Source organism: Vibrio sp. RE88, from assembly GCF_013113835.1.
In the GTDB taxonomy this organism is placed as follows: domain Bacteria; phylum Pseudomonadota; class Gammaproteobacteria; order Enterobacterales; family Vibrionaceae; genus Vibrio.
Map to the genome: position 1 here is coordinate 1 of NZ_VTYQ01000010.1, position 113,772 is coordinate 113,772.

96 protein-coding genes are annotated in these 113,772 nt (G+C 46.7%); 61 read left to right on the forward strand and 35 right to left on the reverse strand.

The window, feature by feature from the left end; all coding sequences use genetic code 11:
• Positions 1–617 precede the first annotated feature (617 nt).
• A complete protein-coding gene (suhB, locus tag F0265_RS20200; protein ID WP_006959833.1) occupies positions 618–1,421 on the reverse strand; it encodes an inositol-1-monophosphatase in 804 nt (267 codons plus the stop codon).
• Positions 1,422–1,599: 178 nt separating this feature from the next.
• On the opposite strand from suhB, the gene trmJ reads away from it, so the two are divergent.
• The 12 genes from trmJ (at position 1,600) to fusA (ending at position 12,297) form a co-directional block, all read left to right on the forward strand.
• Positions 1,600–2,325, forward strand: coding sequence for a tRNA (cytosine(32)/uridine(32)-2'-O)-methyltransferase TrmJ (gene trmJ / locus F0265_RS20205; RefSeq protein WP_171750152.1), 726 nt, complete (start codon positions 1,600–1,602; stop codon positions 2,323–2,325).
• Positions 2,326–2,443: 118 nt separating this feature from the next.
• Positions 2,444–2,950, forward strand: a complete 507-nt coding sequence (gene iscR, locus F0265_RS20210) for a Fe-S cluster assembly transcriptional regulator IscR (RefSeq protein WP_029235945.1) — start codon at positions 2,444–2,446, stop codon at positions 2,948–2,950.
• 29 nt (positions 2,951–2,979) lie between these two features.
• Entirely contained in the window at positions 2,980–4,194 is a 1,215-nt protein-coding gene (locus F0265_RS20215) for an IscS subfamily cysteine desulfurase (protein WP_019274075.1), read from the forward strand.
• Positions 4,195–4,245: 51 nt separating this feature from the next.
• A complete protein-coding gene (gene iscU / locus F0265_RS20220; protein ID WP_004412993.1) occupies positions 4,246–4,629 on the forward strand; it encodes a Fe-S cluster assembly scaffold IscU in 384 nt (127 codons plus the stop codon).
• Between the two features lie 67 nt (positions 4,630–4,696).
• Positions 4,697–5,020, forward strand: a complete 324-nt coding sequence (gene iscA / locus F0265_RS20225) for an iron-sulfur cluster assembly protein IscA (protein ID WP_006959829.1) — start codon at positions 4,697–4,699, stop codon at positions 5,018–5,020.
• 55 nt (positions 5,021–5,075) lie between these two features.
• A complete protein-coding gene (gene hscB / locus F0265_RS20230) occupies positions 5,076–5,591 on the forward strand; it encodes a co-chaperone HscB (RefSeq protein WP_021455722.1) in 516 nt (171 codons plus the stop codon).
• Positions 5,592–5,610: 19 nt separating this feature from the next.
• The gene (gene hscA / locus F0265_RS20235) at positions 5,611–7,464 is read left to right on the forward strand and encodes a Fe-S protein assembly chaperone HscA (RefSeq protein WP_171750153.1); all 1,854 of its coding nucleotides are present in this window, start codon (positions 5,611–5,613) and stop codon (positions 7,462–7,464) included.
• 13 nt (positions 7,465–7,477) lie between these two features.
• Positions 7,478–7,816: an ISC system 2Fe-2S type ferredoxin gene (gene fdx, locus F0265_RS20240; protein ID WP_006959826.1), complete on the forward strand. Its 339-nt coding sequence runs from the start codon at positions 7,478–7,480 to the stop codon at positions 7,814–7,816.
• 23 nt (positions 7,817–7,839) lie between these two features.
• A complete protein-coding gene (iscX, locus tag F0265_RS20245) occupies positions 7,840–8,034 on the forward strand; it encodes a Fe-S cluster assembly protein IscX (RefSeq protein ID WP_006959825.1) in 195 nt (64 codons plus the stop codon).
• Between the two features lie 162 nt (positions 8,035–8,196).
• Positions 8,197–9,495 carry an aminopeptidase PepB gene (pepB, locus tag F0265_RS20250; protein WP_171750154.1) on the forward strand — a complete coding sequence of 433 codons (1,299 nt, stop codon included), beginning with the start codon at positions 8,197–8,199 and terminating at the stop codon, positions 9,493–9,495.
• A gap of 58 nt (positions 9,496–9,553) precedes the next feature.
• A complete protein-coding gene (gene ndk / locus F0265_RS20255; protein WP_006959823.1) occupies positions 9,554–9,982 on the forward strand; it encodes a nucleoside-diphosphate kinase in 429 nt (142 codons plus the stop codon).
• 227 nt (positions 9,983–10,209) lie between these two features.
• A complete protein-coding gene (fusA, locus tag F0265_RS20260) occupies positions 10,210–12,297 on the forward strand; it encodes an elongation factor G (RefSeq protein WP_019274079.1) in 2,088 nt (695 codons plus the stop codon).
• A gap of 84 nt (positions 12,298–12,381) precedes the next feature.
• Here fusA and F0265_RS20265 read toward each other — a convergent pair whose 3' ends face one another.
• Positions 12,382–13,314, reverse strand: a complete 933-nt coding sequence (locus F0265_RS20265) for a LysR substrate-binding domain-containing protein (RefSeq protein WP_171750155.1) — start codon at positions 13,312–13,314, stop codon at positions 12,382–12,384.
• Between the two features lie 98 nt (positions 13,315–13,412).
• Between F0265_RS20265 and F0265_RS20270 the strand changes: the two genes are divergently transcribed.
• Complete coding sequence (locus F0265_RS20270; protein ID WP_171750156.1) at positions 13,413–13,619, forward strand: DUF1127 domain-containing protein; 207 nt, start codon at positions 13,413–13,415, stop codon at positions 13,617–13,619.
• On the opposite strand, the gene F0265_RS20275 is transcribed toward F0265_RS20270, so the two are convergent.
• The 3 genes from F0265_RS20275 to F0265_RS20285 all read right to left on the reverse strand — a co-directional run bounded on the left by F0265_RS20275 (position 13,616) and on the right by F0265_RS20285 (position 17,186).
• The gene (locus F0265_RS20275) at positions 13,616–14,524 is read right to left on the reverse strand and encodes a LysR substrate-binding domain-containing protein (protein ID WP_171750157.1); all 909 of its coding nucleotides are present in this window, start codon (positions 14,522–14,524) and stop codon (positions 13,616–13,618) included. The genes F0265_RS20270 and F0265_RS20275 overlap by 4 nt on opposite strands.
• A gap of 102 nt (positions 14,525–14,626) precedes the next feature.
• Positions 14,627–16,312: an AMP-binding protein gene (locus F0265_RS20280; RefSeq protein ID WP_171750158.1), complete on the reverse strand. Its 1,686-nt coding sequence runs from the start codon at positions 16,310–16,312 to the stop codon at positions 14,627–14,629.
• 136 nt (positions 16,313–16,448) lie between these two features.
• Entirely contained in the window at positions 16,449–17,186 is a 738-nt protein-coding gene (locus tag F0265_RS20285) for an AraC family transcriptional regulator (RefSeq protein WP_171750159.1), read from the reverse strand.
• Between the two features lie 484 nt (positions 17,187–17,670).
• Between F0265_RS20285 and F0265_RS20290 the strand changes: the two genes are divergently transcribed.
• The 12 genes from F0265_RS20290 (at position 17,671) to F0265_RS20345 (ending at position 28,385) form a co-directional block, all read left to right on the forward strand.
• Positions 17,671–17,838, forward strand: a complete 168-nt coding sequence (locus F0265_RS20290) for a fimbrial protein (RefSeq protein ID WP_064488659.1) — start codon at positions 17,671–17,673, stop codon at positions 17,836–17,838.
• Between the two features lie 102 nt (positions 17,839–17,940).
• On the forward strand, positions 17,941–18,090 hold the full coding sequence (locus F0265_RS20295) for a hypothetical protein (RefSeq protein WP_171347956.1): 150 nt from the start codon (positions 17,941–17,943) through the stop codon (positions 18,088–18,090).
• Between the two features lie 24 nt (positions 18,091–18,114).
• Entirely contained in the window at positions 18,115–18,636 is a 522-nt protein-coding gene (locus F0265_RS20300; RefSeq protein WP_171750160.1) for an A24 family peptidase, read from the forward strand.
• Between the two features lie 15 nt (positions 18,637–18,651).
• The gene (locus tag F0265_RS20305) at positions 18,652–19,998 is read left to right on the forward strand and encodes an AAA family ATPase (protein ID WP_171750161.1); all 1,347 of its coding nucleotides are present in this window, start codon (positions 18,652–18,654) and stop codon (positions 19,996–19,998) included.
• Positions 19,995–20,738: a Flp pilus assembly protein CpaB gene (gene cpaB, locus F0265_RS20310; protein ID WP_006959815.1), complete on the forward strand. Its 744-nt coding sequence runs from the start codon at positions 19,995–19,997 to the stop codon at positions 20,736–20,738. The genes F0265_RS20305 and cpaB overlap by 4 nt, the downstream gene beginning before the upstream one ends.
• Positions 20,739–20,746: 8 nt before the next feature.
• Positions 20,747–22,210 (forward strand): type II and III secretion system protein family protein, encoded by a 1,464-nt coding sequence (locus tag F0265_RS20315; protein ID WP_038513361.1) that lies wholly within the window; start codon positions 20,747–20,749, stop codon positions 22,208–22,210.
• Positions 22,211–22,218: 8 nt separating this feature from the next.
• A complete protein-coding gene (locus F0265_RS20320; protein ID WP_171750162.1) occupies positions 22,219–22,500 on the forward strand; it encodes a hypothetical protein in 282 nt (93 codons plus the stop codon).
• A 186-nt stretch (positions 22,501–22,686) separates the two neighbouring features.
• Entirely contained in the window at positions 22,687–23,910 is a 1,224-nt protein-coding gene (locus tag F0265_RS20325; RefSeq protein WP_038513357.1) for an AAA family ATPase, read from the forward strand.
• 26 nt (positions 23,911–23,936) lie between these two features.
• Positions 23,937–25,427, forward strand: coding sequence for an ATPase, T2SS/T4P/T4SS family (locus tag F0265_RS20330; RefSeq protein WP_064488653.1), 1,491 nt, complete (start codon positions 23,937–23,939; stop codon positions 25,425–25,427).
• 12 nt (positions 25,428–25,439) lie between these two features.
• Complete coding sequence (locus F0265_RS20335; protein WP_171341218.1) at positions 25,440–26,408, forward strand: type II secretion system F family protein; 969 nt, start codon at positions 25,440–25,442, stop codon at positions 26,406–26,408.
• Between the two features lie 2 nt (positions 26,409–26,410).
• Positions 26,411–27,355 carry a type II secretion system F family protein gene (locus tag F0265_RS20340; RefSeq protein ID WP_171750163.1) on the forward strand — a complete coding sequence of 315 codons (945 nt, stop codon included), beginning with the start codon at positions 26,411–26,413 and terminating at the stop codon, positions 27,353–27,355.
• A 13-nt stretch (positions 27,356–27,368) separates the two neighbouring features.
• Positions 27,369–28,385 carry a tetratricopeptide repeat protein gene (locus F0265_RS20345; RefSeq protein ID WP_171750164.1) on the forward strand — a complete coding sequence of 339 codons (1,017 nt, stop codon included), beginning with the start codon at positions 27,369–27,371 and terminating at the stop codon, positions 28,383–28,385.
• 43 nt (positions 28,386–28,428) lie between these two features.
• Here the strand turns inward: F0265_RS20345 and chrA are convergent, their stop codons facing one another.
• Positions 28,429–29,574, reverse strand: coding sequence for a chromate efflux transporter (gene chrA / locus F0265_RS20350; RefSeq protein WP_171750165.1), 1,146 nt, complete (start codon positions 29,572–29,574; stop codon positions 28,429–28,431).
• A gap of 104 nt (positions 29,575–29,678) precedes the next feature.
• Between chrA and F0265_RS20355 the strand changes: the two genes are divergently transcribed.
• A complete protein-coding gene (locus tag F0265_RS20355; protein ID WP_171750166.1) occupies positions 29,679–30,587 on the forward strand; it encodes a LysR substrate-binding domain-containing protein in 909 nt (302 codons plus the stop codon).
• On the opposite strand, the gene F0265_RS20360 is transcribed toward F0265_RS20355, so the two are convergent.
• Together F0265_RS20360 and melR are read right to left on the reverse strand one after the other, a co-directional pair.
• A complete protein-coding gene (locus F0265_RS20360) occupies positions 30,584–31,666 on the reverse strand; it encodes a phosphatase PAP2 family protein (protein WP_171750167.1) in 1,083 nt (360 codons plus the stop codon). The two genes, F0265_RS20355 and F0265_RS20360, sit on opposite strands and share 4 nt — an antisense overlap.
• A 78-nt stretch (positions 31,667–31,744) precedes the next feature.
• Positions 31,745–32,746, reverse strand: coding sequence for a transcriptional regulator MelR (melR, locus tag F0265_RS20365; RefSeq protein ID WP_171750168.1), 1,002 nt, complete (start codon positions 32,744–32,746; stop codon positions 31,745–31,747).
• A gap of 332 nt (positions 32,747–33,078) precedes the next feature.
• Between melR and F0265_RS20370 the strand changes: the two genes are divergently transcribed.
• From F0265_RS20370 to F0265_RS20380, 3 genes are all read left to right on the forward strand, one after another.
• The gene (locus tag F0265_RS20370; RefSeq protein WP_171750169.1) at positions 33,079–34,431 is read left to right on the forward strand and encodes an alpha-glucosidase/alpha-galactosidase; all 1,353 of its coding nucleotides are present in this window, start codon (positions 33,079–33,081) and stop codon (positions 34,429–34,431) included.
• A gap of 70 nt (positions 34,432–34,501) precedes the next feature.
• Positions 34,502–35,932: a melibiose:sodium transporter MelB gene (gene melB / locus F0265_RS20375; RefSeq protein WP_171750170.1), complete on the forward strand. Its 1,431-nt coding sequence runs from the start codon at positions 34,502–34,504 to the stop codon at positions 35,930–35,932.
• Positions 35,933–36,007: 75 nt separating this feature from the next.
• Positions 36,008–38,251, forward strand: coding sequence for a hypothetical protein (locus F0265_RS20380; protein WP_171750171.1), 2,244 nt, complete (start codon positions 36,008–36,010; stop codon positions 38,249–38,251).
• Between the two features lie 51 nt (positions 38,252–38,302).
• Here F0265_RS20380 and ygjK read toward each other — a convergent pair whose 3' ends face one another.
• The 3 genes from ygjK to F0265_RS20395 all read right to left on the reverse strand — a co-directional run bounded on the left by ygjK (position 38,303) and on the right by F0265_RS20395 (position 42,385).
• Positions 38,303–40,678, reverse strand: coding sequence for an alpha-glucosidase (ygjK, locus tag F0265_RS20385; protein WP_171750172.1), 2,376 nt, complete (start codon positions 40,676–40,678; stop codon positions 38,303–38,305).
• A 340-nt stretch (positions 40,679–41,018) separates the two neighbouring features.
• Positions 41,019–41,357, reverse strand: coding sequence for a DUF5329 family protein (locus F0265_RS20390; protein ID WP_171750173.1), 339 nt, complete (start codon positions 41,355–41,357; stop codon positions 41,019–41,021).
• Positions 41,358–41,368: 11 nt separating this feature from the next.
• Positions 41,369–42,385 (reverse strand): MBL fold metallo-hydrolase, encoded by a 1,017-nt coding sequence (locus F0265_RS20395; protein ID WP_171750174.1) that lies wholly within the window; start codon positions 42,383–42,385, stop codon positions 41,369–41,371.
• 149 nt (positions 42,386–42,534) lie between these two features.
• Between F0265_RS20395 and F0265_RS20400 the strand changes: the two genes are divergently transcribed.
• Positions 42,535–43,146 carry a TetR/AcrR family transcriptional regulator gene (locus tag F0265_RS20400; protein WP_006959786.1) on the forward strand — a complete coding sequence of 204 codons (612 nt, stop codon included), beginning with the start codon at positions 42,535–42,537 and terminating at the stop codon, positions 43,144–43,146.
• Between the two features lie 68 nt (positions 43,147–43,214).
• On the opposite strand, the gene F0265_RS20405 is transcribed toward F0265_RS20400, so the two are convergent.
• The 4 genes from F0265_RS20405 to ebgR all read right to left on the reverse strand — a co-directional run bounded on the left by F0265_RS20405 (position 43,215) and on the right by ebgR (position 49,637).
• Entirely contained in the window at positions 43,215–44,642 is a 1,428-nt protein-coding gene (locus tag F0265_RS20405; RefSeq protein WP_171750175.1) for an amino acid permease, read from the reverse strand.
• A 101-nt stretch (positions 44,643–44,743) separates the two neighbouring features.
• Positions 44,744–45,196: a beta-galactosidase subunit beta gene (locus tag F0265_RS20410; RefSeq protein ID WP_171750176.1), complete on the reverse strand. Its 453-nt coding sequence runs from the start codon at positions 45,194–45,196 to the stop codon at positions 44,744–44,746.
• A 2-nt stretch (positions 45,197–45,198) separates the two neighbouring features.
• A complete protein-coding gene (ebgA, locus tag F0265_RS20415; protein ID WP_171750177.1) occupies positions 45,199–48,288 on the reverse strand; it encodes a beta-galactosidase subunit alpha in 3,090 nt (1,029 codons plus the stop codon).
• Positions 48,289–48,650: 362 nt separating this feature from the next.
• Entirely contained in the window at positions 48,651–49,637 is a 987-nt protein-coding gene (gene ebgR, locus F0265_RS20420) for a transcriptional regulator EbgR (RefSeq protein WP_171750178.1), read from the reverse strand.
• Positions 49,638–49,976: 339 nt separating this feature from the next.
• On the opposite strand from ebgR, the gene galE reads away from it, so the two are divergent.
• The 4 genes from galE (at position 49,977) to galM (ending at position 54,450) form a co-directional block, all read left to right on the forward strand.
• On the forward strand, positions 49,977–50,996 hold the full coding sequence (gene galE / locus F0265_RS20425) for a UDP-glucose 4-epimerase GalE (RefSeq protein WP_171750179.1): 1,020 nt from the start codon (positions 49,977–49,979) through the stop codon (positions 50,994–50,996).
• A gap of 61 nt (positions 50,997–51,057) precedes the next feature.
• Positions 51,058–52,110 (forward strand): UDP-glucose--hexose-1-phosphate uridylyltransferase, encoded by a 1,053-nt coding sequence (locus F0265_RS20430; protein ID WP_171750180.1) that lies wholly within the window; start codon positions 51,058–51,060, stop codon positions 52,108–52,110.
• A 111-nt stretch (positions 52,111–52,221) separates the two neighbouring features.
• Positions 52,222–53,382: a galactokinase gene (galK, locus tag F0265_RS20435; protein WP_171750181.1), complete on the forward strand. Its 1,161-nt coding sequence runs from the start codon at positions 52,222–52,224 to the stop codon at positions 53,380–53,382.
• 9 nt (positions 53,383–53,391) lie between these two features.
• Entirely contained in the window at positions 53,392–54,450 is a 1,059-nt protein-coding gene (gene galM, locus F0265_RS20440) for a galactose-1-epimerase (RefSeq protein ID WP_171750182.1), read from the forward strand.
• A 55-nt stretch (positions 54,451–54,505) separates the two neighbouring features.
• On the opposite strand, the gene F0265_RS20445 is transcribed toward galM, so the two are convergent.
• On the reverse strand, positions 54,506–55,504 hold the full coding sequence (locus F0265_RS20445) for a substrate-binding domain-containing protein (RefSeq protein WP_171750183.1): 999 nt from the start codon (positions 55,502–55,504) through the stop codon (positions 54,506–54,508).
• 164 nt (positions 55,505–55,668) lie between these two features.
• On the opposite strand from F0265_RS20445, the gene F0265_RS20450 reads away from it, so the two are divergent.
• A complete protein-coding gene (locus tag F0265_RS20450; protein ID WP_095664608.1) occupies positions 55,669–56,001 on the forward strand; it encodes a tRNA-binding protein in 333 nt (110 codons plus the stop codon).
• A 165-nt stretch (positions 56,002–56,166) separates the two neighbouring features.
• Positions 56,167–56,769, forward strand: coding sequence for an outer membrane beta-barrel protein (locus F0265_RS20455; protein WP_021455761.1), 603 nt, complete (start codon positions 56,167–56,169; stop codon positions 56,767–56,769).
• 31 nt (positions 56,770–56,800) lie between these two features.
• Here the strand turns inward: F0265_RS20455 and F0265_RS20460 are convergent, their stop codons facing one another.
• Complete coding sequence (locus F0265_RS20460; RefSeq protein ID WP_171750184.1) at positions 56,801–57,355, reverse strand: gamma-glutamylcyclotransferase family protein; 555 nt, start codon at positions 57,353–57,355, stop codon at positions 56,801–56,803.
• A 122-nt stretch (positions 57,356–57,477) separates the two neighbouring features.
• Positions 57,478–59,373 carry a fructose-specific PTS transporter subunit EIIC gene (locus F0265_RS20465; protein WP_171750185.1) on the reverse strand — a complete coding sequence of 632 codons (1,896 nt, stop codon included), beginning with the start codon at positions 59,371–59,373 and terminating at the stop codon, positions 57,478–57,480.
• Positions 59,374–59,715: 342 nt separating this feature from the next.
• Here F0265_RS20465 and F0265_RS20470 point away from each other — a divergent pair, with 342 nt between their 5' ends.
• Entirely contained in the window at positions 59,716–60,558 is an 843-nt protein-coding gene (locus F0265_RS20470; RefSeq protein WP_019274123.1) for an AraC family transcriptional regulator, read from the forward strand.
• Here F0265_RS20470 and F0265_RS20475 read toward each other — a convergent pair.
• Both F0265_RS20475 and F0265_RS20480 read right to left on the reverse strand, forming a co-directional pair.
• A complete protein-coding gene (locus tag F0265_RS20475) occupies positions 60,555–61,331 on the reverse strand; it encodes a PTS sugar transporter subunit IIA (RefSeq protein WP_171750186.1) in 777 nt (258 codons plus the stop codon). The two genes, F0265_RS20470 and F0265_RS20475, sit on opposite strands and share 4 nt — an antisense overlap.
• Entirely contained in the window at positions 61,328–61,630 is a 303-nt protein-coding gene (locus tag F0265_RS20480) for a PTS fructose transporter subunit IIB (RefSeq protein ID WP_006959770.1), read from the reverse strand. The genes F0265_RS20475 and F0265_RS20480 overlap by 4 nt, the downstream gene beginning before the upstream one ends.
• Positions 61,631–61,856: 226 nt before the next feature.
• Between F0265_RS20480 and F0265_RS20485 the strand changes: the two genes are divergently transcribed.
• The gene (locus F0265_RS20485) at positions 61,857–63,041 is read left to right on the forward strand and encodes an NnrS family protein (protein WP_171750187.1); all 1,185 of its coding nucleotides are present in this window, start codon (positions 61,857–61,859) and stop codon (positions 63,039–63,041) included.
• A 100-nt stretch (positions 63,042–63,141) separates the two neighbouring features.
• On the opposite strand, the gene dapD is transcribed toward F0265_RS20485, so the two are convergent.
• Both dapD and F0265_RS20495 read right to left on the reverse strand, forming a co-directional pair.
• Positions 63,142–64,173: a 2,3,4,5-tetrahydropyridine-2,6-dicarboxylate N-succinyltransferase gene (gene dapD / locus F0265_RS20490; RefSeq protein WP_095561166.1), complete on the reverse strand. Its 1,032-nt coding sequence runs from the start codon at positions 64,171–64,173 to the stop codon at positions 63,142–63,144.
• Between the two features lie 341 nt (positions 64,174–64,514).
• Positions 64,515–65,123: a peroxiredoxin C gene (locus tag F0265_RS20495; RefSeq protein WP_019274128.1), complete on the reverse strand. Its 609-nt coding sequence runs from the start codon at positions 65,121–65,123 to the stop codon at positions 64,515–64,517.
• Positions 65,124–65,321: 198 nt separating this feature from the next.
• Between F0265_RS20495 and F0265_RS20500 the strand changes: the two genes are divergently transcribed.
• The 3 genes from F0265_RS20500 to aceA all read left to right on the forward strand — a co-directional run bounded on the left by F0265_RS20500 (position 65,322) and on the right by aceA (position 69,956).
• Positions 65,322–66,227: a hydrogen peroxide-inducible genes activator gene (locus tag F0265_RS20500; RefSeq protein ID WP_029235947.1), complete on the forward strand. Its 906-nt coding sequence runs from the start codon at positions 65,322–65,324 to the stop codon at positions 66,225–66,227.
• A gap of 641 nt (positions 66,228–66,868) precedes the next feature.
• On the forward strand, positions 66,869–68,515 hold the full coding sequence (gene aceB, locus F0265_RS20505; protein WP_171750188.1) for a malate synthase A: 1,647 nt from the start codon (positions 66,869–66,871) through the stop codon (positions 68,513–68,515).
• Positions 68,516–68,642: 127 nt separating this feature from the next.
• Positions 68,643–69,956 (forward strand): isocitrate lyase, encoded by a 1,314-nt coding sequence (gene aceA / locus F0265_RS20510; protein ID WP_006959764.1) that lies wholly within the window; start codon positions 68,643–68,645, stop codon positions 69,954–69,956.
• Between the two features lie 117 nt (positions 69,957–70,073).
• On the opposite strand, the gene F0265_RS20515 is transcribed toward aceA, so the two are convergent.
• On the reverse strand, positions 70,074–70,514 hold the full coding sequence (locus tag F0265_RS20515) for a CBS domain-containing protein (RefSeq protein ID WP_171750189.1): 441 nt from the start codon (positions 70,512–70,514) through the stop codon (positions 70,074–70,076).
• Positions 70,515–70,831: 317 nt separating this feature from the next.
• On the opposite strand from F0265_RS20515, the gene queA reads away from it, so the two are divergent.
• From queA to secF, 5 genes are all read left to right on the forward strand, one after another.
• Positions 70,832–71,884, forward strand: coding sequence for a tRNA preQ1(34) S-adenosylmethionine ribosyltransferase-isomerase QueA (queA, locus tag F0265_RS20520; protein ID WP_171750190.1), 1,053 nt, complete (start codon positions 70,832–70,834; stop codon positions 71,882–71,884).
• A gap of 172 nt (positions 71,885–72,056) precedes the next feature.
• Complete coding sequence (gene tgt / locus F0265_RS20525; protein ID WP_171750191.1) at positions 72,057–73,193, forward strand: tRNA guanosine(34) transglycosylase Tgt; 1,137 nt, start codon at positions 72,057–72,059, stop codon at positions 73,191–73,193.
• Positions 73,194–73,369: 176 nt separating this feature from the next.
• Positions 73,370–73,696, forward strand: a complete 327-nt coding sequence (gene yajC / locus F0265_RS20530) for a preprotein translocase subunit YajC (protein ID WP_006959758.1) — start codon at positions 73,370–73,372, stop codon at positions 73,694–73,696.
• Between the two features lie 21 nt (positions 73,697–73,717).
• Positions 73,718–75,574: a protein translocase subunit SecD gene (gene secD / locus F0265_RS20535; RefSeq protein ID WP_080568951.1), complete on the forward strand. Its 1,857-nt coding sequence runs from the start codon at positions 73,718–73,720 to the stop codon at positions 75,572–75,574.
• 14 nt (positions 75,575–75,588) lie between these two features.
• Entirely contained in the window at positions 75,589–76,536 is a 948-nt protein-coding gene (gene secF / locus F0265_RS20540; protein ID WP_045986172.1) for a protein translocase subunit SecF, read from the forward strand.
• A 78-nt stretch (positions 76,537–76,614) separates the two neighbouring features.
• On the opposite strand, the gene F0265_RS20545 is transcribed toward secF, so the two are convergent.
• Entirely contained in the window at positions 76,615–77,544 is a 930-nt protein-coding gene (locus F0265_RS20545) for a substrate-binding domain-containing protein (protein WP_253809528.1), read from the reverse strand.
• A gap of 170 nt (positions 77,545–77,714) precedes the next feature.
• On the opposite strand from F0265_RS20545, the gene F0265_RS20550 reads away from it, so the two are divergent.
• Together F0265_RS20550 and mepA are read left to right on the forward strand one after the other, a co-directional pair.
• Positions 77,715–78,047 (forward strand): DUF1904 domain-containing protein, encoded by a 333-nt coding sequence (locus F0265_RS20550; RefSeq protein ID WP_006959754.1) that lies wholly within the window; start codon positions 77,715–77,717, stop codon positions 78,045–78,047.
• A gap of 23 nt (positions 78,048–78,070) precedes the next feature.
• Positions 78,071–78,925: a penicillin-insensitive murein endopeptidase gene (mepA, locus tag F0265_RS20555; protein WP_171750192.1), complete on the forward strand. Its 855-nt coding sequence runs from the start codon at positions 78,071–78,073 to the stop codon at positions 78,923–78,925.
• A gap of 54 nt (positions 78,926–78,979) precedes the next feature.
• Here the strand turns inward: mepA and F0265_RS20560 are convergent, their stop codons facing one another.
• From F0265_RS20560 to rdgC, 3 genes are all read right to left on the reverse strand, one after another.
• Positions 78,980–79,234, reverse strand: coding sequence for a YfhL family 4Fe-4S dicluster ferredoxin (locus F0265_RS20560; RefSeq protein ID WP_006959752.1), 255 nt, complete (start codon positions 79,232–79,234; stop codon positions 78,980–78,982).
• 2 nt (positions 79,235–79,236) lie between these two features.
• Positions 79,237–80,637: a tRNA 5-hydroxyuridine modification protein YegQ gene (gene yegQ / locus F0265_RS20565; RefSeq protein WP_065740647.1), complete on the reverse strand. Its 1,401-nt coding sequence runs from the start codon at positions 80,635–80,637 to the stop codon at positions 79,237–79,239.
• A 163-nt stretch (positions 80,638–80,800) separates the two neighbouring features.
• Positions 80,801–81,715, reverse strand: a complete 915-nt coding sequence (rdgC, locus tag F0265_RS20570) for a recombination-associated protein RdgC (protein WP_171750193.1) — start codon at positions 81,713–81,715, stop codon at positions 80,801–80,803.
• Positions 81,716–81,922: 207 nt separating this feature from the next.
• On the opposite strand from rdgC, the gene phoB reads away from it, so the two are divergent.
• The 3 genes from phoB to F0265_RS20585 are packed head-to-tail and all read left to right on the forward strand — an operon-like array spanning position 81,923 to position 84,896.
• The gene (gene phoB, locus F0265_RS20575) at positions 81,923–82,612 is read left to right on the forward strand and encodes a phosphate regulon transcriptional regulator PhoB (RefSeq protein ID WP_006959748.1); all 690 of its coding nucleotides are present in this window, start codon (positions 81,923–81,925) and stop codon (positions 82,610–82,612) included.
• Positions 82,613–82,638: 26 nt separating this feature from the next.
• Positions 82,639–83,937: a phosphate regulon sensor histidine kinase PhoR gene (phoR, locus tag F0265_RS20580; RefSeq protein WP_006959747.1), complete on the forward strand. Its 1,299-nt coding sequence runs from the start codon at positions 82,639–82,641 to the stop codon at positions 83,935–83,937.
• Positions 83,937–84,896 carry a phosphate ABC transporter substrate-binding protein gene (locus F0265_RS20585; RefSeq protein ID WP_019274135.1) on the forward strand — a complete coding sequence of 320 codons (960 nt, stop codon included), beginning with the start codon at positions 83,937–83,939 and terminating at the stop codon, positions 84,894–84,896. Before phoR ends, F0265_RS20585 begins: the two co-directional genes overlap by 1 nt.
• 100 nt (positions 84,897–84,996) lie before the next feature.
• Here F0265_RS20585 and ppx read toward each other — a convergent pair whose 3' ends face one another.
• Together ppx and ppk1 are read right to left on the reverse strand one after the other, a co-directional pair.
• Complete coding sequence (ppx, locus tag F0265_RS20590; RefSeq protein ID WP_171750194.1) at positions 84,997–86,496, reverse strand: exopolyphosphatase; 1,500 nt, start codon at positions 86,494–86,496, stop codon at positions 84,997–84,999.
• Positions 86,471–88,582 (reverse strand): polyphosphate kinase 1, encoded by a 2,112-nt coding sequence (gene ppk1, locus F0265_RS20595; protein WP_171750195.1) that lies wholly within the window; start codon positions 88,580–88,582, stop codon positions 86,471–86,473. The genes ppx and ppk1 overlap by 26 nt, the downstream gene beginning before the upstream one ends.
• 195 nt (positions 88,583–88,777) lie before the next feature.
• Between ppk1 and F0265_RS20600 the strand changes: the two genes are divergently transcribed.
• Genes F0265_RS20600 through phoU form a run of 4 tightly spaced genes read left to right on the forward strand, consistent with a single transcriptional unit; the run spans position 88,778 to position 94,182 of the window.
• Positions 88,778–90,967: an ABC transporter permease subunit gene (locus F0265_RS20600; protein WP_171750196.1), complete on the forward strand. Its 2,190-nt coding sequence runs from the start codon at positions 88,778–88,780 to the stop codon at positions 90,965–90,967.
• Positions 90,968–90,993: 26 nt separating this feature from the next.
• Positions 90,994–92,640, forward strand: a complete 1,647-nt coding sequence (gene pstA / locus F0265_RS20605) for a phosphate ABC transporter permease PstA (protein WP_171750197.1) — start codon at positions 90,994–90,996, stop codon at positions 92,638–92,640.
• 3 nt (positions 92,641–92,643) lie between these two features.
• Positions 92,644–93,462 (forward strand): phosphate ABC transporter ATP-binding protein PstB, encoded by an 819-nt coding sequence (pstB, locus tag F0265_RS20610; protein WP_006959735.1) that lies wholly within the window; start codon positions 92,644–92,646, stop codon positions 93,460–93,462.
• Between the two features lie 21 nt (positions 93,463–93,483).
• Positions 93,484–94,182 carry a phosphate signaling complex protein PhoU gene (phoU, locus tag F0265_RS20615; RefSeq protein ID WP_019274141.1) on the forward strand — a complete coding sequence of 233 codons (699 nt, stop codon included), beginning with the start codon at positions 93,484–93,486 and terminating at the stop codon, positions 94,180–94,182.
• Between the two features lie 42 nt (positions 94,183–94,224).
• Here phoU and ppk2 read toward each other — a convergent pair whose 3' ends face one another.
• From ppk2 to F0265_RS20635, 4 genes are all read right to left on the reverse strand, one after another.
• Positions 94,225–95,007 (reverse strand): polyphosphate kinase 2, encoded by a 783-nt coding sequence (gene ppk2 / locus F0265_RS20620; RefSeq protein WP_019274142.1) that lies wholly within the window; start codon positions 95,005–95,007, stop codon positions 94,225–94,227.
• Between the two features lie 58 nt (positions 95,008–95,065).
• Positions 95,066–95,815: a copper homeostasis protein CutC gene (locus F0265_RS20625; protein WP_171750198.1), complete on the reverse strand. Its 750-nt coding sequence runs from the start codon at positions 95,813–95,815 to the stop codon at positions 95,066–95,068.
• 144 nt (positions 95,816–95,959) lie between these two features.
• Positions 95,960–96,265 (reverse strand): YebG family protein, encoded by a 306-nt coding sequence (locus F0265_RS20630; protein WP_019274144.1) that lies wholly within the window; start codon positions 96,263–96,265, stop codon positions 95,960–95,962.
• Between the two features lie 194 nt (positions 96,266–96,459).
• Positions 96,460–97,074 (reverse strand): TetR/AcrR family transcriptional regulator, encoded by a 615-nt coding sequence (locus F0265_RS20635; RefSeq protein WP_065740637.1) that lies wholly within the window; start codon positions 97,072–97,074, stop codon positions 96,460–96,462.
• 162 nt (positions 97,075–97,236) lie between these two features.
• On the opposite strand from F0265_RS20635, the gene F0265_RS20640 reads away from it, so the two are divergent.
• The gene (locus F0265_RS20640) at positions 97,237–98,460 is read left to right on the forward strand and encodes an efflux RND transporter periplasmic adaptor subunit (protein ID WP_006959729.1); all 1,224 of its coding nucleotides are present in this window, start codon (positions 97,237–97,239) and stop codon (positions 98,458–98,460) included.
• 15 nt (positions 98,461–98,475) lie between these two features.
• On the forward strand, positions 98,476–101,658 hold the full coding sequence (locus F0265_RS20645) for a multidrug efflux RND transporter permease subunit (RefSeq protein WP_171750199.1): 3,183 nt from the start codon (positions 98,476–98,478) through the stop codon (positions 101,656–101,658).
• Between the two features lie 56 nt (positions 101,659–101,714).
• On the opposite strand, the gene F0265_RS20650 is transcribed toward F0265_RS20645, so the two are convergent.
• Positions 101,715–102,602, reverse strand: a complete 888-nt coding sequence (locus tag F0265_RS20650) for a LysR substrate-binding domain-containing protein (RefSeq protein ID WP_171750200.1) — start codon at positions 102,600–102,602, stop codon at positions 101,715–101,717.
• A gap of 107 nt (positions 102,603–102,709) precedes the next feature.
• Between F0265_RS20650 and F0265_RS20655 the strand changes: the two genes are divergently transcribed.
• The 4 genes from F0265_RS20655 (at position 102,710) to recD (ending at position 113,212) form a co-directional block, all read left to right on the forward strand.
• Entirely contained in the window at positions 102,710–103,678 is a 969-nt protein-coding gene (locus tag F0265_RS20655) for a TDT family transporter (RefSeq protein ID WP_045986266.1), read from the forward strand.
• A 94-nt stretch (positions 103,679–103,772) separates the two neighbouring features.
• Positions 103,773–107,234 (forward strand): exodeoxyribonuclease V subunit gamma, encoded by a 3,462-nt coding sequence (recC, locus tag F0265_RS20660; protein WP_171750201.1) that lies wholly within the window; start codon positions 103,773–103,775, stop codon positions 107,232–107,234.
• A 255-nt stretch (positions 107,235–107,489) separates the two neighbouring features.
• Positions 107,490–111,110: an exodeoxyribonuclease V subunit beta gene (recB, locus tag F0265_RS20665; protein ID WP_171750202.1), complete on the forward strand. Its 3,621-nt coding sequence runs from the start codon at positions 107,490–107,492 to the stop codon at positions 111,108–111,110.
• A gap of 2 nt (positions 111,111–111,112) precedes the next feature.
• Positions 111,113–113,212 carry an exodeoxyribonuclease V subunit alpha gene (gene recD / locus F0265_RS20670; RefSeq protein WP_171750203.1) on the forward strand — a complete coding sequence of 700 codons (2,100 nt, stop codon included), beginning with the start codon at positions 111,113–111,115 and terminating at the stop codon, positions 113,210–113,212.
• A 29-nt stretch (positions 113,213–113,241) separates the two neighbouring features.
• Here the strand turns inward: recD and F0265_RS20675 are convergent, their stop codons facing one another.
• Entirely contained in the window at positions 113,242–113,421 is a 180-nt protein-coding gene (locus F0265_RS20675; protein ID WP_006959721.1) for a hypothetical protein, read from the reverse strand.
• Between the last annotated feature and the right edge of the window lie 351 nt (positions 113,422–113,772).

Genomic DNA, 113,772 nt, shown 5'->3' on the forward strand with positions numbered 1-113,772 from the left:
ATTGGCAGAGCAGCGGATTCCAAATCCGCGTGTTGGGAGTTCGAATCTCTCCACCCCTGCCATCTTCAAGGCTCTAGTCGAAAGACTAGAGCCTTTTTCATTTCTCAGATCATCATAGTTTCAATTGACAGAACGGTGGGCGTCATCGTTACCAACAGGGCGGGCCAGTTGTTGTAAATGCGAAAGAGATAATCCACCATCTTCAAAGATCAAACTAGGTGCTTCTTATGAAAGGCAGCATTGGATAGGGTGTCAGTCTTCCAAGTTCAAGAGCATTGAGCTTTCCTCTCTTATCGGATGCTCTTTAGGACAACTCTTTACTCAAATACGTTTATAAAGACTGGCCTTATAGTCGGGATTCAAGTTATCACTAATAGCTAAGTATTGGCTGTTTCCGTGTAGACTTCTTAATGCTGCTAACCTGCTCTCAAGCCCCCGTAGCGTTCATATCTTGTTGTAAAACATGCTGACTCAACTGTGTTTGAAAGAGTTCGGTATAACCAGAGAGCAGCCGGGTTTGATGCACTGAAAGCGAACCTCAGTGGGTTCGCTATTGGAAACAAAAAAGCCCGCTCAATAGAGCGGGCTTGATGATTCAGCTGCGACGGAGCTTAATATTATTTTAGTAATGCTTCATTGCCATTCTCACGAATGTGCTTAAGGATACCTTTTACACCGCGAGCACTTGAAGCTACAACATTACCTGATTTTACGTAGTCTGTACCGCCAGCAAAGTCAGTAACAATAGCACCTGCTTCACGAGCAATTAGCTCACCTGCAGCAATATCCCATGGTTTAAGACCAAGCTCAAAGAAACCATCTACACGGCTTGCAGCAAGGTAGCATAGGTCTAGAGCAGCAGAGCCAGTACGACGGAAGTCAGAACAATCAACGAATAGTGCTGACATGATCTTAAAGTAAGACTCTGAATGCTGTTTTTGCTTGAATGGGAAGCCCGTTGCTAAAACGGTACCTTGTAGGTCTTTTACCTGCTTGACGCGAATACGAGCATTATTAAGCTGTGCGCCAGAACCTCGTTGAGCGGTGAAAAGCTCATTTAGCATTGGGTCGTATACACAAGCGACTTCTGTTTTGCCTTTGATGCGTACAGCAATAGACACAGAGAAATGAGGCAAACCTTTTACAAAGTTTGTAGTGCCATCCAGTGGGTCGATGATCCATTGTACTTCGTCATCTTTACCTTGAAGAAGGCCTGACTCTTCACCAATTACAGTGTGATCAGGGTAAGAGGCTTTGATCGTATCGATGATGATAGCTTCTGCTTCTTTGTCTACGTTAGTAACGAAGTCATTGACGCCTTTTTGAGTCGATTCAATCTTCTCAGCATTTTCTAAAGATTTAGCAATATGGTTGCCTGCTTTTCGTGCAGCACGAATAGCAATATTAAGCATTGGATGCATACTAATTTCCCAACGGATGTTAAAGAACAGAAAAACGGGCGGCAGTATATCAGATAAACACCGAAATGGAAGTGGTTATTTTTTGAACTTTTGGTTTTATTCCAGCAAAGGGTCTGACCATTTTACTCAGGTATATGGTAATATCGCGCAGTTCGAAATTACGTCTTGGAAAACACCAATGCTAAACAATGTCAAAGTTGTACTTGTTGGAACCTCTCACTCAGGAAATATTGGCTCGGCTGCACGAGCAATGAAGGTCATGGGGCTAACTAACTTAGTACTTGTTGACCCACAGTGTGAGATAGATGAACAGGCAATAGCACTTGCTGCTGGCGCAGCAGACATTGTCCAGGCTGCATTGGTCGTCAACACGCTAAATGATGCAGTGGCTGACTGTAGCCTTGTGGTTGGCTCAAGTGCGCGTTCACGTACTTTAGAATGGCCAATGCTAGAGCCCCGTGAATGTGGTAAGAAGTTTGTTGAGCAAGGAGCAACATCTCAGGTCGCGTTGGTGTTTGGCCGTGAGCGTACCGGCTTAACAAACGGAGAGCTTCAGACTTGCCACTATCATGTTTGCATTCCTGCTAACCCAGAGTATAGCTCTCTTAACTTGGCAATGGCTGTCCAGACACTTAGCTACGAAGTTCGCATGGCTTACTTAGAAAAGCAGCAGAGCCAATATCAGCCTAATGAAGTTGTAGAATATCCAAGACATAAAGAGTTGGAAATGTTCTTTTCGCACCTTGAAAAAGTGGCGACTGCGACCCAATTTATTAGCGACGAGCAGCCTGGAAAAGTAATGAACAAGCTGCGTCGACTATTCAATAGAGCTAGGCCGGAAGCGCAAGAGCTGAATATACTGCGTGGTGTCTTGACCTCAATTGAGAAAAAAATTAATCAATAAATTAACCATGAAGACAGCATGGTTAAATACCTGAGTAAAACAGTCAATTAAATACTTGACCAATTTACTCAAGTATGAAAAACTTCATACCACATAAACGATGTGGATATGGTGTTATATGAGACTTACATCTAAAGGAAGATACGCAGTTACAGCCATGTTAGATGTGGCTCTGCACTCACAACAAAACCCAGTACCTTTGGCGGATATCTCTGAACGCCAAGGCATTTCGCTTTCTTACTTGGAACAATTGTTTTCAAAGTTACGTAAAGCAGGGTTAGTTGCCAGCGTTCGTGGACCAGGTGGTGGTTACCGTCTGGGAGCTGATGCTAATACTATCGCTATCGGGACAGTGATTGCGGCTGTAGATGAATCCGTTGACGCAACAAAGTGCAATGGTAAAGGCGATTGTCAGGGTGGGACGCGTTGTTTGACGCATACACTTTGGCGTGATTTGAGCTCTCGCATCAGTGACTTCTTGAACAATATCACTCTCGGTGAGTTGATGACGGATAACGAAGTCCTAGAAATTTCAGACCGACAAGATCTTGATCTTACGGTTAAACATGGGTTTTCTAACAAGAATTCTAACACCGCGCCCATCGGTGTAAATGTCCGCTCTTAAGCGGTTTGCCTGTTACATTGGAGTAGAGAATGAAACTGCCTATTTATCTAGATTACTCAGCGACTTGTCCTGTAGACCCTCGTGTAGCTGAAAAAATGGTCCAGTACATGACAATGGACGGTACGTTTGGCAACCCAGCATCGCGTTCACATCGATATGGTTGGCAGGCAGAAGAAGCAGTTGATACTGCTCGTGAGCAAATTGCTGATCTACTGAATGCCGACCCTCGCGAAATCGTCTTCACTTCTGGCGCGACAGAATCAGATAACCTAGCTATCAAAGGCGCAGCTCATTTCTATTCTAAGAAAGGTAAACACGTTATTACGTGTAAAACTGAGCACAAAGCGGTTCTTGACCCATGTCGCCAACTAGAGCGTGAAGGTTTTGAGGTAACTTACCTTGAGCCAGAATCTAACGGTTTGATTGATCTCAAGAAGCTTGAAGCGGCAATGCGTGAAGATACCGTGTTGGTTTCGATCATGCACGTGAACAACGAAATTGGCGTGATTCAGGATATCTCTTCTATTGGTGAACTTTGCCGTGAACGCAAAGTCGTTTTCCACGTTGATGCCGCACAGTCTGCAGGTAAGTTACCAATCGATGTGAAGGAAATGAAAGTAGACCTTATCTCACTGTCTGCGCATAAAGTTTATGGCCCTAAAGGTATCGGTGCACTATATGTTCGTCGTAAGCCACGTATCCGCCTAGAAGCGCAAATGCACGGTGGCGGTCATGAGCGTGGTTTCCGTTCAGGTACACTAGCTACTCACCAGATTGTTGGTATGGGTGAAGCATTCCGTATTGCTAAAGAAGACATGCAAAAAGACTACGATCATGCGATGGCATTACGTAATCGTCTATTTGATGGTGTTAAGGATCTTGAAGCTGTCACAGTAAACGGTTCATTTGAACAGCGTGTACCGCATAACCTAAATATTAGCTTCGCTTTCGTAGAAGGTGAATCATTGCTGATGTCTCTTAAAGATCTTGCGGTTTCTTCTGGTAGTGCTTGTACTTCTGCAAGTCTTGAGCCTTCGTATGTTCTTCGTGCGTTAGGTTTGGACGATGAACTGGCACACAGCTCTGTTCGATTCTCATTCGGTCGTTTTACATCTGAAGAAGAAGTAGATTACGCAATTGAACAAATCCGCGTAGCGGTTACTAAGCTGCGCGACATGTCTCCTCTATGGGATATGTATAAAGAGGGAGTGGATTTAAGCACAGTTGAGTGGGCTCACCACTAATCACTGGCTAACGCTCCAAGGATAGTAATAGAGGATTCGAGGTAAATAATCATGGCATATAGCGAAAAAGTAATTGATCACTACGAGAACCCACGTAACGTTGGTTCGTTCGATAAAGAAGACCCAGCGGTAGGCAGCGGCATGGTTGGCGCGCCGGCTTGTGGTGACGTAATGAAGCTTCAAATCAAAGTAACACCGGAAGGGATTATTGAAGATGCGAAGTTCAAAACTTACGGTTGTGGTAGTGCGATCGCATCGAGCTCACTGGTTACTGAGTGGGTAAAAGGTAAGAGTATTGATGAAGCAGCGGCAATCAAGAATGCAGAGATTGCTGAAGAACTTGAGTTGCCTCCAGTGAAGGTACACTGCTCAATTCTTGCTGAAGATGCAATCAAAGCAGCTGTTGCTGACTACAAGAAAAAACACCAAGAATAAGTAATCTGTATATAATGGGAGCCTAAAGCTCCCATTCCGTTCGCCAATCAATAAACTAAGGTGCAGTATGGCCATCACAATGACAGAAACCGCGGCAAGTCGCGTTAGAACATTCCTTGAAAACCGAGGTAAAGGGATCGGTTTGCGTTTGGGTGTGAAAACGACAGGCTGTTCTGGAATGGCTTATGTTCTTGAGTTTGTTGACGAGCTTAACGAAGAAGACTCAGTATTCGAGCATTCAGGCGTCAAGGTCATTATTGACCAAAAGAGCCTTGCGTATTTAGATGGCACTGAGCTTGACTACGTTAAAGAAGGGTTGAATGAGGGTTTTGAATTCAACAACCCAAATGCTAAAAGTGAATGTGGTTGTGGTGAAAGCTTCAACGTATAATTGATAGCGCCTGCAGGCATCGCTTGCAGGTAGATTACCAAGGACCGAATTCTCCATGAATTACTTTGAATTATTTGGGCTACCAAGTCAGTTTCAGCTGGATGGTAGCCTTCTTTCTTCACAATTCCGTGAACTTCAAAAACGCTTCCATCCAGATAACTTTGCCAGCGCTTCGGAGCGAGACCGTCTTATGGCGGTTCAGAAAGCTTCGGAAATCAACGATGCTTATCAAGTCTTAAAAAAACCTCTGTCTCGTGCTGAGTATATGCTGGCAGAAAACGGCGTTGATATTCGTGGTGAACAGCAAACCATGAGCGATCCTATGTTCCTAATGGAACAGATGGAATTACGTGAAGAACTTGAGGACATTCCATCTAGTTCAGATCCAGAAGACGCACTATTCGATTTTGACAGCAAGGTGAGCAAAATGTACAAGCAGCACCTGAAATCGGTAGAGCAGGAACTGAATGATGGCCTCTGGCAACAAGCGGCTGAGCGTGTACGTAAACTCAAATTCATCGCCAAATTAAAAAATGAAATCGAGCTAGTGGAAGAGAAACTCCTCGGCTAGTTAAAGATAAGGACCAACCATGGCACTACTTCAAATTGCAGAACCGGGTCAAAGCTCTGCACCCCATGAGCATAAACTGGCAGCTGGTATCGATCTCGGTACAACGAACTCATTGGTAGCTTCTGTTCGCAGCGGAGATGCAGCGACATTGAAAGACGATCAAGGACGCAGTATCTTGCCATCGATAGTCAATTATGCTGGTGAACAACCTGAAGTAGGTTATGAAGCTAAAGCACTGGCGGAAACTGATCCGCAAAACACCATTATTTCAGTGAAACGACTAATTGGTCGTTCATTGAGTGACATTCAGACTCGTTACCCAAATCTACCTTATCAATTTAAAGCGAGCGATAATGGTTTGCCGGTACTTCAAACAGCAGCTGGTGACAAAAACCCGATTGAAGTTTCAGCAGAAATTCTCAAATCGTTGGGTAAGCGCGCCGAACAAACACTGGGCGGAGAACTGGCTGGTGTGGTGATTACTGTGCCTGCGTATTTTGATGATGCTCAGCGTGCAGGTACAAAAGATGCGGCTAAACTGGCTGGTCTTCATGTTCTGCGCCTATTAAACGAGCCGACTGCGGCAGCGATTGCTTACGGTCTAGACTCAGGCCAAGAAGGCACTATCGCAGTTTACGATCTCGGTGGTGGTACGTTTGACATCTCTATTCTTCGATTATCTAAAGGTGTCTTCGAAGTTCTGGCGACTGGTGGTGATTCGGCATTAGGCGGAGATGACTTTGATCATCTTCTAGCCGAGTTCCTGATTGAAAAAGCAGGGATCCAAACGGATCTAACCGCGGAGCAGAATCGCATTGTGTTAAATGTCGCCACAGAGACCAAAATTGCATTTTCACAACAAGATAATGTCGACGTTGAGGTGCTTGGTTGGACTGGCTCTGTATCCCGTGAAGAGTTTGAATCTTTAATTCGTCCACTGGTGAAAAAGACGCTGATGTCTTGTCGCCGCGCACTAAAAGATGCCGAAGTAGATACGGATGACGTGCTTGAAGTGGTGATGGTCGGTGGTTCGACTCGTACACTGCTGGTACGTGAAATGGTCGGTGACTTTTTTGGCCGTACGCCACTAACAAGCATTAACCCTGATGAAGTGGTAGCGATTGGTGCGGGCATTCAGGCTGACATTCTCGCTGGTAATAAGCCAGACTCTGAAATGTTACTTCTTGATGTGATTCCACTGTCTCTAGGTATTGAAACCATGGGTGGATTGGTCGAGAAAATTGTTCCACGCAATACCACGATACCGGTTGCTCGAGCGCAAGAATTTACCACATTTAAAGATGGTCAGACTGCAATGAGTGTTCACGTTGTTCAAGGCGAGCGTGAAATGGTCGATGACTGCCGTTCGTTGGCGCGTTTCTCATTGAAAGGCATTCCTCCAATGGCCGCTGGTGCTGCTCATATTCGCGTGACTTACCAAGTTGATGCCGATGGCCTTCTTTCGGTCACAGCAATGGAAAAGAGCACCGGTGTTCAGTCCGAAATACAAGTTAAACCGTCTTATGGCTTGAGCGACGACGAAGTGGCAAATATGCTGCGTGACTCAATGACGTATGCGAAAGACGACATGATGGCTCGTGCACTGGCTGAGCAGCGAGTGGAAGCTGATCGTGTCATTGAAGGATTACTTGCTGCAATGCAAGCAGACGGTGATGACTTACTGTCTGAAGCGGAAAGAGAGGCCCTGATTAAATCGATTGAATCATTGATCGAACTGCGCAATGGCGACAGTGCGGATGCCATTGAACAGGGAATCAAAGACACTGATAAAGCGAGCCAGGATTTTGCTTCGCGCCGTATGGATAAATCGATTCGAGCTGCACTGTCAGGTCAATCGGTAGATGATATTTAAGAGATAAGAAGTTATGCCTAAGATTATAGTATTACCACACGAAGATTTATGCCCAGAAGGTGCGGTACTAGAAGCAGATACTGGTGAAACTGTACTGGATGTGGCGTTGAAAAATGGTATCGGTATCGAGCATGCGTGTGAAAAGTCATGTGCGTGTACTACCTGTCACATTGTGGTTCGTGAAGGCTTTGACTCTTTGGAAGAGAGTGACGAGTTGGAAGACGACATGCTGGATAAAGCATGGGGCTTAGAGCCTGAATCACGATTGGGTTGTCAGGCTAAAGTTACGGACGAAGACTTGGTGGTTGAGATTCCTAAGTACACATTGAATCACGCGTCAGAAGATCACTAATCTCTCATATAGGAAGTGTAATCATGAAATGGACAGACTCACGAGACATCGCGATTGAGCTTTGTGACAAATTCCCGGAAGTGGATCCAAAGACAGTACGTTTCACCGATCTTCATCAGTGGATTCTAGAGCTGGAAGATTTTGAAGACGAACCTAACCGTTCGAATGAAAAAATTCTTGAGGCCGTGATTCTGTGCTGGATGGATGAAATGGATTAGAACTGACCGGAAAAGTCTTTCTAGTTAACAAATTTTACTAAAAATAACGGGCCTTAGTGCCCGTTTTTTTATCAAATTGACATTTTAACCCTACAAAATGCTAACATCCGAACGTTAAGCTAAATGGCGTAGACAGCGCTAATTAAAAGACAAGGAGAAACCATGTCTACACAGATGTCAGTATTTTTGAGCCAAGAAGCCGCCGCTCCGCATTGGGGTGAAAAAGCCATTCTTTCATTTTCTGAAAGCAGCGCAACGATTCACCTTGGTGAAGGCCATGATCTTGGCGCGGTTCAGCGTGCGGCTCGTAAGCTGGATTCTCAAGGTGTCGCGTCTGTTTCTCTTGAAGGTGCAGGCTGGGATTTAGAAAGTGTTTGGGCATTCCACCAAGGTTACCGTGGACCTAAAAAGAAAAACACTTTAGCGTTACCAGAGTTAGTTGAAGCTGCTCAGGCTGAGCTAGAAGCACGCATTAAAGCGACTGAATTTACCCGCGACATTATTAACAAACCGGCGGAAGAAGTTGCGCCTCGACAACTGGCGACAATGGCCGCTGAGTTTATCAAGTCGGTTGCTCCAGAAGGTACAGTAAAAGCCCGCATTGTGAAAGATAAAGACCTGCTAGCTGAAGGCTGGGAAGGGATTTTTGCGGTAGGACGTGGTTCTGAGCGCACTTCAGCGATGCTGCAACTTGATTACAATCCAACAGGTGATGAAAACGCACCGGTTTGGGCATGTCTTGTAGGTAAGGGCATCACGTTTGATTCTGGAGGTTACAGCATCAAACCTTCAGGCTTTATGGCAGCGATGAAAGCCGATATGGGCGGTTCAGGTACCATCACTGGTGGTTTAGGTCTGGCCATTATGCGTGGCCTGAACAAACGTGTGAAACTGATTCTTTGTTGTGCTGAAAACATGATTTCAGGCCGAGCGCTGAAGCTAGGTGATGTAATTACCTATAAGAACGGTAAAACGGTCGAGATTTTGAATACCGACGCGGAAGGCCGCCTAGTTCTAGCTGATGGCTTACTTTATGCCAGTGAGCAAAACCCTGAACTGATCATTGACTGTGCCACGCTGACTGGCGCTGCGAAAAACGCACTGGGCAATGACTACCACGCATTGATGAGTTTTGACGAAGAGCTTTCTCAGCAGGCGCTATCCACAGCAAAAGAAGAGAAAGAAGGTCTATGGCCTTTACCGTTGGCAGATTTCCACCGTGGTATGTTGCCATCGAACTTTGCTGACCTATCTAACATCAGCAGTGGTGATTATTCTCCAGGTGCCAGCACTGCAGCTGCTTTCTTGTCTTACTTTGTTGAAGACTACAAAAAAGGGTGGTTGCATTTCGACTGTGCTGCCACGTACCGTAAATCAGCAACGGATAAATGGGCTGCAGGCGCAACTGGCGTTGGTGTGCGTACCCTAGCTGGTTTGCTGATTCAGCAAGCAAACAAATGATTCTAAGAGGTCTTTAACGACCTCTTGAAACAAAACAAAGAAAATAAAAGGATACCCTATGGCTCTAGAAAGAACTTTTTCTATCATCAAGCCCGATGCAGTAGAACGTAATCTGATTGGTGAAATCTATCACCGTATTGAAAAAGCGGGCCTTCAGATTATCGCTGCGAAAATGGTGCAGTTAACTGAAGAGCAGGCGAGTGGTTTCTATGCAGAGCATGAAGGCAAGCCTTTCTTCCCTGCTCTGAAAGAATTCATGACTTCTGGACCTATCATGGTTCAGGTACTTGAAGGTGAAGATGCTATTTCGCGTTACCGTGAGCTAATGGGTAAAACCAACCCTGAAGAAGCGGCATGTGGTACGATTCGCGCAGATTACGCATTGAGCATGCGCCACAATTCAGTACATGGTTCAGACAGCCCTGAATCAGCGGCTCGTGAGATTGAGTTCTTTTTCCCACAGGCAGAGATTTGCCCACGCACCTAATTGAAATCTAGCCCTAACCTGAGGTGCTGCGTAAGGTTATATACGCAGCACTTTTTGTTCTAAAGAAGGTTAGGTACGCGGGTTGAATTGACCAAGAAAGCTCACCATTTACTGCTAGTATTGGTGAGAAAAGTTTTTTTTATTCACATATGCACGCAAAGCTATCAGTCTTGACAGATTGTGATATACTCTGCGCGCAATTTATACCTTATAAACAGAGTAAGACAATGGCAGATTTATCAAAGTACAGAAACATTGGTATTTTCGCGCACGTTGATGCGGGTAAAACTACCACCACTGAGCGTATTCTAAAGCTTACTGGTAAAATCCACAAAACTGGTGAAGTACACGACGGTGAGTCTACAACTGACTTCATGGAGCAGGAAGCTGAGCGTGGTATCACAATCCAGTCTGCTGCCGTAACTTGTGAGTGGAATGGCCACCGCCTAAACGTTATCGATACTCCGGGACACGTTGACTTTACAGTAGAAGTATACCGTTCACTTAAAGTTCTTGACGGTGGTATCGGTGTATTCTGTGGTTCTGGTGGTGTTGAGCCTCAGTCAGAAACTAACTGGCGCTACGCGAACGATTCAGAAGTTGCTCGTCTGATCTTCGTAAACAAACTAGACCGTATGGGTGCAGACTTCTTCAACGTTGTTGACCAGGTTAAGAACGTTCTTGGTGCAAACCCACTAGTAATGACTCTGCCAATCGGTCGTGAAGACGATTTCGTTGGTGTTGTAGACGTACTAAACCGTAAAGCTTACGTTTGGGACGAAACTGGTCTACCAGAGAACTACGAAGTTCAAGACATCCCTGCTGACATGGTTGATGATGTAGAACAGTACCGTGAAGAGCTAGTTGAAACTGCTGTAGAGCAAGACGACGACCTAATGGAAGCTTACATGGAAGGCGAAGAGCCATCTATCGAGCAACTAAAAGCTTGTATCCGTAAAGGTACTCGTGACCTAGCGTTCTTCCCAACTTTCTGTGGTTCTGCGTTCAAGAACAAAGGTATGCAACTTATCCTTGACGCTGTTGTAGATTACCTACCAGCTCCAGCAGAAGTTGATCCTCAGCCTCTAACAGATCCAGAAACTGGTGAGCCAACTGGCGAAGTTGCTACTGTATCTCCAGATGAGCCTCTAAAAGCGCTAGCATTCAAGATCATGGATGACCGTTTTGGTGCTCTAACGTTCGTACGTATCTACTCTGGCCGTCTGAAGAAGGGTGACACTATCCTTAACTCAGCAACTGGCAAGACTGAGCGTATCGGTCGTATGTGTGAGATGCAAGCTGATGAGCGTAACGAACTTACTGAAGCGCAAGCTGGTGACATCATCGCTATCGTTGGTATGAAGAACGTTCAAACTGGTCACACTCTATGTGATCCTAAGCACGAATGTACTCTTGAAGCTATGATCTTCCCAGAACCAGTAATCTCTATTGCTGTAACGCCAAAAGACAAAGGCGGTTCAGAGAAGATGGGTATCGCTATCGGTAAGATGGTTGCAGAAGATCCATCATTCCAGGTTGAGACTGACGAAGAGTCTGGCGAAACTATCCTGAAAGGTATGGGTGAACTTCACCTAGACATCAAGGTAGACATCCTTAAGCGTACTTACGGCGTTGAGCTAGAAGTAGGTGCTCCACAGGTAGCTTACCGTGAAACTATCACTCAAGCAGTTGAAGATAGCTACACGCACAAGAAGCAGTCTGGTGGTTCTGGTCAGTTCGGTAAGATCGACTACCGCATCCGCCCAGGTGAGCCAAACTCTGGCTTCACGTTCTCTTCAACAGTTGTTGGTGGTAACGTACCTAAAGAATTCTGGCCTGCAGTTGAGAAAGGTTTCGCATCTATGATGGAAACTGGTGTTCTAGCTGGCTTCCCAACTCTAGACGTAGAAGTTGAACTATTCGACGGTGGTTTCCACGCAGTTGACTCTTCAGCTATCGCTTACGAAATCGCTGCTAAAGGCGCATTCCGTCAGTCTATGCCTAAAGCGGGTGCACAACTTCTTGAGCCAATCATGAACGTTGACGTATTCACTCCAGAAGACAACGTTGGTGACGTAATCGGTGACCTTAACCGTCGTCGTGGTATGATCAAAGACCAACAAGCTGGTACTACAGGCGTTCGTATTAAAGCTGACGTTCCTCTATCAGAAATGTTTGGTTACATCGGTCACCTACGTACTATCACTTCTGGTCGTGGTCAGTTCTCTATGGAGTTCGGTCAATACGCACCATGTCCAGCAAACGTTGCTGAGCAAGTAATCGCAGAAGTTAAAGAGCGTAACGAGAAGAAGTAATTCTTTACGTTAGCTAGATAGCTTTAAAGCCCCTGAAGTGAAAGCTTCAGGGGCTTTCTTTATTGGGGCTCCTTTTTAGTTCTCTCACCTAGGGCTGCGAGTATCAATGATCTCCAAGTCGCTAGGGTGCTCTTTCTGACATTCTTCGACTTGGCTGAAAATCCAGTCACAGAACTGACGGATTTTCTCACGCTTAAAATAGGCGCTAGGGGCACAAAGGAAATAGTTGTAGTCTGTTCTCTGAGCGAGATTCCCTATGCGGACTAATTTGCCTTCTTCAATGTATCTCTGAGCCAAGGTATGTTTGGCTAAAGCCACCCCTTGAACGGCCAGTGCTCCTTCCAGAACAAAATGTGAACCGTTGTATTTTAACGTCGGTTTCGAGGTCTTATGACCAACGTTTTGTAGCCATATCCCCCAATCGAGATCTCGCCAGTAATCTTCGATCAGATCAGCGCCCGTTAAGTCACTAAGATCATAAATACCATGCCGTTCTTGGTAGATTGGGTGACATACAGGGTAGAGCAGTTCTTCAAGCATGAGCTTGGATGTTAGATTGGGATAATTTCCCGGACCATAACGAATACACAGATCAAGATTAGATCGTTGAAACTCCACTAGTTCGCTGGTGGGTTCGATCATGAGTTCTTGTTCTGGGTGAAGTGCTCTGAAATGGCCGATTCTCGGCACAAGCCAGTGTTGGGCAAAAGAAGGCAGTGTCGAAATAGACAATAAGTTTGGGTTAGGGTCCGAATTGATTTGTCGAACACCATCCTGAATGTGTTCAAAGCCTTTCCGAGCTTGCTGATAAAGGATTTCACCTTCCGCTGTCAGTTGAACTTTTCGGTGCTGGCGCACAAAGAGATCCACGCCTAGAAACTCTTCCAGCTGGCGTATTTGTTGGCTGATTGCAGCGGCAGTTACAAACAGGTGTTCAGCGGCTTTCTTAAAGCTGCCTAACTGTGCCGCTGTATAAAAGTAATACAGTCCTTGTAAAGGAGGGAGGCGATCTTTCACTTAAGTTTTCCTTAACCAAAGGTCAAATACCATCGTTTGAGAGTGATGCGATATTGTCCGATTATTAAGTCGAATCTTAATAAAGGCAAGGTGAAGTTATGGAAACTACTGCTAAATCTCCAACGTGCTCAATTGATGATCGTCTTTCTTTAAGACAGAAATTCTTAACTAAAATCAAAAGATGGCGACGAAATTACCGTACTCGACGCCAGCTCAATCACCTCTCTGGGCACATGCTACGTGACATTGGTGTTGAGCATGAAGAGGCGGCACGTGAATCTCGCCGGCCATTTTGGGATGACTAGCTCTGTTGCTCACTGATTTCACTCTGTAGCCAGTTAACAAACGCTTGGATACGTTTTTTACGCGGAGAATCTTCACTATAGAAAAGGTTGAACTGGATACCCGGTGTCATGCCAATATCAAAAGGTTTGACTAACAGGCCTCGTTCAACGTAATCACTGGCGAGAGAGTCAGAAGCAAGACAGGCTCCATGGCCAGACATCACTGCTTTCATCGCATGGTCAAAGGTACTGACTTCCATCCAACGAACGGAGTTTTGGCTCATGCTTACCCCTGCTTGGGCGAACCATGACTCCCATGGATAGCCTCCTGATTCATAGTGAATTAGCCAGCATGCTTGAAGCTGAGATGGTTTTCTTAAATTGATGGATTTAGCGAGGTGAGGAGAACAAAACGGATAAATCGTTTCTTCGAATAAAAACTCTTTGTGGAAGGATTTATTGCTTTCTATGTCGAGTTGTTCGCCTTGCCAGATAGCGAGGTCCGCATCACCTTGCTTTAAATTTGGTGCATCACAACTGGTGAGAATACGAATTGGGATATTCGGATGCTGAGTGGAAAACTTCCACAACCTAGGTAGCAACCATCTGGACGCAAAGGAAGGCGTCGAATTAACGCACAACAGACCTTCGATTGGCTCACTTTGGATCTGGTTTAACCCTGTAATGATATGCTCAAAGCCGTGGGAGATATGCTTGAAGAGGATTTTACCTTGTTCCGTCAAGCGCATTTCTCGTCCGTCACGGACAAAGAGTTTACAGCCCAGCCCATCTTCCAATTGGCGTATTTTTTGGCTAACCGCAGCTTGACTGATAAACAGCTCTTCGGCTGCGCGGCTGTAGCTATTCAGTCTAGCGGCTACTTCGAAATAACGTAGGCCCGGCAGATGATGCAACCTTGCATCCATAATAATTCCCTGTGTTGCGCTCTCTTATGGCTAAGCATCATAATCTCTATTAACAAAAAAGCAAAAAGGAGAGCTTTCGCTCTCCTTTTACTATCCGTATTTTTAGTCTTCCCAGACGACGAGTTGTCCCTTCGGCCAGTTATGACCCACGTCGTGGTATTTTTGCTCAAGGACATGACGTTTGATTTTCAAAGTTGGAGTGAGGATGCCATTTTCAATACTCCAAGGGTCTTTGATCATCAGAACCCCTTTGATCTGCTCATGGGACTCGAGCTCTGCGTTCATTCTCTCCACTACCTTCTTCGTGGTCTTTTCGTATCTCGCACGATCGAAGTTAGGAAAATCATGAGGAACCACCAATAGAATAGGAGCTGGGAGACCTAGGCCGATCAAACACATCATCTCTACACGGCTGTATTCGAATAGCTTTTTCTCAATTGGCACAGGCGCAACAAATTTACCTTTGGCTGTTTTGAAAGTGTCCTTTTTACGCCCTTGGATGGTTAAGTAACCATCTGCGTCGATAAAGCCGATATCGCCAGTGTGTAGCCAGCCTTCTGAATCAAACGATTCTTGAGTAGCAATATCATTTTTGTAGTAACCAGAGAACAGACCATTGCCGCGTACCATGATCTCTTCATCTTCCGCGATCTTAAGCTCGATCCCTGGGCCCGCATTACCGACTGAGCCAATTTTGTCCGCTCTGAATGGATAGTTGAGAGTACTGTAAGCGAATGACTCGGTCATTCCCCAAGCTTCGGTGATGTTGAGGCCAACACTATGATACCAATTAAGCAAAGCTGGGGAGACGGGGGCAGAACCACAACCCAGAACGCGAGCCTGATCCAGTCCAAGACCATCAGCGAGCTTCTTCTTGATCAGCGAGTTAACAAAAGGAATCTTGAGTAGAATATTGAGCTTCTTCTGCGGAAGTTTGTCCTGAATACGCTGTTGAAACAAGGTCCATAGACGCGGCACCGAGATAAACAGCGTTGGGCGGTGCATTTTTACATCTTCGATGAAAGTATCAAGGGATTCAGGGAATGCGGTCGGGACTCCGCCCATGATGGAAGAACCAAAGATATAAACGCGCTCAGTGATGTGTGCAAGCGGTAAATAAGAGAACAGACGGTCATTTTCCTGAATGCCGATATGATCGATCAGTTGCTGCACTGACCAGCTAAATGCACCATAGGTGAGCATAGCGCCTTTTGGTAGGCCGGATGTCCCCGAGGTGTAGACCAGTGACATTAACTTATCATCGTAGTGTTCAGGACGAGCAGTGCTCGGCTGAGATTTAGCGATTAAGTCATTAAAGCTGTGTTGGCATTTTGGTGCTGTATCGTATGGAAGTGAAATGCTGATTAGATTTGGCATCGCATCCAGCACTTGCTGAGTGGCGGCTGGATCATCAAGCTTACCACCAATGAGTGCTTTACTTTCACTATGAGTGACGCAGTACTCAATCGTGTCAGCCCCCGCAGTAGGGAAGATAGGGACGCTGACAAAATCGCCAAGCATCATCGCCAAGTCGCAAATAAACCATTCGGCACAGTTTTTCGAGACCAGAGCGACTTTATCACGAGGTTGTAGCCCCAGTTCTTGTAAAGCAGACACTAGCTTGAGCGCTTTGTCAGCGACCTCTGCATAGGTGAACTCGACGAATTGACGGTTAATAATCTGTTTTAGATACACTTCATTTGGGCGTTCCTCTGCCCAGCGAAGGATCATTTCGTTTGGTGGTGGGAGAGCACAAGTTGTTTTGCTTAACTCGTTAGGCTGAATCATTTTCTAACTCCATGTTATTGGCAAAGTTATGATTATTTTTTATTGTTAACAGCTTGTTAACTTTAGCACGTGGCGAGAAAAAGAGGGAAGCGTTAGCGGCTAAGTTAAACAGGAACTTGTGACCGTGATGTGAAAATTAATGAAGTTGGCGATAAATAGCAGGGCTCAGGCCCGTTTTCTTCTTAAAAATGCGTGAGAAGTAAGACACATCGTTGTAGCCACATTGAAATGCAATGAATGAGATCTTCTCTTTCCTCTTGTCACTAAGTAACTGTTTAGCAAGACTAATTCTTTTAAGGGTGAGGTAGTCTCTGAAACTGACTCCAATCGATTTATGGAAGAATTTTGAGAAGTATGTAACAGAGTAATGGCAATACTCAGCAATATCTTCTTCTCTGATGGTTCTAGATAAATTTTTATCTATGTATCTTAGGATTTCGACCAGATCTTTGCTGATGTGTTTTTGTTCAACAATCGCTGATATTTTGTGTATCTCAAGAATTTCCTGATGTTGATTGAACTGGTAATACACTTGGTTGCTGAGTTTTTCGGCCCAAGACTTCATCTCGCCTTGATTGAGGTTGAATGTGGAGAAAACGACATCGAGTTCTTCCACATCATGATTGAGTTGGTCTTTATAGATGACAACTAAGTGTTTATTGAGGTTTTGACATAGCTTAGCTGCGGTAAGAAAAAGCGAATGGAAATTTTCTTCATAAAAGAAGAAGCAGAAGTGGATGTCATTTTCGCTTAGCACCGAAACATCATAGCCGTAATCGAGAAGGAGGAAACGCCTTTCTAAATCTCGAACGACGTCCTTGGTGACGTAACTTATTGATTGGCCTAGCCAGTATCCTTTATGTAAAACATCCACTATGCGCTGTTTCCTGTCTTACTATCCTCACTATCACTAGTAATGGTAGGTGAGTGGTAGTCGAACTCAACCAGAACGATACAATTCACTAGTGTTAGCAATACTCATATTGATTTAATTGTAATTATAGTTGCTTATAAATATGATGAAGATCTTATTTTTGTGCTATGGAGGTTTTGTCAAGTTTCAAAAATGAGACTTGGTTAAACAAAGGCGCCCGATAATAAACTATTAGATATTCAATATAAAATAAGTAAACAAAAACAATATATTGTGCTGAATATGGTTAATTAAAACATCATGAGTATTTATTCTAAAGAAAAACATCATCGATGTTTTTCTTTTAATAATTCGCTAATTGATGAATTAAATATGGCAAAAAAGTGCAAAAGATAGTTAAAAAAATCCTAACTCTTATTTCCTGTGAAACCTAAATTAACTTTAAGCGTGACAGCTTGGTGTACTTTTAGAAAGGAGACAGGTCATGAATAAAGTACTAGTTAATATCAAAGCATTTCTTAAGGATGAAGAAGGGTTGACTGTTGTTGAGTATGTTGTTGGTGCAGGGCTAATAGTTGCTGGTCTCACTGGGATATTTACAACCTTTAGTAGTACGTTAGAAACTCAGCTAACAGGCGTATTTGGTTCTTAATAAATCACAGTCGTGTATGTCTTAGCCATGACTGAGAAACAAATGTACAGGCCCATGATGTATATCATGGGTCCTTTGTGCGTTTGTGAGGAGGGGGGGGTGATGAGTGTTGTTGAATTTTTTCATGATGAAGAGGGGCTTACAGTCGTAGAGTATGTAGTGGGAGCTGGCTTGATTGTCGCTGGGTTTGCAGGATTATTTATTGCCATCAGAGGTATTTTATCTGCGGAGTTTGCGACTATATTTAGCTAAAACTTATACGCAAGGGACGGTTAAATGAACTTATTTATTTGGATAGTCTTGTTTGCTGTAGCCGTCTCAGACGCAAAAGAGCATCGAATTCCTAATACTTTGTTATTAATAATTTTGTTTTTAGATTTAATAAATAAACTCTTTATTATTCAAGATTATCCACTTTTATTATGGTCGGTTGGTACTGGTATTACTTGCTTTATTTGTGCACTGATTCTTTACTTTTTAAAGGTAATGGCACCAGGTGATGTAAAACTTTTGGGTGTTGTCGGGTTTTGGCTAGGGCCAGAACATATAACACAAGCGGTGTTTTGGATTGCAGTTTCCAGTGTTGTTGTTGGTATATTTTTCGCACTATTGCGTTTAGCTGAATCCCCTGAAAAAGCCAAAGTACTTTTTTCAAAATATTCGCTATTTGCTTTGTATGGCGCTTCGGGAACCAAAATGCTTGGGCCACCTAAACAGAAAATGAGTGACCACTATCAAATGCCATTTGCCCCCGTAGTTGTAATTGGAATTGCGATTTATTTTTATTTTCTGAATTGATGACAAGGAGTCATTATGGTTCAGGCGACAACTCAAGTTCGACACAGGACCGAGCTCACTCCACAAGCTAAAGAGCCTCCTGTTCCAACCACCTTTGACGATCTGGGTGTGCCCCAAGCTGTGGTGGAAAATCTAGTCGTAAAACACTTGGCCGCCTACCCTAAATCAGACATCTTACAACTCACCAAATTACTGTGTATCAACAGCCATTTAATCGAAGACATTATTGCCGGACTCAGAGCTAAGTCGTTAGTCGAAGTTTTTCAGGCGACGCCAGCGAGCTTCACAGCCCAATCTAGCGGTCATGTTCGTTATGGTTTATCAGAGTCTGGGATTCAAGAAGCAGACATTGCATTTGTAAAAGATGCCTACTTAGGGCCTGTACCGGTATCACTCCGTCAATACAGCCAAATGGTCGAAGCGCAAGACGTTCGAGCACAAATGGTGAACCGGGCCGATGTCGAATACGCATTGTCAGATGTTCTTGGTGCTCAACGAATGGTGGGTGTGCTTGGGCCTGCGATTAACTCGGGCAGGGCATTACTTTTGTATGGCAGCGCAGGTTCAGGGAAGACCTTTGTTGCAACCAAGATCCTTAATTCACTTAATACGTCGATTTACGTGCCATATTCTGTTTTCGCGGCAGGCAACATCATCAAAGTTTTTTCACCCCAGCATCATAAGCGAGTGCGGAGTGAAGAAATACACTCCATTTCGTTTAAAGAGCACTTCGATCGCCGGTGGGCGCTGTGTGAACGTCCTAGTATTCAGGTTGGTGGTGAGCTCACCATGGACATGCTTGAAGTCAATCACAGTGAACACAACAAAGTATGGTTAGCTCCGCTACAAATGATGGCCAACAATGGCATCTTCATCATTGACGATTTGGGGCGACAACCCATGCCTGTCGATACTCTACTCAATCGTTGGATTGTACCGATGGAGTATTTTTACGATTACCTCAATTTGCCTAATGGCCAACAAATTTCCATTCCATTTATTCTAACACTTGCCTTTTCTACGAATCTCGATCCTGAAAAGATCAGTGACCCCGCTTTTTTGCGCCGGTTAGGCTACAAAATTCAATTCGGACCACTTCTAGAGCATGAGTACCGAGAGCTCTGGGACATCATTTCCCGTTCGAAAGATTTGTCCCTCGCTGAGGGATGTTTTGACACTTTGTTTGAATTACACCGTCAGCACCACGTGGGCTTTTATCCCTGTTTACCCAAAGACATCGTAGGGATCAGCCGAGATATCATTGTATTTGAAGAAATTGACCCCGTTATCTCCCCTGAAATCATAAATCGCGCCTGGGAAGTCTATTTTACTGCTGATGGTAAAGGAGGAGGCGCTCGATGAGTCGAAATCAAGTTATTTTGCTTTTTTTGCTGTCTATCGCGTTTGGCTTAGGGGCAGTATTTTTTGCTAAGCAGTGGATGGACAGACAACTTCAGCCACAAACCGAAGTAGAAGTGGTAGAGAGAGAACCAGTTGTCGTCGCTGCTCAGGAAATCCCTGCTGGGAGTGTTATTGGTGAGCAGCATCTGACGAGTAAGCTGTTAGAGAAAGATTGGCGTGATGAGTTTCAGTTCACTAGCTCAGAAGAATTAATTGGTCAGGTTGTTGCAACCAGTATTTTTCCCGGCGAAATCATTAATCAAAATCGTCTTACCGTGCCTGGTGAAGGCTCTACTCTGGCTGCATTAATTCCTGAAAATAAACGAGCTGTGACGATCAGGGTTAATGACGTCATTGGTGTGGCAGGGTTTCTTCTTCCGGGCAATAAGGTCGACATTTTAAGCACTGTAAAATACAGCGAAACATCAGCGTCGACGTCGACCGTTTTGAAAGACATTAAGGTGCTTGCAGTAGATCAAACTGCTCGAACCAAAGACAACAAACCCATCATCGTGCGAGCAGTGACGCTGGAAGTTACACCAAGACAAGCGGAAAAATTACTCACGGCACGCAGTAAAGGGGAAATTCAGCTGACGCTGAGAAATCCTCATGAAGAAGAAAAAGCGGTCAAACGCTATGTAGCGCCAAGTGTCACCATCATTAAAGGCACACAGTCTAGCAATATCCGAGTCAAGGATTGAGGTGAGCTATGAAAAACATAATTACTCTAATGATTATATTAGTGCTGAGTTCGTTCCAATCACACGCTGCAACTCAGTCGAGCAAAGTGGTTAAAGTCCCTCATCATAAATCGACCCATGTCACTTTAGTTGGAAAAGCAAAACGGGTATCACTTGGTGATCCAGAAGTGTTGGATATTGTGATGCTTAAATCCAATGAAGTCTTCTTGATCGGTAAAAAATTGGGTTCGACTAACCTGATGGCTTGGGATAGTCGAGGCCGATTAATTGAGTCCATCAATATCGAAGTGACTCATGACCTCAACAGTTTAAAAGCCAAGCTATTCGAATTCCTTCCCGATGAAGAAATTGGTGTGCACAGCGCGCAAAATAGACTGATACTCAGTGGCCTAGTCAGCTCTCAATCGGCGATGAACATTGCTTTAAGAGTGGCAGAAACTTATGCCGCTGGTCAAGAAGTCGACAAAGAAACGGAATCTCTAAGTGAGCAAGTTTCAAAAACAGGGGTCATCAATCTGCTTACTATTGGTGGCGCACAACAGGTGATGTTGGAAGTTACGGTTGCGGAAGTGCAGCGTACGTTAGTCAGAAAATTTGACTCTAATTTTCATTTCTTTCAGTCAAGTGGGGACTTCAATTGGGGGGGCACGTCAGCAGGGGGATCCATTGACGATGTGAACAATGTTGTCGCACCGATTTTTAATGCACCGACTATTGAAAATACGGGGTTGCTAGGAACATTGATAGACAGCAATACCTTCTTTACGTTTGCCTTGGATATTGCCAAGCAGAACGGCACGGCCAAAGTTCTTGCGGAACCTAATCTTACAGCGCTGAGTGGTGCGAAAGCTGAATTTTTAGCTGGTGGGGAATTTCCTATCCCTGTACCTGATGAGGACGGCATTACGATCGAATACAAAGAGTACGGAGTGGGTTTAAAATTCATTCCTACGATACTCACCGATCAGAAAATCAACCTTAATCTTGCGGTGGACGTGAGTGAAATCGCCAATTCAGCCACATTAACCCTTGCCCCTGGTGGTACGAACGCCACCTATGTCATCCCCCCGATTACACGTCGTAGCGCATCGTCGACACTGGAGCTAGCGGATGGGCAGACTATTGGGATAGCTGGTTTGTTGAGTGAGAATGTAAGGGACTCTGTTGCTGAAATGCCGGGTTTCAGCGATATCCCAATTCTCGGGCAGATGTTTAATAGTCAGGAATATATCTCAGGTGAGACTGAGTTGGTGATCCTGGTGACTCCACGCTTGGCTAAACCTATTGATCGCAACCGGGTGACGTTGCCGACAGACTCGTTCGTTGAGCCAAATGATTTTGAATACTATCTGCTTGGTCGAGGTGCCTATCTTGAACCTGCTGATGCATCGAAACCAAAAGCAGAGCGTAGTGCGCCCATGGTGGATTATTCCAAAGGTGGCACTGAAGGTACCTTCGGACACAGTTTATAGGAGGCAATATGGTTTATCGATATTTACAGATTTGTATTTTATGCCTGCCTTTCACGCTACTAGGTTGCGTTAACAATGCAGACCGCCTCGGCGAGCATGTTGCAAAAATAGCATCTGAGCAGACTTATAACCCGAATGCGAGCAGAGATAATCTTGAGGTGATCCCGACAGGTAGTGGTGAGCGGATGGAAGGGGCTTATCAAATTTATACTGGTAAGCAGGACTCTGAGTTGTCAGGCACAGATAGCCAAGTTATTGAGAATTTTGGCCAAGGCTCGGGGAAAAAATAGTGTCCTAGAGAAATAGCTTCGATAACTTATGGTGGAAACTATGACATAAGTCACGCTGTTTTCTACAATTAGACTAATAAAAGAGAATGCAGTCAAAGTTAATCCAGTAGATATGAAGGGTTATAGAGACTGGAATGCTTTGAAGTATGTTAATACTTCATCTAGCGGGCTGCTAGGAGAAAGGGTATGGGAGAAGCGGTTAAGCTTACACCAAATGGAGATTGTCCTATCAGATTGAAAACCAATTTAACAATTTGGGTATTTTACTCGTCTGATGCTTTTCACCTGCACATTAGCCATGAATTGTCTAAATGCCAGAGCGTGAGTTTTGAAATGATCTCATTCCATGGCTTAGTTGTGAGTAATCTATCTCACTTCTCTCCTCCTGATTTGATTTTCGTTGAGACTGGGCCGAATTGGGCGCAGAAAATTGTCGAACTTCAGCAGTATGAAGCCCCTGATTCTGCCGAAAGTGGTCATGAAGCTTCCTTAATTGTCTTTGGTAATGAAAATGATAACGGTGCATTGAAAATAGCGCTGAGAATTGGAGCGGCTGATTTCATTTCCGACAAAGCGGTGCTCGACGAACTGGTACCTCTGCTGAAAAATGTTGCCGAAGATAAAGTCGCTAACCGTCATCTCGGCGAACTGATGGTGTTTATGAATACTAAAGGTGGCGCGGGTGCCTCCATGATTGCTTTGAACACCGCGATAACCATTGCCAAACAGAACCCTGAGCATGTCTTATTACTCGATCTGGACATGCAATTTGGCGTCATTGAAGACTATCTAAATATCCACAGTACATATGGTTTAGCTGATGCAATCGCCAATGTAGCCGACCTTGATGACGTCTCACTAGGCAGCCTAGTTACTAAGCATGAATCGGGTCTGCATGTAATTGGTTTTAAACGCGAAAGTAGCCATGAAAATTTCGAAAAAGCGAACCAGCTGAATAAGCTGATTCCAGTGTTGAGAGAGCAGTATCCGTATGTAATTGTCGACTTATCACGCGGGCTCGATCGAACATTTACCTCTGTGATTTCACCGGCCACTAAGGTGTTTATGATCACACAGCAAAATTTGGTAGCGATTAAAAATACGACGCAAATTCTCAAGTTACTCACCTTTGAACTAGGCGTATCCAAAGAGCAAATGGAAGTGATCGTTAATCGCTACGAAAAGCGTCAATCGATCAAGCTCAAGGATATTCAGGACACAGTGGGCAATATCCCCATTCATACCATACCGAATGAATTCAAAGTCGCGATTGAAAGTGCCAACTTAGGGCGCCCTTATATTCAGGCACGAAAGGGTAGTGCGATTGCTAAGTCGGTAAGGAAGCTAGCGGTGACCTTGATGCCAGATAATGAAGTGAAAAAAGGTTGGTTTAAAAAGTTGTTTTCTTAGTGAGCATATTTTAAGAGGGAACTTTCATGTTCTTTAAAAGGAAAAACATCAATCCAGAATTGCAGCAGAGGGTCGCCGAAGTTGAGGCCGAAGAAAGCCAACAGCAAGCTGTAGTGGATGAAAAGCCAAAAGAAAGCGTCTCGCTAGAGCTGCATCAGTCTCATGAACCTGTTGATTCTTATCGAGAAAGAAAAAAGCTCGAAGCGGAAGCCAAAGAGCATGCTGTTGAGGAAGCGCGTAAGCAGTTAGAGCAAGAGTTGGCAGTTAAGCATTATTACCATCAAAGACTTCTAGAAACATTAGACCTAGGACTCTTGGCAAGTTTGGAAAATGACAGAGCGCGAAAAGAACTGCACGACGCGATTGTCCAACTGATGGCGGACGATCAGACCCATGCATTAAGTGCGGAAGGTCGTAAGCGTGTGATTCAGCAAATTGAAGATGAAGTCTTTGGCTTAGGCCCTTTAGAGCCACTCCTTAATGACGCTACCGTCTCTGATATTCTGGTCAATGGGCCGAAAAAAGTGTTTGTTGAGCGTCGTGGTAAGTTAGAACTGACCCCTTATACGTTTCTCGACGAGCGTCACTTACGTAACATTATCGATCGCATTGTGAGTCAGGTTGGGCGTCGTATTGATGAAGCTTCGCCTATGGTGGATGCGCGATTGGTGGATGGTTCGCGTGTTAACGCCATCATTCCCCCTTTAGCCCTCGATGGTGCCTCGGTGTCAATCCGTCGTTTCGCCGTTGAAAAGCTCAATATGGAAAACCTATTAAGCTTCAATTCTTTGTCTCCAGAAATGGCCAAGTTTGTTGAAGCCGCAGTCAATGGCGCTCTCAATGTACTGATCTCGGGTGGTACGGGCTCGGGAAAAACCACCACATTAAACATTTTCTCTGGTTTTATTCCGTCTGATGACCGAATTGTGACCATCGAAGATTCCGCTGAGCTACAGCTGCAGCAGCCTCATGTTGTTCGCCTTGAAACTCGCCCTGCCAACCTTGAAGGTAAAGGGGAAATCACGCAGCGCGATCTGGTTAAAAACTCCCTTCGGATGCGACCTGATCGCATTGTACTGGGGGAGGTCCGTGGCGCTGAAGCTGTCGATATGCTGGCGGCCATGAATACCGGGCATGACGGTTCTTTAGCGACGATTCACGCCAATACGCCACGCGATGCTTTGTCTCGTGTCGAGAATATGTTTGCGATGGCAGGCTGGAACATGTCGGCTAAAAACTTACGGGCTCAGATCGCCTCGGCAATTCATTTGGTTGTACAGATGGAGCGTCAGGAAGACGGTAAGCGTCGTATGGTCAGCATTTGTGAAATCAACGGTATGGAAGGTGAGATTATTACCATGTCGGAGATTTTTAAATTTCACCGTAAAGGCTTAGATGAAGATGGCAATGTGCTCGGCTATTTCACCGCAACGGGTGTTGTACCTCAGTGCCATGATCAGTTATCGAAAAAAGGGCTGCATTTGTCTTTCGATATCTTTAATGAGTCTTATACCTAAGGGAGAAGAATCATGCATCAGGACGCAACATTCTTTTTCGTACTCTTGTTTTTTGCTGTGGTGTTTATTTCACAAGCATTGATTTTGCCTGCAGCGGGGAGCAAGGCTAAGCACAAAGAGTTGTCCGAACGTCTTAAAGAGTCCCAATCGAAGCTCGATGAAGAAGCGTTATCTCTACTCCAAGAGCATTACCTTAAGAGCTTGACGCCATTGGATAGAAAGTTGGTTCGGTTTGAGGTGTTCTCTTCACTCAAAAAAATGATTGAGCTTTCCGGTTATGACTGGAGTTTGACACAGACTTTGACAGTGACATCGATCCTATCAGTGTGTGGCTTCTTTATTGTTCTTTTGATAAGCCAACCTGTCTATGTGGCTTTAGCAGTAGTAGTCGCCATCTGGGCATTTCTTTATTTCTGGCTCAACAAGAAAATATCGGACCGCCTTTCCGCGTTTGAAGGACAGCTACCGGAGGCATTAGATATTATGCGGCGTATGTTGCAAGCAGGGCAGCCCGTCACTCAAGCCTTCAGTGAGGTTGGAGAAGAGATGCCAGCTCCAATTGGTGTTGAGTTCAAAAATACTTTTAATCTTTTGAATTACGGCTATGACATGCGTATGGCGATTATGCAGATGGCAGAACGAACGCCGACCGTTTCCATGCTGGCGTTTTCCAGTGCAGTGCTGCTGCAAAAGGAGACCGGGGGTAACTTATCTGAGAATCTGGAAAAAGTGTCTAGGGTGTTGAGAGCTCGTTTTAAGTTGCAGCGAAAAATTAAGACATTATCAGCAGAAAGCCGTTTATCTGCATGGATTTTGGTACTGTCACCTTTTGTGCTTTTTCTCTTCCTAAGCTTTGTAAACCCTGGTTACGTGGAACCTCTTTATACCGATCCTAGGGGGATGAAGCTGATCAGTGGTGGTGTCGTTAGCTTATTTATCGGTTCTCTGTGGATACGGAAAATCATTAATTTCGAGGTGTAGACATGGAAACGATTATGGAACAGTTTGCAGTTTACAACCTAGACGAGCAGACAGTCTTTTTGGGCCTAATTCTCTTGGCAACGGTGCTGGTGGTGTTCACCCTGTCGCTGTTGCTGGTTGGGCCTAAATCGCCTCTAAAATTAAAGCTTGAACAACTCAGGCAGTCTACTCGTTCAGACAAACTGAAAAAAAGTCGCAGGCTGGATCATACTTTAGAGTCACTGGCTCCTGTGATGAAGCCTTCTAACTCAAAAGAGAGCGAGAGTATACGGCAAAAACTCATGCATGCTGGCTATCATGATGCGAATGCATTGACGGTTTTCTATGCGTTTAAAGGCATGACAGTCGCGGTCGGTTTAGGGTTAGCGGCAGGCTTTTACTTTCTTACCCCAGACATGGCGATGCTGAATTTAGTCATGGTAGCGAGTGTTGGGGGTGGGCTTTATGTGCCCAATATACTGCTCGGACATTTGGTCAAAAAGCGTCAATCAAGAATTCGTGGTGGTATCCCGGATGCATTAGATTTAATGGTGGTGTGTACGGAGTCGGGGTTGGGATTTAATTCAGCACTTCGCCGCGTCGCTGACGAGGTTGCAATCTCTCATCCAGATTTTGCTGATGAGCTGGATACCGTATGTGTCAAAATTAATGCAGGTGTGGAAATGTCAGACGCATTCAATGACTTGATTGAGCGTACTGGGCTTATTGAGATTGCGGGTCTGGTCACCATGCTGGCACATGCCTCGCGCATTGGTGGTAGTTTGGCACAAACATTACGTGAATATACCGATGATTATCGGGACAAGAGAAATCAAGAAGTCGAAGAAATAGCAGCGAAGATACCGACTAAAATGATCTTTCCTCTGCTGCTCTTTATCTGGCCGTGCTTTTTCATTGTCGCAATTGGCCCTTCTATGCTGCTATTCACATCGACCCTAGGAAACTAAAAGGAGTGGGGCAATGAAAGGATTTCATCTGATAGTGCTCACCCTATCTGGAGTGCTGCTGACGGCTTGTGCATCGAATGAGCCGAGTATTGATACGTCGCTTTATGAAGGTAAACCCATTGACTCTTTGACTTCAGACGAGCCACCGAAAACAGAAAAAGAAGCCATTACTCGGGGCGATGATGCTCTGAATGCTGGCAATGTTGATTTGGCCTTGTATGAATACATTCGCTCGTTGGCATTTGAAAATGGCCAATTTCACGATCGTTCGTTGTACAACATTGGTCGAATTCACCAATCTCGCAACAATTTACCGATGGCGCAAAAAGCGTATCAGCTGGCGCTAAAAGAAAATCCGAATAATGTGAAGGTGCTTGAACAGATCGGTGCCATTTACAGCCGCTCGGGCGATGTGGAATCTGGTGGTAGTTATTTCCTCAAAGCGATTAATGCCGACCAAATTCGATTGGGGAGCAAAAAAACACTCAGCGAGGAAGATTTAGCGACTTCGAAAGAGATAGCTATGTTGAAAACAGATAACTATTCTCCAGAGTTTGCCTACATGGGGCTAGGAGTCATTGCCGATATTGATACTGATCATAAGCGAGCTCAGGCGTTCTATAAAAAAGCGCTAAGTATCAAACCCAATTCGGTAAAAACCTTAACCAACGTAGGCTACTCATTTTATATGGAAGGAGATTACCGCAAAGCACAGAGGTTTACTTTAGAGGCTCTGGATAAAGATCCGACCAATGATAAAGCGTTGAATAACCTTGCTCTGATTTACTTAGGCAAAGGCGAAATTACCCGAGCGATCAACGTTTTTTCACAGCATATGGGTAAGCCGGAAGCGTTGAACAATGTCGGGTATTTTTTAATCCTACAAGGCAAGCCAGACAAGGCGATCCCATACTTGCAGCAAGCTATCGACACAAAAACGTCTTACTATAAAGTCGCCAACGAAAATCTAGAACGCGCGTTAGCTATGGTGCGGGAAGAAAAAACCAAAACTGCTGCGGTAGCGGAATAAAAAAGGGAGAGCCAATGCTCTCCCTTTTTGTCTCTCAGTGATATCAGTTGAGATAGCCACCTGCGATACCTGCGGCCATAAAGAATATCACCATCCAGACAATAGGCAGTTTGAGCTGTTTAAGCAGATAGAAGCCCACCAAAACAAAAGAGATATCAATTGGGCTCATGACCGCGCTGGTAAATACGGGCTGATAAAGTGCAGCTACCAAGAGGCCAACAACGGCTGCATTCACGCCGTTTACGGCGCCAGACACTTTGGGCATTTTAGCCAGCGACTGCCAATTTTTCAGTACCCCTAAAAGTAGTAAGAACCCCGGCAAAAAGACACCCATAGTAGCAATCAGTGCGCCGGCGATTGGTGCTTGAGGTAGTAACTCATAACCAATGTAAGTGGCAAAGGTAAACATCGGCCCAGGCACGGCCTGAGCGGCGGCATATCCTGTTAGGAAAGCGTCTTGGCTAAGTTGGTCACCGACAATATTTTGCAGTAATGGCAGGACCACATGGCCGCCACCGAATACTAGGCTACCTGCTTGGAAAAAGTCATTGAATAGTCCCAGAGCGGGCACACTGGAAGCGACAAAAGGCAAGCCCACAATAAGAACAACGAAGAGAGCCAAGGGGAGAATTGAAGGCTCAAAGCGTGTCTGGACAGACTCTTCCTGATTACCCAAATACTTCATGCCGATAAGTGCTGCGATAACTAAAACTAGCATTTGGGTCGCGATACCGGGAAGAACTAACAGTGAAATTGCGGTTAATAAACAAAGCGATACTGAGAGTTTTTCCTTGCAGAAGTTTTTGTACATTCCCCAAGTGGCGTCTGCAACCACAACAACGGCCAACAGTTTCAAACCGTGGACAATATTCTGAAACAGAGAGGTTTCTGTCAGTTGGCTACTAAGTACCGCCAGCGCCAGCATGATAAGAACGGAAGGCAGGGTAAAGCCCAAAAATGCCATACAGGCACCCGGTAAACCGCCACGTCTGTAACCGAGAGCAAAACCTACCTGACTTGAACCAGGGCCTGGGAGGAACTGACTCAATGCGACAATCTGAGCGTACTCCTTATCATCAAGCCATTTGAGCTTTTCAACAAAGGTATTGCGAAAGTAGCCGATATGGGCTGCTGGGCCGCCGAAGCTTATCCAACCAAGCCAAAAAAAGGTTTTAAAAATAGACAACATGGTCTGGTAACTCTTAGAACAAATACTGCGCATACTTTAAGAAATGTACTAAAATGATTCAAATTAATGGTTTTAATATGATGTATGAATAATATGGGATTGCCGTGAAAGAGTTTAACTGGAAAGGGATCGACCTCAATTTACTTGTGGCGTTTCAGGCTTTGTACAATACCCAAAGCGTTAGCCTTGCAGCGCAGCAGTGTTATGTGAGTCAGTCTGCTATGAGCCATACCTTGCAGCGTCTTCGAGCATTGTTTGATGACCCTTTATTTGAACGTATTGGCACACGCATGGAACCGACACTGCGCTCTCATGATATGGCTCCGGTAGTTCATAATTTGTTGGCAAGCATTAAAAATGATCTGCTGACAAAGCAGCATTTTGTTCCACAAGAGTACAGCGGTGCGTGGAAAATTGGTCTGACGGATTATGCCGAACAGTTGTTTGCTGCACCGCTTTATGATGCGATTAAGCGTCATTCCCCTCTCTCTCAAATTAGTTTTTACAACGTTAATCGCAGTAATTACCAAGACATCGCTGACAGTGAACACCTCGATATGGTTATTGGCAGTATTACCAATCATGGCAGTCGGTATTTGTCACAACGCTTATATACGGAGCAGCACCTCTGTTTATACGATCCTCAATGTTTCGAAGTAGAGCTGCCGATGACGCTGGAGCAATTTGTGTCAGTCGAGCATGCCTTAGTCAGTCCCGATGGCAACTTGCAAACCCAAGTTGATGAGCGATTGGCAAAGCTAGGGCTTCAGCGCCGTGTTGGGGTCGCCTCTCGCAACTTCTTAACCATCAGGCGGTTGCTGATTGGTCGGAAGCTGATATGTATTGTCCCGAAGCGTTTTGCTGAGATGGAGATGTATAGTCACAGTCTACAAGCGGTCGAACCTCCCATTGAAGTGCCGGACTTTGAAATTAAAATGTTGTTTCTAAAAGCGCTCAATAGTGACGAAAAGAATACCTGGGTTCGACATGTTGTTGCCGAAACCATTTGTTAGGGAAGGTGGGAGGATTTGAATGTGTGGAGTGCGCTGACTGATTTCCAAATCACTAGTGTGAGAATAGCACTCAGATAACCGTCAATGGCATAGTGCCAAGCGAGATGGACCGAACCAATCTGTATGGCCAAAACATAACCCCACATCAAATAACCTAACTTCTTGTGCAATTTTTGGAATGCGAGTGCCATTGTTACTGCGACTGAAACATGCATGCTCGGCATGGCTGATATACCACCGCCAATACCAGAGTTCTGGTTTGAATACATTTGCCATAGCATTTCCTGAACATCCAAGGCCCAAAGAGGAAACCAGTGGTTGTCGACCAATATTTGGCTCTGTGTTTCCAGCCGCTCGATTAAAGGTAAATAGTATTGATGCTCTGGGTTGAGTAAGTGCATGTAACACGGGCCCGCGGATGACATCAGTACTGCTGCAACACCGCCTATTAACAACCAACTAGTAAGAAACGTAATAAGAAACTGGTCTCTCAATTTTTCGAGGTCACGGCGAATGATGAAAAACAGCACGCTCCCCCACATTAGAAGAAACCATAAGTGGTATAAAAAATTAATCACGCTACTCGCTAACGCATTGCTAAACACTTGATGCGTGATTTGCCACGGTGAAACGCCGAAATGTAGCCATTTGTCCAGCTGGTAAAAAAGCTCATCAAACTGAAATGGATTGAGTTCAGGGATCAAGGGTTTTAGAAACGTGTAGCTGGAAAAGGTCAGGTTCAGTGCCAATACAAGTAACGCAAAGCTAATGGCTTTCGACAAAGGTTGAAAAAATGAACGAATCGCTCTGAAAAAGTAAAGTGTGGGGTGAGGTTTTCGATGGTAAAGCAAATACACATAGTAGACGCAGCTCCACACTAGAAACGTGACATAACAGACTTGGACTAGCGTCGCCAAGTAGATGATAGGATCAAATTCAAATCTTGGGTCATCCAGATAAAGTAGTGATAAAACATACAAACAAAGAGTGGTCGCAAACACATACCCATAAAGCACCCGATCCCGGTACAGGTCTGATTGTATCTGTTGCCACTGAGTGATTGCCTGTGCTTTGTCCACTGCTGCCTATATCTATGATACGAATGAGCCTGACTTTAAGTGTAGAGCAACTTGTGGGGCTTCGAAGCGGCAGCGCAGCTACTTATGACTCACCACCAGTGGCCGTTTGCCATCACAGGCGCCCTTCTCTAATTGATTAAGCGGGTTGGCGTCTTTCCAGCCCCAGCGATGATCTTCTCGGCTGAGCTTACGATACTGAGTCGGTGTGACCTCCATACATCGACGGAAGGTGTCGTAAAAGCGGCTGATGGAGTTAAATCCTACCGTAAGGGAAATGTCGAGTATGGTTCGCTCCGTGTCACTCAGCAGCGCTCGGGCATGATTAATTCGCATCGCAGTAATGTACTGCTTGATGGTCATTTGCATGGTGCGCTGAAAAATAGTCATGGCGTAATTGGCGTGCAGCCCCGCGTAGTCAGCGACCTTTTGTGCTGTAAGTGGAGTGTTGTGGTGGGTCGCGATGTACTCCAGCATCTGGCTGACATAAAACTGCGAGTGCTTTGAAGTATTGCTCTTCGCGGCTTTATCTGTGCGACCTGTTGAAAGTTGCTGCCAACCATCGAGACAGACGCGTTTAAGCATCAATCCAATCTCATCAGTGACTAACTGCTGGCGGTTTTCCGATGGGTGTTGGCTCTCTTCTGCCCAGCGAGCTATTTCAAATTCGCTGATTAAATTACAGGACTCAGATTGCAGCACTGCGCCATGGGTAAGCTGGCTCACCAGCTCACGATTGAGTGGCCACGACATAAAGTGATGAATTGGGATATTGATGATGCCCATGTTGTGGCTGGCGCCGGGATCAGTGAGGCGATGCGGCACCGAAGCCCAAAAAAGACCAATACTGCCATTTTTGAGGTGAATTGGGCTGCCATTCATCATGTACTCTACGTCGTCACCAAACGGGATATTGACCTCAATTTGCCCATGCCAGTGGTAACCGGGCATGGCGTGGGGCGCGCGTATTTCCACATCAATTTTTTCGTAAGAGGAATAGAGTGACAGTGGGCTGACAGAGACACATTCTGAAGAGTACTGCTCTTGAGCAGTCACAGAGAGTTGGTCGTTAGGCGAGGGCATGTCGGCTCCTTACGAAATGGTAGTCACAGGGTTGTAACAGACCTTTGTTTGGTAAAAAGAGAGGTAGTTCAAAAGCTGAATAAGTCGCTCATTTTGTGGGTGAGAACGTAACACAGCTAACATTTTGCCGTTATTGGCGGTGGTTTTTCGATTTGAGTGCTCAATCAATCCTGAATATTGCTTAAAGACTCCTAAAAACTCCTTTTTTGTTAACCGAGACATTAAATCTTAGTAAATGAGAGAGTGATGAGTTGAACCGAGACGACTTAATCATAATCAAGTCAGTAATGTGGATGCATGACCTAGACCTATCAATAAAGGATCACATGAGCATGAACAGTCCAAAAATTACGTTTATCGGTGCCGGCTCGACCATCTTTGTTAAAAACATTCTTGGTGATGTATTTCATAAGCCTGCATTAAAAAATGCGCATGTAGCGCTAATGGATATTGACCAGATTCGTCTTGAAGAGTCGCATCTCGTCGTCAGTAAGCTGATGAATTCTGCAGGAGCCACGGGCACCATCTCTTGCCACCTTGATCAGAAAGAAGCGTTGCAGGACGCCGATTTTGTTGTCATCGCATTTCAGATTGGGGGTTATGAGCCTTGCACCGTGACCGACTTCGACGTGTGCAAGCGCCATGGGTTGGAGCAGACTATTGCTGATACCTTAGGCCCTGGCGGCATTATGCGTTCGTTACGCACCATTCCACACCTGTGGAGCGTGTGTGAAGACATGAAACAAGTCTGCCCGGATGCCACCATGCTGAACTACGTGAACCCAATGGCGATGAATACCTGGGCCATGTATGAAAAGTACCCAGAGATTAAACAGGTTGGCTTGTGTCACTCCGTGCAGGGGACGGCGGAAGAGCTAGCACGTGATCTGGATTTGGATTACGCCGACTTGCGTTATACCTGTGCGGGCATCAACCATATGGCCTACTACCTGACGTTGGAAAAGAAGGACGAGCAAGGCAATTACGTTGATATCTATCCAGATCTGCTGCAAGCATTTGAACGTGGCGAGGCGCCTAAACCGGGTTTGCATCACGATGGTCGCTGTACCAATTTAGTGCGCTACGAAATGTTCAAGAAGCTGGGCTACTTTGTCACGGAATCTTCGGAGCATTTTGCGGAATACACGCCTTACTTTATCAAGCCAAATCGGCCCGATCTGATTGAGCGCTATAAAGTGCCAATTGACGAGTACCCAAAACGTTGTGTTGAGCAGATTGCTGCTTGGAAGCAAGATTTAGAAGACTACAAGCAAGCTGACCAAATCACAGTAAAAGAATCTCAGGAGTACGCCAGTACGATCATGAACTCGATCTGGACGGGCGCACCGAGTGTTATCTACGGCAACGTTAAGAATGAAGGTTTGATCGACAACCTACCGCAGGGCTGCTGCGTTGAAGTTGCTTGTCTGGTTGACGCCAATGGCATTCAGCCAACCAAAGCAGGACGCTTGCCGAGCCATTTAGCGGCATTGATGCAGACTAACGTTAATGTTCAAACCCTGCTCACTGAAGCCATCCTGACAGAAAACCGTGAGCGCATTTACCACGCTGCGATGTTGGATCCACATACCGCGGCTGTTCTCGGCATCGATGAAATCTACGCGTTGGTGGATGACTTAATCGAAGCACATCAGGGATGGCTTCCTGAATGGGTTTATCAATAAAAACAATAATATCCCTTTCAATAACGTGAATCATATACGCTCCCAGTGATGGGAGCGTTAAGGAGCAAACATGAGTATTTCGATGAGCACCAAACTCAGCTATGGGTTTGGTGCCTACGGCAAGGATTTCGCCATTACAATCGTCTACATGTATCTGATGTTTTACTACACGGATGTGGTCGGTATCTCTGCTGGTATTGTTGGCACCATCTTTTTGGTGGCGCGGATCTGGGATGCAGTCAATGACCCGATCATGGGCTGGGTGGTGAATAATACCCGAACCCGTTGGGGGAAATTCAAACCCTGGATTCTGATTGGTACCTTAACTAATTCTGTAGTGCTGTACATGGTGTTCAGTGCCCACCTGATTGAAGGCCCATGGCTTATCGCCTACGCAGCCATTACCTACATTCTATGGGGTATGACTTACACCCTGATGGACATCCCTTTCTGGTCTCTGGTACCGACGCTGACAATCGATAAGCGAGAGCGTGAAGAGCTGGTCCCTTTCCCGAGGTTCTTTGCTAGCTTAGCGTGGACGGTAACCGCTGCGATTGCGATGCCATTCATTAACTATGTCGGTGGTGAAGACAACAAAGGCTTTGGTTTTCAGATGTTCACCCTGTTACTGATCGTTTGTTTCCTGATTTCCACTTTTGTCACTCTACGCAACGTAAAAGAGCGTTACTCAACCACCAAACTCAATAAAGCTCAGCCCGAAGAGAAGGTCTCACTGAAGAAAATGCTGTCGTTGATCTATAAGAACGATCAGCTTAGCAGCCTGCTGTGCATGGCTCTGTCTTACAACCTAGCGACCAACATTATTACCGCCTTTGCCGTGTACTACTTCACTTATGTCGTAGGGGATGAAAGCCTGTTCCCTTACTACATGGCGTACGCCAGCATCGCTAACCTTATCACGCTGGTTCTGTTCCCTAAACTGGCTCAGTGGTTCTCTCGTCGAGTACTTTGGGCCTGTGCGTCTGGCTTCCCGATTATTGGCAGTGCAGTGCTGATCTACATCGGCATGAACGATACCCAAAGCGTGCTGCTTATCTCTACCGCAGGTGTGTTCCTGCAAATTGGTACGGCATTGTTCTGGGTACTTAACGTGATTATGGTGGCTGATACGGTTGATTATGGTGAAGTGAAGCTTGGTGTGCGCTGTGAGAGCATTGCCTACTCAGTACAGACTCTGGTAGTAAAAGCGGGTTCAGCGTTTGCGGCTTTCTTTATCGGCATTGCCTTAACCGCTGTGCACTACGTGCCTAACGTGGAACAAACGCCGGAAACCATCTTTGGTATGCAGTGCATCATGATTGGCTTACCAAGTTTGTTCTTTGCTATCGCACTGTTTATGTACTTCCGCTACTACAAACTGAATGGCGCGTATCATCAGCAGATCCAGCAACAGCTGATGGAAAAATATGAGCTAGTTGGCAACGATGAGCTTAATGAAGGCATCGCCTCATCCGACAAACCTCAGCCTGCTCAGGCGTAATCTGTTCAGCCCTTTTACTTAAAGGGCTGCTTATCTAATTTCTGAATATCCCAATGGAATAGGGAGCTAAACAAGATGAAACACTCATTGATTGCCAGCATGATCCTAGGATCTCTGCTGAGTGAAGCGGTGTCTGCTAACACTTTACCTGGGACAGCACTTGCAGCTGGAGAAAACCACAACGCTCTGGCTAACCCAGGGTTTGAAGACAGTGGCCTAGGTTGGCATTACTGGTTTGCCAATATCAAAGACGACAAAGCGTTTGAAGGCCAATATCGCGGCAGAATTGCCATTGGTGCCAGACACAGCATCAGCCAGATAGTCACTATACCTGAAACGGGCTTTTATCAGCTGTCGGTTCAAGCGATCAGCCCGGGCAAAGATGCTCGCGTTGAATTAACTAACCTTAGCGATGAAGCTTTCTTGAGTAAAAAACTCAAAAAGAGTCGTGACTACAAGCACAATAAGGTTAAACAGATCCCGCTGGAGAAGGGTGAGCAGATAAAGCTGCGTTTCACTGGGTCAGATACGGGCAGTGTCAGTATCGATCAGGTTGAACTGGTAAAAAATACTAAATCCAAGTCGCCACGTTTTAATCAAATCATAGGGTTTAAGGCTAAAGGTCAATCCGGTGAGAGCATCATCGATAAAGAACGCAGAACCATCGAGTTTGAACTGCCGTATGCGAGTGACGTCTCTGAAGTAGCGATTGCTAAACTGCGTGTGTCTAAAGGATCTCGAGCGTCTGTCGAGCAGGGGGAAGTCCTCGATTTCAGTCAACCAGTTCACATCAAGCTTAAGGATGAAAAAGGGCGGGTTGAGAAGTGGAAAGTGCGTGCTCGGGTTAAAGCGAAGCAAGTCACCGTTTCGTCTTCCAATGATAAATTGCAGGACTCGTTTGACTGGGCGATAGAGAAGACACGTCAGTTTGTGATGACGGGGCAGCACGACTTGATCAACCGTGATGAAAACAACAATGATGGCACAGGCAGCGCGGATTACTTACCTTCCTATTGGGCGGGCTATTTTGATCGTACGGCTTTCTACTCTCGGGACTTTCTTCACCAGTCGGCTGGCGCCAAGTTAGCGGGCTTAGATCGTGAAAACTTCTCTATGTTCAAAACCTTCGCTAAGCACTCTACTGAATCGAGAAAGTGGTACACCCTGTGGGCGATCAACTTCGATGGCAGCCCACACCTGATCGACTATGAAGACGACGACTGGTTTGTGCGTGAAGTGCCGGCGCAGTTTGAATTTCTTGAGAAGGCTTGGGAGCAATACCAATGGACGGGTGATAAGCGCTACATTGAAGACAAAGATCTGTGGCGCTTTTACACCAAAGTGATGACCGACTACATCGCACTGCATGACGATCAGGATCCAAACGGCATCGCTGAAGGTTATGGTGGTATCTTTGAAGGCTCGGCAACCTATAACGAACGGGGTGAATTCCCGATTGAAGCGGGTGACGGGATTGGCTCTCAGTATCAAGCAACGGTGGCTTATGCGGCCATGCTTAACGCCAGAGACGAGTACAGTGAATCTCGACAATGGCAACAAAAAGCCCAGCAACTGAAAGACTACTTTAATCAGGAGTGGAGTATCGCTGACCCAGAAAAGCCTTTGGATAACTACGTCAACATAGTGCAGAAGGATGGCTTGAGGCTGAACGACTTTGGTAAAGAAAACAGCTGGTTTATGCCGATGAAGCTGATCACCGAGCCGGGTGAGCGCAATGACCGATACCTAGACTTTATTTCGCAAAGTCTCGGCGATGGCATTGGCTCGACGCCGGATGCTCCGAACAATATCGAGGCGTACAGCTACATCCCAGAGACCTATTTCCCATACAACCGCAATGAGGAAGCCTGGAAGTGGATGCAGTACATCATGGATATGAAAGACTTACCTCATGAGCGTCCGACACAAGGCACCAATGGCGATTATCCGGAGATCTCGTTTACCTTTATCGCCAATACCATTGAAGGGCTGATGGGAGTGAAACCAAACGCGGCGGACAGTCATCTGATCACGGCATCGCATCTGACAGCGGATATTGACTGGCTCGCGGTTGATTACTTACCAATGGGCGAGCATGAAGTCGCGCTGCGCCATGAGGGTACTGAAAAGTCGACACTAACCAATAACAATAATAAGCCGCTCACGTGGGAAGCGTGGTTCTATGGGGATTATCCAAAGTTGGTGGTCAATGGAAAGACCGTTGAAGCGAAACACAAAGTGGTTAATGGTCAGAAGGTGAGCTACGTACTGGTTAATGTGCTAGGGAAAGAGTCACATACAGTGTCGAAAAGCCGCTAACTTACTTAAATTCTAATTGAAAGGGCGCGATTAAGCGCCCTTTGTTGTTTGTTACTCTTCCGAGGTAAAGAAATCGTTGTAAAGCATATACAGGTGAGCCGCACTCCAAGAGAAGTTCGGAGCACCTTGTTGAGCGCCGGTAAGCGGATTGTAGTTCTCTCTGATTGGGCCGTCTTGAATCAAGCCGTCGGCATTGTCGAAGAAAGCCGTGGCCATCTCGACTGCATCATCACGGTAACCGTATTTCTCCATTCCTTTAAGGCCAAAGTAGAATTGGTCGACCCACACACGCCCACGCCAGTAGATATCAGCCCCAAAGGCAGGGTTAGACAGCGCAGCGGTACCCAGAGGCACGTAAGTGTTGAACTCTTCGGTATCTTTCATCACTTTCACCACCGCATCGGCGTGTGCTTGAGTTGCTGCGCCATTAAACAGTGGTGACCAGCCCTCTGGCCCTTTGCCACGTTCAACAATCGGTTTGCCTGCACAACCGTTTGTTAGTGGCTTATCTTCGATGCGAATGTCGTAGAAATAGCTACTTTCTTCATCGAACATGCAGGTATTGATGTAATCAGCCAAGTGTTCGGCTTTCTCGCGGAAGACCTGTCCTTCTTCTTGCTTACCTATGATATCGGCCATTTCAGCAAGGAACTGATTATCGCTGTACATATAGCTGGCTTGGTCGACCGACTCTTGCAGTAATGAGTAGCCTAGTAGGGTGCCATCTTGTGCTCGGTTCTGAGCGAATTGCACATCCCAATCACTACGTTTTCCACCATTCTCGACATACTTGTCCAGTTGCTCTTTGTCGATAAAGCCAAATACCGCCGCATCGTCGCGGCCAGATTCCCATGACGCCGCGGTTTGGGCCGGGATTTCAATATGGTCGTACTGGCCATTGGCAATGATTGCTTGATATTGATCGAGCCCGCTAAAGGTTTGCTCTTTGTCACCACGAGTGACGGTAAACAGCATCTGACCGTCAGGGGTGTTATGGGCCTTGTCACGAGCCGCGCCATACTCAGGTACGCCATTACCATTGTTGTCGCGATTACGTAACCACCAGTTGTGGTAAGCGACCAATTTAGGGTACATCTCTTCTAACCACGCTTTATCACCGGTTGTTTTGTACACTTCCATGACTGCCCATGCGGCTAAGCTCGGCTTAGTGTTGCGTTCATTCCAGTTTCCTCCATCGCCGCCACGCTCGGGGCTTAAGTTGTAAGCCAGCAAGTCAGGTACATAACCTTCATCCCACGGACGAACAGGATCATCGGCCTGAATCTGGTAGGCGAACATGGCGCGAATATTGTCTTTCGCCACTTCTGGGTTGAAATGCGCCATTGCGTAGGCTTGTTTCCATGTGTCCCACGGCCAAGTCTGATTACCAGAGAACCAACGAGCGGTCACCGATGGAGTGACAGAATCAAATTTCATCGCACCAGCCACACCACGCCAGTTTCCGTTCAACGTCTCCATCGCTTTGACTGCCACTCGCTCTTGTTCTGGAGTGGCATTCGGGTTGGTCAGCCCTTTCTCAAGGTAGTGCTCCCAGCGTTGAACGGACGCTTTTTGATACTTGTCTGGGTGGGTGAGTATGTCTTGTATTTTGCTCTGTTCAGCTTGGTTTTCTTTTGCTGTCAGCGCATGCGTGTATGTGGTGTAGAGGGTTGTCGAACCAGAAATGTGCGCTTTGGAAACAAACTGGTGGCCCTCGATTTCGGTCTTCATCGGGATGGATTTGTGGATCTGATATTCAGATTCGCCTGAAGTCAGCAATGTCCATGTTTCACGAACTTTACCAAACGTCACTTTGAGGCCGTCATCGGTAGCGACAATCTGGCGGTCATAATCCGGATAAGCTTGATCGATGGTTTTATCGGATTGAGGCTTGCCTTCTTTAGCGTGGTATTTTTCCAGCAGTTCACCATCCCACACCAGATCAAGTGGCTGCTCTGAAGTGATCTTAGTTTCAAGCAGCGAAGTGCGGTTGCTAGCAAAGCGCAGCGTCATCTCGATTTGTACATCGTCAGAATGCAGCTTTTGAACCAAGGCACCGGGCAGGCTGTACGCTTCCATCTCAAAATCTACTTTCTGGCCATTTTTGTACACGGTTAAACGGTCGAAGTTGTTGGCCATAAAGTTGATGTATTCTTCAGTCAGTAATGCGGTCCCCGGAAAACCACCCATGCCGTCTTTATTGTCTGGTAACAGGTGGCCATGCCACGCGCCCAAATCGAAGAAAGGGTAAAAACGCTGGTGGTCATCAAAATCATAGTCACGCATGTATTCTGGAGAACCAGTGCGATCAATGACGTTCTTGAACTCCAGTGCCTGTGGCGTTGGTTCACTGGTGACTGAAGCGCAGCCAGAAATGGCCACAGCGGAACTTACAGCAAGGGCGATAAAAGTTTTACTAAGGGTCATGTCATTTTCCTTGGTCAAAGGTCTGAACGTTGTTTGACAAGATTTTATCTGCCACAAATACAAGGGGTAACCGATCTTTAGTTAATGTGTGATCTTAATTTAGTAAAATTTTACTTGATGGGTGATTACATCGAACCTGTTAATGATAGGTAGAGAGAGCATTATCGATCTGGGTGCAATTGATTGATTCATCTGCGAGATAAAGTGCGGGCAAGTATGTGCGAGGGCTTATGTGGGGGATGTTTCAAGGAAGGTGGCGGGTCCTCATTGTGATGCCTAGCGCTATAAACACCAATGAAGCCAAAACAAAAAAGCACCTCGCGGTGCTTTTTAGAGATTGTTAGGGCTGCTCGGCTTGCTGCCATAATTGATTGAGCCAGGCTTCGCTGGTGATTTGCGTGTCTCCGCATTTGACCATATATGGCTTGCCGCTAAACCAACTTTTAGACGCCACTTCGCTAATAAACACCTGAATATCCGTAACATCATCTTTAGCGTAGTGCCATTTTTTACGAATATGTTCCGCAGCCTGCTGCTGATCGTATGATTCGCCGTTACGGATAAAGGTGCAAGGTGATTGCGCGATTTGCCCTATCAAAATGTCGACATCTTGCTCGACATTCGCCGCTGCGGGAAGAGCCAATATGCTCACGAGTAAGAGAAGGTATTTAAGCTTCATTGCAGCCTCTTTTACAAATTCCACCAAGGTTTGATTGGCAGAGGTTGGGAAAGCTCGACCCGTTGACCAAACTCGGGGCTCACCATGGTTACATCGCGTTGTTCACTGATCTCCATTGCTTGCTGCATTGGCTCATTCCAATCGTGCATGGCGAGGTCAAAGGTGCCGTTGTGAATTGGCATCATCACCTTACCTTGTAAGTCGATGTGTGCCTGAACGCTTTGTTCAGGGAACATATGGATGTCTGCCCACAGGGTATTGTATGCCCCTGTCTCTATCATGGTGAAATCAAACGGGCCATATTTATCGCCAATCTCTTTAAAGCCAGAGAAGTAGCCAGAATCACCACTAAAGAACACTTTATGTTGCTGTCCATTGATGACCCAACTGCCCCACAGGGTGCCGTCGCGATCAGTTAAGCCGCGGCCAGAGAAGTGTTGTGTTGGTGTCAGTACATATTCGACGCTATTGTGAACATGTGATTCCCACCAGTTAAGCTCAATGATCTTCTCTTCTGGGACATTCCACTCTCTCAATGTTTGACCAATTTTAAGTGGGACAAGAAATACGTCGACTTTGTCTGTCAGCGTTTTGATCGATGCTTTATCCAAGTGATCGTAATGGTCATGGCTGATCAAAATGGCATCAATGTTTGGTAGCTCTTGTAATGAAATCGGCGGTTGGTGAAAACGCTTTGGTCCTGCCCACTGCACGGGTGATGCACGGTCACTAAACACAGGATCGGTCAGGATTAACTGTTGGTCGATCTTCATCGCAATACTGGAATGACCCAAACGATACAACACGTCTTGCTGTTCATTGGCTAACTGATCAGTGCTGATCGCGTGGACTGGCAGCTCAAAGGTTGGCGTTGGGTTAAGGCGTTCAGTGGTGAAATAAGCTTTCGTTATCTTAAGAATATCACCAAATCCGCTTTTGTACTCTAGCTCCGTATTAGCAAATTTCTTGGGATATTGTTTACCAGAAGCCTTGTCAGAACTGGTACAAGAAATGATTGAGGTAGTCATAATTATCGCTCCTACAGTGGCTAACAATGCGCGTTTCATATGGTTTATCCTAAAGTAAACTATACGGTGTAGTTTACATGCTTTGCTTTTAAAGTAAACTGCTTGGTGTAAAATAGATCTCAGCGGAATGAAGTAGGATCGTTAACTCTATGAAAGTGAGAAAAAAAGGTCGTAGCGAAATTAAACGTGAAGCGATATTGGTTGCGGCAAAACAGGCTTTTCAGGAATTTGGTGTGCAAAATACCAGCATGGATAAGCTATCTGCTATGGCAGAGGTCTCTAAGAGAACGGTTTACAATCATTTCGAATCGAAAGAAGCGATTGTCATGGAATTACTGTCAGAGCTGTGGCGAACTTCGATGGCAGATCATGAAGTCGCAGGTCTTGTTGAACTGGATTTAGAGCAGCAGCTCGTTGCTCTGCTTGAAAGTGAAATCAACGTGGTGACTGACCCTCACTATGTTGATTTGGCGAAAGTCGCTCTGGGGTATTTTTTCTATAAGCCTGATGAGCTTAAAGAACAAGAAGAGAAGATGTCGAAGCAAGAGACTGCGTTGTTTCGTTGGCTGAATGAGCAGGCGGAGAAACAAACTCTTGCGATGGATGACATTGTTGTCGCGAGTACTCAACTGCACAGTTTGGTCAAAGGCAGTGCGTTTTGGCCTCAGGTTCTCGGTATGAAAGCGTCTCTGAGTAAGCAAGAATCGAGGGTGCTGGCTGAGCAAACCGCAAGACTGTTTATGAGTCAGTATCGCGTTTAAATAAAATTAGAAAAGCCCTTACCATTTTAGGTAAGGGCTTTTTTATGAGTCACGTTTAAGCCTAAGTATTAAGGCTGTTTAGCGGTTTCTAACTTGACCTCTTTGCTCGCTTGCTTTTTTTCAAAGCGAGAAATCCACCACCAAGCAATACCTGAGAATACCGCTGTCATAAATACGTTGATGAAGAAAGCACGAACCAAGTCAACGCCAGTCGGGAAGGCGGAAGCCGTCATACTGATTACAAAGATGGCAATCAGAATGGAAACCACACCCATACCAAACTTGCGGGAACCCATGCGGAAATCACGCGGCGTATCGTCGTGTTTCCAGCGGAAGATGAAGTAAGCCACCATGATAAAGATAGGCGGTAACATGGCGGTGCCCGCTGTCAGGTTGATAGCTTGATTCATCATGTCCTGCACGGACTCAGAGCCAAAGCCATTCACCACTAGCATCACGACAACGAAAGCAAACTGCCACCAAGCGGCACGAACAGGAACACCATGTTCATTCAGCTCGGTTGTTTTCTCACCGTATACGCCCTGCGGAATTTCAGAGAAGTGAATTTTTACTGGTGCCGCTGTCCACATCATCATTGAACCAAACATAGCAATGAACAGTACGATACCCACGAAGCGGCCAACCATGGTTTCGGAGATGTTGAAGTAGTTCGCCATACCGGTAAAGATTTCGACCATACCGCCCGCATACGTGAGGTCTTCACGAGGAACAAACACGTTAACCAATAGAGAGCCGACGGCGTACATGGCACCAATCAACACGCCAGCGATGATGATGACTCTGATAAAGGCTTTTTGACCGCCTTTGACATCTTTCAGGTACGCCGCTGCCGTTTCTGCACCGCCCGCCGCTTGGAAGATCCAACACATGATACCTATGGTTGCCCAGTTGATGGTCGGGGTCATGGTTTCCAGCGTTATTGGCTCTGCAGGTGTGTAATCGCCGCCGCCAAGCGCCATTAATGCACCCAGCACGTAAATACCAAACAAGGCAAATACCCCGTAAGCGACGATTTCTGAAATCTTGCCCAGCCAGCTCGCGCCTTTGGTTGAGATATGTGTCGCCGCTGCAAACAGGACGATAGAAATCAGTGATGTCACCATAGGTGAGAAGGTGTATTCATAGCCGAGCATCGCATACGATGCGTAGGCAATCACGTTGGGCAGTAATGAGACGAACCAGAACAGGTTTACGAACCAGTAGAGGAACGAACCCAAATAGGCATTTTTGGTGCCCAAAGGTTTCTTGAGCCAGTCGTACATCCCCGACTCAGAGTTTTTGTTCGCCGAGACAAATTCCGCGATGATGAACACGAAAGGGATAAAGTAAATGATGGTCGCCAGCAAGAATACTGGGGCAGAACTTAACCCCAGTTCAATGTTGTTGTTTACGATGTTACGGACGTTAAATACCGCCGCAAAGGTCATCGACAGCAAGGCAAATTTTCCAATTGTGCCGCGTAGAGATTCAGACATAATGTCCTCCAATGAATCACATCAATTATACGCCCAATTGCTCGTGAGCGTGATAGTTGCTGTGGGCCAGATTCAGTGTCTGACCCGATTATTATTCAGGGTTATTTGTTGAGGAAGTAGCCGTCCTCAACGGTGACTTTAAGTACCACTTTCCTCACGGCGTGATCGCCGTGAAAGCGGTAAGCGTTGTGGTTATCGAAGATGGCGATTTGGCCTTCCACCAGCTCGCGGGTATCGCCTTGGCCGGAAAAGTATTCTCGGTCGGTCTCATCGCGATAGTTGTCGACAAGCTCAAGCTGAGATTTTTCAGCAAATTCAACCGTCTCTTTACCTTCTAGGTAGTAATGAATGTCGAAGTAGCGACGGTTGCCTTCAAAAGTTTCAGTGTGACGAGCCACTCCATCTTCAATCATGTAAACCAGAGAGTCGCCAATTGAATGCATTACGCCATCTTTGATGTTGGAGATGTTTTCAATCGCTTCAATGCAGCGGTTCCATTTACGACCATCGCGGTAAACGACTTTGAATTGCGCTAAGTTTTCTAACACGATCATGGTTATGCCTCGTTTCGCTGAGTGGGAGTAAAGAAGTCGTGACCAAAGTTATGGTCGGCTAGGTCTTGCGCACTGCAATCTCCGGCCTGCAATGGCATCAGGGTGAGGCCATAGCGGAAGGTATCCATATACACTCGGTATGAATCGAGCACTTCACTGCCCCAAGAGTTAGAACCAAGCCCCATCAATTTATGGTCTAGGTTGAGGGTGATATAACCGCTCTTTTCTAGCTCCGTCGTGTGTTGTGCCTGATGCAAGTTTTGGTTGGTATAGAACCAAGCGCTGAAGTTGATCTCTTGTTGCGGTTTTACCAGTAATCCCATGCCGTCACGGTTGGTTAGTGCTGCCCAGCGAACATGTTGGCGGTTGCCATTGTTTTGTGGGAACGGGTAGTTTTCGAACATGTCAGCGACTGTGCTTTGGTAAACATCGATCAGGTTGGCTTGTTTGCTGTCTTGGTAGTTCTCTTCAGGGCCGCGACCGTAGTATTTCACTTGGTCGAAGTGACCGTTTATGCCAAGGTCCAAGCCAATGACAGGTATCACATGCGGGTAATCACCGTAACGTTCGCCGCTTAATTCAAGATTCAGCTGACCTTCGGCATTGATTTGGTAGCGGTACTCGCAGCGCATACCAAAATCAAACACGGGCGGGGCAATAATACTGGTGGTCGTAATGTCGATTTTACCATCCACTTGCTCAACATTTAGTGTGCGGAAGTGCTCTTGCATGATTTGTAGGTGCGCTGGTTCCCATAGACCGTCATGCTCTTGTTTATGGTTATCGATCATTGGCTTAAAGAAGTTGAGCTTGGGCTCAGACTTGATCAGTTCCTCACCATTAATCAGCCAAGATGTCAGCTTACCGTTCACTTTCGAGAAGTTGAGAGCGAAGTTGTGACCTGAAATCAAATAGTTAAGTCGACTCTCTTCTACGTGAAGTGGTGTCGAGTTGTGATTGGTAAAGAGCTCTTCAACCGCAGTGCTCTGTTTGAGTGGGTATTGGTAAACAGCAACCTCATGATTGGCTTCGCTGTAAAGTGTGCGAGAGTCTTTGCGTACTGTGAAGTTAATGAAGGCTTCACGCTCATCCAACTGTGGAATGGCAATGTCGATTTCACGCTCAGAATTAGCGGCAAGATCGTCTACCTTGAACTGAACGCTGCGCAGTGTTTCACCTTCAGCACGGATATCTGCGGTGATGGTGTAGTCATTGATATCGCTAAACCACAATTTGTTCTCAATCAGGAACTTGCCAGCTCGTTCATCAACCGCACGGATTTTCACTGGTGCAATGACTTGCTTGTACTCTTTCAGGCCCGGACCAGGTGTTTGGTCTGGGTACACAAGGCCGTCCATACAGAAGTTGTAGTTGTTCGGGTAATCGCCGTAGTCGCCACCGTACTTGTAGAACTCTGTCCCTGCTTCATCACGAGCGAGAATGCCGTGGTCACACCATTCCCAGACATAGTGACCTTGAATGTGGTCATGTTGGTAGAACACATTCTGGTATTCGGTTAAACCGCCCGGGCCATTGCCCATTGCATGTGCGTATTCACAGATGATGCGTGGTTTCTCGTGTGGGAACTCACCAAAGTAATTCATCAGTTGTGCACGGGAATACATGGTGGAAATGACATCGACCACTTCCGCATCACGGTCTTCTTCGTAATGGACTAGGCGAGTGTCATCGATGGCTTTGGTCGCTTCGTACATAGCGCGAATGTTGCAGCCGTAGCCTGACTCATTACCCATTGACCACATGATGATAGAAGGATGGTTTTTCTGAGCGTGGACGTGGCGTTCTGCACGATCTACGAATACCGCTTCCCAGGTAGCATCGTTAGTGATGCGGCTTAAATCCCCGACGTTGGCAAAACCATGAGTCTCAACATCGGTTTCAGCCATCACAAACAGACCGTAAATGTCACACAGCTCATAGAAGCGAGGGTCGTTCGGGTAGTGCGCGGTGCGGACTGAGTTGATGTTGTGCTGCTTCATCAACACCAAATCTTTCTCTACGCGATCCATTCCGACAGCACGACCTTTTAGGTGATCGTTGTCGTGGCGGTTAACACCATGCAGCATCACGTATTGGTTGTTGATATAGAACAGCCCATCGTGCACTTTGATGTCACGGAAACCAACACGTTGAGGAATGACTTCAAGGGTTTTACCTAGCGAGTCTTTTAAGGTTAAAACCAGTTGGTAAAGGTACGGGTTTTCTGCTGTCCAATGGATGGGGGCGTCGATCTCAAGCGTAAAACTCGTCTGCGTTTTGTTGTCGATGGTCAGGTTACTGCATGAACCTTGCGCAACAAGCTGGCCTTTATCCATCAATACATAGTCAAGGGCATAGCCTGAGGCTTGCAGAGCAGATAGGCTTTCTATTTCGACTTGGCAAGAAAGTGTCGCCGCGACGTAATCGTCGTCGAAATCAGTGCGAACTGTTATATCCTGGACGTGAACTTGTTCTTTTCCGAGCAAATAGACGTCGCGAAAGATACCTGCTGTCCACCACATGTCTTGGTCTTCAATATAGGTGGAGTCAGCCCACTGCATCACTCGTACTGAAAGCAGGTTTTCACCTTGTTGAACATAGTTAGAAATATCGAATTCAGCGGTTAAGCGGCTGCCTTTACTAAAGCCTACGTATTCGCCGTTTACATACACTTCAAAGTAAGTTTCTACGCCATCAAATTTGATGATGGTTTGCTTGTTTTTCCAGTTCTCACCGAGTGTGAATGTCCGTTGGTAAGCGCCGGTTGGGTTGTCACTAGGAACAAAAGGCACATCAATCGGGAATGGGAAACCTTCGTCTGTGTACTGAAGGTCGCCGTGGCCTTCCATTTGCCACATATTGGGAACCGTAATCTGGCCCCACTGTTCCATCTTTTGTGAGTAGAACTCTTCTGGTACCAACAGTGGGTTAGTAAAGAAGTTAAAGTTCCATTGACCACTTAGCAGCATAAAGTGGCGGCTTAGTTCACGCTGGAATGTTTGAGCGGTTTTTACTGAGTCGTACGAGAAGAAGTAAGCACGTGGTGCCATACGGTTCTCATGCAAATGTAGGAAGTTTTCCCAGTTGTTCACGTTCGTTCTCCCTCGGCTAAGGCAGCTTGTTTGCACTTTAAAAAAGTCTGGTGGTGAATACGCTCACACTGATTCAAAGTGAATTGGGCTATGCCGACGCAATAGTGAGTAAAAGTCTTTTTTGACTATCTGGAAAATATTTTAGTAAAAGTTTTACTAAAATAAATGTGTGAAAACGTTTTACTTTAACTTGATCACGAATTATTGAGCGATCTATCTGAAAGCTGTGATCTGGGTAAAGGAGTGATTATCTGGAAAGTAAAAATCAGTAAAACAGCAGCGTAATGTAGGTGTGTACTTGTTTTTAATAATAAAAAGCGCTGAAAATCAGCGCCTTATATAACGGAGAAGGGGAGTGGCGATCAAGATTTTGTCGTGTCGCGAAGCTTGAGTTTACTTGGAACATAGACCTGAAGCGGTAATGCTCGACCATCGCGGGCTTTTTCTACCAGCAGGTTAACGCCCTGAATCCCCATCATCTCAGAATGAATCCGCACGGTAGACAAAGACGGGAAGGTAAACTTAGCCGTCGGAATGTCATTCACACTGATTAGAGCAATGTCCTGAGGAATGCTTAGCCCTTGCTCATGAATCGCACGTAATACGCCGATGGCAATCGAATCAGAGGCAATAAATAGAGCGCTCGGGTGGTCATCCTTTGCCAGCATTTGTTTCGCTAAATCGTAACCAGAAGAACTGGTGAAATCACCACGATAGATATCGTCCAAAGAGACCACGCCTTTCAGTTGACCATACTCGGCAAAGGCCACCTCACGAATGTCTGGTGTGTCAGTGGTATCTTGGCCACCGATAAAGCCGATACGCTGATAGCCTTGGTCGATAAAGAAATCGGTAATCTCTTTACTGATGCGCACTAGGTCAATATCGACGGAATCGAAGGGTGACTCGCTATCACTGAAATCCACATAGCAAATATTGTCGGTGAGTTTTTCAACACCCTTTAGCACTTCGGCGCTACTACGGCCGACTAGGAGAACACCTGTGATCTTATTGCTCTCTACTGATACTTCGCTGTCGTAACAATTGGTCAATTCGATGCCCAGTTTGTCACATTGGGTTTCTATACCATGGCGAATCGAGAGGTAGTAAGGATCGTTAACTTCCGCTTCCTGCTTGTAATTGTATACCGCCAGAAAGTGGTGCTGCTGTTTTCTGGCCAGAATCGACTTTTTTGAGCTGCTGGTTTTGTATTCCAGCTTTTCGGCAATTTCCAGAATCCGGTGTTTGGTTTCTTCTTTGACGCTCAATGTCGGATCGTCATTGAGAACTCTGGAGACGGTCGCTAATGAAACGCCCGCTTCTGTTGCAATATCTTTTAATGTAGCCATGTGTTTTTTCCGTTGGCGAGCCCAACTCCTTTGGGCAAGTCACTGTTTCCGCCATTGTAAACAATCCTCATACGCTTGTAATAATTTTTAGTAAAAATTTCTGACTAGGAATGTGCAGGGCAACAGAATGTCACTGTGGACAGGTATCCCACTGATTAAGCTTAACAATGTTGCATTTACCTATCCGCTTTTACTTGATTGGTTATATGTGAGTCTAAATGATAATTTGTGGAAACGTTTACACAATGCGAATTTGATCACGGAAAGTGATCCTTGTTGATTGCTAGACTTTTAGCGAACCGAAGATCACACACTAGGCGTTTAGACAGAGAGGCAAGAGTGAAAGTACTAGTCACAGGTGGAATGGGTTACATCGGCAGTCATACCTGCGTGCAGATGATTGAAGCGGGCATGGAACCGATCATCATTGATAACTTATGTAATGCGAAACAGGCGGTGTTAGATCGAATAGAAGCGCTTACAGGCCAGCGACCGTGTTTTCATTTGGGCGACATTCGTGACGAAGCTTTTCTGGATAGCGTTTTTGAGCAGCATCAGATTGGCGCGGTCATTCACTTCGCTGGTCTGAAAGCGGTGGGGGAGTCAGTCCAAAAACCACTTGAGTACTACGACAACAACGTGAATGGCTCTTTGGTGCTGGCGCGTGCGATGCGCAAAGCTGGTGTAAAGAGCATCGTCTTCAGTTCGTCAGCGACCGTTTATGGCGACCCTGAGGTGGTACCGATTACGGAAGACTCGCCAACTGGCGCCACGACCAACCCTTATGGCCGCAGCAAATACATGGTGGAGCAATGCTTGAGTGATCTTTTCGCAGCCGATGATAGCTGGAGTATTACCTTATTGCGTTACTTCAACCCGGTCGGGGCTCATCCGTCCGGCACTATGGGCGAAGACCCGCAAGGCATCCCAAACAATTTGATGCCATTCATTGCTCAAGTGGCCGTTGGGCGCCGAGAAAAGTTATCGGTGTTTGGTGATGATTATCCAACCCCAGATGGCACCGGTGTGCGTGATTATATTCATGTTATGGATTTAGCCGATGGCCACATTGCGGCCTTAAAGTCAGTCGGTGAACAAGCCGGGCTACACATCTATAACCTAGGTACGGGCCGAGGTTCCAGCGTTCTTGAGATGGTGGATGCGTTTGGCGCTGCTTGTGGTAAGCCAGTGCCTTATGAGTTGTGCCCGCGTCGATCGGGTGACATTGCAGAGTGTTGGGCAAGTACTGAAAAGGCCGAACAGGAACTGGGCTGGAAAGCGACGCGCAGTGTGGCGGAGATGAGCGCGGATACTTGGCGCTGGCAATCGGACAACCCGTCCGGATATCCCGATGTTTAAGTGGGACTGATCCTGATTGAAATGCAGAACAAGATTGAATTTTTTAAGTTGAGTAATTGAGATGTCGAAGATTGAGTTTAACCCTGTGGATCACCCACATCGTCGCTACAACCCACTGACAGGTCAGTGGATATTGGTCTCACCACACAGAGCGAAACGCCCTTGGAGTGGCGCCGATGAAAATCCAGCGGTTGATGAGCTTCCGAGCTATGACGAGAAATGTTTTCTGTGCCCGACAAACGAGAGAATCTCTGGTGATGTAAACCCGGATTATCAGGGGACGTATGTGTTTACCAATGATTTTGCCGCTTTGATGACGGATTCGCCTGAGGCACCGCAATCTAACAGCCCATTGTTTAAAACTCAGGGTGCTCGCGGATTAAGTCGAGTGATCTGTTTTTCTCCAGACCACAGCAAAACATTGCCAGAGCTGCCAGTGGAAAAGATCCGCGGTGTTATTGATACCTGGAATGAACAAATTGAAGAACTGGGTCAAGAGTACGTATGGGTGCAAGCGTTTGAGAACAAGGGCGAAACCATGGGCTGTTCACAGCCTCACCCACACGGACAAATCTGGGCCAATAGCTTTTTACCCAATGAAATTGAACGTAAAGAGCATCACTTAAAAACGTATTACGACGAACATGGTTCCAATCTTCTGGTCGATTACGTAGACGCTGAGCTAAAAGATGGCTCACGCATTGTGGTCGAAACTGAGCACTGGGTGGCACTGGTGCCGTATTGGGCGGCTTGGCCGTTTGAGACCATGTTATTACCGAAAACTCATATCCGCCGCATGAATGAGCTGAGCGAAGCGCAGCGTGACGATCTTGCCGTAGCAATCAAAAAGCTCACGAGCCGTTATGACAACCTGTTCCAGTGCTCTTTTCCATATTCCATGGGCTGGCATTACGCGCCTTTCTTTGAACAGGGAACGGATATTGAACATTGGCAATTGCATGCGTTGTTCTACCCGCCACTACTGCGCAGTGCCTCAGTGCGTAAGTTTATGGTCGGATACGAGATGCTCGCGGAGAGTCAGCGTGATTTGACTGCGGAACAGGCGGCGCAGCGCCTGCGTGACGTCAGTGATGTGCACTACAAAGAAGGATAATTCCGCTCTATTTTGAGCGGTAACCTTGACCCAATAGAGATGTGACGAATCAAATTTTCGGTGGTGATTATTGATCACTGAAAACTAACAACTTAAGGCTAGGAATCTAATATGTCAGAACTCACTCAAGCAGTAAAAGCATCGTTTAAACAGGTGCTGAATTACCAACCCAGCCACATTATTCAGGCGCCGGGGCGAGTCAACCTGATTGGAGAGCACACCGACTACAATGATGGTTTTGTCCTACCATGTGCCATTAACTATCAGACGGTAGTGGCGGCTGCAAAACGAGATGACAGTCGAGTCCGCATCATTGCGGTTGATTATGATGATCAGGTGGATGAGTTTGACCTCGCTGAAGAGATCACTTTCCAACAAGACAAGATGTGGGCGAATTACATCCGAGGTGTGGTGAAGTTTTTACTGCAGCGCGGTTATGACATCCAAGGTGCTGATCTTGCGGTGAGTGGCAATGTCCCTCAGGGGGCTGGGCTGAGTTCTTCGGCTGCACTAGAAGTCGTGATTGGTCAGACGTTCAAAGTACTCTACAACCTTGAAATGACTCAGGCAGAAGTTGCACTTAATGGCCAACAGGCAGAAAACGAATTCGTTGGCTGCAACTGCGGGATTATGGATCAGATGATTTCGGCTGAGGCAATGGAAAACCACGCTATGCTGCTGGATTGCCGTTCTCTGGAAACGCAGCCCGTTTCTATGCCAGAAGACGTGGCCGTGATGATCATTAACAGTAATAAACAGCGCGGTTTAGTGGGGAGTGAATACAACACCCGACGTGAGCAGTGTGAGAACGCTGCACAGCGTTTCGGTGTTAAAGCGTTACGTGATGTCACCATTGAGCAGTTTAATGCGCAATCTGAGATGCTTGATGACGTTGTTGCCAAACGCGCTCGCCATGTGATTACTGAAAATGACCGTACGCTTGAAGCCGCTGATGCATTAAGAACCAATGACCTTAAACGTATGGGAGAGTTGATGGCTCAGTCTCATGCTTCAATGCGTGATGATTTTGAGATTACTGTGTTTGAGGTCGACACCTTAGTTGAGATTGTTAAGTCCGTGATTGGTGAGCAAGGCGGTGTACGTATGACAGGTGGTGGCTTCGGCGGTTGTATTGTGGCTTTAGTACCACCCTCACTAGTAGACAAAGTGACGGAAGCGGTTGAGAACCAGTACCACGCGGCGACAGGGCTAAAAGAATCTATCTATGTTTGTCAGGCTAAAAGTGGTGCTGGCTTAGTCGAAGCCTTATAAGGACCAACCATGAAATCATCCTTATTTGTGACAATGACTGAGCAGCCTGCTTTTGACGGTCAGCCTGCTCAGCTTGTGGAATTGACCAATGCTGCAGGGGGCAGCATTGTGTTGATGGACATCGGAGCCACCTGGCTCAGTTGTCAGCTACCTTTGGCGTGCGGCGAGCAACGCGAGGTCTTACTTGGTGTAGGGGCCATGTCTGACTTTCAAGCTCAACAAAGTTACTTGGGGGTAACAGTAGGGCGCTACGCAAACCGCATTGCCAAAGGTTGTTTTGAGTTGGAAGGGAAGACACATCAGCTCACAACCAATCAGGCTGGTAACTGCTTACATGGCGGCACAGTCGGAATGGATAAAGTACGCTGGAAAATTGTCGAGCAAAGTCAAAGCAAGGTGGTGTTCAGCTATCAGTCTAAGGATGGAGATCAGGGTTTTCCTGGTAACTTAGATGCCTCAGTTTGCTATTCGCTGAGCGAAGACAATCAGGTCGAAATTCGTTATCTGGCAACGACCGATAAAGCAACGCCAGTCAACTTAACTAATCACGCCTACTTTAACCTTCATGGAGCTGAATCCGGTATTGACGGACGTGAGCATCTTCTGCAAATCGACGCAGAGTATTACTTGCCGATATCCGAAGATGGCATTCCACATGGTTCATTGTCTTTAGTCGATGGTACTGGGTTTGACTTTAGATGGCAGAAAGTCATTCGTCAGGACTTTTTGCTTGATGGGCAGCAGCAAATCGCCAAGGGGTATGATCACAGCTTCTATTTTGATCCTAAACGCAATAAACGTCAGCCTATCGCCCGTTTATCCAGTCAGGATGGCAAAGTGAAGATGAGTGTAACCACCGATAAACCCGCACTTCAACTGTATACCGGAAACTGGTTAGAAGGCACACCTAGCCGCAGTGGTAGCACGTATTCAGATTACGCTGGGGTGGCGCTAGAAACTCAATTTTTGCCTGACTCACCCAATCACTCTGAGTGGCCTCAACCGAGTTGTATTCTCAAACCGAATCAAGAGTACTGTTACTCGACGGTTTACGCTTTTGAGTGTTAAACATGGAAGGCTAACTATCAAGAAGGCGCTGAGACAGCGCCTTCTTTGTTAATTGCTATAGCCGCTCAACGGAATTTCGTCGCACCACTGTTGGTGAGAAGATAATGGTGTCGTTCTCGACAGGCTCTTGACGAGCATACGACAAAGCAAGGCGTGCGGCCTTATCTGCCATCATTTGAATTGGGTAGCGTACGGTACTCAGGCGAGGGTGGACGTAGCGAGCGATCAGTCCATCATCAAAACCCATCATCGATACCTGTTGTGGTACCTGAATCCCATTTTCATCCAGAACGGATAATGCGCCAGCGGCCATGTAGTCGTTGTAAGCGACAACGCCAGTGATCTCTAACGATTTGGTTAGTAGGTTGGTCATTGCAATTTCACCACCATCGTTATTCGGCTCACCGTATTCGATATAGCTACTCGGCAACTCAATATTATGATCTCGCAGTGCGGCAAGGTAGCCTTCAACTCGTTGTTGTGAATCTTCAATCCCGTGGTTAGAAGCGACACAGGCAATCTTGGTATGACCGTGACGAATCAAGTACTCCGTTGCTAGGTAAGCCCCTTTATGGTTATCGAGCGAGATACAACGTTCCGCCAATTGAGGAATATGACGATTGATGATGACCATTCCTTTGACTTCTTTGGCGTAGCCAATCAGTTCTTCATCGGAGAGACCTTTAGCGTGGATGACGAGGGCTTCACAGCGATTGTTGATCAGAAGTTCGATCGCTTTTCGCTCTTGTTCAGCATCGTGATAACCATTGCCAATCAAAATATGTTTACCGTGCTCATGAGCAACCGTGTCAACAGCTTTGACTAAAGTGCCGAAAAACGGATCGGAAACATCACTAACCAGCACACCCATGGTATTGGTACTTTGACTGACCAGTGAACGCGCTGCTGCGTTGGGGCGATAGCCAAGCTTATCCATTGCTTTGGTGACTGAATCAACGGACGACTGGCTGGCTTTAGGGGATTTATTAATAACGCGTGAAACCGTTGCGATAGAGACTCCCGCTTCTTTTGCCACATCCTTTATCGTTGCCATGCTTTACCTCATAAGTTGAACCTGAACATTAAACACTGTTTGTGAAAATGAAGCAATTTGAGACACTTTTTACTGCGATAAATGCGATCTTTACCACTTGTTATGTAAGAGTTAAGTGTTAGTGTAAACGTTGTCTTTTAGTAAATTTTACTTGGAGTTTTATCATGGATACGATCGCTTACACTGATTTTTCAAAACTGGAGATGCGAACAGGCAAGATCATTGAAGTTGCCCGTCATCAAAACGCCGATAAACTGTACATTGTTCAAATTGATGTTGGGGAAAGGCGACTGCAGACCGTCACAAGCTTAGTGCCTTATTACACGGAGCAAGAGCTGATGGGCAAAGAAGTGGTGGTGCTATGTAACCTCGCCAAAGCCAAGATGCGTGGCGAAACTTCTGAGTGTATGTTGCTATGTGCTGAAACCGATGACGAGTCAGAAAGTGTTTTGCTGACTCCTGAACGATCAATGCCGGTGGGGACGCGTGTTGTTTAGCCTAGAGACTGTATCACCAGCCTGACTGTATAATTAGCATTCATATTTAATATGATAATGAGATGCTGATCATTATATGAAATATTAATGGTTTTATTTATTGGTGGGATTCCTATATTCGCACGCGAACTTTTATGAAGTAGTTCAAAACATATAGGAATTATAATGAATAAAAAATTATTAGCGGCTCTAGTCGCGGCAGTTTCATTTCAGGCAGTTGGTGCGGAAAACGTAGATGTACAGCAGGCTGAACGCGGTTACCTTGAAAATGGCTGGTATCTAGGTGCAGATATCATTGATACCGATGTTAATGCGACAAACTGGGATGGTGCAAGCTCTACGGGTGATGTGTCATCTACAAGTGCAGCACTAGCAATTGGTTATAACTTCCATATCGCTGACTCATTTGTTGTTGGTCTAGAAGCTGAGTACGCGCTTTACGGATCTTTTGATATTGCCCTGAAAGGCGATACTGCGGTGAATAGCCTTGAGTTTTCAGCGTTTAACTTGAACGTGAAACCTCAGTACTACTTTGGTAACTCAGGTTTCTATCTAGGTGGAATCTTTGGTATCGGTGGTGTTGGTGGTGAAAACAAGTCCAACGGTTCTACGGCTTCTGGCTCTTCAGTACTTTACGGTGTTGAAGCAGGCTATGCATTCAATAACAATTGGAGCATTAACGCTGGATATCGTACGACAACGGCAGAGTACGACAATGCAGACTTCGATATGGACACTTTGTTCTTAGGTCTTGATTACAAGTTCTAACCGCTTGTATTACCGAATTGAAAAGGGAGCATTATGCTCCCTTTATTAGTTTATCAATCACCGGATAATGGTGTTCTTCTACACCAGCGAGGTTGCCATACTTAGGCGCATGCCGGTCATCTTCTCTTGGGAAGTGCCAGCCGATGGTGTGCTCAATAAATTGTTTGGCAAACTGCTCGGAGATTTCCAGACAGCCTGCTAATACGGTATCGACATAGGTTTGCATGATAGGGCTCAGGTTACATGGTGGCTCTGGGTTATCTTTGATATACACCCAAACCTGATCATTGGCACCAAACGGGTTATCACACTCAAGCTGTGAATGGGGCACTTCCACTCGATGGTAGCCTCGCTCGCGAACATCAAATTCACTCAGCTCGTCTTCGCTGATTTCGAGTAGAACTCCATTGACTAAGCCTTCGCCTTTATTTACGACCAGTGGTGAAAGGATATAACTGTCATCCACTTTACCCCAGTAGCGTCTGAAGCCATGAACAATGGCAGGCAACGCTTGCGCGGTTTTTCCTGTCAGTTGTCTCGATGCGGAGTTCATTAAACTGCCGTAGCCAAAGATATAAATTGCCATGTATTTTCCCTCTGTGTTCAACAAACAACCTAAAGGTTTTTACCACAAAAGAAAAGACCCCGTAAAAACGGGGTCTGAATAGCGCGCAAAATAGGGGGATGGCGCTTAAGGTGCTTAAATGATTAAGCGGTTGCTAGCTGTGCTTTCGCTTTACGCATCTTCTTAAGTGAAATACAGGTTAGGGCGGTCACGACTGTACCTGCCGCCATACAAACGAGTGCCATCAGTGGTAGGTTCATTGCGCCAAGTAATGCGACGACTGGGCCACCGTGCGCGACGCTGTTGGTGATACCAAATGAGAATGCCATTACGGCCGCGACCATAGAGCCAAGCACGTTAGCAGGAATCACAGACATTGGGTCTTGCGCGGCAAATGGAATTGCGCCCTCTGAGATACCGACTAAGCCCATGGCGCCAGCCGCTTTACCAGCTTCGATTTCTGATGCTTCAAAGAGATTGAATTTACGACCAAGGAAAGTGGCTAGACCCATACCAAGAGGTGCTACAGGAATTGCACACGCCATGGCGCCCATAAACTGAGTCTGACCACTGGCTATCATACCGACGGAGAACAAGAACGCGACTTTGTTAAACGGCCCGCCCATATCAAAACCAGCCATACCACCTAAGACAATGCCCAACAGAATCACACTGCCAGTACTCATGCTGACTAACATCGCATTCAGGCCATCCATCAAGCTCGCAATGGGTGCACCAATGACGAAGATAAACAGGCTGGATATAAACAAAGAACCTAGGATTGGTGCAATCATAATAGGCACCAATGGCTGAATAAATTTATGGTAGTTGATGCTCGTCAGCCATTTTACAAAATAGCCAACCAGTAGACCCGCAACGATGGCTCCGATAAAACCTGTGCCAGCTTCCGCACCATAGAAAGAACCATTGTTGGCAATCCAGCCACCGATTAATCCTGGTGCGAGACCCGGACGGTCTGCAATCGCATAGGCTATGTAGCCCGCCAAGATAGGGATCATCAAGGTAAACGACACCACACCGACATCCAGTACTTTTTGCCACATGCTGCCTTCAGGAATTGCCATTCCTGCAGAGGTTGGCTCGCCACCAATAGCCAGCGCAAGTGCGATCAGCAGGCCACCTGTGACCACAAATGGAATCATGTGTGAAACGCCGTTCATCAGGTAGCGGTATAAATCGCTACGTGCATTCGAAGAGGCTGTTTCAGTCGTTTGGCTTTCTTCACTCGCTGTATAGAGTGGCGCTTGTAGCGCTTTTTCTATCAAACCCTTAGCATCGCTGATAGGGGCTTTGACGCCTGTCGTGATGACCTTTTTTCCCGCGAAGCGATTCATATCAACCTGTTTGTCACAGGCGACAATGATAGCGTCAGCCTTAGCTATCTCTTCTGAACTCGGCGTGTTTTTGACCCCGATAGAGCCATTGGTTTCGACCTTGATTTGATAGCCAAGTTCAGCGGCGCCTTTTTCTAAGGCTTCGGCGGCTAGGTATGTGTGCGCAACGCCTGCTGGGCAGCCGGTAACACCGATTAAAAAGCCTTGATCGGCTTCTGGGTTGTCTTGCAAATCTTGTGGTTTAGCGAGCAGTAATTCTAACGCTTCTTCAGAAGAACTAGCCTGCATAAAACGTTCAATAAAACCGTCTTCGATCAGTTTGGAAGAGAGTTCGGCTAGCACCTCGATATGATGATCGGCACCACCATCAGGAGAGGCAATCATAAAAAATAGTTTACTCGGCTGACCGTCTTCTGCGCCGTATTCTATCCCTTGGCGGCTAATACCAATCGCGACAGCGGGTTGGAAAACCGCGGCACTTTTGGCATGAGGCAGCGCGACGCCATCTTCAAAGCCTGTGTTGCCAATCTCTTCTCGAGCCTGAATGTCATTGAGGAATTGTGCTTTGTCGCTGATGCGGTGGTTGTTGCTCAGCAGTTCGATCAGTTCTTCGAATACTTCTTGCTTGGTTGTTGCTTGGAGATCTAAGCAAATCAACTCTTGATTGATTAAGTCTGTGATCATCTCGTTTACCCCGATTGGTTCCGATCTGTGCGGAACTTGTTTTTTTATCTGAGGGTAATTGTGGGGGATTCAGTCAAGGATTTTTAGTGTACCAGAAATGCATTTACTGGATTATTGTAACTATGAATTTGGAGTGTGATCGAACTCAATTATTGACTTAAGTGTAAGTAGTTTGTTTTATTTTTAATTAACTATTAAATATCAAGTGTTTATTGTTTTTTATTGAGTGTTTCTATCTTTGAAAGGAAAAATACAAATCGTAAAAACTAGAGTATAGTAACCTCGATTTTATGTGTTTTTTGTTGATGGAAGTCACGAAAAGTGATTGTTTGAGAGGGGGCTATGAGCCATATATTCCATGAGTTACTCGATAATGTTATTCATGAACGGGAGCATTTTAGTCGTATCTGGTTTGCTGCAGACAAACTCACGCCCCCGGCTTTTAGCTATCAGGTGAACTTTCCACGGCTTGAGCTCGTTTTAAGTGGCGAGTACCTCAATCAACTTGAAGATCCTGAACAAGGGATTGCGGACATTAGCGTATTGAGTGGAGATGCACTCTATATTCCTCCTAACTGTTGGAATAAACCGAACTGGGAAAACGAATGCTCGGTACTGAGTTTGCTGTTTGGCCGTCGCCAGTTAGGTTTCAGTTTGGTGAGCAAACGTGCAGGGGAAAGCGGTTTCTATGACATCCAGAAATATTCTGTACCGACCCGAACTGGGCATGCGGTCGATCATATTTTGCAGGCATTGAACGCACTAGCTCAGGAACCTCAAAAAGCTCCGATGGATGAACATTTGCTGGTGGCTCTGCTCAGCTACTGCCAGTCAATGCTACAAAAGCCTGATGGCAGTTCGAAAAGCCACAGTGAAGATCTTTACCAAGGGATTTGTATCTATATTCAAGAGAATTTTCATCGGGCGATTACCCGGACGTCGATTGCTTCGCGGTTTAACATTTCCCCCAATCACTTGTCGCGTTTGTTTCGCCAGCAAGGGCATATGACACTGGCCGACTACATCACCTGGGTTCGAATTGACCGTGCTAAGTTTATGCTCAAGCGCTATGACTTCCGTCTACAGGAAGTGGCGAACCGTTGTGGTTACGCAGATGCCAACTATTTTTTTCGGGTATTTAAGAACAAAGTCGGTATGACGCCGAGCGAATATCGGGCGAGTTAGGTTTGTGCCAGCTTATGGGTAAGAAGAGCTTTTAACGCTTGTGGTTCGTGGCTGGTACGCAGCAACTGGCAATAGTCTGGAGCCAGCAATGAGCGAGTCAGGCGCGTAAAGGCTAGCAACACATCACGTGAAGCGTTATGTGGTAAAGCGATAGCGATGATCATACTGACGTCACCCTGAGCTGGAGAGTTCCAGTCTAATTCTTCTGTCAGCGACACAATGCTGACACTTGGGATATCAATCGCTTCACTCATGATGTGAGGAAGGGCGATGCCATGCCCAATAGCGGTTGAAGAGGTTTGCTCTCGCTGCGCAAACTGTTCGCATATCAAAGCAGGGTTTGAGCTGGTAATACATTTTGTCGCGATGCTGAATGCCGCTGACTTAGTGTCAACATCACTGTGGTGGTGTAAGTAGCTAAGTGGAAAATCGAGATGAAAAGTGGGCAGATTGCTGAGCAGCGTAATATTGGTTAATTGGTTACTCTTATGCGCAGTATTGACCAAGGTGAACTGATCGCTGATGAAATTGGTAAACACCATGCAGGCCAATTCTGCATCGGAGCCTTCAATGTGTATCTGACATAAATCGAACTCCTGACTGCCCAACGACATGACCTGTAAAGGGTGCTCGATATTGGCTCTTTCCCACTTGGTGACATTAAGTAACACGACCACCGAGCGAAACATCCCGCTCAAGGCTTTGAGGCGATTGATTTTCCAACTGGCAAATCCATCCTCAGGGAGAACGAACGTAATGCGACGCTCAATCACAGTGATTTGCACCTGTCGAGAACGGCATCAACATTGGTCAGTACTTCTTCAATGGTAACAACATGGATTTTACAACCAGTGAAGCGCGCCCGCTGTTCTATTTCTATATCTGAAGCAATCAGAACCAAATCTGCGCGCATGATATCTTGAGCGGAGAGAGGGTTTTCAATCCCCATTGCACCCTGAGTTTCGACCTTGATCTGCAAGCCTTTTTTAGGTGCAGCTTTACTCAATGCATCGGCAGCCATGTAAGTATGAGCAATTCCGGTAGGGCAGGCGGTTACAGCAACAATTTTCATCTAAAACCTCACAATGTCCAGGTGGGTTATTGTCAACTTCTGACGACTTGGGTCAATGATCCAGATCTTCAAAATTTGCATTCTTATTACTCTTATGTGTCCTTATGACCTGATTTTGTAGGGTCATAAAGACACGATTTTTCTTAACATATTGAATTTCGGTTGATTTAACACTGGAATGAATATTGCTGTTAGATAGTTAGATTCAATATTTGGAGTGACCATAGTGCTCAATATTACTGACAAAAAAGTCGAAGAAGCCATTCCGCCGATTTTACGTCTGGGGTTCCGGCCCTTCTTTTTGCTTGGGGCCGTTTATGCTGTTATTGCTATCGCCTTGTGGGTATGGATGTTTCAAAACGGCCAGCCTGCGGCGTTAAAGGTACCTGCTTTGTGGTGGCATGTGCATGAGATGCTGTTTGGTTTCTCGATGGCGATTGTGGTGGGGTTTGTCTTGACCGCAGTCCAAAACTGGACGGGAATCCATGGCACCAAGCACCATAGATTGGCGCTACTGGTTGGCTTGTGGTTGCTTCCGCGTGTGCTGTTCTGGACACCTACGCCTTTGTGGTTGATTTCATCGATAGAGGCTCTGTTTATCGCTTTTGCTGCTTATGAAGTTGGCAGTCGAGTGATCAAAGCCAAAGGGTGGAAAAATCTGTTCTTTGTGCCCTTGTTTGTTTTGGCGATTGCGGCGAACTTTGCCAGCTACGCGACCATTAAGGGGATGCCGCCGTTTCCTTCTTCAGCGGTCTGGCAGGCAATGTTGTGGTGGTTTACGATTTTACTGTCGGTGATGGGCGGGCGAGTGATCCCATTCTTCACAGCTCGGCGATTTAATTTTGATAAACCACAGCCGATGACTTGGCTAGAATGGACGGCAAACCTACCGCTGGTCAGTTTATTTATTCTGAGCTTTTTCCCTGTCACTTTTGCTCAGCTTGGGCCTTCTCTGATGGTCATTTCCGGTTTAGCACATTTAGTACGTGTGATGAGATGGCAGCCGTGGCGCACCGTTAAAGAGCCGCTGGTATGGGCACTACATTTAGCTTACTTGTGTATTCCGGTCAGCCTATTATTGAGAGGGTTACTCGATAACCCATTTGCGGGCCACAATATGTTGCATCTGTTTGCGATTGGAGCGCTCGGCGGCTTGATACTGGCGATGATCGCTCGTGTCACCATGGGGCATACTGGGCGAGCAATTTATCAGGGCCCAAATATGGCGTTAGCGTTCGCTATGCTGACGGCCGCTGCGTTAGTTCGTAGTGTTGGTGTAGTTCTATGGCCAGCCCAAATGATGTTGATGATCGATATCAGCGGGTTGTTGTGGGTGCTGGCGTTTACTCTGTATGTGATTAAGTTTGGCCCTATGTTGCTAAAAGCGAGAGTCGACGGTCATCCAGGTTAAGTAGGTAACGGCTGCCTTCGCGCGCTGGTCGATTCACTTAGCAGAAAAATAAAAAGGGTTGATGCATACACATCAACCCTTTTTCTATTCGGCTACCAGCTTAGTTATTGCTGTGTAGCTCAGAGTTCAGCTCTACTGCAGTTTTGTTCGCTAGACATTCAATCTGACCAGTCACTGAGTTGCGACGGAACAGTAAATCAGACACGCCAGCTAGGTCGCGAGCTTTCACCACTTCCACTTCGTTGCCTTCTGAATCCAGCATACGAACCTTAGCACCCGCAGTGACATACAGACCAGACTCAACAGTACAACGATCACCCAGTGGGAAACCAAGGCCTGCGTTTGCGCCTAGCAGTGAACTTTCACCGATAGAAACGACAACTGAACCACCACCAGATAGCGTACCCATGATTGAAGCACCACCACCAATATCAGAGCCGTTACCAACCACAACACCAGCAGAGATACGGCCTTCAACCATGCTCACACCCGTTGTACCCGCGTTAAAGTTGATGAAACCTTCATGCATAACGGTTGTGCCTTCGCCAACATGAGCGCCAAGGCGAACGCGTGAAGTATCAGCGATACGCACACCAGCAGGTACCACGTAATCAACCATTTTAGGGAACTTATCGACACAATCGACAGATAGGTTACGGCCTGCTAGGCGTGCTTCAATTTGGCGTTCAGCCAGTTCTGGCAGATCGATAGGGCCTTCGTTAGTCCAAGCAATGTTGTGCAATAGACCAAAGATACCATCAAGCACAGTACCGTGAGGTTGAACTAGGCGGTTAGAGATAAGTTGAAGCTTTAGGAAGCCTTCAGCAACAGAAGCTGGCTTCTCATCTGCTGCAAGAACAACAAGTACTAGCGGTTGTGAAGACTCCGCGGCTTTAGCTGCAAATGAGGCGTTTGCAGCATCACCGTTTGCTTCGAATGCACCGGCAAGTTCAGCACTTTGTGCCGCAGAGATTTCGATCGCTTGGTTGCCTTGCTCGTAACCTGCTACTTTTGCGACTGCGTCTACCAGTGCGTCAGACGGGTTAAGAACTGGGTTCGGGAAAAATGCTTCAATGATTTTTCCATCGCGGTTTTTGGTTGCCGTACCGAAGGCTAGAGAAAAGTAAGCCATGTTGAATCTCCGTGTAGTAATCGTCAGTCTGGAAGAGTGAACTCTTCCTCCAAATCAGTTGAGTTCATCATAAAGAGAGCTTTTTCGACTTTAAAGAGCAGAAACAGATAAAGTCTGTAGGTCGATACGTTTTGTCTCTTTAGCGATATCTTGTCTTTTTATCTATATAGGTAAGTTGTGAGGGCGATAATGGTCGTTGAGTGTGAAAGCAAAATAAAAAGAGCCCGAAACTGAGTTTCGGGCTCTTTAAATAAGACTTTACTTTAAACTGATTGGCGTTTGCTTTTTAGCTTTATATTGTCCAACCAAGACACCCGTTGAGCTTGGGTGCGAAAGCAAAATTACTTGCTTAGGTCTTCTGCGTGCTCAGATAGGAACGCTGCAACACCTTTTGGAGATGCGTCCATACCTGCTTTACCTTCTTCCCACTGTGCAGGACATACTTCACCGTTCTTCTGGTGGAAGTTTAGAGCGTCAACCATGCGTAGCATTTCGTCGATGTTACGGCCTAGTGGTAGGTCGTTAACAACTTGGTGACGTACAACGCCTTCTTCGTCGATTAGGAAAGAACCACGGAAAGCAACGCCTGCTTCTGGGTGCTCAACGTCGTATGCTTTACAGATTTCGTGCTTAACGTCAGCAACTAGTGGGTACTTAACTTGACCGATACCGCCATCTTCGATAGCAGTGTTACGCCATGCGTTGTGAGAGAACTGAGAATCGATAGAAACACCGATTACTTCAACACCTTTAGCTTGGAAATCAGCTAGACGGTTGTCGAAAGCGATTAGCTCAGATGGGCAAACGAAAGTGAAATCTAGTGGGTAGAAGAAAACAACCGCTTTCTTACCTTTAGTGAACTCTGCAAAGTTGAAGTTATCAACGATCTCACCGTTACCTAGAACAGCTGCAGCAGTAAAATCTGGGGCTTGACGACCTACTAGTACCATTTTTTTGCTCCTAAAATATATGGTTAGTTCCAAACCAATTGATTCGTTTTTGGTTTGGTCCGTGTTTGTACGCGACAAACTATAGTACAGATTGTAGTATGGAAAAAAGCGAAATAAATAGATTGAGTTAATCGAAAAAAGCGATAATGCTAAACCATTATCTTGATCACTGGATGAGCAGTAGTTACATATAGAATTATGAATAAGTGGCCTAGCCTCAAGCAATTACATTATTTGATAACCCTTCACGAAACACGCCACTTTAGTGAGGCGGCGGAACGGTGCTTCGTGAGTCAGTCAACACTCAGTAAAGGTATTCAAAACCTTGAAGAGCTGATTGGTTGTCCTCTCTATGAGAAGAAAGATAAGAAAAGCCCGTTAGTGTTTACACTGGCGGGAGAGCAAGTTGTCCAACAAGGGCGTGAACTTCTGGCAAAAGGACAAGATCTGGTGGAACTTGGTCGTCTTTGTCAGGGCGATGAAATGGAAGGGCAATTGCGTGTGGGCTGTATTCCAACCATTGCGCCTTTTTTACTCTGTGATTTGGTGCAGGAAGTGAACCAGCGCTTCCCTTTACTGAATTTACTGCTAAGAGAAGACACCACAACCAATTTACTGGCGGCGCTGCGCCATGGTGAATTAGATGTACTTATCTTAGCTTTGCCAGTTGATATAGATGGCATGGAAAGCAAAATTGTCGGTAATGATCCATTTCGGATGATCATCAGCCGTAATCAGGCCGACGCGATTCAGACCCCGATTAAGTACGATGACCTGCCTGATGAGTTTGTGTTCTTACTGGAAAAAGAACACTGCCTAACAGAACATGCCGTTTCTGCTTGCCAGCTGACTAAGAAAGAGAAGATTAACCCATTCTCGGCAACCAGTTTACATACCTTAGTTCAGATGGTTGCCAATGGGTTAGGAACCACCTTTATCCCCCAGATGGCAATCGATCACGGGTTGATTGATAACCAGAACTTAGTGGTTGTTGATGCTCCTGGGCAGCAAGCACACCGCCATATTGGGCTAGTTTGGCGCCCTAGTTCTTCAAGAGTGAATACTTTTAATCAACTGGCACAAGTCGTGTCAGAGCTGCTTTAGCGATAAGTATTAGACCAAATCTCGATGATGCCTTCCAAAAGCACACTAGTTTTAGTGTGCTTTTTAGCATTTTATTCTGTTGGTGAACTTTAACTTGTAAAATTTTACAAAGAAATCTTGATGAAGCTTTCATTAAATTGTGAAATTTCACAGTGTCAATTTTACAGCTCACTAAAAACACTCTGTTTGACCCGCCTCCGTAATAGCCACGAAATCCCCTGTCTGATAAAGCGATGCCTGATTTACTCGTAAGTTAAACGCGTGTTTGAAACGGTTTTACAGCTCTAATTTTACTGTAATTAAATTACGTAACTAGTTACATTTTGGTGATCAAAATCAACAACTTATGGGCAGCGGAATAAAACTTTGAATTTAGTCGATAGGCTACTTTAGGACTTTTGCTCTACCGTATGTTGGTGTAGTTTAAATGAAGGCTCTGTAAGACTTATGTCTAGATTGAAAAGGCAAACCAAGTTAGCCAAGGTAGAGCTCACAAGACAAAATAAACGAAGAAAGCAGTGATCAATTAGGATGTTTGATTGTTGTTTTATAGTTACAAATGTAACTCTTCAAAAATTAGAGCAACCACTGATGCAAACCATAACAGTCATCGTTGTATCGGAGCGTTAAAGGAAGAGAATATGCTTGCCAACACACCAGATAGAGAAAAAACAACAGCCGAAGCCCAAGAAACCTTACACCAAGAAGGCATGCTTGAAGTGACTGGTACCCTTTCACCAGAACATCAGGCGATTTTCCCTGTTGAAGCCCAAACCTTTTTATCTCTTCTGTGTGCTCAGTTTGCCAGCCAGACCGATACCTTGCTTGCTCAACGTGAAGAAAAGCAAGCACGTATCGATGCTGGGGAACTGCCAGACTTTCTCGAAGATACACAAGATATCAGAGAAGGTAGCTGGAAAATTCTCGGGATCCCTCAAGATCTGCAAGACCGCCGCGTAGAAATCACTGGTCCTACTGACCGTAAAATGGTGATTAATGCGCTGAATGCAAACGTGAAAGTGTTCATGGCGGACTTTGAAGACTCGATGTCCCCTGCTTGGGATAAGGTGCTAGATGGTCAAATCAACCTGCGCGACGCAGTGGATGGTGAGATCAGCTACACCAACCCGGTTAATGGTAAGCAATATGAGTTGAAGGATGATCCTGCGGTTTTGATCTGCCGAGTACGTGGTTTACACCTAAAAGAAAAACACGTGACGTTTAATGGTGAGATCATTCCGGGAGCTTTATTCGACTTTGCGCTTTATTTTTACAATAACTACAAAGCGCTAATGAAAAAGGGCAGCGGCCCATACTTCTACCTACCAAAGCTGCAATCGTATAAAGAAGCGCAGTGGTGGAGCAAAGTGTTCCATTTTACTGAGGATTACTTTGGCCTAGACACAGGTACTATCAAAGCCACCGTGCTGATTGAAACACTGCCAGCCGTGTTTGAAATGGATGAAATCCTATTTTCGCTTAAAGAACATATTGTTGGTCTTAACTGCGGTCGCTGGGATTACATCTTTAGCTACATCAAAACACTGAAAAAGCACCCAGATCGTGTCCTTCCGGACCGTCAGGTTGTGACCATGGATAAGCCGTTCCTAAATGCCTATTCGCGTTTACTTATCCGTACCTGTCATCGTCGTGGTGCCTTTGCAATGGGTGGAATGGCAGCATTCATTCCAGCAAAAGATCCACAGGAGAATCAAAAGGTTCTCGACAAAATTCAAAATGATAAATCACTGGAAGCAAATAACGGCCATGACGGTACTTGGGTGGCTCACCCTGGTTTAGCCAACACGGCAATGGAAGTGTTTGGCAGCGTGCTGGGCGAGAAAACCAATCAACTTGATGTTTCCCGCTCGGATGACGCGCCAATTACTGCCAATGATCTGCTCGCGCCTTGCCAAGGAGAACGAACAGAGCAGGGTATGCGCCACAATATTAGAGTAGCACTTCAGTACATTGAAGCTTGGATCTCTGGCAATGGCTGCGTCCCTATCTACGGCTTGATGGAAGACGCCGCAACGGCAGAAATTTCCCGAGCGTCGATATGGCAATGGATTCAGCATGGAAAAGCGCTCGACAATGGTCAAGTAGTAACCAAAGCCTTGTTCGAACAATACCTCAGTGAAGAAATTGACGTCGTGAAAACAGAAGTTGGAGATGAACGTTATCAGGCGGGTCGTTTTGAAGAAGCGGCTGAACTGATGGCCAAACTGACCACCAGCGACGAACTAACGAACTTTTTAACGATTCCAGGTTATGACTACTTGGACTAATGAATCAATAACAACATCAGTAACGTGAACATTCCGAGGCGGAGATGGATGTACCGCCAGAGAAAAAATAAAAACAGCGCCCGTATTGTCAACAAATAGCAGCGCACATCAATAGAGGGATAGACCGATGACTAATTTAACTCGCCGCCAACAAATCGAAGCTCTTGAAAAAGACTGGGCAACTAACCCACGCTGGAAAAATGTAAAGCGTCCATATACAGCAGAAGAAGTCGTAGAACTGCGCGGTTCGATGGTGCCAGCCAACACAATTGCGCAGCGCGGTGCAGACAAACTGTGGTCTTTGGTCAACGGTGATGCTAAGAAAGGCTACGTAAACTGTTTGGGTGCACTGACAGGTGGTCAGGCAGTGCAGCAAGCGAAAGCGGGTATTGAAGCGATTTACCTATCGGGTTGGCAAGTAGCGGCAGATAACAATACTGCATCGACTATGTACCCTGATCAATCACTTTACCCTGTTGACTCAGTGCCTTCAGTGGTTAAGCGCATTAACAACTCATTCCGTCGTGCGGACCAAATCCAATGGTCTGGCGGCAAATCACCGGCGGATGAAGGCGGTATCGACTACTTCCTACCAATCGTTGCAGACGCAGAAGCCGGCTTTGGTGGTGTACTTAATGCTTACGAACTAATGAAGTCGATGATTGACGCTGGCGCGGCAGGTGTTCACTTTGAAGATCAGCTAGCTTCCGTGAAGAAGTGTGGTCACATGGGAGGTAAAGTTCTTGTCCCGACTCAAGAAGCGGTTCAGAAGTTGGTTGCAGCTCGTCTGGCAGCTGACGTAGCGGGCACCACGACACTGGTTATCGCTCGTACGGATGCAAACGCGGCAGACCTACTGACTTCCGATTGTGACCCATACGATAAAGACTTCATTCAAGGCGACCGTACTCAAGAAGGCTTCTACCGTGTACGTGCAGGCATTGACCAAGCAATTGCTCGCGGCCTAGCTTACGCACCATACGCTGACCTTATCTGGTGTGAAACGGCAACCCCGTGTCTGGAAGAAGCGCGTAAGTTTGCAGAAGCGATTCACGCTGAATACCCAGATCAGCTGCTTGCGTACAACTGTTCTCCTTCATTCAACTGGGAGAAAAACTTGGATGCAGAAACCATTGCTAAATTCCAGCAAGAGCTCTCTGACATGGGCTACAAGTACCAGTTCATCACACTAGCGGGTATTCACAATATGTGGTTCAACATGTTCGAACTTGCGCATGACTACGCACAAGGTGAGGGTATGCGCCACTACGTTGAGAAAGTTCAGCGCCCTGAGTTCCAGGCGGCAGAGAAAGGCTACACCTTCGTTGCACACCAGCAAGAGGTGGGTACAGGCTACTTCGACAAGATGACCAACACCATCCAAGGTGGTAACTCATCAGTCACGGCTCTGACTGGCTCAACGGAAGAGGACCAGTTCTAAAGTATCCCTGTCATGATGACCAAGGCTCTCTCTTGCTAGCCTTCGGTCATCGATATTCTGTTTAGGCATAAACTTTGACATGCTTTGAGCGACATTAAGTCGCTCTTTTTTTGCCTATCACTCAACTTCTTCAGGTTCGGCTTCTTCTTGCAGTTCTAGCAAATTGATGGCGATGGCAACAAAGTCACTGTCAGTGATAATACCGACTAACTGGCCCTTTTCGACCACAGGTAGGCAGCCAACCTTGTGCTTTTGCATGTAGATGGCGCTTTCTTTCAACCCTGCTTGAGGAGAAACCGTCATGACGCCGGTTTTCATCACTTCATAAAGTGGGGTGTTGAGGGTGAAGGACTGGTTTTCTGGAATTTGCTGTAAGCTCGATTCTTGTGCGGCCAACACATCACGCTGAGAAACCACGCCCAATAGCTGCTTATTGGCATCGACGATAGGTACGTGACGAATATCTAGTGCTTCCATGGTATGTTTTGCGTCGGCAAGTTGGTGAGAGCGTAGTAGGGTGTGGGGATTACGCGTCATCATGTCTTCGACTTTTATCATGGCTGCCTCCTGAGTTATTATTTTTACCTCTTTAATATAGTAATTTTCCACTCGGGAGTATGAGAGCTGGATAGATTTTTATTCCGATAACCTTGAAAAAAATGTGGCGAATTATGTACAGAATATCCAGCCATTTTTACAGCCTTCCTCTATACACCCGCTAATTCAATATTGATTACAATAATTCACATCTCAATCCTTGCTATTGCGCTTGTGCGGCATATACTAGTCGGCTGCGAAAAACTCGTCGTCTGTTTGTGACAGAATCAGTTCGACTTCCATCACGACGTAAGAATCCACGACAAAAGATTAGTAACATGCAAGTATCAGATTTCCACTTTGATTTACCCGATGAGCTGATAGCTCGTTATCCTCAGCCAGAGCGTACCGCTAGCCGTTTGCTTCAACTTGATGGCAACAGTGGTGAGTTAAGCGATGGCACGTTTACGGATGTACTTGAGCAAGTGCAGCCGGGCGATCTTGTGGTTTTCAATAATACTCGTGTGATTCCAGCGCGTATGTTTGGCCGTAAAGAATCAGGCGGTAAGCTGGAAGTATTGGTTGAACGAGTGCTTGATGAAAAAAGCATTCTGGCTCATGTGCGCTGTTCTAAATCGCCTAAACCGGGTTCAACCATCTTTATTGGTGAGAACGACGAGTATTCGGCACAAATGGTTGCCCGCCATGACGCCTTGTTTGAATTGAAATTCAATGCTGAGAAGAACGTGTTGGCGGTTTTGGAAGAGATCGGCCACATGCCGCTTCCACCTTATATTGATCGCCCAGATGAAGATTCAGATAAAGAGCGCTACCAAACGGTTTACAACGAAAAGCCGGGTGCAGTAGCAGCGCCAACAGCGGGTCTGCACTTTGATGAAGCGCTGCTTGAGAAAATCAAGGCGAAAGGTGCGGAGTTTGCTTACGTGACTCTTCACGTAGGCGCCGGTACATTCCAACCGGTTAAGGTCGACAATATCAACGATCACCACATGCACGCAGAGTATGTGGAAGTACCCCAAGAAGTGGTGGATGCGATTAACGCTGCCAAAGCGCGCAATGGTCGAATCATTGCTGTGGGTACAACCTCGGTACGCTCACTAGAAAGTGCTGCGCAGGATGCATTGAAGAAAGGCACTGCGCTTGCCCCCTTCTTTGGTGATACCGAAATCTTTATCTACCCAGGTTACGAATATCAGTTAGTGGATTGCTTAATCACTAACTTCCACCTGCCAGAGTCGACGCTGATCATGTTGGTCAGTGCATTTGCAGGTTACGAAAATACGATGAACGCATACAAGCACGCGGTAGAAAACCAGTATCGTTTCTTCTCGTATGGTGATTCGATGTTCATCAAGAAAAAAACGGACTAGCTGCCTCTTACGCTAGTCAGCTTTTTTGAAATTGAGTTATTTACGAGTGCTAGCAGTAGGCTAGGACGCAAATCAGAAGGTTGATTTGTATCTCGCATGGAAGGCGACCGCTCCCTAATGGGGATAACCCCGAAAATATCGTCAGACTGTTTCTCTGACAATTGGAGGCTTCGTGAAGTTAAAATTTGATCTTAAGAAGAAAGATGGTGTTGCACGTCGTGGTCAACTGGCCTTTGAACGTGGCACTGTTGAGACACCTGCTTTTATGCCTGTTGGTACTTACGGTACTGTTAAAGGTATGACGCCTGAAGAAGTTAAAGGCACAGGTGCTGAGATTCTTCTTGGTAACACTTTCCACCTTTGGTTACGTCCGGGTCAGGAAATCATGAAAATGCATGGCGACTTGCACGATTTCATGAACTGGCACGGTCCTATCCTGACAGACTCAGGCGGTTTTCAGGTATTCAGCTTAGGTGACATCCGTAAGATCACTGAAGAGGGTGTACATTTCCGTAACCCTGTAAACGGTGACAAGATTTTCATGGACGCAGAGAAGTCGATGGAAATCCAAAAAGACCTTGGCTCTGACATCGTGATGATCTTTGACGAATGTACGCCATACCCAGCGACGCACGCAGAAGCGAAGAAGTCGATGGAAATGTCGCTACGTTGGGCTCAACGCTCACGTGATCATTTCGATAAGCTAGAAAACCAGAACAACCTGTTTGGTATTGTTCAGGGCGGCGTTTACGAAGACCTACGTGATGTCTCGGTGAAAGGCCTGACGGAAATTGGTTTCGACGGCTACGCTGTCGGTGGTTTGGCTGTTGGCGAACCAAAAGAAGACATGCACCGTATTCTTGAGCACACCTGTCCACAGCTTCCGGAAGACAAACCTCGTTACTTAATGGGTGTTGGCAAACCAGAAGATTTAGTAGAAGGTGTACGTCGCGGTATTGATATGTTTGACTGCGTAATGCCAACGCGTAATGCCCGTAACGGCCACCTATTTGTGACTGGCGGTGTGATCAAGATCCGTAATGCGAAACATAAAACGGATACAACACCATTGGATCCTGAGTGTGACTGTTACACTTGCCAGAATTACTCTAAGTCGTATCTACACCACTTAGATCGCTGTAATGAGATTCTAGGCGCTCGTCTGAATACCATTCACAACTTACGTTACTACCAACGTGTGATGGAAAGTATTCGTAAGGCGATTGATGAAGATCGATTCGATGAGTTCGTCAAAGAGTTCTATGAGCGTCGTGGTCGCGAAGTGCCACCACTGGCGAAAGAACAGTAATTGACCAGATAAAAGAATTAAAGCCTTTGGCATTTCGCCAGAGGCTTTTGCTAATAAAGTAGGCAGACGCAGTGAATTTTTGAGAGAGTGATCTCTAATAGTTACTCTTTCTCTTGAAACTCAAAAGCGTAGGCCCAACTTGGAATATTAATAAAAAATAATAGAGGATTGTTTTAATGATTATTTCTCCAGCTTACGCAGCAGAAAGTGCACCAGCAGGCGGTGGTTTCGAAATGCTAATCATGCTTGGCATGTTCGCGGTAATTTTCTACTTCATGATTTACCGTCCACAAGCTAAGCGCGTGAAAGAGCACAAGAGCCTAATGTCTTCCATGGGCAAAGGTGATGAAGTTCTGACTAGCGGCGGCCTAGTGGGTAAAATCACTAAGATTGCAGAAGACAACGACTACATCTCAATTGAGCTAAACACGAATAACGAAGTTGTTATCAAGAAAGATTTCGTTACTGCAGTGCTACCAAAAGGTACGCTGAAGTCTCTATAAAACAGCTAAAGGATCCTCGCTGTGCTTAACCGCTATCCGTTATGGAAGTACTTGATGGTGGTGTTTACCATCGCTATCGCAGCATTGTATGCACTTCCAAATATCTACGGTGAAGATCCGGCAATTCAAGTTACAGGGGCGCGTGGCGCCTCTGTAGATATGTCAACGCTGGATTCTGTCACTGAAGCTCTTGATGAAAAGGGCTTATCTCATAAATCCATTGCTCTCGAAAATGGATCCATTCTTGTACGCTTCAACGATACCGACACTCAGATCAGTGCTCGTGATGTCATCAATGAAGCTCTAGGTAAAGACAATATTGTTGCTCTTAACCTAGCTCCTGCAACTCCAGACTGGTTAGAAGCGATTGGCGCAGCGCCAATGAAGCTAGGCCTTGACCTGCGCGGTGGTGTTCACTTCCTGATGGAAGTAGATATGGACGCAGCGATGGAAAAACTGGTCAGCCAGCAGGAAGAAGCTTTCCGTAGTGAACTGCGTGAAGAAAAGATTCGCTACCGTGCGATTCGTCCTTCAGGTAAAGAGGCTGTTGAAGTCTTGCTGCGCAATGAAGAGCAGCTTGCGGATGCCAAACGCTTACTGCAACAAAACCATCCTGATATGACCTTTGTCGATTCAGACTCTGATGGTCGTTTCACTCTGACTGCCACTTTTACTGAGCAACGTCTGACCGAGATTCGTAACTACGCTGTTGAGCAGAACATTACTATTCTGCGTAACCGTGTAAACGAACTGGGTGTTGCTGAACCACTTGTACAGCGTCAGGGCGCAAGCCGAATTGTTGTTGAACTGCCAGGTGTTCAAGACACCGCTCGTGCGAAGGAAATTCTGGGTGCGACGGCAACACTTGAATTCCGCGAAGTCGACGACAAAGCGGATCTTGCTGCTGCAGCCAGTGGCCGCGCGCCAGCGGGCAGTGAAATCAAGCAAGACCGCGATGGTCGTCCGGTTGTGCTTAAGAAACGCGTTATCCTAGGTGGTTCTAGCATCACTGACGCGAGCTCAAGCGTGGATGAATATGGCCGTCCTCAAGTTAACATCTCGCTAGACAGCGAAGGTGGTAACAAGATGTCAGCGTTCTCTAAGAAGAACATTGGCAAGCTGATGGCAACCGTGTTTGCTGAGTACAAAGACAGCGGACGTAAGACGCCAGATGGTCGCGTTATCCTGACGAAGCATGAAGAAGTGATTAACCAAGCAACGATTCAATCAGCGCTTGGCCGTAACTTCCGCATCACAGGTATCGACTCGGCGGCTGAAGCGCACAACCTCGCACTACTGCTTCGTGCAGGTGCTCTGATTGCGCCGATTTCTATCGTTGAAGAACGTACGATTGGTCCATCTATGGGTCAACAGAACATCGACATGGGTATCATGGCATGTATCTGGGGTATGGCGGCAGTTATGCTATTCACGCTGCTTTACTACCGTAAGTTTGGTCTGATTGCCAACACCGCGCTGATGGTAAACCTCGTACTGATTATTGGTGTGATGTCGATGATTCCGGGAGCAACGATGACGTTGCCTGGTATTGCCGGTATTGTTCTGACGGTCGGCATGGCGGTCGATGCTAACGTCTTGATTTTCGAACGGATACGTGAAGAGTTGCGTGACGGGCGAAACCCTCAGCAGGCGATTCATCAAGGTTATGCGAACGCATTCAGCACGATTGCCGATGCCAACATCACCACTTTGATTACCGCCATCATCCTGTTTGCTGTAGGTACAGGCGCAATCAAAGGCTTCGCCGTAACGCTGTCTATCGGTATCTTAACGTCTATGTTTACTGCCATCATTGGTACACGTTGTATCGTGAACCTGATGTACGGTGGTAAGCGCATCAACAAACTGTCGATCTAAGGCTAGGAATTATTATGTTTCAGATTCTAAAAGCAGACAAATTGATCGACTTTATGCGTTGGTCGAAATTCGCTTTCGTGCTGTCGATCCTGATGATTGGCGCGTCGATTTTTACTCTTTCTACCAACTGGTTAAACTGGGGCCTAGACTTTACTGGCGGTACGCTGATTGAAGTTGGCTTTGAGCAGCCAGCCGATTTGGAAGAGATTCGTACTGCGCTAGAAGCAAAAGGTTTTGGTGACGCAACGGTTCAAAACTTTGGTAGTGCTCGTGATGTAATGGTTCGTTTGCGCCCTCGTGATGGTGTTGCAGGTGAGACTTTGGGTAACCAAATTCTTTCTGCCATCAAAGAAGGCACGGGTGAAAGCGTTGAAATGCGCCGTATCGAGTTTGTCGGACCAAACGTAGGTGACGAGCTAACAGAAGCGGGTGGTCTGGCGATCATCGTTTCTCTTATCTGTATCCTGATTTACGTTTCGGTGCGATTCGAATGGCGTTTAGCGGCTGGTGCGGTACTTGCTCTGGCACACGACGTTATCATTACGCTTGGCGTGTTCTCATTGATGCAAATCGAGGTTGACCTGACGATTGTGGCAGCTTTGCTGACGGTAGTGGGGTACTCGCTCAACGATACCATTGTTGTATTTGACCGTATTCGTGAAAACTTCCGCAAGATGCGTAAAGGCGAACCGGCTGAAATCATGAACAGCTCAATCACACAAACATTGAGCCGTACCTTGATTACATCCGGTACTACCTTGTTCGTAGTCATTGCTCTGTTCACGCAAGGCGGCGCTATGATTCATGGTTTTGCCACCGCACTTCTACTGGGTATCACTGTAGGTACATACTCTTCAATCTATGTGGCTTCGGCACTGGCATTGAAACTGGGTATTACTAAAGAGCATCTGATGCCGCCTCAAGTTGAGAAAGAAGGCGCAGAGTTTGACGAAATGCCATAAGGCAAAACGTGTTGTATAACAAAGGCCGCTGACTAGTCAGCGGCCTTTTGTTTTTATCGGGGTAATGAACCATCTGAATCAATCGTCCTTCATCAACAACGCCTGATTGACGCTAGGCAAAAGCATGTTTTCTTTAGTGACGAAAATGGTCTCGGTAGCGATGTTTTTGGAATACTCTTGGCCCAGAAAGGCTTGGTATACGGTATAGACACTTTTGTAGCCCATTTCGAAAGGTTGCTGGATGATAAGCCCATAAATAGAACCGTCTTCGAGTGCATTCACCAGAGAGTCGTTGGAGTCGAAGCCGATGTGGATGAGTCCCTCTGGGGCAGAGACGGTGTCCAGAGCCATAAGTACACCTAACGTGGTGGATTCATTAGGTGTAAATATGCCGTCTAATTCAGCAATTTGACTTTGAAGAATTCGCTCCGCATTTTTACGAGCTTCTCCAATTTTAGTATCAAGATAATCATCGACAGCCACGATGAGCCCAGATGAAGTCGCGCCATCGAAAAAGCCCTTTTCACGAGCATCGGTAGAAATCACGCCCTTTTTCATTCGGAGTAACGCGACCCTTCCTTTGTTACCCAGCTTTTTAGCCATTTCTTTTCCTGCGAGGACGCCAGCTTGATAGTTGTTAGTGGCAATCACGCTGACCACATCAGGCGAGCCTGTATCTCGATCAAAGTAGACTGTGGGTACCCCCGCTTCTTTTAGGCGGGCGACATCATAGGCCCTATCTCTGGTATTCGGAGCCAAGACTAAGCCGATGCAGGCATTTTCCATGACTTGGTCGATGATGTAGCGCTGAGCACTGACATCGGATTCATCGTGGGGGCCACGAAAGTAAATTTTAAGGCCTAACTCTTGGCCCGCTTTCTCACTTCCTGCTTTGACGGACTTCCAGAAATCATGCACTGAGCCTGCTGGAACCACGCCAATGCAATCTTGAGCAAACGAAAAGGAGCTGTATATGAGAGCAAGTAAGTACATCATTCGTCGTGTCATGGCGTTTCTCCTTCTACCCATCTGGCACTCAATATTTGAAACTAACCGATGCGACAGGGGTTAACATTAACCCTAGTTGATGTGCGCTAAGATCATCAAGAAGTCCAATCGACAAGACATTATTGTTGGAGTTGATATGATGGAGAAAAGACTAAAAAGGGAAGCAAGTTATGCCACATTTACGTTTTCGTGCTGTCGAGCCGCAAACGGTTCAAACCTTATCGAAATCTCTGATTGATGAGTTGCAGCCGCACATGGATTGCCCTCGTGAAGATTTCACATTCGAGTACATCTACACTACGTTTTATCATGAAGGTGAGGTGAGTCAGGCGTATCCGTTTGTTGAGGTATTGTGGTTTTATCGTGGACAGCAAACTCAGGATGCCGTTGCAGAGATTATTACTCAGCAAGTGCGTGGGATGATTGGCGAAGATGTGGATGTCGCGGTGATTTTTACCGCTCTGGATGCCAAAGCCTACTACGACAACGGTGAGCATTACTAAACAGAAACTTTAGGAGATAGTGCATGGGATTGGCAATCAAAGGATGGTTGAAGCAAGCTGGATTCACTGTACTTCTCCTTTTCACATCTTCGCTTCAGGCCAGCCCCTGGGAGCAGATCCAATCCCCTTCGACGCAATCTCCTCAAGCGATTGGCAGCTATGCCAACGGTTGTCTCACAGGTGCGGCGGCGCTGCCTCTCCAAGGAGAGGGCTATCAAGTATTACGCAGCCAGCGACAACGTTACTATGCTCACCCACAGGCCGTCAGTTTTGTTCAGCGTTTGGCGGTTCTGGCTGCGCAGCGCCTTAATACTCGTATTCTGATTGGCGATATCTCCTTACCTCAGGGAGGGCGCTTCTCCTCTGGGCATTCAAGCCATCAGACGGGGTTGGATATCGATATTTGGCTCAAGCTGGCTGATGACAAGCTTTCTTCGCAGCAGCTTAGCAAGCCCGAACCAATGAGTGTGGTCAATCTCCAGCAGTATCAGTTAGTCAAACGAAACTGGGACCAACGCCATTTTGAGCTGATAAAAATGGCAGCGAGTGATGAGGAAGTTGCACGCATCTTTGTTCACCCTGTCATCAAAGAAAAACTGTGCACACAGGAAATATCGGCTGAGCGGAGCTGGTTGAGAAAAGTACGGCCGTGGTGGGGGCACCATTATCATATGCACGTCAGGCTAAAATGCCCTGAGGGGAACATCACCTGCAAACCACAGGCTTCGCCGCCTAAAGGTGACGGATGTGGGGCTGAGCTGGCCAGTTGGAAACCACAGCCTAAGCCTGCCGCGCCAAAAGTCGCGGTAAGTAAACCGAAGAAGAAAAAAATGAAAGTGATGCCGATGGAATGTCAGCAATTGTTGGAAAGCATTTGAGCAGAATTACCCAATAGAATAAAAAATGCCGCTCATTGGAGCGGCATTTTCTGTTTAAGCTAACCCTTGGATGATGACGAACTTTTCTAACAACTCTTCTTCAGTCTCGACATGATTTGGGTCAGTGATGATGCATTTGGTGATCGGGCACACCGACTGGCAGGTCGGTTTCTCATAGTGGCCTTTACATTCAGTGCAAAGATCGGGGTCGATCTCAAAGATAGTGTCACCCATGGTAATCGCGCCGTTCGGGCACTCTGGGTCACACATATCACAGTTAATGCACTTATCCGTGATCAACAACGCCATGGTTATTTACCTGTTGGATTACGGGTATCCTGACCATTATTAAGATTGCGCATTAACAGACCGTATTCTAGGTCCATGTCCTGAGGTACAGGAATGAAAACAAAGTGGCCGTTTCCTTTTGCGTCATCAACGGGTTGTGATTTACGGTTTTCCATTGCTTCGAGGGTAAAGACAACGTTGCCTTTTGGCGTCATAAGCTCAAGGCTGTCACCAATAACGAATTTGTTCTTTACTTCAACTTCAGCTAGATCACCACGACGTTTACCCGTGAACTCACCGACAAATTGCTGAGCATCAGATACGGAATAACCGTAGTCGTAATTTTGGTAAGTGTCGTGTGTATGACGGCGTAGGAAGCCCTCTGTATAACCACGGTGAGCCAAGCTTTCAAGCGTGGTCATCAGGCTTTCATCGAATGGCTTGCCCGCAACTGCATCGTCGATCGCTTTACGATAAACCTGAGCGGTACGCGCACAGTAGTAGAATGACTTAGTACGGCCTTCAATCTTGAGTGAGTGGACACCCATTTTAGTCAGGCGCTCTACGTGCTGAATGGCACGCAGGTCTTTCGAGTTCATGATGTAAGTGCCGTGCTCATCTTCGAATGCCGCCATCTTTTCTTCTGGACGGTGGCTTTCAGAAAGCAGTACTACTTCGTCGGTTGGTTTACCTAGGCCAAGTGTTGCTTCTGGGCGCTCATCTTGTACTTCAACCGCTTGCGCTTCATTAGGATCGAAGGCTTCAACGATATCACCAGAGTCGTTCTCTTTGCCTTTTTCGACGTTGTATTCCCAACGACATGCGTTAGTACAAGTACCTTGGTTAGGGTCACGCTTGTTGATGTAACCAGATAGGAGGCAGCGACCTGAGTAAGCCATGCACAGCGCACCATGAACGAAGACTTCAAGTTCCGTTTCAGGACAGTGCTGACGAATTTCTTCGATCTCTTCCAGAGAAAGCTCGCGAGAAACAATTACACGTTCAACGCCATTAGCTGCCCAGAATTTAACTGTTGCCCAGTTGACGGCGTTGGCTTGAACGGACAGGTGAATTGGCATCTCTGGGAATGCTTCACGAACCATCATAATCAGACCCGGATCCGACATGATGAGCGCATCAGGCCCCATTTCAACCACAGGCTTCAGGTCACGGATGAAGGTCTTGAGCTTGGAGTTGTGTGGCTGGATGTTACATACCACATAAAGCTTCTTGCCCTGGGCATGCGCTTCGTCGATACCAATTTTTAGGTTCTCGTGGTTGAATTCGTTGTTACGTACGCGAAGGCTGTAACGAGGCTGGCCTGCGTATACCGCGTCTGCACCATAGGCAAAGGCGTAACGCATATTTTTCAGGCTACCCGCTGGTGACAGTAGCTCAGGTACGAATGCTTTCTCAGTAGTCATGTGTAATTCTCTTAGTCTGATCTCAAGTCAGGTCCATTCCACCTTATGGAATTGGGGCGCAAATTTTACGCCAAAACGTGACCTGTGACTAGAAAAAAGTCCATAACTTAGGTGAGGAGATTACAGATAGGCGCTCGAACATGCCGAGCACCTAGAGAAGGGGTTAAGCGTTAGGGTGAGGTAAGCCGCCTAAACACTCGTATAAGTTTGGCAGGAAGGCACTTAACTCGCCGCACATGAGTGAGAAGTCTGCGTCAAATCGTGCAGCCTGATCTTCACGAGGAATATCATCATTTTGATCTTTCAGCTCATCAGAGAATTTAAGGCGCTTGATGCTGCCATCTTCTGCCAGAATGAACTCAATACGCTCTTGCCACCAAAGGGCCAGTTTAGTCACTACCTTATCGGCATCAATGTGACTGCGAATTTCGTCTGCCGTTAGTTCTTGTTTCTTACAGCGGATCACACCGCCTTCTTCAAGAACCGACTTAAGCTCAGCTTCGTCCAACATCTGCATCCCAACCGGAGTGTCGCCCGTTTTCACCCATTCAGTTAACGTGGTCTCAACGGCTCTCTCTGGAATGGCTGGCACAACAGGTAGGCTACCCATGGTTTTACGTAGAAGGGCGAGCACATCTTCCGCTTTCTTATAGCTGCTGGCATCCACCAGAATAAAGCCTTCTTTAGGCAGAACAAGAACAAAGGTATGGTTGCTGCGGCTGAATGCGCGCGGTAGCAAATCCATGACAATGTCATCTTTGAGATTGTCTTTCTCTTTTTTCTTCAGAGGTCGGCCTTCTTGCGCTTCCATCGCCTCAACTTTTGCATTGAGTGATTCTTTGATCACAGACGCTGGCAGCATTTTCTCTTCTTTCTTCGCGCAGATCAGAATGCGGTTTTCAGACACGTGAGTCATCATGTCGCCATGTTTACCCATAGCAGTGACCCAGCCAAACTTTTGCTTGTCCTGACTGCCACACGGCGTAAAACGAAACTCTTCAAGCTGCTTTTCCAGCTCGTCTGCTTTGAATTCAATATCTCGGTTAAAACGGTAAACCAGACAGTTTTTAAACCACATACACTTTCTCTATACCTGAAGTTTGGTCGCTCATCATAAAGACTTTTGCTGTGCTTGTCCTAATGCAAGCGCGCAATAGTGGGATGAAAGTTATATGAAAATTTGTTTTCAAAGGTCACAAAAGTGTCATAATTGATGGTAATAATGCCTATCGTTGCAAAGGGTAAATGCCCGATTAAATTCAACTAACTCAAAGGTTACTCAATTATGTCTAGAAGGATTCTGGTTGTTGAAGACGAAGCACCAATTCGTGAAATGCTTTGCTTTGTTCTTGAGCAAAAAGGTTACCAAGCCGTCGAAGCTGAAGACTACGATAGTGCGGTGACTAAGCTAGCTGAACCCTTCCCAGATCTAGTATTGCTAGACTGGATGCTACCTGGTGGCAGCGGCATCAACTTCATCAAACACATGAAACGTGAAGAGCTGACACGCAACATTCCAGTTGTGATGTTAACAGCCCGTGGTGAAGAAGAAGATAAGGTTCGTGGTCTGGAAGTCGGCGCAGATGACTACATCACTAAGCCATTCTCGCCAAAAGAGCTGGTGGCGCGTCTTAAAGCGGTGATTCGCCGTGTGACGCCAACGGCACTTGAAGATGTGATTGATGTGCAGGGCTTGAAACTGGATCCAGTCTCGCACCGTGTAACGGCGAACGATCAGCCACTGGATATGGGCCCAACTGAGTTCAAGATGCTGCACTTCTTTATGACGCACCAAGAACGTGTTTACAGCCGAGAGCAACTGCTGAACAACGTATGGGGAACCAACGTGTATGTTGAAGACCGTACTGTTGATGTGCACATTCGTCGTCTGCGTAAGGCGTTAGAAGCGGCAGGCCATGACAAGTTGATTCAGACGGTACGTGGTGCAGGCTACCGTTTCTCAACCAAGGCATAATTTAAATTTACCATCTGGAGAGGTAAGTGGTAGAGCGGTTAACTTGGAAAAAGCTAGCCTGGGAGCTGGCTTTTTTTTACACCCCTTGGGTGATTGTCGGATGGATTTTCGGTCATATGCCGTGGTTGCTTCTAGCGGCCACGGTTTTGCAGCTTGTATGGCATCTGCATAATCAGATGCGCCTGTCGGCGTGGTTGTGGGATGAAAAGCGCCTGACACCACCATCGGGAAGCGGCAACTGGGAGTCGTTATTTAACGGTATCTATCGCTTGCAGCAGCGCCAGCGTAAAAAGCGTAAAGAGTTGACCAATCTGATTCGTCGATTTCGCAATGGTGCTGAATCCTTACCGGATGCGGTTGTTGTGTTCCGTAGTGAAGGCAACATTGTTTGGTGCAACAAGCTTGCCCAACACCTATTAGGCTTCCGTTGGCCGGACGATTCAGGTCAGCCGATTTCCAACCTTATTCGCACGCCAGATTTCATTAAGTATCTTAATAAACAAGATTTCTCTGAGCCGCTTGAGATGCGCTCGCCACTCAATGTTGAGCGTATGCTTGAGCTGCGTATTGTGCCGTACACTGAAGGCGAGCACCTGATGGTGGTACGTGATGTGTCTCAGCTTAAGCAGTTAGAAGGCATGCGTCGTAACTTCTTTGCCAATGTCTCTCATGAGCTGCGTACGCCAATGACGGTGTTGCAAGGTTATCTTGAAATGACCGAAGACCCGGATATGGTTGTCGGCCCGATGTGGACTAAAGCCCATGGCGTAATGACCGAGCAGCTCAATCGTATGAACAGCTTGGTTAATCAACTGCTCACATTATCTAAGATTGAAGCGGCGCCAATGCATGAACTGGAAGACGTAGTGAATGTCCCAGCAATGCTAGATGTGTTGGAGAAAGAGGCGGCGAGCCTGAGTGGCGACCAGCAGCATAAGCTGAACTTTGATATTGATAACAGTCTGCGTGTGCTTGGTGATGAAGACCAACTACGTAGTGCCATTTCAAACTTGGTTTATAACGCGGTGAAATACACACCAGCAGGAGCGGATGTTCGGGTGCGTTGGTATCAGACTGCGCAAGGTGCATGTTTAGAAGTGGAAGATGGCGGTGAAGGTATTGAGCCTCAACACTTACACCGACTCACTGAGCGTTTCTATCGAGTGGATAAAGCACGATCTAGGGATACCGGAGGCAGTGGCCTTGGTCTGGCGATCGTGAAACATGCTTTGACGCATCACGACTCGCATCTAGAAATACAGTCCGAAGTGGGTGTCGGCAGTAAATTCTCATTCGTGTTACCACCGCGTTTGGTGGTGAATTAATGAAGTTAGCGCTCACTACTCTTATTGTTTCTGCCAGCTTTTCTTTTGGTGTTCAAGCGGCTTCAACGAGCCTATCTGAATATCAAAAAGTGCCCGGTATTACCGGGAGTTTAACCAGTGTTGGTTCTGATACATTAGCCGGCATGACAACCTTGTGGGTAGAAGAGTTTAAGCAGCTTTACCCGAGCGTGAATGGTCAGGTGCAAGCCTCTGGTTCTTCAACGGCTCCGCCAGCGTTAACCGAAGGGACTGCTCAATTCGGGCCAATGAGCCGACCGATGCGAAATCGGGAAATTGAAGCCTTTGAGCGCGAACACGGCTACAAGCCAACAGAACTCAGAATTGCCATTGATGCGATTGGAATCTTCGTTCACCGAGACAACCCGCTGAAAGGGCTCAACTTTACACAGCTAGACAATATTTTTTCTGCAACGCTGCGTTGTGGCGGGACTCAGTCTATTTCTACTTGGGCTGAGTTAGGGCTCGATTATCATTGGGCTAAACGCAGTATGCAGTTGTTCGGTCGTAACTCGGTCTCTGGTACTTACGGATACTTTAAGAATAATGCGCTGTGTGGCGGAGATTTTAAAAGTAATGTCAATGAGCAGCCAGGCTCGGCGTCCGTTGTTCAGTCTGTTGCCTCTGCGATCAATACCATTGGGTACTCTGGGGTAGGGTATCAAGTCTCTGGAGTGAAACTGCTTCCCATTGCCAAGCAGGGTGAGGATTACATTGAGGCGAGTCAGGAAAATATTCTGACAGGTAAGTACCCACTATCACGTTATCTCTATGTCTACGTAAACAAGAACCCGTTTAAACCGCTACCGCCGATTGAGCGAGAATTCATTCGCTTTATGTACTCACAGCAAGGGCAAAAACTGGTCGAAAAAGATGGCTATGTGCCGATCTCCGCAGAGATTGCACGCAGTGAGCTGGCAAAAGTAGGTATTGTCGATTAAGCGTCTGATTTGATGCTCACCGCTGTAAGCGTATCTAACTTACTTTGTTAAGCAACCCGATAACACTACCAATGGTTATCGAGCATCTCAGGCTATACAGTTAGAAATTCAGCGCCCAACCCGCGTTGTGCCAGTATTCTTGTTCAGTCATCAAATCAGCATGCAGCAGTTTGTTGTGCTCTAGCCACTCGTCATCGTCTGAAATCAATGTCCATGTATCACCGTCTATGCTCAACATCAGTTTTGGCAAATCGTCTTCGTTACGTTGACCGTTGAGTAAGATCGCGAGGCGCAAGATACGAATCACACCAATGATGTGCTTTTTCTTAAATAGCGTGAACTCTTCCATTTCATGTAGCTTAAGCGCCTTACGCTGAAAGCGGACTAACATGGCCAGTACCGTTTGTTGCTCACGGTTAAATCCGGGCATGTAGGTGTGACGAAGAATATAAGCGGAATGGCGATGGAAGGCTTGTAAACTGATGCTGAGACCGACTTCATGAAGCAGAGCGCTCCAGTCGAGCAAATCAAATAGCTCTGAGCTCTTTTTGATGCCGAGATCCTGATGCACCTGTTGCAGGAAAGATTGCGCTTGATGTTTAATTTTTGCCGCATGGTCAAGGTCAACCAAATGCTTGCTGGCCATGTTTTCCGTGGTTCTCATTCGGATATCTGAGCGTTTAAAGCCATCTTCCATTTCGAACAGCAAACCTTCACGTAACGCGCCTTCTGAGAAGTGCATTTCGTCTATTCTGAGGTCTTTAAAGATCGCCGTCAGAATGGCTACGCCGGCGGCAAAAACAGGCTTTCTATCTGGTGTCAATCCGATGAGGTCAATATCTTCAATAGTGGGCCATTCGCACAGTTTTTCGACTAACTTGTCGAGGCGCTTAGCGTTAATAATGCCATCGTCGTAGCCCATGCCAGTCAAGACTTCTCGAATCGCTTTAATCGTACCGGACGAGCCAAACGCAACCTCCCAACCTTTTTTACAGTAACGATGAGCAATGGATTCTAATCTTTGTTCAGCAGCTAGAATCGCTTTAGCAAAATTTTTGCGCGAGAGCTTGCCGTTAGCGAAGTAAAGCTTGGTATAGCTGACGCAACCCATTTGTTTACTGTTGATCAGCTCCGGGTCAAACCCACTGCCAATGATCATCTCAGTACTGCCGCCACCAATATCAACCACAAGTTTTGAGTCTGATTCTGGCTGGGTATGCGCGACTCCGAGGTAGATTAAACGCGCCTCTTCGACGCCGGGGATGATTTCAATAGGAAATGGCAGCACTTCTCTCGCACGTTGGAGGAAAATGTGGGCGTTATTGGCTTGGCGAAGAGTATGTGTAGCCGCAATACGTACATTGCCTTCCTCGAAGCCTTGTAGGCGTTCTGCAAACATAGCAAGGCATTCAAGGCCTCGCTCAATCGAAGCATTATCTAGATTTTTTTGAGCATCTAAGCCAGCAGCGAGGCGAACTCGCTGCTTATGTCGGCTGACCAGTTGCAGATCTTGGTCTACGACACGAGCCACCACCATGTGGAAGCTGTTAGAGCCAAGGTCAATCGCGGCAACGTCACGAATTTCCGGAGATTGAGTCATCAGTAAGGGACTGTTCTTTACGTTTCTTTGTTTGTTTTTCTACATTTTTAAGATAGTCGTAAATGGCAATCTGCGAGCGAACTTTCTTACGGTTACCCCTCGGAACATAGGCATTGCTCATTTCTTTGTCTATCCAGCGGGCCTTTACTGTATCGGTAAAATGGATGTTAATGATATCAATAATTCGCTGTTTAAGACGTTGGTCACGCACTGGAGCGGCAACTTCGATGCGGTAGTCTATGTTGCGTGTCATCCAGTCAGCGGAGGAAATGTAAACCTGAGGATCACCGTCATTGTGGGTGATGATGACCCGCGGGTGTTCAAGAAAACGATCAACGATGCTGATGATCTTGATGTTTTCACTCACACCTTCGACCCCTGGGACCAATGAACACATTCCGCGAATGATCATCTTGATTTCTACCCCAGAAGCGCTGGCACCGTAGAGCTTATTAACCAGCCCTTTGTCGACCAGATTGTTCACTTTCAGTGTAATGGCGGCCTTTTTGCCAGCTTTAGCATTGGCGATCTCACCATCGATCAGACGGTACAGTTGTTTGCGCGAGTTACGCGGTGAAACAATCAGGTGCTCAAACCTCGCTGGACGGTATGGGTTTTCGATGTAGCCAAAGACGTTGCGTACTTCATTGGTGATTTCTGGGTCAGCAGTCAGCAACGAGAAGTCGGTATAAATACGGGCCGTTTTTTCATGAAAGTTACCGGTTCCGATATGGGCGTAGCGGATGATTTCCTCGTTTTCTCGCCGGCTAATGAGCAGCAGCTTGGAGTGAATTTTCAGACCCGGAGCGCCAAAGATTACTTCTACACCAGCTTCAGTCAGGACTTTCGACCATTCGATGTTGGTCTCTTCGTCGAATCGAGCTTGCAGTTCAACAACGACCGTGACCTGTTTGCCATTGTGTACTGCATCGATCAAAGAGTTCATCAGGCGAGAGTCTTTGGCAACACGGTAAATATTGATCTTAACGCTGAGCACCTTAGGGTCGAATGAAGCTTGACGGACTAACTCAGAAATATGCTCAAAGCTGTGGTACGGGTAGTAAAGCAGGATGTCCTGATTTTTGATCGCATCAAATTTGTTGGCATAGCCGTCGAAATCGGCGCACTTCATCGGTGGCAATGGTTTGTTTTCTAAATACTCTCGGCCGACATTGGGAAAGCCGATGAAGTCTTTGAAATTGTGGTAACGCCCACCGGGAATCAAGCTATCGTAGTTGGATATTTGCAGTTTGTGGCACAGAAACTCCAGCATTTCTTCCGGCATGTCACGTTCGTAAACGAAGCGGACCGGCATTGCCGTCAGACGCTGACTGACCCCTTCTGACATCTGCTCAAGCAGGCTATGTTCCACCTCATGGCTAAGGTCATATTCTGCGTCGCGAGTCATTTTCATCGCGTAACCGTTCAGCTCGTCATAATCAAAAAAGCCGCTAAACAGTTCATCAAGGCAGTAACGAATTATGTTGTCGAGCAAGATGATGGTTTTGCGTCGCTTGCCTTTCTGTTCAGGCACCATGACAAAGCGGGGCAGGTGATCAGTCGGGATCTCGATCAACGCATACTGATTTTGCTCTTCTTTACGCAGTTCAACCGCGATGTATGCGTACTCATCTTTGAGAAACTGCAGAACATCAATATCGTCTCGCATCAGAAGAGGGGTGATATGTGGGAGAACCTGCTTACGGAAATACTTTTTGACCCACTTTTCTTGCGACTCGTTGAGCTGAGTTTCATTGACGAGAAAGATACGTCGACGTGCCATGTCGCGGATCAGCTCAGCGTATAACTCATCGAAGCGTTCGTTGAGCTTGAGAGCCTTGGTCTGCATTTTTGTCAGTAAGTGTTTGGAATTGTCGTTACCACCACGTTCCTGATTGATCAGGATTCGACGTTTCACATCGGCAAATCGGACTTTATAAAATTCATCTAGGTTGTTGGAAAATATACCTAAAAAACGAATTCTTTCGATGAGTGGTACTGTTTTATCTGCGGCTTCTTGGAGCACACGCTCATTGAAAGACAACCAACTCAATTCTTTTTCAATGTAAAGCTTTTCTGCACTCATAACCTGACCTTTACTGACGAGCCTAACCAAATTTAGGTGGTAAAAATGGAACTGGCTTAGAAATTAAGGGGTTTGTATGACACTTTTATTGCACGATCTTATTGCATTATTTTCAGTTGTTTATTGCGATCTGTAATATAATTGTCACCTAATCGAAATATTATACCCATGGGCAAATGCAGGTAAGTGAGAGAAATGGCCAAAGCCGAATTTTCATTGCGAGAACGTGATCGAAAGCGACTAATCAAAGATCGTTTAGTTCGGCTAGCGGTATCGACAGGCGGTGTCGGTGTTTTGGCTGCGCTGGTTTTGATCTTCGTTTATCTGGCAATGATGGTTCTGCCTCTTTTCTCTGACGCAAAATTCACTCCAAATGTTGCTATCCAATCGATTACCACTAAAGCGCCAGTGGCGGCTGGGATTGATGATTATGGCGAGCATGCTTATGTGGTATCCAAGGCCGGTTATGTTGATTTCTGGTCCCTGACAAGCTGGTCACAACAGCCCAGTTTATCGGTTGAACTAGGCGCTCAGTATTCACTGTACAGCTCGGGCAATCCAGCACAGGGTTGGTTGGGTGCGGCAACGGCTAACGGCCAAGTGTTGTTATATCGGCCTGTGATGACCAGTCTTCTGCAGGGTGAGCAACGTATTTTTTCTCCTGAAGTGGATAGTTTTTCTCTCGATTTTGATTTGCAGACAGAATCAGGTTCAGCGCTAAGGTCGTTTGCTTTTGCTGTGGATAACAACGTCACCTTAGCCGGTTATTACCAAGATAATCGCGTTCGAATTCGTTGGCGTGATGCTAATCAGCAGATTCAGAACTTCGAGTTTCCTAAGCCATTTGTTGATCTCGACCAGTTGCTTCTCACGCCTGATGGCAACACGCTTTATATAAGAACCGGCTCTGAAGTCGTGATTGCCAAAAAAGGCATTGAAAGCTTCGTAGTGCGCGAAGTGGTTGATTTGAGTCAGGGCGAGAGCAAACACGCGGTGACGGATATTAAACTGCTGTCAGGCGCATACTCTCTGTTGGTCAGCCATCAGGATGGGCTGGTCTCTCAATGGTTTGATGTTTTGAGTGACGGGCAAAGGCACCTCACTCAGATTCGTGATTTTAAACTGGCGTCGCAGTTGCAATTCTTGCTGCCTGATACCTACCGCAAGGGTTTTTACAGCTTTTACATCAATGGCACGGTGCAGAGCCATTACACCACCAGCGAAAAACTGGTGATTTTTAAACGAGCTTACGATAAAGCGCCGCAATTGGCGGCAATGTCTAACAATGAAAAGCACCTGCTAACCCTGTCCGACTCACAGCTCAATGTGGCTTACGTTGACAATCCATTCCCGGAAATCTCTTTATCTTCGCTATGGCAGAAAGTCTGGTATGAAAGTTATCCAGAGCCGGAGTTTGTTTGGCAAACCACATCGGCGAACGATGAGTTCGAAGCCAAATTCAGCCTTGTGCCCATCGCATTTGGTACGTTAAAAGCGGCGGCATTTGCCATGATGTTTGCTGTGCCGATTGCTGTATTAGGCGCAATCTACACGGCTTATTTTATGACACCATCCATGCGCCGCGTGGTGAAGCCTTCGATTGAACTGATGGAAGCGCTGCCAACCGTGATCATTGGTTTCTTAGCCGGGCTATGGTTTGCGCCGATTGTAGAGAGCCACCTAGCGGCTGTGGTGTCGTTGATGTTGTTCTTGCCCATCTCAACCGTTGCCATTGGGGCGATTTGGCACAAGCTACCACGTACCTGGAGCAGTCGATTCCCCAATGGTTTGCATGCGCTGATTCTGATGCCTGCGATGGTGTTGTTTACTGTCGTGATTTTGGGTCAGAGTGGCAATATTGAACAGTGGTTGTTTAATGGTGATGTCCGTGCGTATCTTGCTGAGCAGGGAATTGGCTTTGATCAGCGTAACGCGCTGGTGGTGGGTTTTGCTATGGGCTTTGCTGTTATCCCTACCATTTTCACCATCGCAGAAGATGCGATTTTCTCGGTGCCGAAACATCTATCAGATGGCTCTCTCGCCTTAGGTGCTACGCCGTGGCAAACCCTGATTCATGTTGTGCTACTCACCGCAAGCCCAGGTATCTTTTCTGCCATCATGATGGGGCTGGGGCGTGCTGTCGGCGAAACCATGATCGTACTGATGGCTACAGGTAATACGCCAATCATGGATTGGAATATTCTAGAAGGTATGCGCACCCTGTCTGCCACCATTGCAGTTGAAATGCCTGAGTCGGAAGTGGGCAGTTCTCACTATCGCATTCTGTTTTTGGCGGCGCTGATTTTGCTGGTGTTTACTTTCGCGGTTAACTCGCTCGCGGAATGGGTTCGCCAAAGGTTAAGGGATAAATATCGTGCGCTGTAATCGAAGTTATCCGAGGGGCATTGATCGTGTTTAAGTGGCTAAAGTCCGGTTCACCTTGGGTCTGGCTAACAGGCGGAGCTGTCAGCATTAGTTTGCTGTCAGTGCTTGGTTTGCTGCTGCTTATCGGTTGGAAAGGTTTGTCCTATTTCTGGCCTGCTCCCCTTTATCAGTGGCAAACCGAACAGGGTGATGTCTTGATTGGTCAGCTTTATGCTGAAGAATATGTGCCGATCAGCCACTTACGCGAAATGGACATTGCGCTCACTCCCGAAGTCGAGGAGAAAGGCTTAGTTCAAAGAATGAGTATTAAGATTGCCAATCGGGATATTTACCCTGCTGACTTTGTTTCTATTCTGGAAGTCGATTTACTTGAACGTTCAAAGCCTGAAGGTTGGGCGGTGATTGAACGGACCCGAGGTGGGGACTTTTACGGTCAACCGAAAGGATATTTTACTGCTGATGGCAAGGTAAGCGAGCAGGCTAAAACCGATGTTGAAAGCGCGCTGGTATTTGCCGATAAGCAACGTACTAAAATTGACCGTTTGGTAGAGAAGCAGATCAAAGTGATCAGTGCTCAGGCTGACAGGCTGCGTTTAGAGAAGAAAAGACGTGAACTGAATGGTCGCTTAGATGCCGAATTCATCAAACTTTACGACGCTCAATCGAGCATGTTTAGCCAGCAACTTGCGGAAATGGAATCACAGCTGGATGCACTGAGGTTAGAATTGGCTCAGCAAGGCCTGATTGTCGAAGACATGAAGGGCAATCAGTACCGAATCCCACTTAGTCGGATCCTAGATGTTTGGTATCCAAACCAAATGACGGTAGTTGAAAAAGTGGCTCAGTGGGCACACCAGGCATGGAAATTCTTATCCGATGATCCTAGAGAGTCGAACTCTGAAGGTGGCGTTTTTCCGGCCATGTTCGGTACGGTTCTATTGGTGATAATTATGTCGATTATCGTTATGCCATTGGGCGTGATTGCTGCTATTTATCTCCACGAATACGCGAAAAATAATGCTTTTACTCGTTTGATTCGTGTCGCGGTTATAAACCTCGCTGGTGTCCCATCAATTGTTTATGGTGTATTTGGACTCGGCTTTTTTGTGTATACCTTAGGCGGCTCAATCGATTCCCTGTTTTATGCTGAGAAATTGCCAACGCCGACATTTGGTACGCCGGGTCTACTTTGGTCAGCATTGACATTGGCGGTATTGACGCTCCCTGTTGTGATCGTGGCTACCGAAGAAGGTTTGACCCGCATCCCGAGTTCCGTCCGTCATGGTTCTTTGGCGCTCGGTGCAACTCAGTTTGAGACGATGTGGCGAATTGTATTACCAATGGCAAGCCCTGCGATCATTACTGGACTGATTCTGGCCGTTGCCCGTGCTGCAGGCGAGGTAGCACCTTTGATGCTGGTGGGGGCGGTAAAATTGGCATCTAGCTTGCCGGTTGATAGCCAATTCCCATTTTTGCATCTAGATAGAAAATTCATGCATTTAGGCTTTCACATCTATGATGTTGGTTTCCAAACCACTAATATTGAAAGTGCAAGGCCGTTGGTTTACGCAACTTCGTTCTTGCTAGTGAGTGTCATCGTCGGACTGAACCTGACGGCGATCAGTATTCGCAATAACCTACGCGAGAAATATCGAACTCTGGGGCAAGATTAAGAGATGTTTTCAGTTAATCAGACATTGGGCTATCAGGCACCATTAGACGTGAACAACCTGAGTGATGAACAGACTGCGATTGCAATCGAAGATCTGAACCTGTTCTACCAGAATACTCAGGCGCTGAGTGATATTTCAATGCGTATTCCTAAAGGTCAGGTTACGGCGTTTATCGGCCCGTCGGGGTGTGGCAAGTCGACGCTTTTACGCTGCATCAACCGAATGAATGATCTGGTTGAAGGGTGCCGAGTGGAAGGCAAAGTTAAACTGCATAGCAAAAATATTTACCACCCACAGGTTGATGTGGCGACACTACGTCGCCGTGTCGGAATGGTGTTTCAGCGCCCGAACCCATTTCCAAAATCGATATACGAAAATGTGGTGTACGGCTTACGTTTGCAGGGTATTCGCAACAGTCGAGTTCTCGATGACGCTGTTGAGCGCTCTCTGCGTGCCGCGGCGTTATGGGAAGAGGTGAAAGACAGGCTGCATGAAAATGCGTTTGGTTTGTCTGGTGGTCAGCAGCAGCGTTTGGTGATTGCTCGTGCGATTGCGATTGAGCCTGAAGTATTACTTCTTGATGAACCGACCTCGGCATTGGACCCGATTTCCACTCTGACCATTGAAGAACTGATCAATGATCTGAAAACCAAATATACTGTAGTTATTGTTACTCATAACATGCAGCAGGCAGCACGGGTCAGTGATCACACGGCATTTATCCATATGGGTAAGTTGATCGAGTACTCAGATACAGATTCAATTTTCACGTCACCATTGAAAAAGCAAACGGAAGACTACATCACAGGTAGATACGGCTAATAAGGGAGATACAGATATTTCATGAACTTTGGACGTCACATATCAGGACAGTTTAATGTCGAATTAGAATCCATCCGAACCCACGTGCTGACGATGGGAGGCTTGGTTGAGCAGCAGTTATCTTTTGCTATGCAGGCACTGCACAAAGAGGACATTGAGCTGGCGCGTAAAGTCGTGCGTGACGATCACAAAGTGAATGCGATGGAAGTGTCTATCGATGAAGCCTGCACGCGAATTATCGCCAAACGTCAGCCAACGGCCAAAGACTTACGCTTGATCATGGCGATCATCAAGACCATCACCGATCTAGAGCGTATTGGAGACGTGGCAACCAAAATGGCGTATGTGGCGATTGAAAGCCCGTCATCCCAAGAGCAGATGTTTCAGGTCTCCCTTGAGCCACTTTGTCGTCAAGCGATAGGCATGCTGCATCAGGTTTTAGATGCATTTGCTCGTATGGATGTCGATTCGGCCGCGGAAGTGTATAAGCTGGATGATAAAATTGATGCAGAGTATGAAGCCGTTATCCGCCAGTTGATGACCTACATGATGGAAGATCCGAAAAACATTCCCCATATTCTCCAAGTTATGTGGTCTGCACGCGCGATTGAGCGAGTAGGGGACCGCTGCCAAAATATCTGCGAATACATCATCTACTTTGTTAAAGGTAAAGATGTGCGCCACCTGGGCGAACAAAGTATTGATGATGCGCTGCGCTAAACACGCAGCGACGTACTGTTTCTTCTGATGGTTTAGCGAGCGTTAGTATTTTTCAGGAACAAAAGTTTGCTCTTCAATGGGAGCGCGGATGTAACCTTCTTTACTGAGCTCAGGCAGTGAGATTTCTGGATAGGTAATTTCCTGATAATCAATTTGCTCCAGTAAATGACTGATACAGTTTAACCGAGCGCGCTTTTTGTCATCAGAGGGTACGACCCACCATGGACACTGCTTGGTGTCGGTGTAGGCAAACATCTTGTCTTTGGCTGCAGAGTATTCTGCCCAGCGATTGCGTGATTCCAAATCCATTGGGCTGAATTTCCAGCGTTTCACTGGTGTGTTAATCCGTTCAAGGAAGCGCTTCTCCTGCTCTTCATCCGAAACTGAAAACCAATATTTGAGTAAGATAATACCAGAACGCTGCAACATACGTTCAAATTCGGGGCATGATCGCAGAAATTCGTCATACTGTTCTTGGGTACAGAAGTTCATGACTTTTTCGACGCCTGCGCGGTTGTACCAGCTACGATCAAATAGAACCATCTCACCAGCAGCAGGAAGGTGCGCTACATAGCGCTGGAAATACCATTGGGTCTTTTCTTTTTCGGTTGGGGCGGGTAGCGCTGCAATGCGACAGATACGAGGATTGAGCTTCTCTGTGATACGTTTGATGACGCCACCTTTACCTGCCGCGTCTCGGCCTTCAAAAATCACAACGACTTTGAGGCCCTCTTGCTTGACCCACTCTTGCAGTTTAACTAATTCAACTTGAAGTCGAGCCAGTTCCTTTTCGTAAAACTTTTTATCCAGTTTGCCTTTACTCATAAGACTCTCCTTTTGCTATCAAAAGGTTAGCATTTCAAAGTCAGACGGGAGAGAAGAATCACGAAGAAGTGAGAGCTTTTACTACCTTTTCAATCGCTTGTGGATCCGTGACCGGAACGACAAAGTCATCAATATTCTGATTGCCCATTTTGGCTTGATTTGCGATGAGCTTCATTTTACTTGGCCGTGTGGATTTACCCGATAAATGCACTTCCTGAACAGCAGAATTCGAGACGATCTTGCAGACATTTTCCGCGTTTAAGCCAGCACCTGCCATTATTGAGAAGCGATCGTCAGCAAGCTCCACCATGTGACGAAGAACATCAAGGCCTTGTTCTACATTAGTGGCAAGTCCAGATGTGAGAACACGTTCGCAACCAAGCTCTGCAATATCTTCAATAGATCTCTGATAATCGGCGCATTGGTCAATCGCGCGATGGAAAGTGACGCCTAGATTGAGGGGTTTGGCTTTGTTGACCAGACGTTTAGCGGCGTTCATATCAATATGACCATCCGCACTCAAGGTGCCAAGAACTACACCTTGCAACTTAGCGTCGGCCGCTGCTTCGATATCAATCAGCATGCTTTCAATCTCTTCCTCGGTGTAGAGAAAATCGCCCTGACGAGGACGAATCATGGCATACACAGGCACAGATGAGAGTTTGCCCGCTTGTTTCATCAATCCAAAGCTTGGTGTGAGGCCACCTAGTGCCAGTGATGAACAAAGTTCAATACGGCCTGCACCACCTTTAATCGCGCGGTGAAGGGATTCAATGTTATCGATACATACTTCGACAATATAACTCATCTCAATTTTCTCATGACGGCTAGACAGTAGAAATAGTAACTCAGAGGCGAGCAGGGAATTAGGGTAAACGTGAGGCGATTAGTTTCCCCTAAAGCAAAAAACCTCAGCCATTGCTGAGGTTTTATATATCTGTTTAGCGTGTTGTTATGCTGCGTCTTCCTGATCTGAATCTTCTTCAGCGTCTTCAACCGCTTCAATTTTCTTTTTCTTTGGCGCAGGTTTGCGTTTAGCACCAAGTGCGAAAAGTACTTCTTCTTTGTTTTGTGCCAGGAACATAGCCAAGTCTTCTTGCTTGCCTTCATCTTCCAGCAACTCACTTTTACCTAGTAGCTCAAAAAGCTCATCAGCCATATCAAGCATTTTGTCATAGGCGTCAGCTTCCGCTTTAGAGGTAAAAGTCATTTTCTCTTCTCCGTTGCGTTCTACCACGTACTTGACGATTACAGCCATGGTTGGTCCTCTAACTCAAAATTAATGGAATTTATTACTGTCTGTTTATACAGTTTTTAACCAATTAAGTCCAGATAGCGAGCTCAACTCTGAGAGTTGGGCAATGCGTTTGCTGATAGTATGAGCAATTGGTTGATTATCTAAACAAACTCAGGGCAGAAGAAGCATGAGCTCTTCTGCGATTGGGAGAGTGATCAGTCTGGCTGAATACAGCATGAAAGCAAATTGTTCATCGCCATGTTAGCCACGGCATGGATCATTTCTTCTGAAATATCATCTACTGAGTGAACGGATAAACCATTGAGCACAGTGGCGAGGTAGTGGCTCATTACTCTCGGGTTGGCGCCTTCGATCAACTGACCTTCTTGTTGCGCTTTTTCAAACCTTTGGTGGAGAGTTTCTCCCATCTCATTGCGGCTAGCCATTAGGGTTTGCTTGATGGTGCTGGCTTCTGAACTGCAAGCCAGTGCGCCCTGTATCATTAGGCAGCCTTTGGGTTTTTCATTGCAGCAGTGTGCTTGAGCAGAGCCAGACAGAATTCCAGTAATGACGTCGCGGATGTTTTGCTGTTCAAGCGCCTGATAGAAGAACTCGCTTTCACGTCGCTTGTACATATCAACGGCCTGCAGGAAGAGCTGTTCTTTGTTGCCAAAAGTCGCATACATGCTGGGCTTATTAATCCCCATAGCTTTCGTTAGGTCTGTGAGTGATGCACCCTCATACCCTTGATTCCAAAAAACTTTTAATGCCTCTTCTAACGCTGTCTCTTGGTCAAAACAGCGTGGTCGGCCAGAAGTTCCGCCTGTCATAAATCTATCTGTCACTTATTCCTGAACTCCCTTAAATGGTAATGCGGCTGTCATACGTTGTCTATATGCAGTAATCATTCATTTTATAAATTTATCTTGATCTAACTCAAAACTTGAGATTATTATACCGATCGGTACAAAAATAACGGTAAGGATAGCGAGATGGTAGGTAAACACCTTAGAAATCCTCTTCTACTAATCTCAATTGCAGCACCTTTGGTGTTGTCGGGATGTCAGGATTCACACGCAGAATCAGCTGCGACAGCGCCACCACCGCCTGGGGTTGAAGTGGCTCAGGTATTAATTGAAAAAGTCACCGAGTTAGATGAGTACTCAGGTCGTCTGGAGTCACCTCAGACAGTTACTGTGATGCCTCGCGTTTCGGGTTATGTCGATAAAGTTCACTTCCAAGAAGGCAGTGTGGTTGAAGCGGGAGATGTACTATTCTCCATCGACAATCGTCTGTTCGCAGCTGAAGTGACACGCCTTAAAGCGGAGCTCAGCAGCGCTCAAACTAGCCTTAATCAGGCGATTAAAGACTATGAACGTGCTCAACGACTGAGCAAAACCAAAGCGATCTCTCAGGAAACCGTGGATGCCCGATTTGCAGATAAGCAGCGCAGTATTGCCAGTGTCTCTGCATTAAAAGCAGCCTTAGCTCAAGCCGAGTTGGATCTGGAGTTTACTCTGGTTCGCGCCCCTATCGACGGTAAGGTTTCTAATGCTGAAATCACCAAAGGTAACTATGTGACGACCGGCCAAACTGTGCTGACTTCTTTAGTTTCGACTTCTCATATGTACGCCTATTTTGATGTTGATGAGCGTAGCTACCTGAAATATCAACAGCTTAATAACCTTCTACCTGAAAATGGTGAAGCGGAAAATGTGGTGCAGATGGCGCTAGCGAATGACACCGGTTATCCGCATGTGGGTTACATCGACTTCGTTGATAACGCGATTGACGAAACTACGGGCACTATTCGAGTCCGCGCTGTGTTTGATAACGAAAAGCAAAACTTACTTCCGGGTATGTTTGCCAAGTTACGTATTGCAGGCTCAGCGAGCTATCAGGGCGTTCTGATCGATAACAAAGCGATTGGTACTGATTTGAATAACAAATATGTATTGGTGCTTGGTGACGACAACGTTGTTCAGTATCGCGCTATCTCACTTGGTGAAGGTGTTAACGGCTTGCGTATTATCGCTTCTGGTCTGAACGCAGGCGATAAAATCGTCGTCAATGGCCTGCAGCGTGTACGTGCCAATATGCCAGTGACGCCGAATGAAGTCTCTATGGTGGATGAAAATACTCTCGCGAGCATTCGCCAGCAACAGGCGCTACTTGATCAGCAGCGCAATGAGCTTCTGACTTTGCAAGTGAACTAAGAAGGAATCATTGCAATGTTTTCTCAGTTTTTTATACGTCGGCCGATCTTCGCTTCCGTATTGTCGATATTGATTTTTATCGGCGGTGCGATCTCAGTGTGGCAGTTGCCTATCACCGAGTATCCGGAAGTGGTGCCGCCGACCGTGGTCGTGACGGCGACCTACCCGGGAGCAAACCCTAAAGTTATTGCCGATACCGTTGCCTCACCACTCGAAGAAGAGATTAATGGTGTGGAAGACATGTTGTATATGTCTTCGCAGGCGACATCAGATGGTGTAATGACCTTAACCGTGACTTTTGCCATCGGTACCGATGTGGACAAGGCACAAACACTGGTTCAAAGCCGAGTGGATCGCGCTTTACCTCGCTTGCCAGAAACTGTGCAGCGCTTAGGTGTGGTGACAGAAAAATCATCGCCTGATCTGACGATGGTGGTTCACCTAATTTCACCTGATGAGCGTTATGACCTGCTGTACCTAGCAAACTATGCGGCGCTGAATGTCAAAGATGAGTTGGCTCGTATCGAAGGTGTCGGTGCGGTTCGATTGTTTGGTGGCGGTGAGTACAGCATGCGTATCTGGCTGGATCCAAACAAAGTCGCCGCTCTGGACATGAATCCAAGCGAAGTGATTGCCGCGATTCAGGAACAGAACCAACAAGCTGCGGCGGGTAGTTTGGGCGCACAGCCAAGTGGCGACTCTGACTTCCAGTTATTGATCAATGTGAAAGGTCGTCTAAGCGAAGTTGAAGAGTTTGAAAACATCATCATCAAAGTGGGTGAAGATGGTCAGGTTAACCGACTCAGAGACGTGGCGCGTATTGAGTTAGGCGCAGAGACATATTCTCTTCGCTCAATGCTGGATAATCAGGATGCGGTTGCTATCCCTATTTTCCAAGCTTCTGGCTCTAACGCGATTCAGATTTCTGATGATGTACGGGCGAAGATGGCGGAGTTGTCGCAAACTTTCCCACAAGGCGTGAGCTACGAGATCGTTTATGACCCGACAGTGTTCGTGCGTGGCTCAATTGAAGCAGTCGTTCAGACATTGCTCGAAGCTGTTTTACTAGTGGTACTGGTTGTCGTTCTATTCTTGCAGACTTGGCGCGCTTCGATCATCCCATTGGTAGCAGTACCTGTATCACTGGTTGGTACGTTTGCTTTCATGTATCTGATGGGTTTCTCGCTCAATGCCTTGTCCCTGTTTGGTCTGGTATTGGCGATTGGTATTGTCGTCGATGACGCCATTGTTGTGGTCGAAAACGTTGAGCGGAATATCGAAGAAGGTTTAGCACCGATTGCCGCGACTGAAAAAGCGATGCGAGAAGTAACGGGGCCAATCGTTGCAACGACTTTAGTCTTGGCGGCGGTATTCATCCCGACGGCGTTTATGTCTGGCCTAACCGGGCAATTCTATAAACAGTTCGCGTTGACGATTACTATCTCAACCTTTATTTCAGCGATTAACTCACTGACCTTAAGCCCTGCGTTATCAGCGCTATTGCTACGTGGTCACGATCAGCCGAAAGACTGGTTAACCCGTGCGATGGACAGATTGTTTGGCCGCTTTATCTTTGCGCCGTTCAATAAGCTATTTAATCGTGGTGCTATGGTATACGGCTACGCTGTGACCAAGACCATCCGTTTAGGTGCCTTGATTGGCTTGATGTATGTTGGCTTGCTTGGATTGACAGCTTATCAGTTTGATCAGACTCCTACGGGCTACGTACCGGGGCAGGATAAGCAATATCTGGTGGCGTTTGCACAATTACCAGATGCAGCGTCACTGGATCGAACTGAAGCGGTGATTCGTGAAATGTCGGAAATCGCACTGGCGCAACCGGGTGTTGAACATTCTGTGGCTTTCCCAGGACTGAGCATCAATGGTTTCACCAATAGCCCCAATAGCGGCATTGTGTTCACACCATTGGCCGACTTCGATGAACGCCAAGATCCAAGCTTGAGTGCCAACGCGATTGCGATGCAGCTGAACCAGAAGTTCGCTTCGATTCCAGATGCCTTTATCGCTATTTTCCCACCGCCGCCTGTACAGGGGCTGGGAACCATTGGTGGCTTCCGTCTCCAAATTCAGGACAGAGCAAACCATGGCTATGAAGCTTTGTATGGTGTCACTCAACAAGTGATCATGAAAGCTTGGGCACACCCAGCTCTGACGGGCGTATTCTCAAGCTATCAGGTCAATGTGCCTCAGCTTGATCTGGATGTCGATCGTACCAAAGCGCTGAAGCAGGATCTGTCTCTTGACGATGTGTTCTCTACACTTCAATCCTACATGGGTAGTACCTATGTGAATGACATCAACCGTTTTGGCCGCACTTATCAGGTCAATGTTCAGGCTGATGAAGAGTTCCGTCAGACACCAGAGCAAATCCGTCAGCTTAAGGTCCGCAATGCCGATGGCGACATGATTCCTCTGGGGGCCTTTGTTGACGTTAACTACAGCGCAGGTCCGGATCGTGTGATGCATTACAACGCGTATACGACGGCTGAAGTGAACGGTAGCCCAATGCCAGGCTTTAGCTCAGGTGAGGCGCAGGCTGCGATTGAGCAGATCCTTGCTGAGACTTTACCTATCGGCATGACGTATGAGTGGACAGAGCTGACTTACCAGCAGAAGTTGGCTGGTGATACTGCCACGCTGATTTACCCTCTAGTGATCTTGTTGGTGTTCCTTGTGTTGGCGGCTCAATATGAAAGTGTTCGTTTACCGATGGCGATCATATTGATTATCCCGATGACACTATTGTCGGCGATCAGTGGTGTGATCATGTGGGGTAGTGATAACAACATCTTTACCCAGATTGGTCTGATTGTATTGGTTGGTCTGGCGACGAAGAACGCTATCTTGATCGTTGAATTTGCCAAGGAACTGCAGGATAAAGGTCGCACTGTCATGGAGGCGGTTCTAGAGGCTTCGCGTCTGCGTTTACGCCCGATTCTGATGACATCGATCGCCTTCATTATGGGGGTTGTGCCTATGGTGTTCTCTACCGGTGCGGGTGCTGAAATGCGACAAGCCATGGGGATCGCAGTGTTCTCTGGCATGATTGGTGTAACGGTATTTGGCCTGTTACTCACGCCACTGTTCTATTACGTACTGGCTAAACGTAGCCCAGCGAAACAGAACAAAGCGGAACAAAAGCTGACGCTTGAACCAGCAAACGAATCCACTGTCTGATCTCTCTGATTTGAGTGATTAGAAGGGCAGCCCTAGTGATTGGGGCTGCCCTTTTTTTATTGCCAGTTGTGACAGAAATCGATAAAGGATTTGAGTAGCGGGCTTTGATACTTTTCTTTGTGCACCAGTAACCAGAAGCGCCTTTTCATATCCAGTGGTAACGTCAGTTCGACCACTCGACCACTACGAATCGCGGGTTCTGCCGATAAGCGCGATAAACAGCCAAGGCCGAGGCCAGCAGAAACGCTGTTGATCAGTGCTTCAGTGGTATTGAGTTGAAACGCTTCTTGCCAGTGTTCAAGGCGTGGTGCAATCACACGTAAGAAAAATTCTCGTGAACCAGATCCGGGCTCGCGCAGAATCCATTCACTGTTTTCCAGCTCTCCGATTGGGTGTTGAGGAGATTTAGCAAAGGGAGAATCTGGCGCACAAATAACACACATTTCATCTTGACCAAACTGAGTGGAAATCAGCTGAGGATGTAAGGTTTTGCCTTCAATTAATGCCAGATCGAGCTCATAGTCGACTAACTTCTCGCAGATCAAAGCAGAATTTGAAATAAATAAGCTCTGCGATTTGTGGCCTGTCTGCTGGCGAAATTGGCTGAGCATATAAGGGGCGACTTGATTACCAATCGTATCACTGGCGCCAATTCTGAGCAGCCCGTTTAGCGTTTGGTCACCGTCAAACAGTTGGTCGATATCCTGAGCGCGATGCAATAGCTCGTCTGCCAGTGGCAGCAGCTTTTGCCCTTCCTGATTGAGAACAAGGCGATTATTGACCCGATCAAATAATGAATGACCGAGCTGTTTCTCCAGTTCTGACAACGCCATACTGACGGCGGCTTTGGATAAAAACAGCGCTTCCGAGGCGGCAGTCAATGTGTCGTGCTGAGTAATGGCAATGAACACTTTCAACTGTTTAAGGGAGATATTGGCAGCCATAATAATAACGTTTAACTATTTTGAACGAGTGTTTTAAATAATTAGATATATTCGAACGTTTAGCAAGCGTAATATTGTCTCCGTAGAAGAAAGAATGTGAGGCAATGATGATTCAAGCGACAAAAGCAAAAGTGATGGGTGCACCGACACCTATGGCAGGATTAGCGCTAGGGATTGCCAGTTTAGGTTGGTGTTGGGAAAACTTTGCGCCTTTAAATGGTTATGGCCAGTTGGGCGGGGCAGCGATAGCAAGCGTGTTGCTCGTGGTTCTGGCGGTCAAATTTCTGTTTCACCGACACTTGTTGAGTCAGGACTTAGCTCACCCTGTGGTTGGTAGTGTCGTTCCGACCTTTGCTATGGGGGCGATGGTGGTATCGAATTCTCTGGGCCAGTTCTTCCCTGCGGCAGGGGATGCGCTGTGGCTGGGTGCGGTTGGCCTGCATATTGTTTTCCTCGTCAGCTTTATCTATCACCGTGCTCAGGAATTTGAACTTCATCATATGGTGCCAAGCTGGTTTGTACCACCTGTGGGCATTATTGTCGCGGATGTTTCGTTTTCGGGGAACCCTGACTTGGCTGTGATTGCGCATGGTGTCTTGATCTTCGGCATGTTGGCGTATGCCGTGATGCTACCAATGATGATTTATCGCTTTATGTTTACCCATCAGGTGCCTGATGCCGCCAAGCCAACCTTAGCCATTATGGCTGCACCCGCGAGCTTATCGTTGGCAGGTTATCTGACTGTGTCAGCACAGCCATCGCCTGTGATTGTCGGTTTGCTGTTTGGTATTGGCGTATTGATGACAGCGATTATCTATCTTGCATTCTTCAAATTAATGAGATTGCCGTTTAGCCCAGGCTATGCCGCGTTTACTTTCCCAATCGTCATTAGCTCAACTGCGTTATTTAAGTTGGCAGGATGGATGCAACAGGCTGGGATAGACGCTCGTTATGTTGAACAGGTGCACACGCTAGCAGGTCTTGAGCTGATAGTGGCGACTGGTGTTGTCGGGTATGTGGCATGGCGTTACTTCAGCTTCTATCAGCCTCATAAGGTCATAGTGCGTAATGCGTAACCTTTTGACGCACTGACAAGCGTATAATTATCAAGAAAGCTATGCACTTATGCTAATCTCAACCCAATTGCGGCAAGAATAGTGTGAGTGCATTTTGTTTACTGTCTACCATTCCAACCAAGTTGACGTTTTAAAATCCTTACTCGTCGAGTTGGTTCGGCTCAATCCATTAGAAAACCCATTCGAACAAGAGCAAATTCTGGTTCAGAGTCCGGGTATGTCGCAATGGCTGAAAATGGAGCTGGCTAAAGAGTTTGGTGTTGCCGCAAACATTGAATTCCCGCTGCCTGCCACCTTCATCTGGAATATGTTCACTCAGGTGTTGCCTGATGTGCCGCAGCGAAGCGCTTTCAACAAAGAAGCCATGACCTGGAAGTTAATGTTTATTATTCCCAGCCTTCTTGAACAGGTGGAGTTTGAGGCACTTAAGCGCTACCTAGTGGATGACGATGATCAGAGTAAGCTCTATCAACTTGCCGAAAAAATCGCTGATATTTTCGATGGCTATCTGGTTTATCGCCCAGAGTGGATCGCCGGTTGGGAAGCTGGCCAAGCTGTAGCTGAGCTGGAAGAAGAACATAGCTGGCAGCCTATTTTGTGGCAGGCACTGTACGATCACACTATTGAACTAGGGCAGTCGCCCTATCATCGCGCCAACCTTTACGAACACTTTATCGATACGCTGGAAAACTACAGCGGTAAGTTTGATCATTTGCCGAAGCGATTATTTGTGTTTGGCATCACTTCGCTGCCGCCTCGCTATATGGATGCGCTGAAAGCCATCGGTGAGCATATTGATGTCCATCTGATGTTTACTAACCCCTGTCGTTACTACTGGGGCGAGGTACGCGATCGTAAATACCTCGCGCGCTTGGCTGCTCGGCATCGACAACATCTGGTATGGAAACAAGACCATTCCAAGCTCGAAGGTGAAACACAGCAGCTCAAAGGTGATATCGAACAAAACCTCGATGACGAACTGCACACCAATGTGGTGGGCAACAGCTTACTCGCTTCAATGGGCAAGTTGGGCAGAGACAACATGTATTTACTGTCTCAACTGGAGTCTCATGAAATTGAAGCTTTCGTTGATATTGACCGTGACTCTCTGTTACACCATTTACAGGCCGATATCCTTAACCTTGAAGAGCATCAAGATGACAATACCCTCGATGACAGCCATCACAAGCAAGTGATTGATGAGCGAGATCGCTCGGTCACGTTGCATGCATGCCACAGCCCAATGCGTGAAGTGGAAGTGCTGCATGATCAGTTGCTGGCGATGTTTGATGCCGACCCAAGCCTTAAACCACGCGACATCATTGTTATGGTGGCGGATATTAATGCCTACAGTCCGGCCATTCAGGCCGTGTTTGGTAATGCGCCGGGCGAACGATTCATCCCTTATTCCATCTCTGATCGAACGGCTGATCAGGAAAGCCCGATCTTGCATGCGTTTATGCAGGTAGTGAACTTGCCAAATACTCGCTGCCTTGCTTCTGAATTACTCGAATTGCTTGAAACGCCAGCTATTTTGGCGCGATTTGGTTTGAATGAAGATGAATTCATTCAAGCGAAACAATGGGTCGAAGAGTCGGGCATTCGCTGGGGGCTTAATCACCATACTGGCGAAGAATTTGATTTGCCCGAAACCTCTCAAAACACTTGGCAATTTGGCATTCAGCGCATGTTGCTCGGTTACGCTATGCCTGAGTCTGCAGGGCTGCTCGAGACCGAAAGCGGGCTGTTGTCCCCTTATAATCAAGTCCAGGGGATGGGAGCTGAGTTAGCGGGGAAACTGGCTCATTTTATCGAAACCGTCAGCCATTACCGCAGCCAATTGGCCCAGACCCAGTCCATTGAACACTGGCGTGAAACCTTGACGGTTGCGCTGGATGACTTCTTCAACGTGGATCTGGAAGGAGAAGCGGCGCTTAAGTCTATTCGGGATACGCTGACGTCATTGAAAGATCAACTTCAAGAAGCGGCGTATGAGCAGGATCTGACGCCAAATATTGTCTCTCAATACTTGCACAACAAACTCTCCGGAACCCGAGTCAGCCAGCGTTTTCTTGCCGGCCAAGTCAACTTCTGTACTCTGATGCCAATGCGCTCGATCCCATTTCGCACTGTCTGTCTGCTTGGTATGAACGATGGGATTTATCCACGAACGGTTCCGCCTGAAGGGTTTGATTTAATGAATGGCCGGGCGAAACCCGGTGACCGCTCTCGTCGGGATGACGACCGATATCTATTTTTGGAAGCCTTGTTGTCAGCGCAGCATACGCTCTATATCAGCTATGTGGGTCGCTCGATTCAGGACAATACTGAGCGCGTACCGTCAGTATTGGTGTCTGAGTTGATGGAATATTGCCAACAAAACTATTGTCTGGCAGGAGATGAAGCGTTAGCGGTCGACGAATCGGGTCAACGCCTGTTGAATTGTATTAGTGCCAGTCACTCTATGGTGCCGTTTAGCCCGAGTGCTTTTGTTGAACATAATGCCAGTTATGCCAAGGAGTGGTTGCCTGCGGCGAATCGACAAGGACAAGTTGGCGGCCAGTTCAATCGCCAGTTAAGTGATTACCTGTTAGATGCCGTCTATCCGCTCGAACTGGATTTGGTTGAGTTACAACGCTTCTGGCGTTTGCCTGTGCAGTACTTCTTCAACCGCCGTCTCAAGGTGGTGTTTGAGCCTCCGTTACCTGTAATGGAAGATGATGAGCCATTCGTTCTCAATGGCTTAGAAAGCTACCAAATGCGCGATAGCCTGTTGGAATTATTGCTTGAACACCAGCTCAGTGGTGCAGGAGATCAGCAAGCCATTATTGACGACTTCATCTCACATCAACGTGCTCAAGGTAAGCTACCAGTAGGCGCATTTGGTGATATAGAATTTGAAACCAATCGAGTGCAGGCTGAAGAGCTGGTAGAAAAGCTCACTTGGTTATGTGGCTCACCGAGCGGCGATCTTGAAGTGAAACTGACCTTTGATGTGTTGGGAGAAGGAAAGCCTGTTCAGCTGACAGGTTGGCTAACTCAAAGCTATCAATCGGGCTTAGTTCGTTTTCGCAGTGGGCGAATCCGTGCTCAGGACTACCTTGCTGTCTGGATCGATCATCTGGCTATGAATGCGATGGGGCATCAGCAATGCTCGCATATGGTCGGTTATGACCGCAAAGAAGGAGCCGTGCACCTAACGTTTCCGCCACTCGAGAGTGCGGCTGCTGCTCACTCGACGCTGGGAGAGTTGGTTCGCTTGTTCTATCAGGGAATGACAACGCCTTTAACGTACTTCCCGAATACCGCTTTAGCTTGTGTAGAAGCGGGCTTTAGCCGTGGTAATTGGGCTGATGATGAAGAAAAGTCACTCAAGAAAATGGCAGACACATTTAACGATGGTTACCTTAGCCATGGGGAAGGCGCGAACGCTTACATTGCTCGTATCTGGCCTGAATGGAGCGATGAGTTGGCGATGCAAGTCAGGACGTTGACGGCATTAGTGTTACAAGCGCCGAGATTGGCAGTGAAAGATAATCAAGAGATAGAGAAGTAGGTGGCCGCCAGGAAATCATTATTGGTGTAGGGCGTTTTCTGTACGGCCACAGGTCAGAGGGACCATGATTCGGTTGCTTAGCGTCAGGTGCTGCCTGCGTAAGTCGTGCAGCGAATACTATCGGTAAGACTCGCCGCTTGCCGTGAGAGAGGTCTCATAAAATCCTATCTTGAATGGGATTTTTATTGATAAATATCGTTTTAAAGTCTGGATCACATTTGGATCTGGAATAAATGCATCAAGGGCACGAATTTTATGACATCGACGTCAATGGTAACGTCACTGGATACCATGACTTTTCCGCTTCATGGCGCGCGTTTAATAGAGGCGTCAGCCGGAACCGGAAAAACCTTCACTATTGCTGGCCTGTACCTCAGGTTACTGCTCGGTCATGGTAGTGCAGAAAGCAAACACCAACAGCCGCTAACGGTAGACCAAATTCTGGTGGTGACCTTTACCGAGGCCGCGACCGCTGAATTGAGAGACCGGATTCGAGCCCGAATTCATGATGCGCGGCTGGCTTTTTCTCGTGGTCAAAGCGGTGATCCCGTGATTCAACCTTTGCTTGAAGCCATTGACGATCATTCTCAAGCGGCTGAAATTCTCCTTCAAGCGGAAAGGCAGATGGATGAAGCGGCAGTCTATACGATTCACGGTTTTTGTCAGCGCATGTTGACTCAAAATGCGTTTGAGTCCGGTAGCCGTTTTAATAACGAATTCATTACTGACGAAAGTCATCTTAAAGCTCAGGTTGTGGCGGATTACTGGCGACGTAATTTCTACCCACTACCGCTTAATCTTGCCGGTGAAGTGCGCCGAATTTGGGGAGCGCCTGCCGAACTGCTGAAAAAGATCAGCCCTCATTTAACTGGGGCACCTTTGCAGCTCTCAGTGCCAGCAATGCAAGGCAGTATGGCTGACTTGCATAGCCAAAACCTCAAACAGATTGATGAACTCAAAACAATTTGGCGCGAAGGGCAGCAAGACTACCTTGCTCTTATCAGCGACTCGGATGTCAACAAGCGTAGCTACACCAAGAAATCATTGCCTGCTTGGCTTGAAACGGTGGACATGTGGGCGGCGAGTGAAACCACGGGCTATGAGTACCCAGATAAACTGGAAAAGTTCGCACAGAATGTCCTGCAAGAGAAGACCCCTAAAGGGCAGGCGCCAAGCCATCCCGCTTTTGTTGCTATCGAGCAGTTTCTCGCCCAGCCTATTAGTCTTGAAGCACCACTGCTGGCACACGCCATAGAACAGTGCCGCGAGATGTTGGCGAAGGCCAAGCAGCAGAAACAGTGGTTGTCGTTTGATGATCTGCTGACTCAGCTGTCCGCAGCGATTGATGAAGATGACAGTGAGCTGCTTATGCAGCGAATCCGGGCTCTCTATCCGGTCGCCATGATCGATGAATTTCAGGATACCGACCCGCTTCAATACAGCATATTCAGCCGTATCTATCTTGATCACCCTCAGTGTGGTTTGTTCATGATTGGTGATCCCAAACAGGCGATTTACGGTTTTCGTGGTGCGGATATATTTACCTATATTAAGGCGAAAAATAGGGTTCAATCGCACTTCACTCTTTGTACTAACTGGCGGTCGAGCTCAGACATGGTCGCAGCGGTGAATCAGGTGTTCGAAACGCCGAGCAGCCCGTTTGTTTATGACGATGACATTCCGTTTCTTCCGGTTAAATCGAGCCCGAATGCAAACAAGCGCCATTGGACGATAGATGGACAGCTTCAGCCGGCAATGACTTACTGGTTACAAGAAGCCGAAGAGAAGCCGTTGGCGAAAGGTGAATACCATCAAGCCATGGCGCAGGCCTGTGCCGATGAAATCCATCGTATTCTGTCAGCGGCTCAGAGCGAGCGTGCGTTTTTTGATGACGGGAAGTCTCGACACGCGATTCAGGCCGGAGATATTGCGGTATTGGTGCGAACCGGCAGTGAAGGTCGAATGATAAAACAGGCCTTGGCAGAGCAGGGGATTGCCAGCGTGTATCTGTCCAACCGAGATAGCGTATTTGTCTCACAGGTAGCAGAAGACCTACAGCGATTACTCCAAGCGGTGCTCACGTCGGAAAATGATCGCGCTTTAAGAGCCAGCCTTGCTTCTGAGCTGTTTGCTCTTGATGCCGGAACCCTCGACAAACTCAATAACGATGAAAATGAGTGGGAAAATGCCATCAATGAGTTTAAAGAGTATCGCCGCTTATGGAGTCAGCGTGGCGTATTGCCGATGCTACGTAGCGTGATGAGCAAAAGGCACATCGCAGAACGGTTGCTTGAAGAAGATAATGGCGAGCGATCTCTGACGGATTTTATGCACATAGGAGAGCTGCTTCAGCAAGCCAGCCAAGAGCTCGACAGTGACCACGGTTTGCTGCGCTGGTTGGCGCAAGCTATTAGTGATGCCCGTAATGGTCTCGGGGGGAGTGAGGAGCAGATCCAGCGTTTGGAATCGGAGCGCAATTTGGTGCAGATTGTCACCATCCACAAATCAAAAGGGTTGGAATACGATCTGGTGTTTTTGCCGTTTGTATTCAGCTATCGAGAGGCGAGTGAAGCTAAGTATTACGATAGTGCTTCAGACAAAACCATTCTGGATATCACCAAACAGGACGCCTCATTACAGCAAGCTGATAAGGAGCGGCTGGCGGAAGATCTGCGCTTGATCTACGTAGCGCTCACCCGAGCGGTTTATGGCTGCTTTGTCGGTGCGGCGCCGCTACGTAATGGTCGTTCGACGAAAGAGCCGACTGGCGTGCACCACAGTGCGATGGGGTACTTATTACAAAATGGTGAGCAAGGTGGTATCGCCGATTTAACCGCTGCGCTGCAACAGCACGCTCAGCAGCTTAGTTGTGTCCGGTTGGCGGATTTACCTGAGAGTGTGAATGAAAAGCTTGTTACTCGCGCAGCAGAGAAGCAAGCGCTGCATGCCAATGAATTGCAAAATGAAATCGATCGTAACTGGCGTATCACCAGTTATTCCGGTCTGGTTAAGCAGGGAGCCAGCCACCATTTTGACGATGCTGTGACGGACATTTTGTTGTTGGATGTCGACTCTTCTGATGAGCAGCAGGAGGAAGAGCAGCTTGAGCCTGAGAAAAACATTTTTACTTTCCCGAAAGGCGCCAGACCAGGTACCTTCCTTCACACCTTATTTGAAGAGGTTGAGTTTACCGAATCTGCAACCTCAGACAGCAATAGCGAAATCATTGTTAATTTGATGGAAAGTGAGCAGCTTGACCTTGCTTGGTTGCCGATACTGCAACAACTCGTCGATACGGTATTGGCAACGCCGTTAGATGGTAAGCAACTGAAACTCAATCAAAAACAGCCTGCCCAACGCTTAGTTGAAATGGAGTTCTTGTTACCGATTGAAATACTGACTGCGCCAGCATTGAATCGAGTTATTCAGCGTCATGACCCTCTGTCTGCCAAAGCGGGCGATCTAGGCTTTCATTCCACACAGGGTATGCTGAAAGGTTTTATCGACTTGGTGTTTGAACATCAGGGTAAGTATTACGTACTTGACTGGAAATCCAATTACCTTGGAGATAATGTCGCTGATTATCATGGCGAGGCCCTGAAAGCGGCAATGGCGGATCACCGCTATGATCTGCAATATCAAATCTATGCGCTGGCTTTACACCGATTCCTACGCTCTCGTGTACCAAATTACGATTACCAGACTCACTTCGGCGGAGTCTATTACCTGTTTTTACGTGGTATGGATGGAGCAAGTGAACACGGCATTTTCTCTGCACGCCCGACACTTGAGTTTCTCGAAAACATGGACAGCCTGATTGATGGGCGTCCTATCGAACCGAAACAGTCCAGCTCTGGTCAGATGGAGTTACTCTAATCATGCAAGATCTCTTTTCGCGTCTTCAGCCTCTGGCGAGCAAAGGTTCAATCCGACAGATTGATTATCAGTTTGCTCGTTTTATTCTTGCTCAAAGTAAAGATGAATACGTTGCTTTTATTGCCGCAATCCTCAGCTGCGAGTTAGGTAAGGGGCATATTTGCTTGCCACTGTTTGACGGTTACGGACAGCCTGTGGATTTGGCAGCCAAATTGGGGCTGTTTGGTGATGCGGCTATCGAGCTTAATCAAATGCTACAAAAGGCAGATTGGCCATCACTACTTCAGGCTTCATCTTTGGTCGGGGAGCAAGGGCAGACATCGCCAATGATTTTTGACGGTGAACGGCTTTATCTGCATCGGTACTGGCATTACGAAGTTGTACTGGCAAGTCGCTTGAACAGCTTTGGATCACCTATGATCCTAAAGCCTACTGATGCCCAAAAACTGGCAGAGTTGCTGAATCATCTGTTCGCCAGAAACTATCGTTATCTCTTTACTGCTCTGGCCTCCGCGCAATCTGATGGGAGTTCTACACAGGTACTCAGACAGCAGCTAGTCTGCGATCATCTTGATGTAGTGAGCAGCGAACAGCTCGATTGGCCTACCATAGACCAAAAGCTCCTTAGTGCGACCAAAATAGAGCATTTGAACGTACTGGATCAGCTGGTACCCGTGTCGGTCTGTGTTAACTGGCAAAAGGTAGCGGCAGCGGTGGCATTGACGCGACGCTTTGCGGTGATTTCTGGTGGCCCGGGTACCGGAAAAACTACCACAGTGACGAAATTACTTGCCGCTCTGATCACTCAGGCTCAGCAAGCTGGAGATGTTCCGGTTATTAAGCTCGTCGCTCCGACAGGTAAAGCGGCTGCGCGATTGACGGAATCTATTGGTAAGGCGGTAGCAGAATTGCCCGTTGAACCCGCGCTTAAAGAGCAAATCCCAACCGACGCCAGCACTTTACATCGCTTGCTAGGCGCGGTGCCAAACAGCGTTGAATTTCGTCACAACCAGCACAATCCACTTCACCTCGATATCTTAGTGGTGGATGAAGCCTCTATGGTGGATCTGCCCATGATGTATAAGTTGGTGGATGCACTGCCTAAACATGCCCGTTTGATACTGCTCGGTGATAAAGATCAGCTTGCGTCGGTGGAAGCTGGGGCTGTGCTGGGGGACATTTGCTCCTTTTACCAACAAGGCTACAGTGCCGCTCACGCCGGTGTGATTACTCAGCTTACTGGCTACCAGACACTGGCACATTCCTCCAATACCACGGCGACTATTGCTGATAGTTTGTGCATGCTGCAAAAGAGCTACCGATTTGATGCCCGTTCAGGTATCGGACAATTAGCGAAAGCAATCAATTCCGGCTCAATGCAAAAAGTTGATTGGGTCTGGCAGCGAGATTTCGAAGACATAGCGAGATTTCCTATTGATGGTCAGCACTACAGTCAGATGATTCAAACATTGGCACAGGAATACAGCCATTACTTAAAGCGAATCGGACAAGTGGTCGTGGATCCCGACACTGAACAACCAGAAACCACTCATCAGCGTGCAAAAGATGCGCTGCAGTTGTTCGCAAAATGTCGTTTGCTGTGTGCCGTTCGAGAAGGGGACTTTGGTATCTCAGGACTTAATCAACGCATAGAGCGAGCATTAAACGCACGTAAAATGATTCAGGTTCAGGACGAGATTTGGTATCACGGAAGGCCTGTTATGGTGGTACGTAACGATCACGCATTGGGCTTGTACAATGGTGATATTGGCCTTTGTCTACGTGATAACTCGGATGGAGTTGAGCGACTGAAGGTCTTTTTCGAACTCCCCGATGGATCGGTTAAAGCCGTGCTTCCAAGTCGAGTACCAGAGCATGAAACGGCCTACGCGATGACGATTCATAAATCACAGGGCAGTGAATTTGAGCACACCTTGATGATATTGCCACCAGAATTTACGCCAATTCTGACTCGTGAGCTTATCTATACGGGCATTACGCGTGCAAAACAAAAATTGAGTTTATATGTGGATGACAGAGTGATGGCGCGAGGGGTGAAGATCAGAACTGAGAGAGCGAGTGGCTTGGTAAACCGTTTATAACAATTACCATCCGTGGCTATTGAGAGAAGTTATTGAATTGCCTGGCTGAAAGAGATACTGCGGATGCCGTACTTCTGCTGGTAGTTCAATATAAATGCTTTTAAACCTTTACTGACTGGGAAGACGCAGTGGACGTCCAGCCCTTCCAGAAGTTCGTTATCAGCCATATCCCAGAAACTCTGGATCGAGTTACAGATGATGGTTTTCATCGGTCATTTGCTCTTAGTGACGTTGTTATCTACCTCAAGCAATCCGTGCGACTTATCAGGCTTAGGTGCCTGTAAGTTGAAGACGAGTCCAATCGGGCTCCCCTTTTCCCGTAGCGGGTTATTAGGGAGCTCGAATTTTAACCAGTTAATGCAACAAAATAAAGCGGAAAAATTGATCAAAATGGGAACAATAGCGTTTCAGCAGTGAGACGAGACAAAGAAACTTCCTAACTCTTTGTCTTGTTACTAGGGTCTGTTGACCTTTTGAGCTGATTTTTGCAGCAGTTTGTGGGTTCTTTATACAAGGCAGAGGATTTGAAACGTAGTTGCCCTACCTGATAAGCCGATAAC

Coding starts and splice junctions, on each gene's coding strand:
- F0265_RS20280 (WP_171750158.1), bottom strand. CDS start 16,312: ATGATTCAGCCTAACGAGTTAAGCAAAACAACTTGTGCTCTCCCACCA.
- F0265_RS20325 (WP_038513357.1), top strand. CDS start 22,687: ATGGGAGAAGCGGTTAAGCTTACACCAAATGGAGATTGTCCTATCAGA.
- aceA (WP_006959764.1), top strand. CDS start 68,643: ATGACTAATTTAACTCGCCGCCAACAAATCGAAGCTCTTGAAAAAGAC.
- iscR (WP_029235945.1), top strand. CDS start 2,444: ATGAGACTTACATCTAAAGGAAGATACGCAGTTACAGCCATGTTAGAT.
- F0265_RS20295 (WP_171347956.1), top strand. CDS start 17,941: ATGAGTGTTGTTGAATTTTTTCATGATGAAGAGGGGCTTACAGTCGTA.
- recB (WP_171750202.1), top strand. CDS start 107,490: ATGACATCGACGTCAATGGTAACGTCACTGGATACCATGACTTTTCCG.
- phoB (WP_006959748.1), top strand. CDS start 81,923: ATGTCTAGAAGGATTCTGGTTGTTGAAGACGAAGCACCAATTCGTGAA.
- F0265_RS20390 (WP_171750173.1), bottom strand. CDS start 41,357: ATGAAGCTTAAATACCTTCTCTTACTCGTGAGCATATTGGCTCTTCCC.
- suhB (WP_006959833.1), bottom strand. CDS start 1,421: ATGCATCCAATGCTTAATATTGCTATTCGTGCTGCACGAAAAGCAGGC.
- F0265_RS20340 (WP_171750163.1), top strand. CDS start 26,411: ATGGAAACGATTATGGAACAGTTTGCAGTTTACAACCTAGACGAGCAG.
- F0265_RS20465 (WP_171750185.1), bottom strand. CDS start 59,373: ATGATCACAGACTTAATCAATCAAGAGTTGATTTGCTTAGATCTCCAA.
- F0265_RS20560 (WP_006959752.1), bottom strand. CDS start 79,234: ATGGCGTTGTTGATCACGGATAAGTGCATTAACTGTGATATGTGTGAC.
- recD (WP_171750203.1), top strand. CDS start 111,113: ATGCAAGATCTCTTTTCGCGTCTTCAGCCTCTGGCGAGCAAAGGTTCA.
- F0265_RS20500 (WP_029235947.1), top strand. CDS start 65,322: ATGAATAAGTGGCCTAGCCTCAAGCAATTACATTATTTGATAACCCTT.
- dapD (WP_095561166.1), bottom strand. CDS start 64,173: ATGGCTTACTTTTCTCTAGCCTTCGGTACGGCAACCAAAAACCGCGAT.
- F0265_RS20320 (WP_171750162.1), top strand. CDS start 22,219: ATGGTTTATCGATATTTACAGATTTGTATTTTATGCCTGCCTTTCACG.
- yajC (WP_006959758.1), top strand. CDS start 73,370: ATGATTATTTCTCCAGCTTACGCAGCAGAAAGTGCACCAGCAGGCGGT.
- F0265_RS20345 (WP_171750164.1), top strand. CDS start 27,369: ATGAAAGGATTTCATCTGATAGTGCTCACCCTATCTGGAGTGCTGCTG.
- ppx (WP_171750194.1), bottom strand. CDS start 86,496: ATGACTCAATCTCCGGAAATTCGTGACGTTGCCGCGATTGACCTTGGC.
- mepA (WP_171750192.1), top strand. CDS start 78,071: ATGGGATTGGCAATCAAAGGATGGTTGAAGCAAGCTGGATTCACTGTA.
- F0265_RS20290 (WP_064488659.1), top strand. CDS start 17,671: ATGAATAAAGTACTAGTTAATATCAAAGCATTTCTTAAGGATGAAGAA.
- rdgC (WP_171750193.1), bottom strand. CDS start 81,715: ATGTGGTTTAAAAACTGTCTGGTTTACCGTTTTAACCGAGATATTGAA.
- pstB (WP_006959735.1), top strand. CDS start 92,644: ATGTTTTCAGTTAATCAGACATTGGGCTATCAGGCACCATTAGACGTG.
- aceB (WP_171750188.1), top strand. CDS start 66,869: ATGCTTGCCAACACACCAGATAGAGAAAAAACAACAGCCGAAGCCCAA.
- iscX (WP_006959825.1), top strand. CDS start 7,840: ATGAAATGGACAGACTCACGAGACATCGCGATTGAGCTTTGTGACAAA.
- F0265_RS20275 (WP_171750157.1), bottom strand. CDS start 14,524: ATGGATGCAAGGTTGCATCATCTGCCGGGCCTACGTTATTTCGAAGTA.
- ndk (WP_006959823.1), top strand. CDS start 9,554: ATGGCTCTAGAAAGAACTTTTTCTATCATCAAGCCCGATGCAGTAGAA.
- chrA (WP_171750165.1), bottom strand. CDS start 29,574: ATGTTGTCTATTTTTAAAACCTTTTTTTGGCTTGGTTGGATAAGCTTC.
- hscA (WP_171750153.1), top strand. CDS start 5,611: ATGGCACTACTTCAAATTGCAGAACCGGGTCAAAGCTCTGCACCCCAT.
- F0265_RS20655 (WP_045986266.1), top strand. CDS start 102,710: ATGATTCAAGCGACAAAAGCAAAAGTGATGGGTGCACCGACACCTATG.
- F0265_RS20460 (WP_171750184.1), bottom strand. CDS start 57,355: ATGGCAATTTATATCTTTGGCTACGGCAGTTTAATGAACTCCGCATCG.
- F0265_RS20400 (WP_006959786.1), top strand. CDS start 42,535: ATGAAAGTGAGAAAAAAAGGTCGTAGCGAAATTAAACGTGAAGCGATA.
- ebgR (WP_171750178.1), bottom strand. CDS start 49,637: ATGGCTACATTAAAAGATATTGCAACAGAAGCGGGCGTTTCATTAGCG.
- cpaB (WP_006959815.1), top strand. CDS start 19,995: ATGAGTCGAAATCAAGTTATTTTGCTTTTTTTGCTGTCTATCGCGTTT.
- F0265_RS20215 (WP_019274075.1), top strand. CDS start 2,980: ATGAAACTGCCTATTTATCTAGATTACTCAGCGACTTGTCCTGTAGAC.
- galM (WP_171750182.1), top strand. CDS start 53,392: ATGAAATCATCCTTATTTGTGACAATGACTGAGCAGCCTGCTTTTGAC.
- F0265_RS20445 (WP_171750183.1), bottom strand. CDS start 55,504: ATGGCAACGATAAAGGATGTGGCAAAAGAAGCGGGAGTCTCTATCGCA.
- F0265_RS20405 (WP_171750175.1), bottom strand. CDS start 44,642: ATGTCTGAATCTCTACGCGGCACAATTGGAAAATTTGCCTTGCTGTCG.
- ppk1 (WP_171750195.1), bottom strand. CDS start 88,582: ATGAGTGCAGAAAAGCTTTACATTGAAAAAGAATTGAGTTGGTTGTCT.
- F0265_RS20515 (WP_171750189.1), bottom strand. CDS start 70,514: ATGATAAAAGTCGAAGACATGATGACGCGTAATCCCCACACCCTACTA.
- F0265_RS20630 (WP_019274144.1), bottom strand. CDS start 96,265: ATGGCTGTAATCGTCAAGTACGTGGTAGAACGCAACGGAGAAGAGAAA.
- queA (WP_171750190.1), top strand. CDS start 70,832: ATGCAAGTATCAGATTTCCACTTTGATTTACCCGATGAGCTGATAGCT.
- fusA (WP_019274079.1), top strand. CDS start 10,210: ATGGCAGATTTATCAAAGTACAGAAACATTGGTATTTTCGCGCACGTT.
- F0265_RS20495 (WP_019274128.1), bottom strand. CDS start 65,123: ATGGTACTAGTAGGTCGTCAAGCCCCAGATTTTACTGCTGCAGCTGTT.
- iscA (WP_006959829.1), top strand. CDS start 4,697: ATGGCCATCACAATGACAGAAACCGCGGCAAGTCGCGTTAGAACATTC.
- F0265_RS20450 (WP_095664608.1), top strand. CDS start 55,669: ATGGATACGATCGCTTACACTGATTTTTCAAAACTGGAGATGCGAACA.
- F0265_RS20330 (WP_064488653.1), top strand. CDS start 23,937: ATGTTCTTTAAAAGGAAAAACATCAATCCAGAATTGCAGCAGAGGGTC.
- trmJ (WP_171750152.1), top strand. CDS start 1,600: ATGCTAAACAATGTCAAAGTTGTACTTGTTGGAACCTCTCACTCAGGA.
- F0265_RS20395 (WP_171750174.1), bottom strand. CDS start 42,385: ATGACTACCTCAATCATTTCTTGTACCAGTTCTGACAAGGCTTCTGGT.
- pepB (WP_171750154.1), top strand. CDS start 8,197: ATGTCTACACAGATGTCAGTATTTTTGAGCCAAGAAGCCGCCGCTCCG.
- F0265_RS20470 (WP_019274123.1), top strand. CDS start 59,716: ATGAGCCATATATTCCATGAGTTACTCGATAATGTTATTCATGAACGG.
- F0265_RS20640 (WP_006959729.1), top strand. CDS start 97,237: ATGGTAGGTAAACACCTTAGAAATCCTCTTCTACTAATCTCAATTGCA.
- F0265_RS20380 (WP_171750171.1), top strand. CDS start 36,008: ATGAAACACTCATTGATTGCCAGCATGATCCTAGGATCTCTGCTGAGT.
- phoU (WP_019274141.1), top strand. CDS start 93,484: ATGAACTTTGGACGTCACATATCAGGACAGTTTAATGTCGAATTAGAA.
- melB (WP_171750170.1), top strand. CDS start 34,502: ATGAGTATTTCGATGAGCACCAAACTCAGCTATGGGTTTGGTGCCTAC.
- F0265_RS20480 (WP_006959770.1), bottom strand. CDS start 61,630: ATGAAAATTGTTGCTGTAACCGCCTGCCCTACCGGAATTGCTCATACT.
- F0265_RS20335 (WP_171341218.1), top strand. CDS start 25,440: ATGCATCAGGACGCAACATTCTTTTTCGTACTCTTGTTTTTTGCTGTG.
- F0265_RS20270 (WP_171750156.1), top strand. CDS start 13,413: ATGGAAACTACTGCTAAATCTCCAACGTGCTCAATTGATGATCGTCTT.
- F0265_RS20600 (WP_171750196.1), top strand. CDS start 88,778: ATGGCCAAAGCCGAATTTTCATTGCGAGAACGTGATCGAAAGCGACTA.
- F0265_RS20625 (WP_171750198.1), bottom strand. CDS start 95,815: ATGAGTTATATTGTCGAAGTATGTATCGATAACATTGAATCCCTTCAC.
- F0265_RS20315 (WP_038513361.1), top strand. CDS start 20,747: ATGAAAAACATAATTACTCTAATGATTATATTAGTGCTGAGTTCGTTC.
- yegQ (WP_065740647.1), bottom strand. CDS start 80,637: ATGACTACTGAGAAAGCATTCGTACCTGAGCTACTGTCACCAGCGGGT.
- hscB (WP_021455722.1), top strand. CDS start 5,076: ATGAATTACTTTGAATTATTTGGGCTACCAAGTCAGTTTCAGCTGGAT.
- fdx (WP_006959826.1), top strand. CDS start 7,478: ATGCCTAAGATTATAGTATTACCACACGAAGATTTATGCCCAGAAGGT.
- F0265_RS20585 (WP_019274135.1), top strand. CDS start 83,937: ATGAAGTTAGCGCTCACTACTCTTATTGTTTCTGCCAGCTTTTCTTTT.
- F0265_RS20645 (WP_171750199.1), top strand. CDS start 98,476: ATGTTTTCTCAGTTTTTTATACGTCGGCCGATCTTCGCTTCCGTATTG.
- F0265_RS20430 (WP_171750180.1), top strand. CDS start 51,058: ATGTCGAAGATTGAGTTTAACCCTGTGGATCACCCACATCGTCGCTAC.
- F0265_RS20650 (WP_171750200.1), bottom strand. CDS start 102,602: ATGGCTGCCAATATCTCCCTTAAACAGTTGAAAGTGTTCATTGCCATT.
- F0265_RS20410 (WP_171750176.1), bottom strand. CDS start 45,196: ATGATCGTGTTAGAAAACTTAGCGCAATTCAAAGTCGTTTACCGCGAT.
- F0265_RS20635 (WP_065740637.1), bottom strand. CDS start 97,074: ATGACAGGCGGAACTTCTGGCCGACCACGCTGTTTTGACCAAGAGACA.
- melR (WP_171750168.1), bottom strand. CDS start 32,746: ATGCCCTCGCCTAACGACCAACTCTCTGTGACTGCTCAAGAGCAGTAC.
- F0265_RS20550 (WP_006959754.1), top strand. CDS start 77,715: ATGCCACATTTACGTTTTCGTGCTGTCGAGCCGCAAACGGTTCAAACC.
- F0265_RS20675 (WP_006959721.1), bottom strand. CDS start 113,421: ATGAAAACCATCATCTGTAACTCGATCCAGAGTTTCTGGGATATGGCT.
- iscU (WP_004412993.1), top strand. CDS start 4,246: ATGGCATATAGCGAAAAAGTAATTGATCACTACGAGAACCCACGTAAC.
- F0265_RS20305 (WP_171750161.1), top strand. CDS start 18,652: ATGGTTCAGGCGACAACTCAAGTTCGACACAGGACCGAGCTCACTCCA.
- F0265_RS20545 (WP_253809528.1), bottom strand. CDS start 77,544: ATGACACGACGAATGATGTACTTACTTGCTCTCATATACAGCTCCTTT.
- galK (WP_171750181.1), top strand. CDS start 52,222: ATGTCAGAACTCACTCAAGCAGTAAAAGCATCGTTTAAACAGGTGCTG.
- ygjK (WP_171750172.1), bottom strand. CDS start 40,678: ATGACCCTTAGTAAAACTTTTATCGCCCTTGCTGTAAGTTCCGCTGTG.
- F0265_RS20300 (WP_171750160.1), top strand. CDS start 18,115: ATGAACTTATTTATTTGGATAGTCTTGTTTGCTGTAGCCGTCTCAGAC.
- secF (WP_045986172.1), top strand. CDS start 75,589: ATGTTTCAGATTCTAAAAGCAGACAAATTGATCGACTTTATGCGTTGG.
- ppk2 (WP_019274142.1), bottom strand. CDS start 95,007: ATGAGTAAAGGCAAACTGGATAAAAAGTTTTACGAAAAGGAACTGGCT.
- F0265_RS20455 (WP_021455761.1), top strand. CDS start 56,167: ATGAATAAAAAATTATTAGCGGCTCTAGTCGCGGCAGTTTCATTTCAG.
- F0265_RS20370 (WP_171750169.1), top strand. CDS start 33,079: ATGAACAGTCCAAAAATTACGTTTATCGGTGCCGGCTCGACCATCTTT.